We start from the raw sequence: 113405 nt of genomic DNA, 5'->3' as shown, positions 1-113405 counted from the left end.
TGTCCTATGTCGAAGCCGGGCTCGGGCCGGGTGACGATCACTATCAGGCGCGCTACCTCGTCGAGCAGCTCGGACTGACCGGCGAAGAGGATCCCGCGCATGTCTCCGGCGGCGAGGCCCGCCGCGCGGCGCTGGCGCGCGTGCTCGCGCCAAATCCCGACATCCTGCTCTTGGACGAGCCGACCAACCATCTCGATCTCACCACCATCGAGTGGCTGGAGAACGAGCTCGACGGCCGCCGCTGCGCGCTGGTGCTGATCAGCCACGACCGCCGCTTCCTCACCAACCTGTCGCGCGCCACCGCCTGGCTCGACCGCGGTCAGATCAAGCAGATCGACCGCGGCTTTGCAGCGTTCGAGGCGTGGCGTGACGAAGTCCTGGCCGAGGAAGAACGCGAGCAGCACAAGCTCGACCGCAAGATCGTCAATGAGGAGCACTGGCTGCGCTACGGCGTCTCCGGCCGGCGCAAGCGCAACGTCAAGCGGCTCGCCAACCTCCACGCGCTGCGCCAGCAGCGCCGCGACTATCGCGGCACGGCAGGCAGCGCCAATCTCGCCGCCGCAGAGGCCGACAAGTCCGGCAAGCTGGTGATCGAGGCCAAGGGCGCGTCGAAATCCTACGGTGACCGCAAGATCGTCGACAATTTCTCCATCCGCATCCAGCGCGGCGACCGCATCGGCATCGTCGGCCCCAACGGCGCCGGCAAGACCACGCTGGTCAACCTGCTCACCGGCGGCAGCGAGCCGGACAGCGGCACCGTCCGGCTCGGCGTCAATCTGGAGATGGCGACGCTCGACCAGCACCGCGAGAGCCTCGATCCGCGCACGACGCTCGCGGAGGCGCTGACCGGCGGCCGCGGCGATCACGTCATGGTGGCCGGCAAGCCGAAGCATGTCGTCGGCTACATGGAGGACTTTCTGTTCTCGCGCGAGCAGATGCGCACGCCGCTCGAAGTGCTCTCCGGCGGCGAGCGCGGCCGGCTGATGCTGGCGCGCGCTTTGGCCAAGCCGTCGAACCTCCTGGTGCTGGACGAGCCGACCAACGATCTCGACCTGGAAACGTTGGACGTGCTCGAGGACATGCTTGGTGACTACGAGGGCACGGTCATCCTGATCAGCCACGACCGCGACTTCCTCGATCGCGTCGTCACCTCGGTGATCGTGCCCGAGGGCAACGGTAAATGGCAGGAATATGCCGGCGGCTATAGCGACATGCTGGTCCAGCGCGGCGCGGACCTGAAGCGCGAGCATGCGAAAGCGGCTGAGGAGAAGAAAGAGACGAAGCCGGCCGCTAGCGCGCCGACGAGCGCGCCAAAGCGCAAGCTCTCCTTCAATGAGAAGCACGCGCTGGAAACCTTGCCGAAGACGATCGCCAAGTTGCAGGCCGAAATTGCCAAGCAGCAGGCCGTGCTCGCCGACCCCGCGCTCTACGCCAAGGACCGCAAGAAATTCGACGCGGCCTCCCTCGCCATCGCCACCGCGCAAGCCGAGCTCACCGCCGCCGAAGACCGCTGGCTGGAGCTCGAAGTGCTGCGCGAGGAGATCGAGGGCGCGTAAGGTTCATCAATGAACTCCGTCATTGCGAGCGAAGTGAAGCAATCCAGGGCTGCAGTCGGGACTCTGGATTGCTTCGTCGCTTCGCTCCTCGCAATGACGGCAACATGGAGCAAAATGACATGACCACCCCGCTCGCCGCCAAGATCGCCCGGGAGTACGGCACGCCCTGCGCCGTCATCGACATGGACAAGGTCGAGCGCAACATCGCGCGCATCCAGGCGCAATGCGCTGCCGCCGGCGTCGCCAACCGGCCGCACATCAAGACGCACAAGAGCCCGGCGCTGGCGAAGCTGCAGATCGAGGCCGGCGCGCAAGGCATCACCTGCCAGAAGATCGGCGAAGCCGAGATCATGGCGGACGCGGGCATCAGCAACATCCTGATCAGCTACAACCTGATCGGCGAGGAGAAGATGGCGCGTCTCGCCGCGCTGCAAGCCAAGGCCGACATGACCGTCGCCGCCGACAATTCGACCGTGATCGCCGGCCTGCCGCAGGCCGCGAAGCAATCCGGCCGCACGCTTTCGGTCGTCGTCGAATGCGATACGGGCCGCAAGCGCGCCGGCGTCGAGACGCCGGCCGAGGCGATCCAGCTGGCGCGCCAGATCAAGGCGAGCGAAGGCCTGCGCTTCGCCGGCTTCATGCTGTATCCGACGGAGAGCGGCTGGGACGACGCACAACGCTTCTACGATGAGGCGCTGGCCGGCGTCCGCGCCGAGGGGCTGGAGGCCAGCATCGTCTCGACCGGCGGCTCGCCGAACCTCAAGAATCTCGGCAAGCTCAAGGGCGCCACCGAGCACCGCCCCGGCACCTACATCTACAACGACCGCATGCAGGTCGCCGCCGGCGTGGCCACGTGGGACGACTGCGCGCTGCACATCTACTCCACCGTCGTCAGCCGCGCCGCGCCCGAGCGCGGCATCCTCGATGCCGGCTCAAAGACACTGACCACCGACACCGGCGGCCTTGACGGCCACGGCCTGATCCTGGAACACCCGGAAGCCAAGATCGCCCGCTTCGCCGAGGAGCACGGCTTCCTCGACCTCTCCCGCAGCAATACCCGCCCGAACGTCGGCGACGTCGTCCGCATCGTCCCCAACCACGTCTGCGTCGTCGTCAACATGATGGACGAGGTGGTGATGGTGCGCGGCGAGGAGATTTTAGGCACGCTGCCGGTCGCGGCGCGGGGGAAGCTGCGTTAAGCGATGCTCTCTCCACTCGTCATTCCGGGGCAGCCGCGCCAGCGGCTGAGCTACGATGCGCAATTGCGCATCGGAGAATCCATACGCCCGATCGTGGTTATGGATTCCGGGCTCGCCCTCCGGGCGCCCCGGAATGACGACGGTGTTTGTGGCCGCCCGCTCGGTTACTCGCTGCGACTGTTCCGCCATTCGTCCATCGAATCGTAGATGACGGCCTCGGGCCAGCGAGGATCAATCTCGCAACGCCGTGTCCACGTCAAATGGACTTGAGCCACGCGGCCTCCCTCGAGCGCAACAAGAACGTCGTCGCAGTCTTCGCGTCGGGCGACGATCCCGGCGGATCGATTGGCCAGCGCATGATTGGGACCAACTTCGCGCGCAAGTTCTTCTTCGAACGCGGCGCGGAGCTGATCGTCGGCCATCCAAGACCACGCCTCAGGAAGCTGGTCAGTCACCGCCCGCCGTTCCCCCGGCAAGCCGCTTCAGCACGCCCTTTCCCGCGGCCACGCCTGTCGCGAACGACGCCTGAAGCAGATAGCCGCCGGTCGGGGCCTCCCAATCGAGCATCTCTCCTGCGGCGAACACGCCCGGCAGACGCTTGAGCATGTAGTCGGCATCGAGCTCGTCGCGCGCGATGCCGCCAGCGCTGGAGATGGCGCGGGCGAGGCCGGCCGTGCCCGTTGCCTTGATCGGGACGGCGTTGATGAGCGCCGCGAGATGTTCGGGCGACAGCGACGACAATGCCAGCCCTTGCGTCTTTGCGACCTCCTGCAAGAGCCCGATCGCAACCGGAGAGAGTTGCAGCGCCTTGCGCAGGACGTTCGAGAACGACTGTTTTCCGCGCGGTGCCGACAACCGCCTGATCAGATCGGGCGTCTCGAGGTCAGGCCGCAACGCGACATGCAGGACCGCCTCGCCATTCAGCGCGATGGCCTCGCGCAATTCGGCCGACAGCGCATAGACCGCGCCGCCCTCGATGCCGTCCCGCGTGACGACCGCCTCACCGCGTACGCTGCGCCCGCCGAACGACAGCGCGATGCCCTTCAACGGCTGGCCCTCGAAGCGGTCGCGGAACAGGTCCGACCAGCCGACGGTGAAGCCGCAATTGGCCGGCCGCAGCGGCGCGATCGCGATTCCCTTCGCCGCGAGGATTGGCACCCAGCCGCCATCGGAGCCGAGCCGCGGCCAGCTGGCGCCGCCAAGGGCGAGCACCGTCGCATCGGCTGCAATGGCGCGCGGGCCGTTTGGCGTGTCGAAGATGAGACGTCCCTGATCGTCCCAGCCGGTCCAGCGATGGCGCAGCTCGATGCGCACGCCCTGGGCATCGAGCCGGCGCAGCCAGGCGCGGAGCAGCGGCGAGGCTTTCATCGCGACCGGAAATACGCGGCCCGAGGACCCGACGAAGGTCGGCTGGCCCAGCGCTTCGCACCAGTCGCGCAATTGTTGCGGCGAAAACGCTTGAATGGCCGGCGCAAGCCACGTCGCTGCTTCGCGATAGCGCGACAGAAATGCCGACAGCTCTTCGCTATGCGTGAGGTTGAGTCCGCCTCGCCCCGCCATCAGGAACTTGCGCGCCACCGATGGCATCGCATCGTAGACGGTGACGCTGACTCCGCCCTCAGCCAGCACCTCGGCGGCCATCAGCCCGGCCGGGCCGGCTCCGATGATAGCGATGTTTGGTCTTGTCGGGAACATCGCGCAAACGGGTTGGGTTGGACGGAGGGTCCGCAACAGAGGTCGTCATTCCGGGATGCGCCTCTTGGCGCAGGCCCGGAATCCATACTCCCGATCGTGGTTATGGATTCCGGGCTCGCGCTGACGCGCGCCCCGGAATGACAGTGAGAACTACAACTTGATCCCCAGCCGCGCGGCGGCCTGCGAGACATACTTCTGCGTCTGCTCGAACGCGCCCTGCAGCGCGCGGGCCTTCGACATGTCGCTGATTTCGGCAAAATGCGCGGCCACCGCGTCCGGCGTCCATTCTTCCGGCGGCAGATTGATGCCCTCGCTCTCCAGGATCTTGATCACCGCGAACGAGCCGGCGCCGGCGCCCATGATGGTGCGGGTCGGCGCGTCCTCGCTCAGCAGATACTCCACCGCCGGCGTGATCGATTCCGGCTTCATCAGTTGCAGCGCCTGCGGCGGCAGCAGCTCCTCGGTCATGCGGGTGGCCGCCGTCGGCGAGATGATGTTGACGCGGATGTTGGTCTTGCGGCCCTCCTCCGCCAGCACGTTCATCAGGCCGACCATCCCGGTTTTGGCCGCGCCGTAATTGGCCTGACCGAAATTGCCGAAGAGACCTGAAGAAGACGTGGTCAAGACGATGCGGCCGTAGTTGCGCTCGCGCATTCCGTTCCAGACTGCCTTGCAGCAGTAGAAGCTGCCGACGAGATGCACGTCCAGCACCTTGGCGAAATCGGCGACCTCCATCTTGCCGAACGACTTATCGCGCAGGATGCCGGCATTGGCGCACATGATGTCGACGCTGCCCCACTCCTTGGTGGCGCGCTCGACCATCGCGGTGACCTGCTCGAAATTCGAGACGTCGGCCCCGTCGGCCATCGCGGTGCCGCCGGCCTTGCGGATCTCCTCGACCACGGTCTCGGCCGCGGTCATGGAGCCACCGGTGCCGTCGCGGGCGCCGCCGAAATCATTGACCACGACCTTGGCGCCGCGGCTCGCCAGCCCCAGCGCATGCGCGCGCCCGAGACCATTGCCTGCGCCGGTGACGATGGCGACACGTCCGTCGAATCTGATTGCCATGATGTTTTACCCTGCGATTTTCAGTTCGTCATGCCCGGGCTTGACCCGGGCATCCATCCCTTCTTCGGAAGTAGATGGATCGCCGGGTCAAGCCCGGCGATGACGAGCGTTGATTAGCTGATATAAATGAGACCGATCCAGTCGGCGACAAGCGCGGGCTTGTCCTCGCCTTCGATCTCGACCGTGACGTTGGTGCGCGACTGCAATTCTTTCGGTTTGCGCAGAGTGGCTTCAGACAGCACGAAACGGCCGCGCACGCGTTTCCCGGATTTCACTGGCGAGATGAAGCGCAGCTTGTCGAAGCCGTAGTTCACGCCCATGGCCGTGCCCTCGATCGCCGGCATGACCTCGTAGGACATCACCGACAGCAGCGACATCGTCAGGAAGCCGTGTGCGATGGTGGTGCCGAACGGCGTCGCCTTCGCCGCTTCCGGATCGACATGGATGAACTGGTGATCCTCGATCACGTCGGCATAGGTATCGATGCGCTTCTGATCGAGCACGTGCCACGACGACACGCCGATCTCCTGGCCGACCATGGCCTGATAGGCTTCAAGCGAAATCGGCGGCTTCTTCCAGATATTGTTCATGCGTTTCTTACACCTCGTGCCCGGACGGTCGCGTCTTCAGCTCCGGGAAATCCTCTTCCTTGAATTCCATGCCACGCAACTGATCAGTGCGGTTGTCCTCGTGCTCTAGCCGGCGCAGCTGCACGCGGCGGATCTTTCCGGAGATCGTCTTCGGCAGCTCGCTGACCAGCTCGAGCCGGCGGATGCGCTTGAACGGCGCCAGCCGTGCCTGCAGGTGCTCAAAGATCGACAGCGCGGTCGCGCGCGAGCGCTCCGCGCCTGATGTCAGCAGCACATAGGCCTTCGGGATCGCAAGCCGGATCGGATCGGGGCTCGGCACCACCGCCGCCTCCGCGACCGCCTCATGCTCCAGCAGTACGCTCTCGAGTTCGAACGGCGAGATGCGGTAGTCGGAGGATTTGAACACGTCGTCGGAGCGGCCGACGAAGGTGAGATAACCCTCCTCGTCTCGGAACACGACGTCGCCGGTGCGATAGCGCGTGCCGTCCGCGCCCGTGAGCTTGCCGTCGTCGCCCTGATAACCTTGCATCAGGCCGGCCGGACGCTCACCCGACAGCGCCAAGGTGATCTCGCCCTCGCTCGCCAGATTGCCGTCGATGTCGGCGACCTCGACGCGATAGCCCGGCAGAGGCCGGCCCATCGAGCCGATCTTCAGCTTCTGACCCGGCGAATTGCCGCAGATCGCGGCGGTCTCGGTCTGGCCGTAGCCGTCGCGAATCGTGAGCCCCCACGCAGCGCGGACCTGGTCGATCACTTCCGGGTTGAGCGGCTCGCCGGCGCCGCAGGCTTCGCGCAAGGACACCTTGAAGTCGGCGAGATGCTCCTGGATGAACAGCCGCCACACCGTCGGCGGCGCGCACAGAGTGGTGACGCCGCAGCGTTTGATGATCGCGAGCAACCCCTTGGCATCGAAGCGCGGCTGGTTGACGACGAACACGGTGGCGCCGGCATTCCACGGCGAGAAGAAGCAGCTCCAAGCATGCTTGGCCCAGCCCGGCGAGGAGATGTTGAGATGCACGTCGCCGGGCTGCAGCCCGAGCCAGTACATTGTCGAGAGATGCCCGACCGGATAGCTGCGATGGCTGTGCCGCACCAGCTTCGGCTTGGCCGTGGTGCCGGACGTGAAATACAGCAGCATCGGATCATCAGGCTGCGTTGGACCATCCGGCGTGAACGCCTCGGCGGCGTCGGCGGCCTGCGCGAACGGCAGCCAGCCGGCCGATGTCGTCGTCCCCACGACGATCCGAACCAAATCATCCGCGCCGAGATCGGCGAACTTCGCGACCTGGTCCTGCGCGGCGACGACAGCCTTCGCGCGGCCGCGCTCCAGGCGATCGCGCAACTCATCGGTGGTCAGCAAGGTCGTCGCTGGAATCACGACGACGCCGAGCTTCATCGCCGCCAGCATCGTCTCCCATAGCGGCACGACATTGCCGAGCAGCAGCAGCAGATGATCGCCGCGCTTCAGCCCCTGCGCGCGCAGGAAGTTCGCGACCTGGTTGGAGCGGCGCGACAGCGCGGCGAAGGACAGTTTCGTCTGGCGATCCTGCGCGGCGTCGAAGATCCACAACGCGGTGCGCTCGCGGCTCTCCGGATCGGATGCGAGTTCGGCATCGAACCAGTCGAGCGCCCAGTTGAACGGGACGGGATCGGGCCAGCGAAAGCGTTTCACGGCGGCATCGTAGTCGGTGCGATGCGCCAGCAGAAACGCGCGTGCGTCCTTGAATGTCGTCATCAGGTGGTCCCGGCGAGCTTGCGGACGTGCTGAATGATGCCTGAGAAATCGACGCCGCCATGGCCGGCGGCCTCGAACGCCTTGTAGATCTCCTGCGCGTGCTGACCGAGCGGCGTCGCAGCACCGGCCGCCTTGGCCGCGTCCTGCGACAGCGTGAGATCCTTGAGCATCAGCGCGGTGGCAAAGCCCGGCTTGTAGTCGTTGTTGGCGGGCGAGGCCGGCACCGGGCCCGGCACCGGGCAATAGGACGTCAGCGACCAGCACTGCCCCGACGAGGTCGAGGCGACGTCGAACAGCGCCTGGTGTGACAGGCCGAGCTTTTCGCCCAGCGCAAACGCCTCGCCGACCGCGATCATCGAGATACCGAGGATCATGTTGTTGCAGATCTTGGCCGCCTGCCCCGCGCCGGCACCACCGCAATGGACGATCTTCTTGCCCATCTTTTCCAGGATCGGCTTGGCCGCGGCGAATGCGCCCTCCTCGCCGCCGCACATGAAGGTCAGCGTCGCGGCTTTCGCGCCGCCGGTACCGCCGGAGACCGGCGCGTCGACCGCCGCGATGCCGTGCTTGGCCGCGAGCGCATGCGCTGATCGCGCGCTCTCGACGTCGATGGTGGAGGAGTCGATAATGAGCGCGCCCTTGCTCATCGCGGGCACGACCTCGTTCCAGACGGCAAGCACATGCTTGCCGGCCGGCAACATGGTGACGACGGCGTCGGCGCCCTTCACCGCGGCGACGGCGCTATCTGCAATCGCGGCACCATCGGCCTTGGCCTGCGCGCGCGATGCTTCGACCAGGTCGAACGCCACCACCTTGTGGCCGGCCTTGACGAGGTTGGCGGCCATCGGTCCGCCCATGTTGCCGAGGCCGATGAATGCGATCGTTGCCATGGTTCGTTCTCTCCCTCGACCTGATTGTTATCTCGTTTGCGGAAATGTCAGCTCATCGGCACCGATCTCGGCGAGATACGGCGCCAGCATTTCCGGCGTCACCTGATCGACGTCGGGCGGCGACCACTTCGGACTGCGGTCTTTGTCGATGATTGCGGCCCGCACGCCCTCGCGGAAATCGTCGCTACGGAAGACTTCCAACGCCGCACGATATTCGCGCACGAGGCATTCCTGCAACGATGTCGCTCCGCGCGCCAGCCGCAGCAACTTCAGCGTCACGACCATGCCGCGCGGCGACTTCTCCTTCAGCGTCTTCAGCGTTGCGTGCGCCAGCTCGGAGCCATCGCCTTCCAGCGCCGCAAAGATATCGTGCATGCTGTCGTGGGCAAACCATGCATCGATCTTTGCCTGCTGCGCAGCAACGGGCCCGGCGGTCTCGCCGGTGGCAAAACCAGCGATCAGCCGGTCGATCTCGGCCGACAATGTCCCGGGCCTGACCTTGGTCAGGACCTCGCGCAGCGCCGGCCACTTCTCGGTTGGCACGACCGCATCCGCAAACCGGGCATGGATCGCGTCGGGCCCGTTCAACGTCTGGCCGGTCAAGCCGAAATAGGCGCCAAGCTGTCCCGGCGCGCGTGACAGCAGCCAGGTGCCGCCGACATCGGGAAAAAATCCGAGGCCGACCTCGGGCATCGCGAGCTTGGTCTTCTCGGTGACGATGCGATGGCGGCCATGCGCCGACAGGCCGACGCCGCCGCCCATCACCAGACCATCCATGTAGGCAACATAAGGCTTCGGGAACGCCGCAATGCGCGCGTTCATGATGTATTCCTGGCGCCAGAACACCTTGCCGAGATCGCCATTCACCTTCGAGCTTTCATAGAGCCCGCGAATGTCTCCGCCGGCGCACAGCCCGCGCTCGCCCGCGCCTTCGAGCAGGACAACGGCGACGGCGGAATCAGCCTCGAACTGATCGAGCGCCGCGTCGATGCCCATCGACATCTCCAGGGTCATCGCGTTGATCGCCTTGGGCCGGTTCAGCCGGATGATGCCGGCCGAGCCTTCGCGTCGGACGATCAGATCGCCTTCGATGGCGTCGCTCATCGCGCGCCCTCGATCAGCTTGCGCGACACGATCAGGCGCATGATCTCGTTGGTGCCTTCGAGGATCTGGTGCACGCGCAGATCGCGCACGATCTTCTCGATGCCGTATTCGCTGAGGTAGCCGTAGCCGCCGTGCAGCTGCAGCGCCTGGTTGGCAACCTCAAAGCCGACATCGGTGCCAAAACGCTTGGCCATCGCGCACAGCATCGTCGCATCCGCATCCTTGCGGTCGAGCGCCGCGGCGGCGCGCCACACGAAGGTGCGCGCGGCCTCCAGCTCGATCGCCATGTCGGCGATCCGGAATTGCAGCGCCTGGAATTCGTCGAGCCGCCTGCCGAAGGCCTTGCGCTCTTTGGTATAGGCCAGCGTCTTGTCGAGCGCGGACTGCGCGCCGCCGAGCGAACACGCCGCGATGTTGAGACGGCCGCCGTCGAGTCCGGCCATCGCGATCTTGAAGCCGATGCCCTCTTCGCCCAGGCGGTTGGCCACCGGCACGCGCGCGTTCTCGAAAATAACGGCGCGGGTCGGCTGCGCATTCCAGCCCATCTTGCGCTCATTGGCGCCGAACGACACGCCGGGGGTCTTGGCGTCGATCACGAGCGTCGAGATGCCGCCGGGACCGTCGGCGCCCGTGCGAACCATCGCGACGAGGATGTCCGTCGCGCCAGCGCCGGAGATGAACTGCTTCTGGCCGTTGAGCAGGTAGAAATCGCCGTCCCTTACTGCGCGCGTGCGCAGCGCGGCGGCATCGGAGCCGGCGCCGGGCTCGGTCAGGCAGTAGCTCGCGATGAGGTCCATCGGGCAGAGCTTCGGCAGATATTCCTGGCGCTGCGCTTCGGTGCCGAAGGTGTCGATCATCCACGACGCCATGTTGTGGATGGAGATGAAGGCGGACACCGTCGGGCAGCCTGTCGCCAGCGCCTCGAAGATCAGCGCGGCATCGAGACGGGACAGGCCGGAGCCGCCGACATCGTCGCGGATGTAGATGCCGCCCATGCCGAGGCTTGCGGCTTCGCGCATCACGTCGACCGGAAAACACTTCTCCTCGTCCCAGCGCAGCGCATGCGGGGCGATCTTCTCGGCCGCAAAGGCGCGCGCCATGTCGCGCACCGCAATCTGATCCTCATCGAGAGCGAACTGCATTCGTTCTCCGCGTTTCCCTGAACTTGTTTTGTAGGCCGTGCCGCTGTTTCATACGCCGTCATTGCGAGCGAAGCGAAGCAATCCAGAATCTTTCCGCGGAGGCAGTCTGGATTGCTTCGTCGCTTTGCTCCTCGCAATGACGCAAGTGGGAGCCCTGGTGGGCTCCCACTTGTCGTCACTTCATCAGCGGAATCGAGAATTCCGCGCCTTCCTTGACGCCGGACGGCCAGCGCGAGGTGACCGTCTTGGTCTTGGTGTAGAAGCGGATCGAATCCGGGCCGTGCTGGTTGAGATCGCCGAAGCCGGACTTCTTCCAGCCGCCGAAGGTGTAGTAGGCGATCGGCACCGGGATCGGCACGTTGATGCCGACCATGCCGACATTCACCTTGGCTGCGAAGTCGCGGGCCGCGTCGCCGTCACGGGTGAAGATCGCAACGCCATTGCCGTAGTCATGATCCGACGGCAGCGCCAGCGCCTCGGCGTAATCCTTGGCGCGGACGACCGACAGCACCGGACCAAAAATCTCTTCCTTGTAGATCCGCATGTCCTTGGTGACGTTGTCGAACAGACAGCCGCCCATGTAGAAGCCGTTCTCGTAGCCCTGCATCTTGAAGCCGCGGCCGTCGACGGCAAGCGTCGCGCCTTCCTTGACGCCGATATCGACGTAGTTCTTGACGCGCTCGACCGCCTCGCGGGTCACCAGCGGACCGAAATCAGCCGACGGATCGACCGAGGTGCCGATCTTCAGGCTCTCGACGCGCGGGATCAGCTTGTCCATCAGCCGGTCCGCGGTGGTCTTGCCGACGGGCACCGCGACGGAGACCGCCATGCAGCGCTCGCCGGCCGAGCCATAGCCCGCGCCGATCAGCGCGTCGACGGCCTGGTCGAGATCGGCGTCGGGCATGATGATGGCGTGGTTCTTGGCGCCGCCGAAGCATTGGCAACGCTTGCCGTGCGCGGCGGCGCGCTCATAGATGTACTGCGCGATCGGCGACGAGCCGACAAAGCCCACCGCCATGATGTCCGGATCCTCGAGGATGGCGTCGACCGCTTCCTTGTCGCCGTTGACGACGTTGAGGATGCCCGCCGGCAGGCCGGCCTCGATCATCAGCTCGGCGAGCTTCATCGGCACGCCCGGATCGCGCTCTGAGGGCTTGAGGATGAAGGCGTTGCCGCAGGCGATGGCGGGCGCGAACTTCCACATCGGAATCATCGCCGGGAAATTGAACGGCGTGATGCCGGCAACGACACCGAGAGGCTGGCGCATCGAGTAGATGTCGATGCCGGGGCCGGCACCTTCGGTGTACTCGCCCTTCATCAGATGCGGAATGCCGCAGGCGAATTCGACGACCTCGAGGCCGCGCTGGATGTCGCCCTTGGCGTCCGGAATGGTCTTGCCGTGCTCGCGCGCCAGCAGCTCGGCGAGCTGATCGTAGTCGCGCTGCGCGAGTTCCAGAAACTTCATCATCACGCGCGCGCGGCGCTGCGGGTTGGTCGCGGCCCAGGCCGGCTGCGCGGCCTTGGCGTTCTCGACGGCGGCCCGCAGCTCGGCGCGGGAGGCGAGAGCGACCTTGGCCTGCACGTCACCGGTCATCGGCTCGAAGACGTCGGCGGTCCGTCCGGACGTACCTTTGACCTCTTTGCCGCCAATGAAATGACCGATCGAACGCATGGGTATCCTCCGCAGGGGGTAAGCAGTGCCGAATTGGCCGGCATCTTGCAGTCTTTGCGGCGTTTGGGAAGGGTTTAAGCGCTGAGCCGCGCTGCGAAATTGCCGCCCCTTCGCGCTCGCGGCACGCCGTGCGTCGCGCCTCTCGTCCGAAGCTCAGCGCTTGGCGGCGGCCACCTTATTCGCCGGACGTTTTGCGGGCGCCCGCGCCGGGGTCTTCCCCGCAGGCCCGCCACCATTGGCGACCGCCAGGGCCACCTCCCGTCCTGAGCTCAAAATCTCGTCCGACAATTCCCCGCTGCCGGTAATGCGCGCCATGACGATCGTCCCCATCAGGGTCGCCAGCATGGCCGAGGCACGCTTGCGCGCAGTCTTGCGCGGCACGTCGACGATATAGTCGGCGAAGAGATCGATCAGCTCCGCCAGCTTGGCGGCAAAGGCCTTGCGGGTCTTCGCACTCTCCCGCGCGATCTCGGCCCCCAGCGCAGGGACGGCGCAACCGTGGCCGGCATCGTCGCGATGCTCCGAAGACAGATATCCGTCGACGATCGCAGCGAGCCGCTTCTGCGGCGGCATCTCATCCAGGAGCTTGCGCCAACGCTCCATGGACCGATCGATCGCATAGCCGAAGGCTTCGACGACCAGCGCCTCGCGCGATTCGAAATGCGCATAGAAGCCGCCATGGGTGAGGCCGGCCTCCTTCATGAGGTCGGCCACGCCGACCCCGTGAGCGCCCTTTTCCCGCAGCCGCACCGACGCCTTGCGCACGATTCGCGCGTGGGTTTCCGCCTTGTGTTCCGGAGAGTAGCGCATTGCCGTCCCATTGAATGTCCGAGGTCATACAATAGCAGCTCTGCGCCCTGCTCGCTGCAGCTATTTGATGAATTCGAGTTGATCTAAATCAAGACCGTGACACCATTCCCGAAAGCCGGAACTCAGCCGTGCTCACGAGGAGGAAGCGACCATGGATATGCTCAATTCCCACTGCGGCATCGAACGCGATTCTCGCGGCGTCGTGCGGCTGACGATCTGCAACGCCGGCAAGCTCAATATTCTCGGTTCTGCCGCCATCCTGGACGTTCAGAACGGCCTGCACTCGCTCGCATCAGACACCGGTATTCGCGCCGTGGTGCTTGCCGGCGAGAGCGAGCGCAGCATGATCGGCGGGGCCGATATCAAGGAAATGGCGACGCTCGACCAGGCGTCCGCGGAAGCGTTCATCTCGCGGCTTGCCGGACTGTGCGAAGCCGTGCGGAATTTTCCCGCCCCGGTGATCGCGCGGATGCCGGGCTGGTGTCTCGGCGGCGGCCTGGAAGTCGCGGCGGCCTGCGATCTCCGCATTGCAGCGCATGACGCCAAGTTCGGCATGCCCGAGGTGCGCGTCGGCATCCCCTCGGTCATTCATGCCGCGCTGTTGCCGCGGCTGATCGGCTGGGGCCGCACGCGCTGGCTCCTGATGACGGCCGAGACGATCGACGCGCCGACCGCGCTCGCCTGGGGCCTGGTCGATTCGGTGGCCACGGAAGGCGAACTCGATGCCGCGGTGGAGCGCGCCATCGATTCCCTCCTCGCCTGCGGCCCGGAAGCGCTCCGGCTGCAGAAGGCCTTGTTGCGGCAATGGGAAGATCTGCCGCTGAAGGAATCGGTCGAGGTGTCGATCGGCGCCTTCGGGCGCTCCTTCCTGACCGACGAGCCCACGCGGTTGATGCAGCATTTCATCGATCGCAAGCGGTAGAGCCGCAAGTTTCTCCAAGTTTTCGACCTCAGCTTCCCCCAGTCTCGCTCGCACCCTCACCACAAAGTGCGCGAGAACGATGGTTTGCTTTTCCTGGCCCCCATTATATGATGATCATCATCTTTATTCAGGGAGCCTTGTCATGGCCTCGTCCGATCCCGTCGTGATCCTGTCCGCCGCGCGCACGCCGCTCGGCCGTTTCATGGGCGAATTGTCGCCGCTGCGCGCGCACGAGCTCGGGGCTCACGTGATAAAATCGGCGATCGAACGCGCGGGTGTCCCCGCGGATGCGGTGGGCGAAGTGTTCATGGGCAATGTGCTGCCGGCCGGTCAGGGCCAGGCCCCGGCTCGCCAAGCCGCGCGGGGCGCTGGCCTGCCCGATGCGACCGGCGCCACCACCATCAACAAGGTCTGCGGCTCCGGAATGAAGGCGACGATGCTGGCGCACGACATCATCCGCGCCGGCTCTGCCGAGATCGTCGTCTCCGGCGGAATGGAGAGCATGAGCAATGCGCCCTATCTGCTGGCCAAGGCACGCGGCGGCTATCGCGCCGGCCACGACCGCATTCTCGATCACATGATGCTGGACGGCCTGGAAGACGCCTACGACACCGGCCGCTCGATGGGCGACTTTGGCGAGGCCACGGCGGAAGCCTATCAGTTCACCCGTGCCGACCAGGACGCCTACGCGGTGGAAACGCTGACGCGCGCCCGCAAGGCGGTCGAGAGCGGCGCGTTCGCGGCCGAAATCGCGCCGATCACGCTGACCGAGAAGTCCGGGCCACGGCTGGTCGGCAATGACGAGCATCCGCTCAAGGTCGATCCGGCGAAGATCCCGGCGCTGAAGCCTGCGTTCCGCAAGGACGGCACCATCACGCCAGCGGCGTCCTCCGCCAATGCGGACGGCGCCTCGGCCCTCGTCCTCGCCCAGCGATCGCGCGCCGAGCGTGACGGCCTGCCCGTGATCGCCGAGATCAAGGGGCACGCGACCCACAGCCAGGAGCCGCAATGGTTCACGACGGCGCCGATTCCGGCGATCCGGAAACTGCTCGACAAGGTCGGCTGGCGCGTCGAAGACGTCGATTTGTTCGAGATCAACGAGGCCTTCGCGGTGGTCGCCATGGCCGCGCAGCGCGACCTCGGCATTCCCCGTGACCGGCTGAACGTCAATGGCGGCGCCTGCGCGCTCGGCCATCCCATCGGCGCCACCGGCGCGCGGCTGATCGTGACCTTGCTGCACGCGATGCAGGCCCGCGGCCTGAAGCGCGGCGTCGCCGCGCTGTGCATCGGCGGCGGTGAGGCGACGGCGATTGCGGTCGAGCGGCCGTAATGTCCCAAAACGAGGGAACTTTGCCATTTATGTCACCCGCGCCGTCTGCCAGACTGGCGCCGTTTCCCAGCCTCACGAGACCCGCATGATCTCCAATCAGCTCGCCGCAGCCCTCGGACGGCGCAATATCCACTATGGCTGGGTGATGGTTGCCGTGACCTTCTTCACGGCGCTCGTGTCCGCCGGCACGGTGGGCGCGCCCGGCGTGTTCATCGTGCCGTTACAGCAGGAGTTCGGCTGGAGCACCGCCGAGATCTCCTCGGCGCTGTCGATCCGCTTCGTGCTGTTCGGGCTGATGGCGCCGTTCGCGGCTGCCCTTTTGAACCGCTACGGCCTGCGCAATATCACCCTGCTGGCGCAGTTGATCGTGGTGTCGGCGCTGCTCGCCTCGCTGGCGATGACTCAGGTCTGGCACCTCGTGTTGCTGTGGGGCGTGGTGATCGGCCTCGGCACCGGCATGACCGCGCTGGTGCTCGGCGCGACCATCGCCACCCGCTGGTTCGTGGCGCGGCGCGGCCTCGTCGTCGGCATCCTCACCGCCAGCGTCGCCACCGGACAGCTGGTGTTCCTGCCGCTGCTGGCGAGCCTCACCGAGCGGCTCGGCTGGCGCACGGCGCTCGCGCTGGTTTGCTGCGCCCTCGCCGTCTCGGCCACCGCCGTGCTGCTCCTGATGCGCGATCGCCCGAGCGATCTCGGACTGCGCCCGTTCGGCGATACCGGCACCGAGCCGATCGCCGCGCCCGCCCCCGTGACCACATCGATCCTCACCGCCGCGCTCGGCACCCTGCGCGACGCGGTGCGCGTGCCGGTGTTCTGGATGCTGTTCGCGACCTTCTTCATCTGCGGCGCCTCGACCAACGGGCTCGTGCAGGTGCATCTGATCCCGATGTGCCTCGACTTCGGCATCCCGCAAGTTCAGGCCGCGAGCCTGCTGGCCGCGATGGGCATGTTCGACTTCGTCGGCACGATCGTGTCGGGCTGGCTGTCGGACCGCTACGACAATCGCTGGCTGCTGTTCTGGTACTACGGCCTGCGCGGCCTCTCGCTGCTGTTTCTCCCCTTCACCGACTTCTCGTTCTATGGGCTATCGCTGTTCGCGATGTTCTACGGCCTCGACTGGATCGCCACCGTGCCGCCGACGGTGCGGCTGACGGCGCAGCGCTTCGGGCCGGAGCGCGCCAATCTGGTGTTCGGCTGGGTGTTCGCCGGCCATCAGCTCGGCGCCGGCACGGCGGCGTTCGGAGCCGGCCTGTCGCGCACCCTGCTGCAGAGCTATCTGCCGGCATTCTTCATGGCCGGCGCGCTCTGCATCATCGCCGCGCTGCTCGCGCTCGCCATCGCGCGGCAGGCGAAACCTGCCGCGGCGTGAGGCTCACGGCCGCGTCGTCATCGCCGTCGGCGGGCCCGGCGTCCGCAGCGGCTCGGCAAGGCGCGCGAACTCGCACAGCAGCGCGCGCGTCTTGCGGGGATCGATGATCTCCTCGACCCAGAACTTCTCGGCCGAGCGGAACGGCGAGCGCAGCTTGTTGAGCCGTTCCTCGATCTCCTTCAGCTTGGCCTTCGGATCGGGCGCGGCGTCGATCTCGGCGCGGTACGCCGCCTCGATGCCGCCTTCGAGCGGCAGCGAGCCCCAATAGGCCGACGGCCAGGCATAGCGGATCGAGAATCGGTCGGCCGGCTGATGCACGACGCCGGCGACACCGAACGAGTTGCGCACGATCACCGTGCACCACGGCACCGTCGACTGGTTGACTGCCGCCATCGCGCGCACGCCATGGCGAATGGTCGCCGCCTTCTCGGCATCGAGGCCGACCATGAAGCCGGGACAGTCCATCAGGTAGACGATCGGCAGGTGGAAGGTCTCGGCGAAGTCGACCCAGCGGATCACCTTCTGGCAGGCATCGGCGGTCCACGAGCCACCGAAGTGATAGGGATCGCTCGCCAGCACCATCACCGCGCGGCCTTCGAGGCGCGCGAGCCCGACGATCAGCGGACGGCCGTAGTTCTGCGCGACCTCGAAGAACGAGCCGCTGTCGACGACGGACTCGATGATCGGCCGCATCTTGTAGACGCGGCGGCGATCCCGCGGCACGGCGCTGATGAGTTGCTCATCGCTGCGCTGTGGATCGTCGGTGCAGGGCAAGGTCGGCGGCAGCTCGTAGACCGAGGACGGCAGATAGGACAGGAAGCGCCGCGCGCAGGCGAAGGCTTCCGCCTCGGTGTCGACGGCATGATCGACGCCACCGGCCTTGGTCTGGATGTCGGCGCCGCCGAGCTCCATCTTGCCGAGGTCCTGCCCGAGCCGCTTCACCACAGGTGGGCCGGCGACAAACATCGCCGACTGCCGGGTCATCACCGAATAGTGGCTCGCCGCAAGCCGCGCGGCGCCGAGGCCTGCCACCGAGCCGAGCCCCAGCCCGACCACCGGCACCAGCGACATGTTCTCTGTCGTGTAGCGGTACCAGCGATTGCCGCCGATACCGCCCGGCAGATTGGCCGCGCCCTTGGTTTCGATCGTCTTGACCGAGCCGCCGCCGCCGGAGCCTTCGATGATGCGGATGATCGGCAGACGGAAGTCGTGCGCCATCTCCTCGGCCATCAGCGGCTTGGCCGCGATCGAGGCATCGGCCGAGCCGCCGCGCACGGTGAAATCATCGCCGACCACGACGACAGTGCGGCCGTCGACACGCGCGCGGCCGAACACGCAGTTCGCGGGCGTCACATGGGTGAGCTCGCCCTGCTCGTCATATTCGCCGAGACCGGCGACGGCGCCGATCTCGTGGAAACTGCCGGGATCGACGACGCCGTCGATGCGCTCGCGAACGGTGAGACGGCCCTGGTCGTGCTGACGCTTGACCTTGTCAGGCCCGCCCATCTCCCGCGCGAAGGCTTCGCGCCGGGCCAATTCCTCGAGCTCCGGCTGCCAACTCATTCGTTCCCCCTGCCCCGGTGATGGTCTTCTTATGATTGGTCTTCGTCGTCACCTGCAGCGGCTTCCTCTCCATCCGGCTGTTGAAGACGTCGGCTTCGGCACCCTGCAGCAGGGCCGCAATGTTGCGACCGAGTTCGCGCATCGGCTGCGCCACCTCGTCGTGCAGGCGCTGCTCGTCATACATCGCCGACAGCAGCCCGATGGTGAGCACGACATTGGTCTGGTACTGCGGCGACCACACCGGCAGCGCGAGGCCGTTGATATGAGGACTCCACAGCCCGCAAGCGACGACGTAGCCATGCTCCTTGAGGAACTGCCTGTTGTGCTCCAACCGCGGCCGCAAGAGATTCGCCGCATCCGGCATCTCGCGCTCCATCTCGGCGAGCAGCGCATCGCCGACCTCCGGCTCGAGCGCGGCGACATAGGCGTGCCCGGCGGCCGTCGAGGCCATCGAGATGCGGCTGCCGGTGGTCTCGTGCAGACCGAGCGCATTCGCGGCGCGGCCGAACTCCAGATAGACCAGATGAAACTGATCGGGGATGACGAAACCAACCGTGCCCGGCAATTGCTCGGCGACGTCCTGCAGGCGCTGGCGGATCAGGTTGCGCAGCTGCAAGCCGCGGGTCATCGAGGTGCTCATCGCGACCGCGCTCGGGCCGATCCGATACTTCTGATCGCGCGGCAGATAGACCAGCTGGCCCATCCGCGTCAGCGTGTGCGTCAGCCGCGACACCGTCGACCGCGGCAGGCCGCAGCGGTTGGAAATTTCGAGATTGCCGAGCCGCGAATCGTGCCCCTCGAAACAACGAAGCACGTCGAACGCTCGCGACACCACCTGAATGACCTCGCCCTCGCCCGCGAGATCCCCGGGCAGCATGCCCACCCTGCTCAATCGCTCAGACCGTCGTCCCATGCGCGTTCCACTCAATTCCATGATGCGGAATTAAATTCCGCTTACAGAACAAGCTAGCGCAGGCGTTTTGCCCCCACAACACAAGAGCGTTTCTAAAACCGACCGTTCTTCAGCGTGTTGGCACAAGACTCGACCTGTCAGCGCAATTCGGAATGGCATGCCAGACGCCGTGCTCGGGGACGGTGTTGCAGCACCGCATGAAGCCGCGGCGGCGGGTGACAGCCATCCCGGAGAGCCGGGCGCGGCGTCGCTCCACGCCGCTCAATCCCTGGGCAACGGCAACATTTGACCAGCGCTGCCCCAACTGTGGGCTGGCCGCTCCGGCACGGCTGCGACATAACCGGCGCGCCACCCGTGTCCCCGCCGAGCTCGTCATGACCACCGAACATCCGCGGCCTGCCCGCAATCCGCAGCATTGGGCGTCCGCCGCGATGCCGCCGTTGCAGCGCTTCCTCTCGGCCTGCCATGCCGATTTCTGGCCCGATCATGACGGCGCGGTCGCGAACTACATCCCCGAGCTCGGCAAGGCCGATCCTGCGCATTTCGGCATCAGCCTCGCCACGCTCGACGGGCATGTCTACGAGGTCGGCGACAGCCGCGTGCCGTTCACGATCCAATCGATGTCGAAGCCGTTCGTGTTCGCGCTCGCGCTCGATATTCTCGGCTCCGACGAGGTGGAACGGGTCATCGGCGTCGAGCCGTCCGGCGATCCCTTCAACTCGATCCGCCTCAATGCCGAGAACCATCCCTTCAATGCGATGGTCAATGCCGGCGCGATCGCCTGCAGCGGCCTGGTGCGCAAGGCCCGGCACGCCGACGCCTTCGAGACCATCCGCGACGCGCTCGGCCGCTTCGCCGGCCGAAAGCTCGACGTCGATGACGCCGTGTTCGCCTCGGAGGCTGCGACCGGCGACCGCAACCGCGCCATCGCCTATCTCCTGCGGACATCGAACGTCATCAGCGAGCCCGTCGACGACGTGCTCGCGGTGTACTTCCGGCAATGCGCCGTGCTCGTCACCGCGCGCGACTGCGCGATCATGGCGGCGACGCTCGCCAATCGCGGCGTCAATCCGGTCACCGGCGAACAAGTCGTGACGCCCTACGCGGTGTCGCGCACGCTCTCGGTGATGACCTCCTCGGGCATGTACGACTTCGCCGGCGAATGGATCTACCGCGTCGGCATTCCCGCCAAGAGCGGCGTCGGCGGCGGCATTCTGGCGAGCCTGCCGGCGCGGCTCGGGCTCGGCAGCTACTCGCCGCGGCTCGACGGTCACGGCAACAGCGTGCGCGGCATCAAGGTGTGCGAGGCGCTGTCGGCTCATTACGGCCTGCACATGCTGAACCGTTCCGATGATGCCCGCACCACAATCATCGCCGACTACGACATCGGCGCCAATCCGTCGCGCCGCAGCCGAAGAGCCCAGGAGCGCGAGATCCTCGCGGCGCATCCTGATGCGGTGCGCGTGCTCGAACTCGTCGGCACGCTGTCGCTGTCGAATGTCGACTACGTCTCCCGCCAGCTAGCGGCGGGCGAGCGGCCGCAATTCGTGATCTTCGATCTGCACCGCGTCACCGCGATGACGCCGGCGGGCCTGCGCCTGCTTGCCGAACTGTTTCACGAGCTCGCGGATTTCCACGTCACCGTCGTGCTCTCCGGCATCCGCCGGACGTCGCCGGAGTGGCAGGAGATCAGCGCGCGCACCGGCGACATCCGCAACGTGCGCGACTTCTACCTGCTGGACACCGCGATCGAATGGGCCGAGGACCAGATCGTCTACCGCTATGGCGGCGCGATCGATTTCCTCGAGACCACCGAGCTTGCCGAGCAGCCGCTGCTCGCCGGCCTCAGCGACGAGGAACGTCACGAGCTCGCCGCGCTCGCTACGATCAGGCACTATCAGCAGAGCGAGCGCATCATCGCCGCCGGCGAGGCCGCGACCTCGCTGTTTTTCCTGCGCTCCGGCGTCGTTCACGTCACCCTGCCCGACGGCATCCGCCTGGCAACGCTCACGGCCGGGCAATGTTTTGGCGAGATGGCATTGCTCGAACCGACGCGTTCGGCGGACGTGACTGCCGACTTCTCGGCCACCGCGTTCGAGATCACGCTGGCCGATTTCGAGCGCTTCCGTGTGCGGCATCCGAAGGCCGGCGAACGCATCATGCGCAACCTCGCCCTTCTGCTCGCCGAGCGCCTGACGATCGCCAATGCGCGGCTCAATCTGCTCGCGGCGGACTGACCCTGGAAAACTGAGTCAGTCATCGAACCTTCACAGCCAAGCCGCTCGGCCGCAGCTGCGGCCCGAAAAACCGTGGCTCCGAATGGCCCGCGGCCGATGCTTCTCATCACTCGTAATTGTACGGGCTCGCCCAAACGTTACCGAGAGTCGGTCGCAGGACAACCATAAGCGAGCCCAATTCGCGCCGCATTACCCGACGATCTTCTGAACCGTCGATGAACGCCGAGTGGGGACTTTGCGGAGCAGACATCGACGTGGGGTGTTCCGAGTGAAATTCCAGCCGTCCGTCGCGTGCGTATTCGCGCAACGGAGAGTCGTGTCCAGTCCAGGGAGGAAACGGCATGAAGGAAGCCACTAAGAGGGCAACATCGGAAGCACTCGCACACATGCTGGCGGTCACATCCATGATCGTCATCGCCAGCGTCCTGTTCTACGGGCGATGAAGGGCTGTCTGGAGGTTCTGCGTCGCAGTTGCTTCATCGCCCGTAGGTGGGAATGTGGGCTCGATTGCTCACGCGAACGACCGAGTTGAGTTGCGTTTGAGTTAGTAAGCGTAGCGTAGAGTATTGCGTCAATCGCGCGGCGATCCGGGTCGGGACGAATGTGTTCAAGCGTATCGTCCCGCCTCGGCCGCCCGCGGTCGGCCTATTGTGCCGTGGCTCGGTTGCTCCTCATCATTTAGACTTTCCGAAGTGAGGCACCATCCCGCCGGCAAAGCCGACGAATCGCGCGCTGACTGCGTCCCCGATCGCGAGATCGTGGTCGCCATGGGCCATCATGCGAAAGCCCTCGCGCATATCCACCAGCACGATGTTGTACGGCACATGCGCGCGCGTCTCCGGAGTCGCGGCGCGGCAGACCAATGAGGTGGCGTAGACGGTGCCCTCACCATCAGCCGCATGGTCGGTAAGCGCCGGCGAGCCGCAGGCCGCGCAGAAGTCGCGGCGAAAATATTGCACATGGGCACAGCACGCGCAGCGCTGATAGCGAATCGCAGCCGTTCCCCTGGTCCAGTCATCGCCTTCGATCATCGCACACGCTCCCAGAACATGCTGACATGCGACGACAGCACGCCGCCGTCGCCGTGCAGCAAGGTCAGCGCGGCATTGCGCACCTGGCGGCCGCCGGCCCTTCCCGTCATCTGCAGATGCGCCTCGTTGAGATGCGCCATCGCCCCGCCGACGCCGCAATGACCATAGCTCAGCAGGCCGCCATGGGTATTGAGCGGCACGGCGCCGTCGCGACTGAAATGTCCCGCCCTGATTCGCGCCGCCGCCTCGCCGCGACCGGCGAGCCCGAGGTCCTCGAGCAGCATGCACAGCGTGATCGTGAAGCTGTCGTAGACGGCGGCGTAGTCGACATCGGCGATCTCGACACCCGCCGTTGCCTTGGCCTGCTTGATCGCGATCTCCGCCCCGAGTTCGCTCAACGCAGGCGCGGCGGTGACATGCTGATGGGTGTGCGCCTGGGCGCAACCGCGGACGCGCACAGCGGTGGTGCCGGTCGGCTCGCGGCTGACAATGACGGCGGCACCGCCGTCCGACACGGGGCAGCAGTCCAAAAGCTTCAACGGTTTCGCCACGGGCTTCGAGGCCATGACATCGGCGACCGTGATCGCCTCGTGAAATTGGGCGCCGGGATGATCGACGGCGTGCCTGCGCATCAGCACGGCGAATTCGGCAAGATCTTCCTCGGTGACACCGTACTCGTGCATGTAGCGCGAGGCGACGAGGCCGTAATAGGCGGGGATCGTCGGCCCCAGCGGCAGCTCGTAGTCGGGATGGCCGACCTGCGCCAGCGCCTGGATCGAGGCGTCGCGGCTCTGGCCCGTGAGACGGTTTTCGCCGGCGACGACGAGCATGTTTCTGACCACTCCCGCATCGACGAGGTGATGCGCGAGCATGACCATCGCAAGCCCGGTGGCGCCGCCGACCTGCACCGCGTGGGCGTAGGATGGCGTGATGCCGAAATGCTCGGCGAACACGGTGGCCAGCATGATGTGCGGCGACACGGTGGAATAGCCGCACAGGATGCCGTCGATGTCACGGCGCGTGAGCTCGGCATCGTCGAGCGCGAGCTGCGCCGCCATGCTCATCAGGTCGAGCGACGAGCGGCCGTCGTGGCGGCCGAAGGATGTGAGGCCGGTGCCGGTGATGTAGGTCATGGGGCTTCACCCTCCACAGTCATTCCGGGGCATCGCGCAGCGATCAACCCGGACTCTCGAAGTGTGGAGCGACGGTGCCAGACAATCTCGAGAGTCCGGTTTCGCGACGTCGTCGCGCCCCGGAATGACGGGGTGTGGTAAACGGCGCTCATTGTCGATCGAAGACGTAGCCGCGAGCCCCGCTGCGCTCCCCTCCCCCTTGCGGGGAGGGGTCGGGGGTGGGGGTGGCCACACGACGAATCTTCGCGGAGTACCCCCCTCCCTGCCCCTCCCCCACAAGGGGGGAGGGAATGCTGGCAGCGTGCGTCCCTGATGGCTGAATAGTTGATCATCTCAATACGGGATCGTCTCTGTACAACGTTTCAATACGACTTCGGCATGCCGAGGACCTTCTCGGCGATGAACGACAAAATCAGCTGCGGGCTGATCGGGGCGATGCGCGGGATCAGAGATTCTCGCAAATAGCGCTCGACGTGATACTCGCGCGCATAGCCGAAGCCGCCATGCGTCATCACCGCCTGCTCGCAGGCGTGAAAGCCGGCCTCGGCCGCGAGATATTTTGCGGCGTTCGCCGCCGGGCCGCAGGCCATGCCCTGGTCGTATTGCCAGCCGGCCTGCAACACCATCAGCCACGCGGCCTCCAGCTCCATCCAGTTCTTGGCCAGCGGATGCTGGATGCCTTGATTTTGACCGATCGGACGATTGAACACGTTGCGCGTCCGCGCATAGGCTGACGCACGCGACAGCGCGAGATGGCCGAGCCCGACGGCTTCCGCCGCGATCAGGATGCGCTCGGGGTTCATGCCGTGCAGGATGTAGTCGAAGCCCCGCCCCTCCTCGCCGAGGCGATCCTCGACCGGGATCTCGAAGTCCTCGAAGAACAGCTCGTTGGAGTCGACCGGCTTGCGGCCCATCTTGTCGATCTCGTGCACCTTGATGCGGCTGCGATCGAAATCCGTGTAGAACAGGCTCAACCCGTGGGTCGGCCGCTTCACCTCCTCCAGCGGCGTCGTGCGCGCCAGCAGCAAGATTTTTTCCGCGACCTGCGCGGTCGAGATCCACACCTTCTGGCCGTTGACGACGTAGCGGTCGCCCTTGCGCACCGCGCGGGTCTTGAGTTGCGTCGTATTGAGGCCGGTGTTCGGCTCCGTGACCGCGAAACACGCCTTCTCGCTGCCGTCGACGATGCCCGGCAGCATCCGCGCGCACTGCTCCTTGGTGCCGAACACGACGACCGGATTGAGCCCGAACACGTTCATGTGGATCGCCGAGGCACCGCTCATGCCGGCGCCGGACTCCGCGATCGTGCGCATCATGATCGCGGCATCGAGAATGCCGAGGCCCGAGCCGCCATACGCTTCGGGGATGCAGATGCCGAGCCAGCCGGCGTCAGCCAGCGCCTTGTGGAAGTCAGCCGGGAAGCCGCCCTCCTTGTCCTTCTTCAGCCAATAGGCATCGTCGAAGCGGGCACAGATTTTTGCCACCGCGTCGCGGATCGATTCCTGGTTGGCCGAGAGTGCGAAATCCATGCGCTCACTCCTTCGCAGGCGACGGCGTAGTCGCGCCGTCGCGGATCATCGCGGCGATCTCGTCCGACGAGAAGCCAAGCTCGCGCAGGATCTCGTGACCATGCTCGTTCGGTCGCCCCGCCAGATGCTGCGGCTCGGCCCTGGTTTCGGACCAATTTGCCGACACGCGCGTACTGCGGATGGGGCCTTCGGTGGGGTGCTCGACAACGGGAAAGAAATCGGTCGCGACGAGATGCGGATCGTGCAGCAGGCTTTCGAGATCGTGCATCGGCATGACCGGGATGTCGGCCTCGTTCAACAGCGCGGTCCATTCGGCCGTCGTGCGGGTCTGGAAGATGCGCGCCAGCTCGGCATAGACGACATCGATGTTGGCAGCGCGCCGCGCAAAGCTGTTGAAGCGGTCGTCGGCGCGCAGGTCGGTGCGGCCGGACGCCTCGAAGAACGCGTCCCACTGCTTGTCGTTGTAGACGATGACGCAGAGATGGCCGTCGGCGGTCTTGTAGGGCCGGCGGTCCTGCGACAGGTGCCGCGCATAGCCGCCCTTGTCCAGCGGCGGCTCGTAAGTCAGCCCACCCATGTGGTCGCCCATGATGAAGGCCGACATGGTCTCGAACATCGGCACGTCCAGGCGCTGGCCGCGGCCGGTACGGTCGCGATGCACCAGGCTGGCGCAGATCGCGCCGACGGCGGTCAGGCCGACGATGCGGTCGACCAGCGCATTCGGCACATAGCGCGGCGTGCCATCACCAGCGACCGCCATCAGATGCGCCAGCGCCGCCCCGCCCTGGATCAAATCGTCATAAGCGGGCTTCGCCGCATAGGGGCCATCCTGGCCGAAGCCGAACACGCCGGCATAGACCAGCCGCGGATTGAGCGCGGAGATCAATTCATAGCCGAGGTTCAGCCGGGCCATCGCCTGGGGGCGGATGTTGTAGAGCAGGACATCGGCAGTCTTGACCATGCGCAGCACGGCTTCGCGGCCGGCCGGCTTCTTCAGGTCGAGGCAGATCACGCGCTTGCTGCGGTTCGTGTTGAGGGTGACCGGTCCCATGCCCGGATGGCGCCACGGGCCGATCTTGCGGGTGACGTCGCCCTCCGGCGATTCCACCTTGATGACGTCGGCGCCATAGTCGCCGAGCGTCTGGGCGGCATACGGCCCCATCAGCACGGTGGTCATGTCGATGACCTTGATGCCCGCAAGCGGTCCCATCGCGGCGTTGGCTCCCTCGTTCGTTGTTATCGACAGAGCTAACGGCACCGGGGGTTCCGGGGCAAGCGGGCGTGCGCGTATGGGGCCATGCGTGAGACCGCGCTGTCGCAACATTCCGTCGCGCGGATCACGATCGGACGCGCCGTTGCATCGCACCAGATGTTCCACGCCAACACCAGCATTCTGCGATTCCCTTCGGCCCTACAGCTGTGTCAGCATGTCCTTCCAACATCCAAAAAACAGTCAGGGAGAACGCTGTCATGACGCTGTATCAGGGCAAATGCTTCTGCGGCACGGTCGAGCTCGAGGCCGATGGCGAGCCGGAGGCGATGGGCTATTGCCACTGCTCGTCCTGCCGGTCGTGGTCGGCGGGTCCGGTCAACGCCTTCACCTTGTGGAAGCCGACCAATGTGCGCGTCACCAAGGGCGCGGAGGCGATCGGCACCTATCACAAGACCGACATGAGCCACCGCAAATACTGCACCAAGTGCGGCGGGCACCTGATGACCGACCATCCGCCGCTCGGCATGATCGATGTCTATGCCGCGACGATTCCGGCGCTGAAGTTCACGCCCGGCGTGCACGTCAACTACGCGGAGAGCGTGCTGCCGATCAAGGACGGCCTGCCGAAGCTGAAGGACTTTCCGGCCGAGTTCGGCGGCTCCGGCGAGATGATGCCGGAGTGAGTATGATGTAGCCCCACCCGCCGTCATTCCGGGGCAAGGCCGCAGGCCTTGAACCCGGAATCTCGAGCTTGGCTTGCATCTCACCCGAACAATCTCGAGATTCCGGGTTCAATCGTCAACGCGCGAGCGCATTGACGATTGCCCCGGAATGACGAGCCCGCAGCCGGCTAGGCCTGGACCTGCACATTCTCCGCCTCGCGCTGCGGGGCCAGCTCCGGCGCTGGATCCGGCGGCCTTGTATCCAGCTCTTCGATCATGCCGCGCGCGATCTCGCGTTCGCCCATGATGACCATGTCCGCGCCGAGCGATTTCAGATGCTCGACCTCGGCGTCGGAATGCGCGCGCGCCACGATGTGCAGCGCCGGATTGGCGGCACGGGCCTGCTCGACGATCTGGCCGGCCTCGAACGCCTCGGGGATGGCGATGACGAGCGCATGCGCAGCCGCCGGATTGGTCGCGCGCAGCACGTTGCTGCGGGCGGCGTTGCCGGTGATGGTTTCGATGCCCGCGTCCTTGAGCTGCTTGAGAATGTCTTCCGATGTCTCCACGGCAAGGAAGGCATGGCCACGCTGCTGCAGCGCCTCGCCGACGAGGCGGCCGACGCGGCCATAGCCGACGACGATGGTGTGCTCCGTCAATTGCGTGAGCGGGATCTCGGCAGGCTTAGGCGCCGGCGTTGCCGCGACGTCCGCACGGCGGCGCTCCAGCCGCGGCAGCAGCCAGTCGAGGGCGGCGAACATCAGCGGATTGAGCATGATCGAGATGATCGCGCCGGCCAGGATCAGGTCGCGGCCGGCTTTCGGCAGCAGATTGGTGGCGCCGCCGATCTCGGCGAGGATGAAGGAGAACTCGCCGATCTGTGCGAGACTCGCGGAAATGGTCAGCGCGGTCGAGGCCGGATGGCGGAACGCGACCACGATCAAAAACGCCGCGATCGACTTGCCGAACAGGATGATGAACAAGGTCGCGAGCAGCGGCCAGGGTTCGCGGATGATGCTGGCGGGATCGAACAGCATGCCGGCGGAGACGAAGAACAGCACCGCGAAGGCATCGCGCAACGGCAGCGATTCCTGCGCGGCGCGCTGGCTCAGCGGCGACTCGCCGAGCATCATGCCGGCAAAGAAGGCGCCGAGCGCCAGCGACACGCCGAACAGCTTGGTCGAGCCGAAGGCGACGCCGAGCGCGATGGCGAGCACCGCGAGGCGGAACAGTTCGCGCGAGCCGGTGTGGGCGACGTAATGCAGGATCCACGGGATCAGGCGGCGGCCGACCAGCAGCATGACCGCCATGAACACGCCGATCTTGGCGAAGGTCAGCAGCAGCACGCCGGTGAGGCCCAGGCCGAAGCGGGCAGCGAGCGGATCGGCGGCGGCGACGTCGCCGCCATTGCCGGTCTGCAGGCTGGCGAAGGCCGGGATCAGCACCAGCGCCAAGACCATCGCGAGGTCCTCGACGATCAGCCAGCCGACCGCGATGCGGCCGCGCTCGCTGTCCATCAGCCGCCGCTCCTGCAGCGCGCGCAGCAGCACCACGGTGCTGGCGACGGAGAGCGCGAGGCCGAACACGATGCCGCCGCCGATCGACCAGCCCATCGCCCAGCTCAAGGCCATGCCCATCAGGGTCGCGACGGTGATCTGTACCACGGCGCCGGGCACGGCGATGGCGCGCACCGACATCAGGTCCTTCAGCGAGAAATGCAGGCCGACGCCGAACATCAAGAGAATGATGCCGAGCTCGGCAAGCTCGGTGGCCAGCGCCTGGTCGGCGACGAAGCCGGGCGTGAAGGGACCGACGGCAACGCCGGCGAGGAGATAGCCGACCAGCGGCGGGAACCGGAAGCGCTGCGCGAGAGCTCCGAAGACGAAGGCCAATCCAAGGCCGGCGACAATGGTCGCAATGAGGGGTGTGTCGTGCGGCATCTGAACTTATTGCACAGGAGGCCAAATGATGCACCGCGACCAATTGAGGCAGAGTTCCGTCACGCGCATGGGGATGATGCGCGGACGCGCGCGGAAATCGGTGGTGAAGCGCGCGATCCGTTCCGTATGATCGGCGACGAGCCATCACGGGGTGATCAGACGCAATGCCCGCCGATCTCGTCCAGACTTTTCGTGCTTTCGCTTACAACAACGCCTGGGCCAATCACCGGCTGCTGACCGCTTGCGGCCAGCTCAGCGCCGACGATTTTGCCGCCGAGCGCACCGGCTTCTTCCCGAGCCTGCAGAAGACGCTGAACCACATCTACATCATCGACCTGTTCTACATCGACGCGCTGGAAGGCGGCTGGCTCGGCCCGATGGCCTGGCAGAACCAGGTGCCTTTCCCGCGCCTGCTCGATCTCGTCAAGGCACAGAGCGCGATGGACCGCCGCCTGATCGGCTTCTGCGAGGCGCTGACGCCGGCGCGGCTCGATGATGTCGTGCGCATCAATCGCGAGACAAGGGTCCAGAACGAACGCTGCGACCGCCTGCTGCTGCATCTGTTCCAGCACGACATCCATCACCGCGGCCAGGCGCATGCGATGCTGTCGGCGACATCGGTGAAGCCGCCGCAGCTTGATGAGTTCTTCCCGGCCGATGACGCCGGCCTGCGAGCGAAGGATTTCGCTGAGCTGGGGTTCAGCGAGGAGAAGGTGTGGCGGAGCTGAGGTAAGAACGTCTTTCCTCGTCATTCCGGGGCGCGCGAAGCGCGAGCCCGGAATGACAAGAAGGAGAAATCAGCGCGAAGCGATGGCCCACACCTCGCGTGGGAGCCGGTACATCACTTGCCGGCGCAGCGGGCTGTCGGCCTCGACGCGCGGATGATCGAAGTCAGACGCTTCGTCCCTGACCATGCCGAGCTTGCGCATCACGTTCTGTGAGGCCTCGTTGGCCGGCGCGGCATAAGCGATGACTTCATCGAGGCCGAGCTTGTCGAAGCCGAAGGCCAGCGCCGCGCGCGCGGCTTCCGTCGCAATTCCCTGCCCCCAGGCCGCCCGCGAGAGTCGCGAGCCGATCTCGACCGCCGGCGTGAACGGGGCGTCGAAGAACACGCGGAACAAGCCGGTCGCGCCGAGGAAGGCGCCGCTGGCTCGTTCTTCGACCACCCAAAAGCCAAAGCCGTGCTCGGCATGGTGCTTGATCTGGAAATCGATCCACTGATCGCAGGCTTGCCGCGTCGGCAGCGCGCGCAGATACCGCATCACCGCCGGATCGGCCGACATCGCCGCGAACGGCGCGCGGTCGTCGTCACGCCATTCCCGCAGAGTGAGGCGTTCGGTTTGAATGATCATGAGCGGTCAATGGGGCGGCTGATGACTAGATTGCCCCGCCTTGGAGAGTTCGCTTGGGGCACCGTCATTGCGAGGAGCGAAGCGACGAAGCAATCCAGAGTCGCGAACGCTGCCCTGGATTGCGTCGCTTCGCTCGCAATGACGGAGGATGGAGCCGGGCCTACTTCACCGGCTCCAGGATCGACACGTAGTTCGCCACCGCGGCGCCGCCCATGTTGAAGATGCCGCCGAGCTTGGCGTTGGGAAGCTGCATGCCCTCCGGCGCGGAGCCGGTGAGCTGCATGGCGGTCATCACGTGCATGGAGACGCCGGTGGCGCCGATCGGGTGGCCCTTGGCCTTGAGGCCGCCGGAGGGATTCACCGGCAGCTTGCCGTCCTTGAGCGTCCAGCCCTCCTTGATGGCGCGGGCGCCCTGCCCACGTGGTGTCAGGCCCATCGCTTCGTACTCGATCAGCTCGGCGACGGTGAAGCAGTCATGGGTCTCGACGAAGGAGAGGTCGGACAGGGTGACGCCGGCCTTCTCCAGCGCGCGCTGCCAGGCCACCGTGCAGCCCTCGAAGGCGAGGATGTCGCGCTTGGACATCGGCAGGAAGTCCTGGGCATGCGCGGTGGCGCGCACGTTCACCGCCTTGGCGAACGACTTGGCGGTCTCGCTGTCGGTCAGCACCAGCGCGGCAGCGCCGTCGGAGACCAGCGAGCAGTCGGTGCGCTTCAGCGGGCCGGCGACATACGGGTTCTTCTCGCTCTCGGAGCGGCAGAATTCGAAGCCGAAATCCTTGCGCATCTGCGCGAACGGGTTGGCGACGCCGTTCTTGTGGTTCTTGGCCGCGATCAGCGCCAGCGCATCCGACTGGTCGCCATATTTCTGGAAATAACCCTGCGCGATCTTGCCGAACACGCCGGCGAAGCCGCCGACGGTGTCGCCATCCTCGGGCAGATAGGAGGCCTTGAGCAGGTTCTTGCCGATCTCCGGCCCCGGAGTCCGCGTCATCTGCTCGACGCCGACCACGAGGACGATCTTGGCGGCGCCCGCCGCAATGGCGCGGATGCCCTGGTGGACGGCGGCGGAGCCTGTCGCGCAGGCGTTCTCGACGCGGGTCGCCGGCTTGAAGCGCAGCGCCGGATCGGCCTGCAGCACCAGCGAGGCGGTGAAGTCCTGGGGCGAGAAGCCGGCGTTGAAATGACCGAGCACGATCTCGTCAACGTTGCCGGCGGAGATGCCGGCGTCGGCCAGCGCCTCATTGGCGACCTTGACGACGAGGCTCTCGACGGTCTCGGCGTCGAACTTTCCGAACGGCGTATGCGCCCATCCGACGATGCTGGCGGTCATGCTGTCTCTCCCGAATGTCTCCCTGCCCTCACATGGCGCTTTGCGCCATGCGAGTCCAGAGGCTGGTGGCGGTCTCAGGCCACGAACTTGCCGCCCAGCTCATCCTCGATGTGGATGCGGATGATGTCGTCGAAGGTCTTTTCCTCGGTGGTAAAGCCGAGCTCGCGGGCGCGCTTGGCCTCGAACGTCCGCGGCCAGCCGGCGACGATGCCGACGATGAAGGGGTCGGGCTCCCGCTTGATGCGGTTGGCGACGTTGTCGCCGGCGACGCGGCGGAGCGCGGCGATCTGCTCGCCGACGGTGGCCGTCAGGCCGGGCATGGTGAGGTTCCGGCGCGGGCCGATCTTGGCGGTGTCCATGGTCGCGGCGTGCAGCAGGAAGCCGACGGCCGAGCGCGGCGTGGCGTGCCAATGCTGAACGTCCTCGGACACCGGCAGCACGGCCTCCTTGCCGGCCAGCGGCTCGCGCAGGATGTTGGAGAAGAAGCCGGACGCCGCCTTGTTGGGCGCACCGGGGCGGATGCAGATGGTCGGCAGGCGGATGCCGACACCGTCGAAGAAGCCGCGGCGGCTATAGTCGGCCAGCAGCAACTCGCCGATCGCCTTCTGGGTGCCGTAGCTGAGCAGTGGCGCATTGACGAACTCGTCGCCGATCGCCGCGGGGAACGGCGCGCCGAACACTGCGATGGACGACGTGAAGACCAGGCGCGGCTTGTAGCCATCGCCGATCAGCCTGACCGCATCGAACAGCATCCGCGTGCCGTCGAGATTGATGCGATAGCCCTTGTCGAAATCGAGCTCGGCCTCGCCGGAGACGATCGCGGCGAGATGGAAGATGACGTCGGGACGCGGAGCAACCAGCTTCTCGGCAAAGCCGGGGACGGCGAAGTCGCCGGCGATGGTCTCGACCGCGATGGAGGTGTCCGGCTTCGCCGGCGCAACGATGTCCTGCAGGGTCAGGCGGGTGATGGCGGTGGCACCGAGACGGCCGTCGCGGACCAGCCGCTCCACCAGCTTGCGCCCAACCATGCCGGCGGCGCCGAGAACGAGAATATGCAAGGGGATGCTCCTTCGAATGCAGAAATAGGCGCGATCTTTCGACCGTCATTGCGAGCGAAGCGAAGCAATCCAGAGTCGCGCGTGAGACTCTGGATTGCTTCGTCGCTTCGCTCCTCGCAATGACGTGTGTTTAGGATCCGCGCAAGCGGGAAGCGACGCGTTGTTCCGGCTCGCGGTCAAACCCGCCTACTCCTTCACCGCGCCGGTCATGGCCGACACATAATGCTCGACGAAGAAGGCGTAAAGGATCACGAGGGGCAGCGAGCCGACCAGGGCGCCGGCCATCAGCGATCCCCATTTGTAGATGTCGCCGTCGACGAACTCGTTGACGATCGCGACCGGTACGGTCTTGTTCGGGGTCGATTGCAGGAAAGTCAGCGCGTAGATGAACTCGTTCCAGCATAGCGTAAACGAGAAGATGAAGGCCGAGATCAGCCCGGGCACGGCCAAGGGCACGACGATCTTGACCAGGATCTGCCAGCGGCTGGCGCCGTCGATCAGGGCGCATTCCTCGAGCTCGAAGGGGATCGTCTTGAAGTAACCCATCAGGAGCCAGGTCGAGAACGGGATCAGCAAGGTCGGATAGACCAGGATCAGGGACAACGGCGAATCGAACAGGCCGTAGGCCTGGATCACCGAGGCCAGCGGGATGAACAGGATCGACGGCGGAACAAGGTATGCAAAGAAGATCAGCACGCCGACGGTGTCCGCGCCCTTGAAGCGCAGCCGCACGATCGCATAGGCCGCGAGCACGGAGGCGAAGATCGACAGCGTGGTGGCGCCCACCGCGACATACATCGTGTTCCACAGCCAGCGCGGATACTGCGTCTCGAACAGCAGCTTCGAGATGTGCTTGAAGGTCGGATGGACCACCCAGAACGGGTTGTACTTCTCCATGTCGATCAGCTGCTCGTCGGGTTTGATCGACGTCAGGCCCATCCAGTAGAATGGGAACAACAGCACCAGCAGGATGATGCCGAGCGGAAGATACAGCGTGATCAGCCGGCGCGGCAGCGACTCCAGGTAGCTCATGCCCTCGCTGTCGTCGCCGGCGGCGAGCGCCGCGGCGGTCTTGGTGGCGTTGGATTGCGCCTTGGGCGGCAGCGTGGTGTCGGTCATTGGTCGGATCCTTGCTGCCATTTGCGCCGTTGCATGCCGAACCAGGAGATCGCGATCGCCGCCATCAGGAACGGGATCATGGCGGTGGCGATCGCCGCGCCCTCACCCAAGCGTCCCGAGATGATGCCGCGCTGGTAGCTCAACGTCGCCATCAGATGCGTGGCGTTGACGGGGCCGCCACGGGTCAGCGCCCAGATCAGCTGGAAGTCGGTGAAGGTGAACAGCACCGAGAAGGTCATGACGACTGCGATGATCGGGGTCAGCAGCGGATAGGTGATGAAGCGGAAACGCTGCCAACTGGTGGCGCCGTCGAGCGTGGCCGCCTCGTAGAGCGAGGGCGACACGGTCTGCAGGCCGGCCAGCAAGGTGATGGCGACGAACGGCACGCCGCGCCAGATGTTGGCGATGATGACGGAGGCGCGCGCCCAGGCGGTGTCGCCGAGGAAGTTGATGTTCTGGGTGATGACGCCGAGCTTGATCAGCGACCAGGAGATGATCGAGAACTGCGCGTCATAGATCCACCAGAACGCGATCGCCGACAGCACCGTCGGCACGATGAAGGGGATCAGCACGATGGCGCGGATCATCGCCTTGAACGGCATGTGCCGGTTCAGCAGCAGCGCGAGATAGAGACCGATCGCGAATTTGATGGCGCTTGCCACGATCGTGTAGAGCAGCGTGTTGAACACCGACAGCCAGAAGATCGAATCGTCCCACAGCCATTCGTAGTTCTCGATGCCGACGAACACGCCGCTGCGGCCGATCTTCTCGTCGGTGAAGCTCATCCAGACGCCGAGCCCCAGCGGATAGGCCAGGAACAGGATCAGGAACGCCGCCGCGGGCAGCATGAACCACAGCGCGATGACGTTGCGGTTGGTCTTCAACCGTGTCCAGGCTGATGGCTCGCCGATGGCGGCGCCCGAGGGCATCGAGGTCTGAATGGTACTCATCTGATCGAGCAGCTCCCTTCGCGACGAAAGATGGACAAGGCACAGCCCGCCCACCACGTTCGGGACCGATAGTTCAAGGCACCGTCATTGCGAGGAGCGAAGCGACGAAGCAATCCAGAGTCAGGCGCGCCGCCCTGGATTGCTTCGCTTCGCTCGCAATGACGGTGGGCATAGCGCGGCGCGCCTTTGCCCACCCTACGCTGTCAACCCCGCCTCAGCGGAAGATGCGCTTGGCGGAGCGCTCGGCGCTCGCCATGGCGGTCTTCACATCCTCGCGGCCGGTGCAGTAGTTCGCGAACATGTCGACCAGGACGAAGTCGGCGATCGCGGCCGCGGCCGCCTCGCCGAGCTTGCCGAGGCCGGCCGGCGTGGTCGCGGTCGCCGCGACGTCGCGATACGGCGTGTTCTTCGGATCGGCCGTCCAGATCGGATTGGCGTCGTAGCCTTTGAGGAAGTGGGACAGATAACCCTGCGCCGCCTCGATCCACGGATTGAACTGCTCCGGCTCCAGCATGAAGGCGGTGAACGCCTTGCAGGTCTGCGGGTACTTGGAGAAGTTGAACACCAGGATCGGGAAGCCGAGATGCATCTCGCGGGTCTTGCCGTCCAGGCCCGGCGGCAGATGCGCGTGGTTCATGTCCTCGGCGATCTGCGGCGCTTCCTTCTTGGCGGTGACGTAGATCGAGATGCCGTTGACGGTGGTGTAGAGCTGGCCGGCCAGGAACGCCTTGTTGTTCGACGAGTCGTTCCACGACGCGGTGCCCGGGACGAAATTGTCGTACAGGCCCTTGACGTATTCGAGCGCCTTGGCGGTCTCCGGCGAGTTGATGACGACCTTGTTGTCCTTGTCGATCAGGTTGCCGCCATGCGCCCACAGCGCCCAGTGCACCCAGCCATTGGCGTCGCCGGAGGCGTGGCCGAGCGCCATGCCGCCCGGCGTGCCGTTCTTGTTCATGGCCTTGAAGAACTCGGACATGCCGGCGAGGTCCTTCGGGAACTCCTTGAAGCCGGCCTTCTCGGCCGCCGAGACGCGGTAGTTGATCAGGCCGCCGGTGGCCGCCACGGGAATGCCGATCCACTTGCCGTCGAGCATGCCGTAGGCCTTGCCCGAGTCGGTCCAGCCGCCGCACTTCTTGCCGAGGTAGTCGGCAACGTCGGTCATGTCGACGCATTTGTTGGAGAACAGGAAGGGCAGCGTGTAGAGGCCCCAGACCATGTCGAGCCCCTGCCCGGTGTTGGCCGCGACCGAGGCCTTGGGCTGGACGTCGTCATAGGATTCGTTGGAAATGTTGATCGTGACGTTGTTGGCCTTCTGGAAGGCGTCGACGATCTTCATGAAGGCCACGTCCTCGGCCTCGACGAAGCGCTTCCAGCGCATCATGTTGACCTTGGCGCCGGGCTCCGGCTTCCAGGGCGAGGTCTGCGCCCAGGCCTTGGCATAGCCGAGCAGCTCGTCGGCCGACATCGTCGCCGCAGCGGCCATCAAGGTCGCGCCACCCTTGAGCAGAGACCGTCGATCCGTGAGGAATTTCGTCATCTGAAGTTCTCTCCCATTGAATATTGCTTGTTTTGTTTGTTGCCGATTTTTCGGTCGTTTTAGTTCCAAGTCGTCCAGCGCCGCACGGCCGGATCAAAGTCTCCGGCCGGTATCCTTGTCGAACAGATGCGCCGCCGACGCGCGCGGACGCAGATGGATCTTCTCGCCGGGATTGACCTCGTGCCGATCGCGGAACACCGCGATGATGTCCTGGGTACCGATGCGGGCGACGATCTGCGTCTCGGAGCCGGTCGGCTCGACGACGATCACCTCGGCCTCGATGCCGTCATCGGCGAGTTCGAGATGCTCCGGCCGCACGCCGTACACCACGGGGCGGCCGTCGGACGCGGCCGGCGCCGTCAGCAGCGGCAGCTTGGCGCCGTTGTCGGTCTCGACATAGACCGAGCCGTTGGACTTCAGGTGGCCGTTGAGGAAGTTCATCGCGGGCGAGCCGATGAAGCCGGCGACGAACTGGTTGTCCGGCTTGTCGTAGAGATCGAGCGGCGAGCCCATCTGCTCGACGATGCCGTCATGCATGACGACGATCTTGTCGGCCATGGTCATGGCCTCGATCTGGTCGTGGGTGACGTAGACCGTGGTGGTCTTGAGCCGCTGGTGCAGCTCCTTGATCTCGGTGCGCATCGCGACACGCAGCTTGGCGTCGAGGTTCGACAGCGGCTCGTCGAACAGGAACACCTGGGGATCGCGCACGATGGCGCGGCCCATCGCGACGCGCTGGCGCTGGCCGCCGGAGAGCTGGCGCGGGTAGCGGTCGAGCAGCGGCGTCAGCGCCAGGATCTCGGCGGCGCGCGCGACGCCCTTCTTGATGTCCTCGGGCCGCGCGCCGCGCAGCTTCAGCGAGAAGCCCATGTTGTCGGCGACGGTCATGTGCGGATAGAGCGCGTAGTTCTGGAACACCATTGCGATGTCGCGCTCTTTCGGCTGCACATTGTTGACGACGCGCTCGCCGATCGAAATGGTTCCGGAGGTGATGTTCTCGAGACCTGCGAGCATGCGCAGCAGCGTCGACTTGCCGCAGCCGGACGGACCGACCAGCACGACGAACTCGCCATCCTCGATCGGGATGGTCACGCCGTGCAGCACCTCGAATCCGCCGAAAGATTTGCGCACGTCGCGAATTTGCACCGACGACATCAACTTCCTCCTCAAAGACCGGCTGCATTGGCTGCAGACCGGCGGCATTCTCACCCATTGTGCGCGGCCGTTTGATCGGGCCGCTTGTCGTTATGTAGTCTTCTGATCGTTCAGGCGGCGCTGAAGTGGCGCCAGCTCAGCACGCATTGTCGGCAGTTTGGTTCTCTTTCGCAATGCTTCGCTTAGCAACCGCGTGATAGCGCTGTCAATATCGCTTGTGTACCAGACCGCCTATGCTATGAGCGACGGATGGGACGGAAACGTATCACGCCGGGCAAGGTGCGGCTGACCGAGGTTGCGGCCTTGGCCGGTGTCAGCCCGATCACGGTGTCACGCTTCTTCCGCAATCCCGACACGGTCTCGGCCGGCCGCCGGCTGCGCATCGAAAGCGCCGCCAAGGATCTCGGCTACGTGCCCAACCTCGCCGCGCGCGCGCTCGCATCGCAGCGCACCGAAGTGATCGGCGTGCTGATACCGTCCCTCACCAACAACGTGTTCTCCGACGTGCTGCGCGGCATCTATGATGCTTTCGAAGGCAGCCGTTACAGCATCCAACTTGCGAATACACGCTACAGCGTGCTGCAGGAGGAGCGCCTGCTGCGGCTGTTCCTGATGCAGAAGCCGGCCGGGATGATCGTCACCGGCGTCGACCAGACGGCGGAAGCGCGCGCGATCGTGCAGGCGGCGGAGTGTCCTGTCGTCCAGATCATGGAGCTCGGCGCCGAGCCGATCGACATGATGATCGGCTTTTCGCATGTCGATGCCTGTTGTGCAGCGATTTCCCATCTTCTCGCGCAGGGCTGCCGGCGGATCGGCTTCCTCGGCGCGCGCATGGACCCCAGGGTGCAGCGGCGCCTGCAGGGCTATCAGAACGCGACGAAGGCCGCCGGCCTGTTCGACCCGCGACTGATCGTCACGACGGCGGTGCCGACCTCGACGACCATGGGCGGCAACCTGTTCTCGGATCTGATGCTGAAGGCGCCGGACATCGATGCCGTGTTCTGCGCCAATGACGACCTCGCGCTCGGTGTGCTGTTCGAATGTCAGCGCCGCCACATCGCCGTGCCCGAGCAGATCGCCATCGTCGGCTTCAACGACATGGAGTTCATGGCGTCGGCGGTTCCGACGCTGACCAGCGTCCGCACCAATCGCTACGAGATGGGCCTGCGCGCGGCGACGATGATCATGGACGAGGTCGAAGGGCGCCCCGTAACGGAGCGCGTCATCGATCTCGGCTTCGAGGTGATGGAGCGGCAGAGTTCGACCCTGCAGCACGCCACCGCAAAGCAGCCGGTGCAGGCCGACCGCGCCTCAGGAACAAAATGGTAGCGCAACCAAAATTGCTGATCTAGAACCACGCTGACGACGATGACTTGAACGAAAGACGTAGGCGACATCAACACCGGCCCATCGCCATCAGGCGCCTTGTTTCGCACACGTCCTGACCAGACCGGCTCGCCACGTTTGCACTGCGGGAGGAATGAAATGACAAAATCCAACGGACATGCCGGTAACGGCGCTGACAAGAGCCGCAAGCTGCGCTCGCAGGCGTGGTTCAACGATCCGCACAATCCGGGCATGACGGCGCTGTATCTCGAGCGCTATCTCAACTACGGCCTGACCCGCGCAGAGCTGCAATCGGGCAAGCCGATCATCGGCATCGCCCAGACCGGCAACGACCTGTCGCCGTGCAACCGCCACCATCTCGAGCTTGCGCACCGCGTGCGAGAGGGCATCCGCGCTGCCGGCGGCATCGCGATGGAGTTTCCGACCCATCCGATCCAGGAAACCGGCAAGCGCCCGACCGCGGCATTGGACCGTAACCTCGCCTATCTCGGCCTGGTGGAAATCCTGTTCGGCTACCCGCTCGACGGCGTCGTGCTGACCACTGGCTGCGACAAGACCACGCCCGCCTGCCTGATGGCGGCGGCGACCGTGAACATTCCCGCGATCGTGCTGTCCGGCGGACCGATGCTCAACGGTTGGCACGAGGGCCAGCGCACCGGCTCCGGCACCGTGGTGTGGAAATCGCGCGAGCGGCTCGCCGCCGGCGAGATCGACTACGAGGAGTTCATGCAGATCGTCGCGTCGTCGGCGCCGTCGGTCGGGCATTGCAACACCATGGGGACGGCCTCGACGATGAACGCGCTGGCGGAAGCGCTCGGCATGTCCCTGCCCGGCTGCGCCGCGATCCCCGCGCCCTATCGCGAGCGCGGCCAGATCGCCTACGAGACCGGCAAGCGCATCGTCGACATGGTGTGGGAAGACCTGAAGCCGTCCGACATTCTCACTCGCAAGGCGTTCGAGAACTGCATCGTCGCCAACTCCGCGATCGGCGGCTCGACCAACGCGCCGATCCACATCAACGCGCTGGCGCGCCATGTCGGCGTCGAGCTCAATATCGATGACTGGCAGACCGTCGGCCACGACGTGCCGCTGCTGGTCAACATGCAGCCGGCCGGCTTCTATCTCGGCGAGGAATTCCACCGCGCCGGCGGCGTGCCGGCTGTCATCGGCGAGTTGATGCGCCACAAGCGCATCCACGAGGACGCCATCACCGTCAACGGCCGCAGCATGGGCGACAATTGCCGCTCGGCGCCGAAGCCGGACAATGACGTGATCTGGTCCTACGACAAGCCGCTGGTGAAGGACGCCGGCTTCCTGGTGCTGCGCGGCAATTTGTTCGATTCAGCGATCATGAAGACCAGCGTCATCTCCAAGGAATTCCGCGACCGCTATCTGAGCAATCCGAAGGACCCGAACGCCTTCGAGGGCCGAGCCATCGTCTTCGAGGGACCGGAGGACTATCACGACCGCATCGACGACGAGTCCCTCGCGATCGATGAGCACTGCGTGCTGTTCATCCGCGGTGCCGGCCCGATCGGCTATCCCGGCGGTGCCGAGGTGGTGAATATGCAGCCGCCGGCGGCGCTGATCAAACGCGGCATCCTGTCCCTGCCCTGCATCGGCGACGGCCGGCAGTCCGGCACCTCGGGCTCGCCGTCGATCCTCAACGCCTCGCCGGAGGCGGCCGCCGACGGTGGCCTTGCGATCCTGAAGACCGGCGACAAGGTCCGCATCGACCTCAACAAGGGCTCGGCCAACATCCTGATCTCCGATGAAGAGGTTGCGAAGCGCCATGCCGAGCTCAAGGCCAAGGGCGGCTTCCCGCATCCGGCCAACCAGACGCCGTGGCAGGAGCTCTATCGCAACACCGTGGGCCAGCAGGCCACCGGCGCCTGCATGGAGTTGGCCACGCGGTACCAGAACATCGCCGGCACCGTCGGCGTGGCCAGGCATAATCACTAGACACAAGGCACAAAGCCAGCCACCGTCATTGCGAGGAGCGAAGCGACAAAGCAATCCAGAGCCGCACGCGCAGCCATGGATCGCTTCGCTGCGCTCGCGATGACGACAAAGCAAACTGTACTACAGGGAGACCCCATGTCCGACCGCCTCAAGGGCAAGCGCGCCTTTGTCACCGCCGCCTCAGCCGGCATCGGCCGCGCCTGCGCCATCGCTTTCGCGCGGCAAGGCGCCACCGTGTTCGCCACCGACATCGACGACAAGGGTCTCGCGTCGCTGAAGGCCGAGGGCATCGCCGAAGTGGCCACGCTCGACGTGCGCAACACGGCGGCCGTGAACGCGATGGCCGAGCGGGTCGGCAAGGTCGAGATCCTGCTCAATGCCGCGGGCTTCGTGCACAACGGCACCATCCTCGACTGCTCGGACGACGACTTCGATTTCTCCTTCGATCTGAACGTCAAGTCGATGCACCGCACGATCCGCGCCTTCCTGCCGAAGATGCTGGCCGAGAACGGCGGCGCGATCGTCAACATCGCCTCCGCTGCCGGCGTGTTCAAGGCGGCCCCGAACCGCTACGTCTATGCCGCGACCAAGGCGGCGGTGGCGGCGCTGACGCGCTCGGTCGCCGCGGACTACGTCGCCAGGAAGATCCGCTGCAACTGCATCTGCCCGGGCACGATCGAAACACCGTCCCTGCTCGGACGCGCGGCGGCCGCGGGTCCGAACGGGCTCGAGATGTTCATCTCGCGCCAGCCGATGGGCCGGCTCGGCACGGCCGAGGAGATCGCGCATCTCGCGGTGTATCTCGCCAGCGACGAGAGCGCGTTCACCACGGGCGTCGCGCATACGATCGACGGCGGCTGGACGTTGTGACACTTACCTCTCCCCGCTTGCGGGGAGAGGTCGGATCGCATCGCAAGATGCGATCCGGGTGAGGGGGTACAGGTCTAACAACGCGCACCACCCGTGCGTCTGCCCCTCACCCCAGCCCTCTCCCCGTGAAGAACGGGGAGAGGGAGCGCACCGCTCGCACGGAAACAGCCGGGCCAAATCGGGGAAACACCATGAACCACATCGACCTCGCCAATCGCTGCGCCGTCGTGACCGGCGGTGCGCAAGGTTTCGGGCGCGCCATCGCCGAGCGGTTCAAGGCGTCGGGAGCCAAGGTTGCGATCTGGGATCACGACATTGCGCTCGCCGAGAAGACCGCCAAGGAGATCGGGCCGGAGGTGCTGGCGCTGCAGGTCGATGTCACCGACACCATCGCCGTCGAGGGCGCGCGCGACACGACGCTGGCGGCGTTCGGCACCATCGACATCCTGGTCAACAATGCCGGCATCGCCGGCATCAACAAGACGGTGTGGGAGACCGACCTCGAGGAATGGCGCAAGGTGCTGCGCATCAATCTCGACGGTCCCTTCATCTGCGCCAAGGCGATCGTGCCGGTCATGCTGAAGCAGGGCTATGGTCGCATCGTCAACATCGCCTCGATCGCCGGCAAGGAAGGCAATCCGAACGCGGCGCACTACTCCGCCTCGAAGGCGGGCCTGATCGCGCTGACCAAGTCGCTCGGCAAGGAGCTGGCGCAGCACAACATCACGGTGAACGCGGTGACGCCGGCGGCGGCCAAGACCGCGATCTTCGACCAGATGACCGAAGCCCACATCAATTTCATGCTGTCGAAGATCCCGAAAGGCCGCTTCGTGCGGGTGGAGGAGCTCGCCGCGCTGGTGTCGTGGCTGGCTTCGGAAGAGTGCTCGTTCTCGACCGGCGCCGTCTTCGACATCTCCGGCGGCCGCGCGACTTATTAGTTGCGTTTTCGTAGGGTAGGCAAAGCAGCCGTCCGAAGGACGGCAGCGTGCCCACCATCGGCTGGCGCCCGTGAGGATGGTGGGCACGGCGCGCGAAAGTCTCGCAAACAACAGGCATCCTGCCCCGCGCCTTTGCCCACCGTACAGATCTCATAAGGAGCCGCGCATGACGATCCACCACGGCGGATGCCTCTGCGGCGCGGTGCGTTTCCAATGCGCGGGCGAGCCGATCAACGTGCGCATCTGTCATTGCCGCAACTGCCAGCGTGCGACCGGCGCGCCGTTCTTCGCCCGCGCGCTGTTTGCGCATGAGGCGCTGACGATCAGCGGCGACACCGCGCGCTACCCCTCCTCCGATGCGCTTGACCGGATGTTCTGCCCGCGTTGCGGCGTCCGGCTGTTCTCCTGGCGCAACACCCGCCCGGTGGTCGGCGTCGCCCTGGCCTGCTTCGACGACCCCAACATTTTCGCGCCAACCGAGCACATCTGGGTTTCGAAGAAACTCGGTTGGATCAAGCTTAACGACGGCCTGCCGCAATTTCCGGAAAATCCCGCGTAGCATCGCGGAACCAGCGTGCCTATGTAAGGGCTCAACGCTTCCGGAACCCGAATCCTTGAACATCTCGCTCTACGGCATCTCCGTCTGGATCCTGCCGATCGTCATCGCCATCACCTTCCACGAGGCCGCGCATGCCTTCGCGGCCTTGCGCTTCGGCGATGACACCGCGCTGAAGCTCGGCCGCGTCAGCTTCAATCCGATCCGGCACATCGATCCGTTCGGCACCATCCTGCTGCCGGGCATGCTGCTGCTGTCGGGATCGCCGTTCCTGTTCGGCTATGCCAAGCCGGTCCCGGTCGATTTTCGCAACCTCAAGCCGCTGCGAGCGGGCATGGTGATGGTCGCGCTGGCGGGGCCGGCCACCAACATCGCCCTCGCCTTGGCGGCCGCACTGGCCTTCCACCTGATGCCGTTCGTCCCTCCTGGCAGTGGACAGTGGGTTGCCCACAATCTGTACAATGCCTTTTCGTTCAACATCCTGCTCGCCGTCTTCAACATGCTCCCGATACCGCCGCTCGACGGCGGCCGGGTCGCGGTCGGCCTGCTGCCGTCGGCGCTGGCGCGGCCGTTTGCCCGGCTCGAGCCCTATGGCATGCTGATCCTGATCGGATTCCTGATCCTGCTGCCGCTGGCGGGTTCCCAGTTCGGTCTCAATCTTAATTTTGTGTCAGGGCTGCTCAGCGCCACGACCGATTCTCTGAAGCAGCTGCTTCTGTTATTGACGGGTAATGCCTAAATTCACCCGCTGGGGATGGTAAACACGAGCTCCGAGGGCACTCTTGGTCAAAGCCGCTGACATGATGATCGCACGCCGCGCCGATACGCGCGCCCGTGCCGATTTCGCGACCTGGAAGATGATCGCCAAGCTGAACGGCGCCTCCGGCCTGCCCCCGGCGGCTCAGGAGTTCCTGGCGAGCTACAAGACCCGCCTCAACGAGATGTCCGAGAGTGAGGCGACCGAGGCCACCATCCGCGAGATGTACAAGGCCTATTACGCCGAGATGGGCGGCGGCGGCGCTCCACCGGAGGTCAAGCCGGTCAAGGCCGAACCTGTCACCGACAACGTCACGGCCTTCCGCAAGCTGCCGCCGAAGCCGAAGGCGGCACAGACCAGCGGCCAGGCCGCCCAGCGCAAGATGCCCGCGGCGCTGATCTTCGTCGCGCTGTGCGTGGTCTATGTCGGAATCAGGCTGTACTGGCCTTAGGCGCTTCGCATCCGCTCATTTGGGCGGATTGAACTTGACCGGCAGCGTGAACGCAAACTCGTCGTCGGTCAGTCCTGCCGGCGGTCGCGGCACCGGATCGGAGCGGCGCACCATGGCGATGGCGGCTTGGTCGAACTCGGCATCGCCGGACGATTCCTTCACATCGACCGAGATCACGCGGCCGAGCCGGTTGAGCATGATCGCCAGCTTGACCTGGGCAGCCACCTTTCTGCCCTGCGGATATTTCTTGTGCAGCTCGAAATAGGCGCTGATCTTGCGGCCCCAATTGGCGGTGAGCTTTTCCTGATCCTTGCCGATGCCGACGTTCGGCGCCTTGGTCTTCTCGGCCTCGGGCGCCTTCTCGTCGAGCGCCTTGCGGGCGCTGTCTTCCGAGGCTTCCTGCGCCTCCGACGCATTGGTCTGGACGGTCGCGACCTTCTGCTCCTCGGTCGGCTTCTTCACGTCCGAGGTCGTGACCTCGCGATCCGCCTCCTCCGTCGTGGTCGGCACGTCCTTCGGCAGGTCAGTCTGCTCGACCTCCGCCTTCTGCTCCTGCATCTGCGGCGCTGCGGCCTGGGCGACGGAATCCTGCCCGACCGGCACCTCGTCATTGTCGACCTTCGGCGAGGCCATATCGATGTCGATGACCTCGGCGCCGGCGGCGCCGAGACCGCCCAGCTCCTCGTCGTCCTTGAAGCTGGTTAGCGCCAGCGCCGCGCCGCCGACATGCAGCACGACCGCCGCCACCGTGGCGAGCAGCCACAGACGGTTCGAGCTGGCATATCCGGTGTCGAGATCGCTCATGCTGGCTCGCGCCTCAGGGCTGGGCGGGTTGCGGCGCGGCCGGCTGACCGGCGGCAGCGGCAGGCGGCGCTTCGAGCGCCACCAGCTTGATCTTGGTGTAGCCGCCGGCGCGCAGCAGCTCCAGCACGCCCATCAGTTCGCCGTACGGCACCAGCTTGTCGGCGCGCAGGAAGATGGCGCGGTCCTTTGGCACGTCAGGCATCGCATCGAGCTCGCGGATGAGATCGACGCGCTTGACCAGGTTCTCCCCGATCGCGAGCGCGAGGTCCGGCTTGATCGAGACGTAGGTCGGCTTGTCCGGCTTCTTCTGCGGCATGGCGCTCGACGACGGCAGGTCGATCGGCAGATCGACCGTCGACAGCGGCGCGGCCACCATGAAGATGATCAGAAGCACCAGGATGACGTCTATGAACGGCGTCACGTTGATGTCGTGGGTCTCATCGAAATCGTCGTCGAGATCGCCTTCGGACAGCGAGACGGCCATCGCCCGTTACTCCGCCGCGCGTGCGTGGACGCTGACATGGCTGCGATCGAGATCGCGCGACAGCAGCCGCCCGGTGGCGCCCGACGCGCGGTTGACGAGCTCCAGATAGCCCTTCGTGACGCGCGAGAAATGATTGTAGATGATGACGGCGGGGATGGCAGCGGCGAGGCCGATCGCGGTCGCCAGCAGCGCCTCGGCGATGCCCGGCGCGACCACCGCCAGATTGGTGGTCTGCGACTTCGAGATGCCGATGAAGCTGTTCATGATGCCCCAGACGGTGCCGAACAGTCCGACGAAGGGCGAGATGGCGCCGACGGTGGCGAGCAGGCCCATGCCGGTCCGCACCCGCCGCGCCTCGGCGCGTACGATCTCGCTGAAGCTCGAGGCCGCCCGCTCCTTGATGCCCTCGTCGCTGGCGAGCCCGGCCGATAGCCGGGCTTCAGCAATCGCTGCCTGCAGCAGCACGGACCCGACATTCTTGCCCTTCCCCAGCGCGAGCTGCGCCTCGGCCAGCGACTTGGCCGCGGTGAGCTTGCGCAGCGCCCCGGACAGGCCGCGGCGCAGAACCGAGAATTCGATGCTCTTGGCGATCAGGATCGTCCAGCTTGCAACCGACGCGAGCGCCAGCGCAATCATCACAGCTTTGACGACGATGTCCGCCTTGAGGAACATGCCGAGCGGCGACAGCTCGTCCAGGCCGGTGGCAACCGCCTTTCCGCCCTTCGCGCCGGCTTCCGCACTCGGCGCGGCAGCGGAGGCGCCAGTCACGGCACCAGTGGCGTCAGCTTTGGCCGGGGGCTGAACGGACACGTCGGTCGAGACGGCCGGCGCCGGATTGGCCGGCTGTTGCTGCGCATGTGCAGGACAGCCTGCAGCCACCGACAGACATGACAGGACGATTGCACACCTAACAAGGAACGATGTCATCATATCTCGGCCCACTAAACCTCGGCCCATTGCCGGATCAGATTGTGATAGATGCCGGTCAGCTTGACCGCATCGGGATCGTCCCTCCCGAGGCGTTCCGTCAAACTCTGAATCGCAGTGTCCAGATCGAAGATCATGCTCCGGACATGAGCATCCCGTATCATGCTCTGCATCCAGAAAAAAGAGGCGACCCGGGCGCCCCGCGTGACCGGCGTGACCATGTGAAGGCTGGAGGACGGGTACAGCACCGCGTGCCCCGCTGGCAACTTGACTTCGTGCGAGCCATAGGTGTCCTCGATCACAAGCTCGCCACCGTCATAGGTCTCGGGCTCGGCCAGGAACAAGGTCATCGACAGGTCGGTGCGGATGCGCAGGCCTGTCAGCGGATCACCGCGCACGGCATTGTCGACATGGATGCCGAAATGGTCGCCGCGCGAGGCGGTGTAGCGGTTGAACAGCGGCGGAAAGATCTGCAGCGGGATCGCCGCCGAGAGGAAGCGCGGATTCTTGGTCAGCGCGGTGATGATGCGCTGGCCCAGCACCCGGGCCGCCTCGCCGCCCGGCGGCAGTTGCTCGTTGCGCTTGACCATGGCCGACTGCGCCCCGGCCGTCGAGCGGCCGTCCTCCCACTCCGCCGCATCCATGATGCGGCGGAAGTCGGCGACCTCGTCTTTCGACAGAACGTCCGGGATGCAGATCAGCATGATCAGAACTTCGCAGTGGTGACGATATAGAAGGCGCGGCCCGGTGCGACGGAGACGAACGGCACCGCGCTCCGATACAGCGTGTCGTAGTAGAGCTTGTTGGTCAGGTTCTGGGCGTACAGCTTCATCGTCCAGTTCTTGTCGATCTTCTTCTCGACGAACGCATCGAAGCGCCAGTACGCCGGCAGCTCGTTGCCGGTGTTGGCCGCGAAGGTGCCGCCATAGACCTTGGAGCGGTAGACCGCCTGCCCGCCGATCTCCCAGCCATTGTCGAACTTGTACTTTGACAGCATGCTGAAGGACTGGTGGGCGATGTTGGCGAGCTGAAGCCCGACGTTCGAGGTGATGCCGCTCTGGGTGACCTTGGACTGCATCAGCACCAGGCCGCCGAAGATGCTCCAGCGATCCGTCAGCTTGCCTTCCGCCTCGATGTCGATGCCCTGGATGCGGTAGGCCGCGCCCGAGGTGAGCACGTTGTTGACCGTCTCGCGGGCGTTGTCCTTGGTGGTCTGGAACAGCGCAGCCGAGACCAGCAGGTGGCGATCGACGAGCTCCCATTTGGTGCCGAGCTCGGCGGCCTTGTTGCGCTCCGGCCCGAGCAGCACCGCGGTGTTGGCGGGCACGCCGCCGTAATCTGTGCCGGTGGCGTCGAGCTCGGAGCCGAACGGATTGGCCGAGGTCGCATAGGCCGCATAGATGCTGCCGATCGGCATCGGCTTGTAGACCAGGCCGACATTGTAGTTGACGAGGTCGGCGTTCATCTTGAGGTATTTCGGCGAGTTGGTCGACGAGCTCATGTTGTAGCCGTCGTAACGTACGCCGCCGTTCAGGATGATGATGTCCCGCCAGTTGGCGGTGTCCATCACATAGGCGCTGTTGGTGTTGACGCCGTAGCGCGTCGGATTCCCCGTCAGCGACGGCAGCGTCGTGTACTGCCTGTAGGTGTACTGCGGCGAATAGAGATTGACGCCGGTCTGCGCGCTGGTGCTCGTCGAGCCGGCGCCGAACAGCTCCGCCGCCAGGCCGGTGTAACGGTCGATCGAGATGTTCTCGTTCGAAAACTCCGTGCCGACCACCGCGGTGTGCTTCACGCCCCAGGTATCGAGCTTGAAGGTGGCGTCGTTCTGGTTGGCCCAGACGTCGACGGTCTGGTAGCGGCTCTGCGTGCTGGCTGTGGTGGTCCAGAGCAGCGGGTTCGCGTTGGTCGTGATCGGGTTCTGCGGCAGCGTACCGATGTAGTTCAGCTCGGAATGCTCGCCACGGAACTTGCTGGTCAGCGTGATCGCCTCGTTGACCTTGTACTCGGCCGTCGCCGTGCCGAAATCCTGCCGCGCCGCCTGGAAGTCGCGGTTGAGGAAGCCGTACCAGGTCTCGCGCGGAATGCCCGCCGAGGTCACCGGCACGTTGCCCTGCTTGTAGTAGGGCACGCCGAAATCCGGATAGCCGGAGAGATCGGTGTGGACATAGTTGGTGGTGATCTTGAGATCCTCTATCGGCGTCCACTTGGTCGACAGGAACGCGCCCCAGCGGTCGTCGGTGACGAAGTTGCGCCCGGCGACGTTGGAGTCCTGGAACACGCCGCCGGTGCGCACCGCGAACGTCGGCGAGATCACCTGGTTGACGTCGAGCGTCACCCGCTTCTGCTGGTCGGTGCCGAACTCGGTGTCCATCCGCTTGAAGTTGGTGTCGCCGGCCTGCTTGGTGACGATGTTGATGGCGCCGCCGGCGGTGCCGCGGCCCGCATAGGACGAGGCCGGGCCGCGCAGGATCTCGATCTGCTCGGTGAAGAAATTCTCGCGGATCGAGACCGCGGGATCGCGGATGCCGTCGATGAAGACGTCATTGCGGGCATCGAAGCCGCGGATGAAGAAGCGGTCGCCGAACGCGTTGCCGCCCTCGCCCGAGCCCAGAGTGACGCCGGCCGTGGAGCGGCCGATCTCCTTGAGCGCGGTGACGTGCTTGTCCTGGAGCACCTCCTTGCTCATCACCGTGATCGTCTTCGGCGTGTTGAGCAGCGGCTCGGGAAACTTGCCCGACGCCTGGACGCGGTTGACCTTGTAGGGCTCGGCGGCGTCCGCATAAGGGTTCGCATCGGGAGCCGCCAGCCCGCCGGCGTTCGGGAAGGCCACCGCGCCCTGCTGGGCACCCTGCGTCCGGGCCGCGCGGCGCAGGGCATTGCGCGCGCGGACCTGCTCGGAGGTCGGCTTGGACGCGGTCGGCTTGGCGCGCGCGATCGGCGCATCGACGTTGACCGGCGGCAAATCAGAGGCCGGCTGCGCCTCGGCCGACGACATCGTTGCCACGGCCATCAGGCCGGCGACGGCCGAAACCTTGGTGACGAGAGGCCCCTCTCCTCGTCCGTCAAAAAACTTCATCGCTGCGCCTGCCCGCAGCGAACGCGGTGCTCTCACCTGTCCCATTTGAATTTCACGCGCCCCAGATTTTTCATTGCACATCGCCTCCGCGGATCATTCGCAGTGCGACGATGTGTCGTTGGTATCGGGCGTGTTTCAGGGGGTCAATTTGAGGAGCCCTAATTTGGCCTTGAATAGTTCCAGATCAAAACAATTCTAAAAAGGATCAACTAACAAGCTCGGAACTTGAAATCGTTCTAAACAGCGCGATTTGACTCGCGCTGTTGTCGAATCGCACCGCGCCTCAATTCGGCGCATCGGCGGGCTGATCGCTGCTCGGCGGCTTCATCAGCGAGAACAGCTCGTCGACGGTCTGCACCGCGACCGCCCGCACGCGATCGGAATTGTCGAGCCCGGCAATCCGCACGCCGTTGACGACGGCCCTGATCTCATCGCGGAAGTCCGTCAGGAAGCGCAGCGGGTCGCGCTGCTCATTGGCCACGCGCGCGATCAGGCCGGTAACCAGGATCTGGCACGCGAGCATCTTTCCGTTCAACTCTTCCATCATCAGCTCCACATCGTTGTCGTCGTGTCTCGACGGCGCCGCATCGCGCGTCGCATGGACGACGACGCCGCTCCGTGAGGTTTGATCCTGCCGGACGCCGCGCGCGACGATGCCGCCGCCGGGCTCGCCCGCTTCTAATCAGCTCCCATCGGGCGCGACAAGACGGCGACATTAGGTCGGATCGGGGCCTTTCGCGCGAGCACAGCCGGGAGCCGCCGCGGACCCTGGCACGTCACGCGCACGCCGCCCGCGTTGCGCGACGGCGTCACCGGCGCAAGGCCGTCGGGACAGACAGCTCGCAACTTTCCGAAAATTTTCGCACCCAAGGTGTCGAGTTGAAAACACTCAACTCAAGATCGGAGAGCGGCGTCCGCCGTGGGTCGCGGCCCTATTTGGCCGGCTCGCCCGCCTTGGTCTCGGACAAGGCCTTGATGCACTCCTTCAGCACGCGTAGCGTCTCGAGGCTGGCGGTCACGGCCGCGTCGGAGATGTCGTGCAGCACGTCGCCGTCGATCGCACTGCGCAACCCGTCGAGATCATCGACGAGCTTGCGACCGGCCTGAGTCAGATGCAGGCGATTCGCCCGGCGATCCCTGGGGTCATGGCGGCGCTCGAGCAGTCCCTGCTCGACCAGCCTGTCCAGCAGGCGCACAAGCGAAATCGGCTGCAGTTCCAGCACATCTGCGAGATCGACCTGTGACATCCCCTCCTGCGCGCGAAGTCGAAACAGCACCACCCATTGCGCGCGCGTCGTGCCGCACTGCTTGGCACGATGATCAATATAGTTGCGGAGAATGCGCGAGCTTTCGACAAGCTGCGTGACCAGCTGACGTCTGTCGTCCAGCGACATGACCGTGACCTCCCATGAAGTCGTCGTGCGCACGGCAAAGCTTGCGAATTGTTTAGGTTCGATGAAGCCGTCGTGTGTTTACACATTAAGTGCGTGCATACTATATCTGGCCCGCTGGGAATGCCTTTAAAGACCGGTTATCCTGTCCGTCTCAGCATGTGGGCCAGCATGAAGACATCACGAACCATCACTTGGATCTTGCTGGTCGCGGCTCTCGGCGGCGCCGGCTATTACGGCTGGCAGCGTTATCAGGATGCTGATGCCGCGAAGAAGACCGCTGCGCAGAAATCGGCCCGCCCGCCCGCTGTTCGGGTCTCGGCCGTGTCGGTTGAGAAAGCGGATTTCCCGGTGTTTCTGACCGGTCTCGGCACGGTTCAAGGCTTCAATACCGTCCAGGTCCGCACCCGCGTCGACGGCCAGATCGACAAGATCGCGTTCACCGAAGGCCAGCTCGTGAAGGAAGGCGATCTCCTGGTGGAGATCGATCCGCGGCCGTTCCAGGCCGCGCTCGACCAGGCCAAGGCCAAGCGGGCGCAGGACGAGGCCAATCTCAACAATGCCAATCTCGATCTGCAGCGCACCACCAAGCTCGGCGACTTTGCGACGCGGCAGCAGCAGGACACCCAGCGCTCCACCGTCGCGCAACTGACCGCACAGATCGCCGCCGACGACGCCGCGATCGCCAACGCGCAGACCCAGCTCAGCTACACCCAGGTCAAGGCGCCGATCTCCGGGGTCGCCGGACTGCGTCAGGTCGACGTCGGCAACATCGTCAACGCCTCGAGCCAGACCGGCATCGTCTCGATCGCGCAGATCGAGCCGATCGCGGTGATCTTCACCGCGCCGGAGGAGCAGCTGCCCTACATCAACGAGGCGCAGAAGACGGCCGCGCTGAAGGTGATCGCGTTCACGACCGACGGCAAGAAGCAGCTCGCCGAGGGCAAGCTGACGGTGGTGAACAACCAGGTCGACACGACGAGCGGAACAATCCGGCTGAAGGCGGTGTTCGACAACAAGGAGCACGCGCTGTGGCCGGGACAGTCCGTCTCGACACGACTCCTCGTCCGGACCCTGAAGGACGCCACGGTGGTTCCCGACGATGCCGTCCAGCACTCCACCAGCGGGCTCTATGCGTACACGGTGAGCCCCGACAACAAGGCCGAGCTGCGCAAGGTGAAGGTCGGTGCCTCGATTGATGGCCGCACGGTCATCGAGGAAGGTCTGACCCCCGGGCAGCAGGTGATCACGGGCGGTCAGTTCAAGGTACAGCCAGGCTCGGTCGTGACCACCGCGGTGGCAAGCTCGGAGCCGGCGCCAGCGAAGGTCCGGCAGGAATGAACGGCGGCGGCATCTCGGCACCCTTCATCAAATACCCCATCGGCACCTCGCTGCTGATGGCGGGCATCCTCTTCATCGGTCTGGTGGCGTATCCGCTGCTGCCGGTGGCGCCGCTGCCGCAGGTCGACTTCCCGACCATCCAGGTCACGGCCAACCTGCCCGGCGGCAGTCCCGAGACGATGGCGACCTCGGTCGCCCAGCCGCTGGAGCGGCAATTCGCCCAGATCCCCGGCATCGCCCAGATGACCTCGACCAGCTACCTGGGCACCGCGGCGATCACCATCCAGTTCGATCTCAACCGCAACATCGACGGCGCCGCCAACGACGTCCAGGGCGCGATCAACGCCGCCTCCGGCCAATTGCCGAAGAACCTGCCGTCGCCGCCGACCTACCGCAAGGTCAACCCGGCGGATTCCCCGATCCTGCTGCTGTCGGCCACCTCCGAGACCTTGCCGCTGACCACCGTCAGCGACGCCGTTGACGCCGGCCTCGCCCAGCAGATCAGCCAGATCTCCGGCGTGGCCCAGGTCATCATCGGCGGCCAGCAGAAGCCCTCCATCCGCATCCAGATCGATCCGGCCAAGCTCGTCGCCAAGGGCCTGTCGATGGAGGACGTGCGCAGCCAGATCGCCATCACCACCGTCGACGCCCCCAAGGGCAACATCGACGGCGAGCGCCGCGCCTACACCATCTACGCCAACGACCAGCTGACCGATTCCAAGGACTGGAACGACGTCATCATCGCCTACCGCAATGGCGGCCCGCTGCGGATCCGCGACATCGGGCGGGCGGTGTCGGCGGCCGAGGACGCCAAGCAGGCGGCCTGGGCCAATGGCCAGCGCGGCGTGTTCCTGGTGATCTTCAAGCAGCCGGGCGCCAACGTCATCGAGACCGTCGACCGCATCAAGGGGCTGTTGCCGCGGCTCGTCGCGGCGATCCCGCCGGCGATCAAGATCGACGTCATTTCCGACCGCACCACCACCATCCGCGCCGCCGTCGAGGACGTCCAGTTCACGCTCATCCTCACGATCTTCCTGGTCGTGATGGTGATCTTCATCTTCCTGCGCAGCTTCTGGGCCACGGTCATTCCGACCATCACGGTGCCGCTGGCGCTGCTGGGCGCCTGCGCCATGATGTGGGGCGTCGGCTACACGCTCGATAACCTGTCGCTGATGGCGCTGACCATCGCCGTCGGTTTCGTGGTCGACGACGCCATCGTCATGCTCGAGAACATCTCGCGCTATGTCGAGGAAGGCGAGACGCCGATGGCCGCCGCCTACAAGGGCGCCAAGGAGATCGGCTTCACCATCGTCTCGATCTCGATCTCGCTGGTCGCGGTGCTGATCCCGCTCTTGCTCATGGGCGGCATCATCGGCCGGCTGTTCCGCGAATTCGCGGTCGTGCTGGCGATGACCATCTTCGTCTCGATGTTCGTGTCGCTGACCTTGACGCCGATGATGGCGTCGCGCTTCCTGCGCAACGAGCACGCCGCCCAACACGGCAAGTTCTACCAGTGGAGCGAGGCCGCCTTCGACGCGATGCTGCGCGCCTATGAGAAGGGCCTCGACCTTGCCCTGCGCTGGCGCTTCGCCACCCTGATGGTGTTCTTCGCCACGCTCGGCCTGTCGGTCTACCTGTTCATCCTGATCCCCAAGGGCTTCTTTCCGCAGCAGGACGTCGGCCTGATCACGGCGACCTCGGAAGCCTCGCAGGACATCTCGTTCAAGGCGATGCAGTCGCGCCAGGAAGCGCTGGCCAAGATCGTGCTCGCCGATCACGACGTCGCCAGCGTCGCGATGAACATCGGCGGCTCCGGCCGCGCCGGCAACAACGGCAACATGTTCATCACCCTGAAGCCGCGCGAGGAGCGCGACGCGACCGCGCAGCAGATCATCGCCCGCCTCCGGCCGCAGCTCGAGAAGGTCGAGGGCGCCCGGCTCTACATGCAGGCGGCGCAGGACATCCGGCTCGGCGGCCGGCCCTCGCGCACCCAGTTCGAGTTCACCTTGCAGGACCCGAATCTCGCGGAGCTCAACGAATGGGCGCCGAAGATCCTGGAGAAGATGCGCTCGCTGCCCGAGCTGCGCGACGTCGCCACCGACCAGCAGGCCGACGGCACCACGGTGCAGCTCACGATCAACCGCGACACCGCCTCGCGCTACGGCATCTCGCCGCAACTGATCGACGACACGCTGTACGACGCCTTCGGCCAGCGCCAGGTCGCCCAGTACTTCACCCAGCTCAACTCCTACCGCGTCATCCTGGAGATCCTGCCCGAGCTGCAGGGCAATCTCGATACGCTGAACAAGCTCTACGTGAAGTCGCCGACCACCGGCGACCAGGTGCCGCTGTCGACCTTCGCCAACTGGACCACCGCGCCGGTCAAGCCGCTGTCGATCAGTCACCAGGGCCAGTTCCCGTCGATCACGATCAGCTTCAACCTCGCCCAGGGCACGGCCCTCGGCCAGGCCACCGACGCGGTCCAGCGCGCGATGGTCGAGATGGGCGCGCCGGCGACGTTGAATTCGAGCTTCCAGGGCACCGCGCAGGCGTTCCAACAGTCGCTGTCGACCGTGCCGCTCCTGATCCTCGCCGCGCTGGTCGTGGTCTATCTGATCCTCGGCATTCTCTACGAGAGCTACATCCATCCGATCACGATTCTCTCAACCCTGCCTTCGGCCGGCGTCGGCGCGCTCGCGATCCTGATGGCGTTCGGCTACGATTTCAGCCTCATCGCCCTCATCGGCGTGATCCTGCTGATCGGCATCGTGAAGAAGAACGGCATCATGATGGTCGACTTCGCCATTGCCGCCGAGCGCGACCAGCATCTGCCGCCGGAGCAGTCGATCCGCCAGGCCGCCCTGCTCCGTTTCCGCCCGATCATGATGACGACGATGGCGGCGCTGCTCGGCGGCGTGCCCTTGATGCTCGGCAACGGCACCGGCTCGGAAATCCGCCAGCCGCTCGGCTATTCCATGGTCGGCGGCCTGATCGTCAGCCAGATGCTGACCCTGTTCACCACGCCCGTGATCTATCTCTACCTCGACAAGGTCAACAACGCCTTCGCGCGCTGGGGCCGCACCCACATCGACCACGAGACCGAGACGGCGGCGGCGGGCCCGGTGAAGGAAGCGGCGGAGTAATCGAGGACACCGTCACCGGTATGTTCCACAGCAAACATTAAGTGCCGCGCAGATCTCCCCCCAACTCAGCGGACGTAAGCCTAACTCAACCCCGCAATACCCAGACACTTATACTAAAGTAGAAGGGTGACTGGCTAGAAGCCGACCGCCCTTCTACTGACTCGCCTTCAGGTTGAAGACTCAGTTGAACTGTGATACCGACTTCCCGCTTTTTGATTGGTCTGCGCGGTCCACCGATTCCTCAGTGAGTTCAAGCCGATCCTCCGCAATCACAACTACGGAATTTGTCCTCTCTGCAGCACGCCTGGCGGTTTCTAAAACGAGATCGAGTTCGTCCTTCCGAATAGAAACCTTAGCCATTTTTCGTCCCTCCCGATAGCGATCGAATCTAGTTCGATTTTTTGATTACACCAGTTAAAGTCGAGTTCCGATGCCCGCAAAGATACAGTCAAAGAAAAAAGACTTTCCGGAGCTTGTGTTCGGCATCGTAGGACCAATGGGAGTCGATATCCAGGCAATTTGCGACAGCCTCGCGGTGGCCCTGCACGCTGTGGAGTATACTTCCACTGTAATCCACATCACCAAGGAGATGTTGCGGAAGGACCGATACAAGCTGCAAAAGTATCCCGTAGATGTTCCGACAACGGCGGATTTCTACTCGGACGTGAATTTTAAGATCGGTTACGCGAATGCCCTATGCAAGGAATTTGATGACCCTGCAACAATGGCTCGTATTGCACTTCGCGCGATCGGCGACACCCGGGAGACCATAACGGGTTCACGCAGCAAAGTAATTCCCAGCAAACCGATCGCGTATATCATTCGTCAACTTAAGCGTCCGGATGAAGTAGTCCTGCTACGAAAAGTGTACGGACGACAGTTCATCCTGATTTCAGCCTATGGGCCCGCAGAACAGAGGCAGCAGCTCTTAGAGGAACGGCTGCGGCACACCTTAGTGCCAGGCAGCCCCCATCATGAAATTGTCTGCAAAGCGGCCGAACTTATCGACAAAGATGCACGGGAAGATGGGGAAGATTTGGGCCAACACGTCAGAGAAACATTTCATCATGCGGATGTCTTCATCGACGGGCTAGTACGAAGCGAAATGGATCTCAAGCTGAGCAGATTTGTCCAAGCGTTACTTGGTAAAACTGACATCGCGCCATCGAAGGCAGAGTACGGAATGTACGCGGCAAAATCGGCTTCACTTCGCTCTTCAGACTTGTCGCGACAAGTCGGAGCTGCTGTATTTTCCGACGATGGCGAAATGATTACTCAAGGCTGCAATGAGGTTCCAAAAGCATTCGGCGGCACATATTGGGACACTGAATCACCAGACTTTCGAGATGTCAAATTACGCCGCGATCCAAACGAAACGATCAAAAAGGAGTTGCTTCGAGAGTTGTTTGACCGACTGGATCGCGCTGGACTTCTCTCGGACAAGGCCAAGAAGGTCGGCAGCCCCGGCCAAATGGTAGAAAAATTCACCCGAAAAAAACGAAAGAATCGCGACGAGGATGACGGGATATTAGCCGGCTGTGCTGTGCTTGATCTCACAGAGTTCGGACGCGTAGTTCATGCCGAGATGTGCGCAATCTGCGATGCTGCGAGGCTAGGACGGAGCGTAAGGAATTGCACGCTATTCGTCACGACGTTTCCATGCCATAATTGCACGAAACACATCCTCGCGTCGGGGATTCGTAGAGTTATCTATATCGAGCCATATCCGAAGAGCCGTGCTCAAGAACTACATAGCAATGAAATTAGTATCGAGCAGGATGCGCGGGGCAAGGTTTCGTTCCTTCCTTTCTTGGGCATCTCGCCATTTCGTTATCGGGACATTTTTCAAAAGGGCCGCCGAAAAGACGAGCACGGCAATGCTCTTGACTACGTCGAAGGCTATCCATTTCCAATGATAGAAGGGGTCTCGACGGCCTATATTGAAAACGAAGCACTCGAATGGGTTAAACTAGTGGTCGACATTGAGCCAGCATCACTTGAAAAGTCCGAGAAATTGATAGAAGCATCAGCTTCAACTTCTGCAAACGACGACGCCCGATAGTCGCAGACCAGAGCCAACGGGTCCTATGGAAGGCTCGTCTGCTCCACGAAGCTGAGCTGCTCGGCGGCGTGCCCTTGATGCTCGGCAACGGCACCGGCTCGGAAATCCGCCAGCCGCTCGGCTATTCCATGGTCGGCGGCCTGATCGTCAGCCAGATGCTGACCCTGTTCACGACGCCGGTGATCTATCTCTACCTCGACAAGGTCAACAACGCCTTCGCGCGCTGGGGCCGCACCCACATCGACCACGAGAACGAGACGGCGGCGGCGGGCCCGGTCAAGGAAGCGGCGGAGTAATCCGCCGCTCTCGGCCACGCCCGCCCGGGCGGGGCGGTGGCGCGACGGCATTCTCCGCGTCTGACCTGACAGCACGCAGCCGCCCAAGTCCCAGCAGATCTGCGATCAGCAACAGTCAAACCGGCCGATCATGATCGGCCGACGAGATCCGCTCCGCGGCTGCTCGCGATGTCCACGTCAATCAGGGCTGAAGGTCGGCTTTGGCTGGGGAACCTGGATTCGAACCAAGACAAACAGAGTCAGAGTCTGTTGTGCTACCGTTACACCATTCCCCAACGGAATGCAGAGCAGTTTCAAGGCATTGCCGAACCGTCTGGCACCGTCTGGCGAAGCGCCGCGCAAATCGCGGCGGCGACGACGCGTCCTTCTACCCGCATGTCTCAGGCTTTGGCAAGCCGCTGGATGACGGATTTCCAACATGGTTTGACGGCGTGGCCGGTCCGCCCCGAGCTGCGATGGCCGGTCGCCTTCCCTGGCACCTGATGCGTCGGCAGCGCGTCGCCTCAGCCGAGGCCCTCCAGCGCTTCATCAAGCTTCGCAACACCCGACATCCGGAAACATATCGGCTGCGCCGCCGCCCCACTCTTCCTGTTTTTGAGAGCGGTTGCGGGCGGCTCACGAACCTCGTTTGGCGCCGGCGTCATGCGAGGAGTACCATGCCTGTTCTGCGTCGCTGGAAGCTGGCCGTGCCCTGTGTGCTCGGTCTCGGTGCCGTCCTGCTGATCCGCTGGACGCTGACAGTTCAGCCGGCCCACCCCACCTGCACCCCCGGATCCATCGCGGCCTTGATGACATCCTGCGCGACGCCGCCCAGCAGCTCTTCCCCCGACGCGGTCATGGTCTTCCCGAAAGCCCGCCCCGCCGCGCCCCTTGCCGCCGCAGCCTCCGTTGCCTCGTCGGCTGCGGAGTGACCTCGGCGCGCCGCGCGCTCGAGGTGCGCCAGATCACGGAAGTTAACCCGGCATTCACCACGATCGCTCCGCGGCGGGAACGATGCAATTTGCATCAACTTGTCCGAGTGAGGGAGACGGGACATGACCAGGCTGCAGGATCTCGAAGACCAGATTGAGCGAGCCGAACGGCTCGAGCGGAGCATCACGGACGCGCTGACGATCGAGCGGCTGCGACACTTCGCGGCCGAATGCCGGCGCGAAGCCGCGCGGCTGTCGCAGCAGCGGCGCGCAGCCTGAGCGCGGCCGCAGCAGACGTCAGGGGCACGTCGTGACCATGTTGGTGCAGAGTTGCCGCGTCCAGCCGATGCCATTCTTGATCCGGACCTTGGCGAAGTCTCCGGCGCATCCCAGCAGGTCGACCGTCTGGTCGCCGCTCGCATGCGGCTCCAGCTTGGCGCTGGTCGCGACAGGCTCGCGATAGATAACCGCTCCGTTCTGCAGACCGGAGACGCCGAGCACGCTTCGATGCACGAAGCCTCGCCCCTGGAACATCACCTTCTCCGTGCCCTGGTCGACATCGATCAGGGTGGCCCGGTCGATCTCGAACCAGTCACTCTGCTGGGCGGCGAGATGCACGACGATCCAGCCGTCGCTGGTCGGGTTCTTCAACGACGCAACGACGGCGCCGCCGGGCGACGCGCGGACATTGGCACCGTTGGGATCGCGATCGGTCACGTCGACCTCGATATTGCAGGCCTGCCGCCCGCCCGATTGGGCCTGCGCCGCACCGGGCAGCGCGAGCATCATCAGCAGCAGACCGAGCACCAGCTTCATACGACACCCCATTCCGACATTCGTCCGAATTGGTCGAGAAACCGGCCGCAACGTTCAACCGCCGTCCGCTTCGATCCCGCCGATCGGCCCCGCCCGTCGCGTGCCGACGGTGCCGACGGCGATCATCGGCGGCGGTATTCGTCGTGAGCCTGCCGCTCACGCGGTCGCTTCGGCATCGCCACTGATCGGAGCGCCGACCATGGCCGCGAAGAAATTGCCCGCGCGCTGCGGCATCGGGTCGAAGACGAGCTCCTCCGGATTGCGCGTCAGGCGAACGAAACTGGAGCCCGCGGCCTGCTCGACGAACGTATCGAGATGGGTGAAGCCCATCGTCTGCAAGTCCAGCACCGCGTCGCGTCCCGCCGCCAGCGCATCACGAAAGCCGACAGCCGTGCCCTTGGCGGCCATGTAGTCGCTCAGGCGACGGAACAGCTTGGGGAGGATCGGCGCGTCATCCATGATCACCGACAGGCGGGTGGCGTCGACGCCTGAAGTGGTCCGGTCCTCCGGCCAGAGTCCGAGACCGTCGGCGCGCGCCTGTTGCGTGACGGCGGTGAGTTCGTTGCGCAGATCCGGAAACAGGCCTTCGTAATAGGTCGGATAAGCGAGCCCTTCCCGCAAGGCCAGATGATTGTAGCTGTCGCGCAACTGGGCGACGTCCAGGCGGACGTCGGAGCCGTCCTCACCCTCCAGCTCATCGGCGAAGACGAAGGCGATGGGGCGGCCGTATTTGTCCTTGGCCCGGCTCAGGATCGATCCGCGCGTCGTGCCATCCGAGGCCGCCACGATGGTCGAGCCCGTTGCATCCCATTGCACGCCGGTTACGCCGACGAAGTCCAGCAACCGGTCGCGCGCGGCTCTCGCCCAACGGATCGGCTGATGGCGGCCAGCATAATGCGTCTCCAGCGCATCGATCGCTTCGAGCCGCAATTGCGCGAACGGCCGCTGGGGCTGATTGTCCGGTCCGCCGGGCAGGCCGTTCATCACATCGGGCTGGTCTGGGAAAAACCTGATCGAGTCGCCGTCCGGCGACAGGCCGACCACACGAAAGCTGCCTTTGATCAGCTTGAACGGCATGCTGCTTCTCCCCACAACACGTCCCGGACGTCATCCGCCATCCTAGACCAAAGCGGGCATCGATCAAATGATCAACTTCAACGGGCGCGCGACCCAGCCACACGGCATCTGCCCGTCGGGGTGGATTGTCGCAGCCAAAACACCTGCCTTTGCAGCAAAGGCCCTTGTGTCGTCGGGCAAATCACCTCCATCCTCTCGCCCGTCCCGTGCTCGTCATGAAGGGGCGCTTCGCGATCGTCACGAACGTGGAGTGCGGGATGCGATGGCCCGTCGGCGTTGCAGCGCGCATTTCGCGTGCGGACGGACGATGTCGATGGGACGGTGAAGTCGTGTGGTCCTGACCTCCCGACGCTGAGGTCAAGTCGGCGGACGATGACGCTGACGACGGGGGCAAGAACGCCGGTCCCCGGGGAGATCACGTATAAGCCGTAAGCCCATTGCGCAGGGAAGGCCGGCGTGTCGCGGCCAATCCTGTGGTGACTGCCGCCTGCTTTTCTTTCTGCAGGCGGGCCATGGGTGCGGCCTGCACCCGGCCTTCCCTGTGCCCTCTCTGGTTTCGGGGGCCTTCAACTGGCAAAGCTCGGGCAGATGCTGCCGCGAGAACGATGAGACTTGTCATGCGTGACCGCCCCTCCTCCCGCCTCCTCATCGTCGATCCGGACGATCGGCTCCTGCTGTTCAAGTTCGTGCATCTGGCGGGCGCGCTGAAAGGGCAGCAGTTCTGGGCGACGCCGGGCGGCGGGGTCGATCCCGGCGAGAGCTACGCGGCCGCCGCCTGCCGCGAAATGTTCGAGGAGACCGGCATCCGCATCGGCGATCCCGGCCCCGAGATCGCGCAGCGTTCGGTGACCTTCACCCTGGTCGACGGCGAGGAGGTCAGCTCGGACGAGCGCTACTTCCTCGTCAGGGTCGCGCACCCGGATCTGAGTTCGGTGAACTGGACCGAGCTGGAGCGCGCCGCCATCGCCGCGCAGCATTGGTGGCGGCGGGCCGAACTCGCGGCCACGGGGGAGACGGTCTACCCCGAGGACATCGTGGAGATGCTGGCCCGTGCGGGCGTGTGGTGAGGCGCTGCGCGGCTTACAGCCGTCCGCCCGCCAGCGCCGCGGCGCGGGGACGGCCGACATCCTCGAGCACGTCAGGCATCGGCGAGACCGGAAACACCGCGTTGATCTGGCCGGTGCCCGACGACGGGAAGAACGGCGTGACCACCTCGACGCCGCGGTCGTAATGATTCCAGCCGAGGGCGCCGAGCAGCATTGCGGTGTCGTGCATGAAGCCCTCTCCATGGCCCTTGCTGGCGTATTCCGGCAGCATGTCGCAGAAATCCGGCCACTCGCCCTGCTCCCACATCTGGATCACCTCGTGGTCGAGACGCTCCAGGAACGGGCTGAACATCTTGTCGCGATACTCGTCCGCGGTGCCGTTCTGCGCGAAACGGTGGCTGAGCGAGCCCGAGGCGAAGAACGCGACCGTGCCGTCGTAATGCTCCTCGACCGCGCGGCGGAACGCCCAGCCGAGCCTGGCGCTGTCGGCGAGATAATGCGAGGTGCACAGCGCCGACACCGACACGACCTTGAAGTGGCGATCAGCGTTCATGTAGCGCATCGGAACGAGCGTGCCGTATTCCAGGGCCAGCGAAGTCGCATCATGCGCCATGGTCGCGACGCCATGCGCGTTAGCGCCCTTGGCCAGGATGTGGCCAAGCTCCGGATTGCCGTCGTACTCGTAGGTCATGTTGGCGATGAAGTGCGGCAGCTCGTTCGAGGTGTAGAGCCCCTGGAAATGCGGCGCGCAGTTGATGTGGTAGCCGGCATTGACCAGCCAATGGGTGTCGAACACCACGATGGTGTCGACGCCGGCCTCGCGGCAGCGCCGCCCGATCTCGAGATGTCCGTCGATCGCCGACTGGCGCTTGCCCTTGGCCGGGCCATCCAGCTCGCTGAGATACATCGACGGCACATGCGTGATCTTGGCCGCCAGTGCGAGCTTGCCCATTGCTTCGTCTCCCATCCCATGCTTGTCCGGCCCGTACCGCCGGCCGCTTGCTTGCGATGCAGATTAGCCCCGCGGCCGCTCGAAAAAAAGGGCCGCGGATGCGGCCCTTCAGCGGGAATCGAATTCATCCGCCGTCCCATGGCCGGGAACGGCTGTTCGCGGTCAGGCCGCCTTGATGTCGATGGTCTTGGCCGCCTTCTGCGCCTCCGGCTTCTTCGGCAGGGTCACCTTGAGCACACCCTGCTTGAACACCGCCTCGATCTTGTCGGTGTCGACGCCGTCGGGGATCTGGAACGAGCGCTCGAAGGCGCCGAAGCTGCGCTCGCGGACATAATAGTCCTTCTTCTTCTCTTCCTTGTCCTCCTGCTTCTCGCCCTTGATCGACAGCACGCCGCCCGCGACCTTCACCTCGACGTTCTTCTCGTCGAGCCCCGGCAGTTCCGCCGAGACCTCGTAGGCATTGTCGTGCTCGGCGACATCGACCGCCGGCGCGACCGCGAAGGACCTCGTGCGCGCCAGGCCCGGCAGTTGATCGAACAGCGACGGCGTGCGCCAAAGTCCGCCGTGGAAGTCCTCGAACACGCGATCGATCTCGCGCCTGAGATTGTCGAACGGCCGCCATCCTTGCAACGACGGCGCGTTCGCAGTCTCGGTGTTCACAGGCAGCTTGGTGGGTTCAGCCATGATGTCATCCTCCTGCTTCACGCGAGGATCGGCTCTTCAGCGGCACATGCGCGACCGGCACGCTCGATGAGACCGGCAGGCATCCGCTCCCTCGCGCTCGACGGGAAGACCATACCGGGCTCGCCCGTGTTCCCTCTTGATCGCGATCAAATTCGCTTGCCGGAGGCGGCGTCACGCCGCGCCATGCTGACGCGCCTGCAAGCACGAACGGGCATGCGGCCGACCATCGATCCTGGCGCCGCCGCCGAACTAACATGGCTTATGCCGAGCCGTGGACATGGTGAACCGAGAGTTAATTCCACCGGCTCGCGCAACGCTTGAGGACAGGATGCAGAAACCTTTGTGCCACAAGGCGTTATGCCAGGTTTGGGAACCGGTGTCAGAGCGCTCGGCCACGCGCCTCGCCGCCACGAAAAAGCACCGGCCCGATCACAAGTGTGGCCCGCTTAACAAATTCTCCAGTCACTGCGGAGAAGGTGTCGGCTCAAACAATTTCACCACAGGTTTCATGACCGTGACATCCTTTGGACGTGTGATCTCGGTGCGCGGCTCCCAGGCTCGCGTCGGCATTCTGTCGACGCAGCAGATGACCGTCTCCGATATCCGCGCCACTGTCGGCCGCTTCATCAGCATCCGCTGCCCCAACGCCACGATCATTGCCATCATCACCGAGGTCACCAGCGAAGACCTCTCGCAGGTCAACGAGTACGTCGCCACGGCCTCGGTCGACCTGCTCGGCGAGATCCTTGGGCCCGCCGACAAGCCGAAGTTCCAGCGCGGCGTCACCCACTATCCGACCATCGGCGATGCCGTCGACATGATCACGAGCCAGGAGCTGCGCACGATCTATACGCCGACGGCCGGCGACCACATCGACATCGGCGCCCTGCAGCAGGACCCGTCCGTGCGCGCCTGCGTCAATGTCGAGGAAATGCTGTCGAAGCACTTCGCAGTGCTCGGTTCGACCGGCGTCGGTAAGTCGACCGGCGTGTCGCTGCTGCTCAACGAGATCCTCAAAGCCCGCCCGAACCTGCGCATCTTCCTGCTCGACGTCCACAACGAATATGGCCGCTGCTTCGGCGAGCGCGCGCTGGTGCTCAACCCGCGCAATCTGAAGCTGCCGTTCTGGCTGTTCAATTTCGAGGAGATCGTCGACGTCCTGTTCGGCGGCCGCCCCGGCGTGCCGGAGGAGCTCGACATTCTCGCCGAGGTGATCCCGCTGGCGAAGGGCATCTACACCCAGTACCAGAACACGGACCGCATCGGCCTCAAGCGCATCGATCCGAAGACGATCGGCTACACCGTCGATACGCCGGTGCCGTATCGCCTCGTCGACCTGATCAATCTGATCGACGAGCGCATGGGCAAGCTCGAGAACCGTTCCTCGCGCATCATCTATCACAAGCTGATCTCGCGCATCGAGACCGTGCGCAACGATCCGCGCTACGCCTTCATGTTCGACAATGCCAATGTCGGCGGCGACACCATGGCCGAGGTCATCAGCCACCTGTTCCGCCTGCCAGCCAACGGCCGGCCGATGACGGTGATGCAGCTCGCCGGCTTTCCGGCCGAGGTGGTCGATTCCGTCGTCTCGGTGGTCTGCCGCATGGCGTTCGACTTCGGCCTGTGGAGCGACGGCGTCTCGCCGCTGCTGTTCGTCTGCGAGGAGGCGCACCGCTACGCCTCGGCCGACCGCTCGATCGGCTTCGGGCCGACCCGCAAGGCGATCTCGCGCATCGCCAAGGAAGGCCGCAAATATGGTGTCTATCTCGGCCTGATCACGCAGCGTCCCGCCGAGCTCGACGCCACCATCATCTCCCAGTGCAACACGCTGTTCACGATGCGTCTCGCCAACGAGCGCGACCAGTCGCTGCTGCGCTCGGCGGTGTCGGACGCCGCCGCCAACCTGCTGTCCTTCGTTCCCTCGCTCGGCACCCGCGAGGTGTTGGCCTTCGGCGAAGGCGTCGCGCTGCCGACCCGGCTGCGCTTCAAGGAGGTGCCGCCGCATCAGATGCCGCGCAGCGAGGCGACCATCGCGACCGTGCGTTCGGTCAACGCCGGCCACGACATGCATTTCGTCAGCGCGGTGCTGGAGCGCTGGCGCGGCGCGACCTCGAGCCGCGACGCGTCGAATGGCGACGGCGGCATCAGCGCGAGCAGCGATCGCGGCAGCCTGCCGAACTCGCTGGATGCCCCGATGCTGCAGCCCTCGATGGGCCTCGATCCCGACCGCTTCTCGCTGTTGAAGAAGCCGCTGCGCTGAGGAACCGGTAATCCAATCTGGCGCGGGTTCCAGTCGGCGCCCGCGAAACAAAAGGAAGATCAAGCCGCCTGTTTCCCGGCCAAATAGATTGCAACCTATCAATTTTATTCCTATCTAAATTGCATGTTACCTCCCCAGAGTACCATCCAGTCGGAAATCGGCCTCCTCATCGCCCGCGTCGCGCGGTTGTGGCGGCGCGAGGCCGACCAGGCCCTGGCCAACCACGGCCTGTCCCAAGCCACCGCGCACCCGCTGCGGGCGTTGGCGCGACACGGCACAGGCGAGACCGGCGGCATCCGCCAGGGAGCGCTGGCCGAGGAGGTCGGCATCGAGGGCCCGTCGCTGGTCCGGCTGATCGACCTGCTGCAAACCGAAAAGCTGGTCGAGCGCCGGGAAGACCCCACCGACCGCCGCGCCAAGACGCTGCATCTGACCGCCAAGGGCGCGGCCAAGGCCACGGAGATCGAGGCGGTCCTGGGACGGGTGCGGAGCGTTCTGCTCGTGGACATCGCGCCCGAGGACCTCGCAGTCACCTACGACGTTTTGCATCGCATCGAGCAGCGCATGACGCGCCTCACCGACGCCGTCCCCTCCAGGCCTGGCCCCTGATGCGAACCATGCCCACCTTCCCCCTCCGCGGCGCCGACCTGGCCTTCTCGGTGAAGACGTTCGCCGCCGCCGTGCTGGCGCTGCTGATCGCGCTGTGGATCGACCTGCCGCGGCCCTATTGGGCGATGGCCACCGTCTACATCACCTCGCAGCCGCTCGCCGGCGCCACCGCCTCCAAGGCTCTCTACCGGGTGCTGGGGACGCTCGCGGGCGCGGCAGCGGCCGTTGCGATCGTGCCGAGCTTCGTCAACTCGCCCGAACTGCTCAGTCTCGTCATCGCGCTGTGGACCGGCGCCTGCCTCTACGTCTCGCTGCTCGACCGCACCCCGCGCGGCTACCTGTTCATGCTGGCTGGCTACACGCTGGCCTTGATCGGCTTTCCGGCGGTGACAGATCCCGGCAGCATCTTCGATGTCGCGGTCTCGCGCGCCCAGGAGATCACGCTCGGCATCATCTGCGCGACACTGGTCTCCACCATCGTGCTTCCGCGCAGCGTCGCGCCTGTGGTGGCCGCCAAGGTCGAGCGCTGGCTCAGCGATGCGCGCGGCCTCAGCCGTGACGTCCTGCTCGGTGGCGGCGGCAGCGACGCCGATCGTGCCCATCGCCTGCGGCTCGCCGCCGAAGCGCTGGAGATCGATGCGCTCGCCACCCACCTCGCCTTCGACCGGCAGGCCGACCATCATGCGGTCGAAGGGCTCCGCGCCTTGCGGCTGCACATGCAGTTGCTGCTGCCGCTGCTCGGCTCGATCCACGACCGCCTTGCGGCGCTCGACGGCCATGTCGGAGGAGAGCTCCGCGCTCTCCTGCGACACCTCGCCGACTGGGTGATCGCGGCAGACGACCGCGAACCGGCCGACTGCCTGCGCACCGACATCGACGCGCTTCGCCCATCGCTGCAAGGCAACTCCTCATGGCACCAGATCATGACCGCGAGCCTGCTGATCCGGCTGCGCGAGCTCGTCGATATCGCCGAGGATTGCCGGGCGCTGAATGCGGCCATTGCGGCCGGCACTGACACGTCCAGGGTGCCGCTCGCCTTCCGTACCGAGCAGGGCATCGCGCCGGCGCGGCATCGCGATCCTGCGCTGGCGCTATGGTCGGCGGCCGGCGTCGTGATCGCGATTCTGGTCTGCTGCGCGTTCTGGATCGCGACCGGCTGGGCCGATGGGGCCTCGGCGCCCATGATGGCGGCGGTCGCCTGCTCCTTCTTCGCCACGCAGGACGATCCCGCGCCGAGCATCGTCCGCTTCGCGGCCTGGTCGCTGGTCGCGATCGCCGTCGACGCGGTCTATCTCTTCGCGATCATTCCGGCGATCTCCGACGTCGAGCTGCTGATTGCCGCGCTGGCGCCGGCTTTCCTGCTGTTCGGGGTTCTGATCGCACGTCCCCAGACCACGCCGATCGGCATGGCGCTGGGCGCCAACGGCGCGACCTTGCTGGCGCTGCAATCGACCTACAGCGCCGATTTCCAGAGCTACACCAATTCGTCGATCGCCTTCATGGTCGGGATGGTCGCGGCCGTCGTGCTGACGCGGCTGGTTCGCTCGGTGCGCGCCGAATGGATTGCGCAGCGACTGCTGCGCACGAGCTGGGACACGCTCGCTTTGACCGCCGAGCGGCGCGGCCACCACGATCGCGGCGCCTTCGTCGGCCTCATGCTCGACCGCCTGGGACTGCTCGCGCAACGTTTTGCTGCGATTCCGGAGGACGACCGCCGCGAGCTCGACAATCTGAGCCAGCTCCGGGTCGGCCTCAACATCATCGATCTCCGCCGCGCACGCCATGGACTGACTGAGACTGCGCTCGGCGCCATCGACACGATGCTCGACCGTCTCGCCGCCGCGTGCCGCGGCCGGGGCATCGGAACCGGCGCGATGCCTGCCCATCTCTTGTCCGCGATCGACGTGGCCTTGCTGAAGACGCTGGACGAGCCGGCGGCGGCAGCGAAGGAAGATGCGCTGATCGGGCTGGTCGGCATCCGCACTGGCCTTTTTCCAGACGCGCCAGCCTATCGTGCCGACAGTGCCGCTCAACGGAGCCTCGTCGCATGAAGCACGACATCGACATCGCCGGCGTGCTGGTGCCCTCGCTGCTGCTCTGGCTGATCATCGCCTATGGCTGCATCGCCGTGCTGCGCGTCCTGCTGCGCCGGCTCGGCGTCTACCGCCTGGTCTGGCACCCCGCGCTGTTCGACTTCGCGCTGCACGTCTGCGCGCTCGGCGGCATCGTCTATCTCGCTTCGGAGGTCCTGTCGTGAAAGGCATCTTTCCTCTGCTTGGCCGCGTCGCGGTGACAGTCGCCGCCGTCGCCGCGGCGATCCTGGTCGGCACTTATCTGTGGGGCTACTACATGAAGGCGCCGTGGACGCGCGACGGCCGCGTGCGCGCCGACATCGTCCAGATCGCGCCTGACGTCTCCGGCTTCGTCACCGAGGTGCTGGTGCGCGACAATCAGCCGGTGCATCAGGGGGACGTGATCTTCCGCATCGATCGCGCCCGCTTCAAGCTCGCGCTGCAGCAGGCCGACGCGGTCGTGGCCGGCCGGCTCGCGACGCTCAACCAGGCGAATGCCGACCTCGACCGCTACCGTTCGCTGACAACCGAGGCCGTGTCACAGCAGAAGCAGGAGCAGGTGCTCGCCACCCAGCAGCAGGCGCAGGCGTCCTATGACCAGGCTCTGGCCGACCAGGCCGTTGCCAAGCTCAATCTGGAGCGCAGCGAGGTGCATGCGCCGGTCAGCGGCGTCATCACCAACATGGACCTGCGGCCCGGAACCTATGTCGGCGCCGGGAAAGGCGTGATGGCGCTGGTCGACAGCGACACGCTGCATGTCGAGGGCTATTTCGAGGAGACCAAGCTGCCGCGCATCCGTGTCGGCGCACCCGTCCGCATCCGCCTGATGGGCGCCGGCGAGGTGCTGACCGGCAAGGTCGAGAGCATCGCCGCGGGCATCGAGGACCGCGACCGCGCCGAGGGCGCGAGCCGGCTCGCCAACGTCAATCCGACCTTCAACTGGGTGCGACTGGCGCAGCGCATCCCCGTGCGCATCGCGCTCGACGACATTTCGCGGCGGAGCGAGCTGGTCGCCGGACGCTCCGCCACCGTGGAGGTCTTGAACTGAGCCTGAGCCGTTGCGCCCCCTCCGCGATCGACTAAGGTTCGCACCCCAACGCCACGCCGGACCCATCGCCCATGACCCAGCCCGCCATCAGCCGCTTCCCCGTCCCCGCGATCGACGCGCTGCCGGAGGACATCCGCACCCGCCTGTTAGGGGTGCAGGAGAAGAGCGGCTTCGTGCCCAACGTGTTCCTCACCCTGGCGCACCGGCCCGACGAGTTCCGCGCCTTCTTCGCCTATCACGACGCGCTCATGGACAAGGACGGCGGCCTGACCAAGGCCGAGCGCGAGATGATCGTGGTGGCGACGTCGAGCGCCAACCAGTGCCAGTATTGCGTGATCGCGCACGGCGCGATCCTGCGCATCCGCGCCAAGAATCCCCTGATCGCCGACCAGATCGCAATCAACTACCGCAAGGCCGACATCACGCCACGCCAGCGCGCGATGCTCGATTTCGCGATGAAGGTCGCGCTTCAGGCGCAGACCGTCGGCGACGCCGACTTCAAGGCGCTATCCGAGCACGGCTTCAGCGACGACGACATCTGGGACATCGCTGCGATCGCGGCCTTCTTCGCGCTGTCGAACCGGCTGGCCAACGTCACGGGCATGCGCCCCAATGACGAGTTCTACCTGATGGGGAGGCTGCCGAAGGCGAAGTGATCGATCAGTCGTCCGCGGCCGGGCCGCACCAGCCCGGCAGGTAGACCGCGTCATGGCTCTTGGCGAACGCCAGCGCGTGCTCCATGGCCGCCTCGAAGCGCTCCTCGACGGTCTTGCGCTTGACCTTGCGGCGCAGGAAGTCCGCCCACAGGAACTCGCTGAACGGCGTGGTGTCCTTGGCAAAGCCGCCGGCGCGGCGCAACTCGCCGGCGAGGCTGCGGTACGGATCGTCCTTCAGGTCCGCCACGCTCTTCGGCAAGTCCTTGAATGGCCGCCGCTCGCCCTTGGCGTCATAGGGATAGACCCAGCGCTTGTTGTCCATCACGTTCCAGAAGCCGTCGGGATCGACCATCGAGAGGTCGCCGATCACGGTGACGAGCACGTCCTTGACGCCCTCGTCGTGCAGCGCGCGGGTCAGATGATGATGGTCGACGACGTAGTGCCGCCTGTCCGGCCCGAGCACGACCGGGATCATGTGCTTGCCGAGCAGCTCGGCCCTCTTCTTGGCCTTGTGCGCGCGCCAGCGCTCCCGCTTCTCCATCACCTCGCGCATGCCGACCGTCATCTGCGTCGGCCGCAGCGACAGGATCGGAATGGGATGCAGCAGCGGCTCTCTCATATTCGCCATGCGTCAGCTCCGGTGAACGACCGGCAATATGCCACGTCCGCCCGGGCCTTGCAGCGCCTCCTGCGAAGCAATCCCGACCGGTTCCAGGGATCGCATCTACAGAGTGAGAGGCTTTGCTGATGCAGCTCAATCGTGGCAAAGTTTCTTTGTGAGAGGTTGTGCCCGCGTGCTAAGAAACAGCATCGGAGTCGAGGCATGAAGTCCCAGCGCCCCATTGCAGCGGAGGAAGAGCATCGCGTGGTGCCGTTCCGGCCCCGCAATGGCCCGACGCGCCGCGTCGCCGAGGGCGGCAGTCCGCCCGTGAATCCCCCCGTGCCGCTGCGGCGGCCCGAACCGGCTGCCCTCGACCTGTCCCGCTACGAGCGGCCCCGCGAGGAGCCGGACGATTTCCGCCATCGCATCCTGGCCAATATCGCCGCCATCGCCTTCACCATCGCGCTGACCGCGATCGGAATCTGGCTGGCGATGAGCATTGCCGATCTGCGCAAGACCCAGGACTGCCTGCTCACCGGACGGCGCGACTGCGCCCGGATCATCACCGAGACCTACACGCCCTGACGGGCGCCTCCGACCTCCCGACAGGGCATCACAATCCCGCCACAACCCGCGCGCCCGGCTCCATTGAACTCACCGCGGCGCTCCGATATACGGGCACACGACTCCTGGGCGACGGGGGTAAAAGGGCTCGCATCAGACGCCCCGGGGCGCGGTGTCCCCTCGTTGCCCTTCTCCGGATTAGCTCCAAAATATCAAAGGCTTAGTGATGTCCTCAACATTCGATCAGGTCGCCACGATCATCGCTGAAACCTGCGACATCCCGCGCGACACGATCACGCCGGATAGCCACGCCATCGACGATCTGGGCATCGACAGCCTCGATTTCCTCGACATCGCCTTCGCGATCGACAAGGCCTTCGGCATCAAGCTGCCGCTCGAGAAGTGGACGCAGGAAGTCAACGACGGCAAGGCCAGCACCGAGCAGTATTTCGTGCTCAAGAACCTGTGCGCCCGCATCGACGAGCTGGTCGCCGCCAAGGGCGCCTGAGCGCCCGCCATGCAGATCGAATACTTCCTGCTGATCGACCGCATTCTCGACCTCAGACTGGACGAGAAGACCATCACCGTCGAAGCCAAGGTTCCCACCGAGAGCACGATCTTCGAAGGGCACTTCCCGGGCTATCCGATCATGCCCGGCGTTCTGCTGATCGAGTCGATGGCGCAGACCTCCGGCTGGCTGTTGCTCGCGCTGATGAAGTTCGAGCGGATGCCGTTCCTTGCCGCGGTGAAGGAAGCCAAGATGCGCGGCTTCGTCCAGCCGGGCGAGGTGCTGACGGTCGAGGCCAACGTGCTGCATGAGGGCTCCGGCTACGCCATCACCGAGGCGCGCGTGAAGGTCGGCGGCAAGCTGCGCTCGAACGCGACGATCACGTTCAGCCACGTCCCCTTCCCCAATCCGGAGCTGCGCGGACACATGGACGCCGTCGCCGAGCGCGTCGGTTTTCCGCAACAGATCCTGCAGCGATGAGTGAGACGCCTTCCGTGACATCAGCCCCCGTCGAAGTCTGGATCACCGGCATCGGCCTTGCGACCTCGCTCGGCGAGGGCCTCGATGCGAACTGGGAGGCTCTCAACGCCGGCCAGATCAATGTCGATGAGAAGGGCTTCGCGCCCTACATCGTGCATCCCTGGGCGAAAGTGAATCTCGAGGCGCAGATTCCCAAGAAGGAACAGCGCCAGATGGAGGCGTGGCAGCGTATTGGCACCTACGCCGCCGGGCTCGCGCTGGATTCGGCTGGCCTCAAGGGCAACAAGGACATCCTGTCCCGGATGGACATGATCGTCGCCGCCGGCGGCGGCGAGCGCGACATCTCGGTCGACACCGCAATTCTCAACGCCGAGGCGGAAGGCAACTGCACGCCGGGCTTCCTCAACGACCGGCTGATGAGCGATCTGCGCCCGACGCTGTTCCTGGCGCAGCTCTCCAACCTGCTCGCCGGCAATATCGCGATCTCGCACGGCGTCTGCGGGACGTCGCGCACCTTCATGGGCGAGGAAGTCGCTGGTGTCGACGCGTTCAAGATCGCGCTGGCCCGCATCGCGGGCGGCCAGAGCGACATCGCGCTGGTTGGCGGCTCGCATAATGGCGAGCGCAAGGACCTGCTCGTGCTCTACGAGTTTGGCGACTACAATCTCAAGAACGAGTTCAAGCCGGTGTGGGCGCGCCAGGAGCATCCGGGTTTCGCGCTCGGCTCAGCCGGCGCCTTCCTGGTGCTCGAGTCCAAGCCGCATGCCGAAGCCCGTGGCGCCAAGCCGCTGGCGCGGCTGAGCAAGGTCGTCGCCGACCGCGCCCGCCGCAAGGAAGCTGGCGCCGTGACCGGCACGCTCGACCGTCTCTGGTCGGCGCTCGACGTGCACGACGCGCCCGGCGCGATCATCACCGGCGCCACCGGCGCCGAGCCCGTGACGTCTGAGGAGCGTGCGTTCCTCGATCATCACAAGGCCTTCGCCGTGCGATCGAGCGGCACCCGCTTCGGCCATACGATGGAGGCGCATTTCGCGCTCGATCTGGCGCTCGCCGCTTTGTCGATCTCGCGCGGCGCGCTGTTCGCGCCCGGCGACACGTCCGGCGTCGAGAGCGAGATGAAGGAGGCTCCGACCCAGATCGTGGTGGTCGGCGCCGGCCATTACCGCGGCGAAGGCATGGCCTTGGTCGAAGCTGTCAAGTGAACGCGGCGCGCGGCTGACGACGCGACGGGGGACATCATGAGTGTACGCGACAAGTTTGGACGCCCCGTCGTGGTCGTGACGGGCATGGGCATCGTCACCTCGCTGGGTGCGGGCAAGTCCGACAATTGGACCAAGCTGGTGGCCGGCGAGTCCGGCATCCGCACCATCACCCGCTTTCCCATCGACGGGCTGAAGACGACGATGGCCGGCACGGTCGACTTCGTGCCGGTGGCGCCGTTCACCTCGACCGGCCTGTCCGAGCGGCTCGGCCACATGGCCGTCGAGGAAGCGATCGCGCAGGCCGGCATCGGCTCGAAGGGCGACTTCCCGGGCCCGCTGTTTCTCGCCGTCGCGCCGGTCGAAATCGAGTGGCCTCAGCGCCTCGAGCTCGCGCATGAGGTCGGCGGCACGCAGTTCACCTATGACGACCTCCTGAAGGTCTGCGGCGGCGGCAAGTTCGTCAACTATCACCACCGCTTCCTGTTCGGCTCGGTGGCGGATTCGCTGTCGGACACGTTCGGCACCAAGGGCTCGCCGATCTCGCTGTCGACCGCCTGCGCCTCCGGCGCCACCGCGATCCAGCTCGGCGTCGAGGCCATCCGCCGCGGCGAGACCGACGTGGCGCTGTGCGCGGCCACCGAAGGCTCGGTCAATCCGGAAGGCCTGGTGCGCTTCTCGCTGCTGTCGGCGCTGTCGACCCAGAACGATCCGCCGCAGGCGGCGTCGAAGCCGTTCTCCAAGAACCGCGACGGCTTCGTCATGGCCGAAGGCGCCGGCGCGCTGGTGCTGGAGAGCTATGACGCGGCCGTGGCGCGCGGCGCCAAGATCCTCGGCGTCGTCGCCGGCTGTGGCGAGCTGACCGACTCGTTCCACCGCACCCGCTCCTCGCCGGACGGCAAGCCGATCATCGGCTGCATCCGCAAGGCGCTGGCCGATGCCGGCATGGCCCCGGAGCAGATCGACCACATCAACGCCCACGGCACCGCGACGCCCGAGAACGACAAGATGGAATATGTCGGCGTGTCCGCAGTGTTCGGCGAGCACACCGCCAAGCTTCCGGTGTCGTCCAACAAGTCGATGGTGGGTCACACCATCTCGGCCGCCGGCGCGGTCGAGGCGATCATCTCGCTGCTCACGCTCGAGCATCAGCTGATCCCGCCGACCATCAACTACGACATTCCGGATCCCGCGATCCTGTTCGACGTCGTCGGCAACAAGGCCCGCGAGGCGCGCGTCACCGCCGTGATGTCGAACTCGTTCGGCTTCGGCGGCCAGAACGCCTCGCTGATTTTGACCCGCGAACCGGCCTGATCCGCCTGTCGCATCGATGAGTCTCATTCCCCTCCGGACCAAGCTCGTCATCCGCCAGAAGGTGAAGTCGCTCGGGTCCTCGGCCGTCGGCGCGCTGACGGTCGGCATGCTCAAGACCACGCGCTATTTCGATCCGCAGAAGACGGCCGACCGCTTCGCGCGCATCGCGCAGTGGATCGGCCCGAAGCTTCGCGAGCAGCGCATCGGCCGCGACAATCTCACCAAGGCCTTCCCCGAGAAATCGCCCGAGGAGATCGAGCGAATTCTCGCTGGCGTCTGGGACAATCTCGGCCGCGTCGGCGCCGAGTTCGCGCATCTCGACAAGATCTGGGACTACGACGAGGAGCATCCCGAGCGCAGCCGCATCGAGCTCACGCCGCGCACCCACGAGCTGTTTCATCAGCTCCGCCTCGACGGCAAGCCGGCGCTGATCTTTGCGAGCCACCTCGCCAATTGGGAAATGCCGGCGCTCGCCGCCGTCGCCCACAAGCTCGACACCGCGATCCTCTACCGCCGCCCGAACATCGCCGCCGCCGATCGCATCATTCAGGAAATGCGCCAGGTGAAGATGGGCACGCTGATCCCCGCCGGCCGCGACGCGCCGCTGCGGCTGGGCCAGGCGCTGAAGAACGGGCAGCACGTCGCGATGCTGGTCGATCAGTACCTGACCGGCGGCGTCGAGGTGACGTTCTTCGGCCGCAAGACCCGCGCCAACCCGATGCTGGCCCGCCTGTTGCGCCAGGTCGAATGTCCCGTGCATGGCGTGCGCATCATCCGCCTGCCCGGCAATCGCTTTCAAGCCGAGCTGTCGGAGGAAGTGAAGCCGGTGCGCGATGCGAATGGGCAGATCGACATTCAGGGCATGACACAGGCCGTGACCAACGTCGTCGAGAGCTGGGTGCGCGAATATCCGGAGCAATGGCTCTGGCTGCACCGCCGCTGGCGGTAGGCCCTCCTCGCAGTGGAATTCCACCGCAAGGAAGAAGATCGGTAGCACGATCTTCCGTCAACAAGCCATCTGAAGAAAACTCTTACCTCATGAAGCGACGCTCGCTACCTTGGCGCCGTATCCGACACGCTGTTCGGAATCTCCAGGGAGGATAAGCGCTGATGTTTTCGCACATCATGATCGGCACCAACGACCTCGACAAGGCCAAGGCCTTCTACGACAAGCTGCTGGGGACGCTCGGCGTCCGCCCCGCAAAGGTCGACGGCCACCGGATTTTCTACATCACCCCGACCGGCGTCTTCTCGGTCTCCAAGCCGATCAATGGTCAGCCGGCGACGCCGGCCAACGGCGGCACCATCGGCTATGCCTGCAGTTCGTCCGAGCAAGTCGATGCCTGGCACGCAGCGGGCCTGGAAGCCGGCGGCACCACCTGCGAGGATCCGCCCGGGGTCCGTCAAGGATCGACTGGCAAGCTGTATCTCGCTTACTTGCGCGATCTCGACGGCAACAAGCTGTGTGCGATGCACCGGCTGGCGTAATCTCGCCGGCGTCATTGCGAGGAGCAACGCGACGAAGCAATCCAGAGTCGGGGTCTCCGCCCTGGATTGCTTCGCTTCGCTCGCAATGACGATAGTGACGACTACCGTCCCGTCTTCACCTTGGTCCAGAGCCGATTGATGATCCGCTGCGTGGCCGGCTCGCGGGCAGTGATGACGAACAGCTTCTTCAAGGTCGCCTCGTCCGGATAGATGTTCTTGTCGCCGAGGATCTTCGGGTCGATCAGCTTCTGGCTGGCCAGATTGCCGTTGGCGTAGGACAGGAAATCCGAGTTCTTGGCGGCGACCTCCGGCCGGTAGAGATAGTTGATCAGCGCATAGGCTTCGGGCACGTGCTGGGCGTCGGCGGGGATCGCAAAATTGTCGAAGAACATCTGCGCGCCCTCTCTCGGGATCGCGTAGCCGATCTCGATGCCGTTCTTCGCTTCCTCGGCGCGGCTCCTGGCCTGCATGATGTCGCCGGACCAGCCGACGACCAGGCAGATCTCGCCGGTGGCGAGCGCGCTTAAGTATTCCGACGAATGAAACTTCCGCACGGAGGACGCGACCTTGCCGACCACCTCGGCCGCCTTTTCCAGATCCGCCTGCTTGGTCGAGTTCGGGTCGAAACCGAGGTAGTTCAGGGCCGCCGGAAAGATGTCGTCGGCAGAGTCCAGCATGTGGACGCCGCAATCCTTGAACTTGGCGAGGTTCTCCGGCTTGAACACCATGTCCCAGCTGTCGATCCGCGCGCCAGGTCCTAGGATCTTCTCGATCGTCTTGACGTTGTAGCCGATGCCGGTCGTGCCCCACATGTAGTTGGCGGCGAACTGGTTGCCGGGATCGTAGACGGCCAGACGCTCGGTGACGACCGGCCAGGCATTGGCGAGGTTCGGCAGCTTCGACTTGTCGAGCGGCTGGAAGATCTTGGCCTTGATCTGGCGCTGCAGGAAATACGCGGTGGGAACGACCACGTCGTAGCCGGACTTGCCGGCGAGCAGCCGCGTCTCCAGGGTCTCGTTGGCATCGAACGTGTCGTAGACGACCTTGATCCCGGTCTCTTTGGTGAAGGCGTCGAGGACCCCCGGCGCCATGTAGTTCGACCAGTTGTAGAAGTTGACGACGCGCTCTTCGGCGCGGCTGGCCACAACCGAAAACGTCAGCGCGGCCAGAGCCAACACGATACGAATGCGGCCGCGCGTCATGAAGCTTGTCTCCTAGCGGCGGTGAATGGCGTCGGACAGGCGCTCCAGCGCCGTGTCGAGCGTGGCATCCTTCTTGGCGAAGCAGAACCGGACGACGGAGGTTACCGCATCTTTCTCGTAGAACGCCGACACAGGAATCGCCGCCACCTTGTAGTCGTGAACGATACGCCGGCAGAATTGCTCGTCGGTTTCGTTGAGGCCGAGCGGCGACAGGTCGACCGTGAGGAAGTACGTGCCTTGCGCCTTCAGCACGGGAAAGCCGAGGCTCTCGAGCCCGGCCGTGAGCCGGTCGCGGCTGCGCGACAGCTCGGCGCGCATGTTGACGAAATAGTCGTCTGACTTGCCGAGTCCATAGGCCACCGCGACCTGGAGATTCGGCGCGGTCGTGAAGGTCAGGAACTGATGCACCTTGGCGGCGACGCGCAGCAGCTGCGGCGCGGCGCAGACGAAGCCGATCTTCCACCCCGTGAGCGAGAAGATCTTGCCTGCCGAGCCGACCTTGATGGTGCGGTCGCGCATGCCGGGGATGGTGATCAGCGGGATGTGCTCGCGGCCGTCGAAGACCACGTGCTCCCAGACCTCGTCGCAGATCGCGACCGCGTCGAACTCCTGGCAGAAGCGCGCCAGCAGCTCGAGATCCTCGCGCGGATAGACCACCGCCGCCGGGTTGAGCGGGTTGTTGAACAGCACTGCCTTGGTCTTCGGCGAGAATGCGGAGCGCAGCATCTCCTCCGACAGCCGCCAATGCGGCGGCTCCAGCCGCAGCAGCTTCGGGATGCCGCCGGCCTGGCGGATGATCGGCAGATAGGAGTCGTACACCGGCTGGAAGCAGATGACTTCATCACCCGGCTCCACCACCGACAGGATCGCCGAGGTCAGCGCCTCGGTCCCGCCCGAGGTGACCATGACCTCGCTCATCGGGTCGAGATCGAGCTTGTGCCAGTGCTTGTAGTGCGCGGCGATGGCCTGGCGCAGCTCCGGCAGGCCCATCATCGACGGGTACTGGTTGTAGCCGTTCAGGACGGCGTCCGCGGCGGCGCGGCGGATGTCCTCCGGGCCCGGATCGTCGGGAAAGCCCTGCCCCAGATTGATGGCGTCGTTGTCGCGCGCGAGCTGCGACATCTGCTCGAAAATGGTGACCGGCAGGTCGGCGAAGACCTTGTTCTGCGAGACCATGATCGCGCGTCAGCCGCCGGTCTTGCTTGGCAGACCGGCCGCCTTCCAGCCCAGCATCCCGCCCTGAAGGTGCTTGTCATAGGGCAGCCCGGCCGCCTGCGCGGCGAGCGAGGCTGTCACCGAGCGCTTGCCCGAGCGGCAGGCGAACACGACGTCCTTGCCTTGGGGGTCCGGGATGAGCTTCGGGTCGAAGGCCGACAGGGGAACGACGACACCGTCGGGATAGGCTTCCGCAGCAACTTCGTTCGGCTCGCGCACGTCGACCAGAAGAATTCGCCCTTCGGCGATCCCCTTGGCCACGTCCTGCGGGGTCAAATCGTGCACAACAGCCACGCCCATCCTCCAAGCCTTCGAGGGAGCCGCACACGGCTCCGAACAGGCGCCAAACTCACCCCAGACGCCGCGAAAATCAAGCGGTTCGGCAGCCGTCCCGCGCACGCGCCAGCCGCCGAGCCGGGAGCGATCCGGTCAGATCGTGACCTGTCAGATCGTGACCTGGGTGCCGACCTCGACCACGCGCCCGCTCGGGATCTGGAAATAGTCCGTCGCGTCGTTGGCGGAACGGCTCATCGAGATGAACAGGTGATCCTGCCAGCGCGGCATGCCGGAATGCGCCGCCGGCTTCAGCGCGCGGCGCGACAGGAAGAACGAGGTCGACATGATGTCGAACTGCCAGCCGAGCTTGCGCGCGATCGCCAGCGCCCGCGGCACGTTCGGCGACTCCATGAAGCCGAAGCGCAGGGTCACCTTGGAGAAGGTCGGGCTGATCTGCTCCAGGCGGACCCGCTCCGAGGGATCGATGCGCGGCGTCGGCGCGGTCTCGATCGTCAGGATCACGTTTTTCTCGTGCAGCACCTTGTAGTGCTTCAGGCTGTGCATCAGCGCGGTCGGCGCGCTCAGCGGATCGGAGGTCAGGAACACGGCAGTACCGGGCACGCGCTGCGGCGGGCGCTTCTCGAGCATTGCGACCAGGTCGGCGAGCGGGAATTCCAGCTTGCGCGACTTGTCGAACAGCAGCCGGCTGCCGCGACGCCACGTGTACATCAAGGTCATCACGAAACCGCCGAGCGCCAGCGGCACCCAGCCGCCTTCGAACACCTTCAAAAGGTTCGCCGACAGGAACGTCAGGTCCAGGAACAGGAATGGCGCGATCAGCGCGGCCGCCGCGAATGGCGACCATTTCCAGACCTTCCAGATCACGACGAAGCCCATCATCGCCGTCACCACCATGGTGCCGGTGACTGAGATACCGTAGGCGGAGGCCAGCGCGCTCGACGATTTGAACAGCAGCACCAGTAGCACCACCGACAGCAGCAGCAGCTTGTTGATGCGGGGAATATAGATCTGGCCGGAATGCGCCTCCGAGGTGTGGCGGATCTCGAAGCGCGGCAGCAGGCCGAGCTGGATCGCCTGCCGGGTCAGCGAATAGGCCCCGGTGATGACGGCCTGGCTGGCGATGACGGTCGCCACCGTCGCGAGCGCCACCATCGGGATCAGGGCCCAGTCCGGGAACATCAGGAAGAACGGATTCTCGATCGCCTTGGAATCGGCGATCACCAGCGCGCCCTGCCCCAGATAGTTCAGCGCCAGCGACGGCAGCACGACAAACAGCCAGGCCGTCTGGATCGGCCGCTTGCCGAAATGGCCGAGGTCGGCATAGAGCGCCTCGGCGCCGGTGACAGCCAGGAAGACTGCGCCGAGCGTGATGAAGCCGATGACGCCGTGATGCAGCATGAAGGTCACGGCGTTGAGCGGGTTGATCGCCCAGAGCACTTCGGGATGGCGCATGATCGGCGGCAAGGCGGCGATGCCGATGATCAGGAACCAGGCCAGCATGATGGGGCCGAAGAACGCCGCCACCTTGGCGGTGCCGCGCACCTGGACGGCGAACAGCGCGACCAGGATGACGATGGTCAGCGGCACGACGTAAGGATCGAACGCCGCGGTGACGAGCTTGATGCCTTCGATGGCCGACAGGACGGACAGCGCCGGCGTGATGACGGCGTCGCCATAGAACAATGCGCCGCTGATGATGCCGAGCAGCACGATGACACTGGCGCCGCGCGCGACGCCGCGCTGGGCCAACGCCATCAGCGCCAGCGTACCGCCCTCGCCATTGTTGTCCGCCCGCAACAGAATGACCACGTATTTGAGCGTCACCACCACCACGAGCGCCCACAGGATCAGCGAGATCACGCCCATGACGGCGTGCGGCGCTGGATCGCCGCTGCTGCTGGCTGCCGCAACGGCCTCACGGAGCGCGTAGAGCGGGCTGGTTCCAATATCGCCATAGACGACGCCGATGCTGCCAAGCGTGAGTGCGCTGAAGCTGGCGGTCGAATGGGTCTCGCCATGACCGTTGGTCGCCGGCGTTTCCGCGGGCGTAGCTGCGGCTTCAACTGTCATGGGTAGCCCCCTTGAGGACTTGTTAATGCTTCACTGCACAACTGGCAGAGCGCGCGGCTTATAGCGACAAGCTTTGACAGCGGACCGGACGAGATTGCGGACCAGCCATGCAATCCAGCATACATCGTCCAAAGTCCATGCGCCAACCGCTCAGATCGTTACCTGAGTACCAACTTCCACGACCCGTCCCGTCGGAATCTGGAAGTAGTCCGTGGCATCGTTGGCGGAGCGGCTCAATCCGATGAACAGGTGATCCTGCCATGCCGGCATGCCGGATTGCGATGACGGCTTCAGCGAACGGCGCGAGACGAAGAACGACGTCGACATGATGTCGAACTGCCAGCCGAGCTTGCGCGCCACCGCGAGCGCGCGCGGCACGTTCGGCGACTCCATGAAGCCGAAGCGCAGCCGCACCTTGGAGAACTTCTCGCTGATCTTCTCCATGCGCACCCGCTCCGACACGTCGACTCGCGGCGTCTGGGCGGTCTCGATGGTCAGGATCACGTTGTGCTCATGCAGCACCTTGTTGTGCTTGAGGTTGTGCAGCAAGGCGGTCGGCACGGAGGTCGGGTCGCTGGTGAGGAACACCGCCGTGCCCTTGACGATGTGCGGCGGCCGCTTCTCCAGGCTCGCAACGAGGTCGTCGAGCGGGACCTCGATCTTGCGGGTCTTCTGGATCAGGATCGCCGAGCCGCGCCGCCAGGTCCAGATCGTCACCGCCATCACAACTCCGAACAGCAACGGCACCCAGGCGCCTTCAAAGAGCTTGAGCAGGTTCGCGGCGAAGAAGCTGGTGTCGACCACGACGAAGGGGACGATGATCGCGGCCGCAACAGCGGCGCGCAGGTTCCACAGCTTCCAGATCACGACGAAGCCCATGATGCCGTCGGCCACCATGGTGGTGGAGACCGCGATGCCATAGGCGGAGGCGAGATTGCTGGACGTCCTGAACAGCAGCACCAGCAACATCACGCCGATCAGCAGCAGCCGGTTGACGCGCGGCAGATAGATCTGCCCGGCGTGGCTCTCGGAGGTGTAGCGCACTTCGAAGCGGGGCAGCAGGCCGAGCTGGACCGCCTGGCTCACCAGCGAATAGGCGCCAGTGATGACGGCCTGGCTCGCGATGACCGTCGCGGCGGTGGCGAGCACCACCAGCGGCAGCAGCAGTATCTCGGGCACCATGCGATAGAAGGAGTTCTCGATCGCGCTGGGATCCGACAGCACCAGCGCGCCCTGCCCGAAATAATTGATCAGCAGGGCCGGCAAGACGAAGAACAACCAGGCCGACTGGATCGGCTTGCGGCCGAAATGACCGAGATCGGCATACAGCGCCTCGCCACCGGTGACGGCGAGAAAGACCGCCCCCAGCGTGACCAGGCCGACGGTGCCATGCGAAAGCAGGAACTGCACCGCGTAGTAGGGATTGATCGCGGCTAGCACGGACGGGTCATCGCTGATGTGGACGAGACCCATCACCGCAAGGCACGTGAACCACGTGACCATGACGGGACCGAAGGCGGAGGCCACCCGCGCCGTCCCCTTGCTCTGCACCGCGAACAGCACGACCAGGATCATGACGGTGAGCGGCACGACATAGTGCTCGAGCGCCGGCGCCGCGAGCTTGAGGCCTTCCACCGCTGACAGCACCGAGATCGCGGGCGTGATCATCGAATCGCCGATGAACATCGAGGCGCCCACGACGCCGAGCGACAGCAGGAACAGGCTGCGCCTGCCAAGCGCGCGCTGGCCGAGCGCCATCAGCGACAGCGTTCCGCCCTCGCCATTGTTGTCTGCCCGCAACAGCAGCAGCACATATTTCGCGGTCACCACGATGAAGAGTGACCAGAGGATCAGGGAGAGCACGCCGAGCACGATCATGCGCGACACCGGCTGCCCGTGAGCAGCGCCATGTGCCGCCTCGCGGAACGCGTAGAGCGGCGAGGTGCCGATGTCACCGAAGACGACGCCGATGCTGCCCAGCGTCAGCCCCCAGAACCCCGACGTGCTCGCGGTTTCCTGTCCTTCGGTCGGTGTCGTGGTGGCCGTCATGTCGCTTGGAACGCATCTTTCCCGTTTGGCCCGGCGCGTGTGGACGCAGACCGACCGCAGGTCAAGTCTCTACCGTAGCAGACCTTCGTTCCAGGGCCGCACGCGAAGCGACCGCTACACAGATGTCTTTTGACGCAGCGCGGCCTGTTGACCGGCAGGACAAGGTTGCCGGAGCCAATGTCGGGTCCGCTGGCGGCGAATCAAGGGCGCGCCGGCCGGCTGTCTGTCACAGCTGCCCGGCCGGGCGCGGTGCGGCTACGGCTTGAGGTCCGGCGGCAATGGCGGGTCTTCCCGCATCAAGGTGATCGTGACCCGACGATTGGCGGCCAGCGAGGGGTCGTCAGGGAACAGCGGCTGGGTGTCCGACTTGCCGGACACCGCATAGATGTGGCTCGGCGGCAGCCCTTCCCGCTCCAGGATCTGGCGGACGGCATTGGCACGATCGGCCGACAGGTCGAAGCCGCCGTAATCGCTGCGGGACGGGACGAAGCCGGCAGCAGTATGTCCGGTAATCTGCACACGCAGCGGCGTTGCCTTGAGCGGCGCCGCCAGCTTCTCGATCAGGCGCCGGGTGCGATCATACGGCACCTTGGAGCCGTCGGCGAACATCGAGCGGCCATCCTGGTCGACGATCTCGAGGTTCAGACCCTGCTTGGTCTCCTCGAACATGATGTGCTTGGAGATTTCGGTCATCTCCGGCATGTCCTGCAGCGCCTGGCGCAGCGAGGCGGAGGCCAGCGCGAACTGCCGGTCGGTCTTGAGCCTGGCGCCGTTGGTATGCTGGCGCTCCTCCTGCTCGGGGCTCGGATCGCGCGCGGTTTCTTCCGGCGAGATATGGGCGGCGTTCTTCAGCTTCGGGCGCGTCGGCAAGCCGTCGGATTCAACGATGCCCGAGTAGCGCGACTCGGTCTGCATGCCGAAGGCGTCGCGCATCGAACCGGCGACGACTTTCAGCTTGTTGTTGTCCATGGTCGAGAACGCGACCAGCATGACGAAGAAGGCGAGCAGCAGCCCCATCAGGTCGGCGAAGGTCACGAACCAGCCGTGACCGCCACCATGCGCATCGCCTCGTTTCTTCTTGGCCATCGTTCACCCCGCCCCGGAACGCCCCCTGCCCGCCGATCAGGCCGGCACGGGCTCGCCTTCGGCATGGCGATGCTTCTCCGGCAGATAGGCCAGCAGCATTTCGCGCACGAGCGCCGGGCTCTTGGAGTCGCGGATCATCAGGATGCCGTCGATGATCAGCGTGCGGTTGGTCTCTTCGTCGAGCAGCTTGCCGTGCAGCTTGTCGGCGATCGGCAGACAGATCAGGTTGGCGACCAGCGCGCCGTACAGCGTCGCGAGCAGCGCGGTCGCCATGAACGGGCCGAGCTTCGAGGGGTCGGTCATGTTGGCGAACATCTGCACCATGCCGATGAGCGTGCCGATCATGCCGAAGGCCGGGGCGCAGTCGCCGACGGCGCGATAGATCTTGCTGCCCTCGTCGAGATGCATCAGGAAATTGTCGCGGTCACGCTCGAGATTGTCGCGGATAAATTCGAGGTCGTAGCCGTCGGCCACGTAGCGGATGCCTTTGGCGAGGAATGGCTCGTCGGTCTCGACCTTTTCCAGGCCGACCGGGCCCTGCTTGCGGGCGATCTCGGCGATGCGGGCGAGCTCGTCGACGAGCTCGCGGGCCGACAGCCGGCTCATCGTGAACACGAACTTCATGCCGAGCGGGACGCCATGGGCGATCGCACCGAGCGGAAAGCGGATCATGGTGGCGGCGGTGGAGCCGCCGAAGATGATGATCGCAGCGTGATCGCTGACGAACATGCCGAAATCGCCGCCCAGCAGCATCATCACGGCGATGACGATCACGCCGACCACGAGCCCTGCGCCCGTCATGATATCCATGAGCTTACTCCACCCGCATACGCGAACAACCGGCCATCCTGGACGGGCGCGCGGCCCTGCCCCACGCGCAATTTAGATTAGATGCGCGCCATTAAGGACGGGTTACCGAATTTGGTAGGCATAATGAGAGGTAAACAGACGAAGAGAAGCGATGCGCATCTCTACGCGCGCTGCACTCAGGCCGCGGCCGCGCCCGACTTGAGCAGATTCGCCTCGGCGAACAGGACCGCCTGTTCGAACGATTTCTCCATCTTATGCACCATCTCCAGCATCTGCGCCGGCTCCATCGTCGCCGAGCCCGCTTCGAGCTCGCGCGACAGCCGCGACAGCGCCGAGAAGCCGAACGTCGCCGACGAACTCTTGATGGAATGCGCCTCGCGCCTGAGCTCCTGGCGATCCTCGAACTTGGAGGCCAGCTTGCCGAACTTGCTGGAGGTGTCATCCAGGAAGGTCCTGAGCACTTCGAGCGCGTCTTCCTCGCCGAGCTCGGAGATCAGGATCTGGTAGACGGATTCATCGAATTGCACCAGGTCGGTCATGCGACAAGCCTTTCCTTGTTCGTGGCAGCGGCCGCGCGGAGCAGAGCGGCGTTCAGTCGATCCCGCGTGACCGGCTTGGTCACGAAGTCGTTCATGCCGGCATCGGTGCAAGCCAGGTGATCCTGGCTGGTGGCGTTGGCCGTCAGAGCGATGATGTAGATGTCCTGGGCGGGCGGCGGCAGCGAGCGGATCATCCGCGTCGCGGTGAGGCCGTCCATCTCCGGCATCATCATGTCCATCAGGATGAGATCGTAGGTCTGCTTCTGCACCGCCGCGATGGCCTGGGTGCCGTTCTCGACGATGTCGTAGGCGTGGCCGAGCTTGTCCAGCAGCTTCTTGATCACGAACTGATTGGTCAGATTGTCCTCGGCCACGAGGACCTTCAGCGGCTCGGCGCCGGCCGGCCGCTCCTCGGAGATAGGCGCCGCGCTAGCCGGCGCGATCGTCGCCTCGGGAGCGCTCACATGCTCGACATCGGGGTGCGGCTGCGGCTGCACCTCGATGGAGAAGGTGAAGGTACTGCCCTCGCCCACCTTGCTCTGCACCTTGATGTCGCCGCCCATGCAGGTGACCAGGCGCTTGCAGATCGCGAGCCCAAGGCCCGTGCCGCCGAACCGGCGCGAGATGGAATTGTCGACCTGCGAGAACTGCTTGAACAGGCGGCCGACGGCCTCCGCAGGGATGCCGACGCCGGTATCCGCCACCGAAAACACCAACGTGAGATTTTGGCCGGTCAGGCCCTCGGCCCGCACGTCGACATGCACGCTGCCGGCCTCGGTGAATTTGAGCGCATTGCCGACGAGGTTGAACAGCACCTGGCGCAGTCGCGCGGGATCGCCGACCACATAGTTCGGCACGTCGGGCGCGATCGAGGTGGTGAGCTGCAGGCCCTTCTCCTTGGCCCGCGACACCAGCAGTTCGGCGGTGGCGGTCACCGAACGATGCAGATCGAATTCGATGTGCTCGATCTCCAGGCGATCGGCATCGAGCTTGGAGAAATCGAGGACGTCATTGAGGAGTTGCAGCAGATAGTCCGCCGATTCACGCAATGTCATGGCGATCTTGCGCTGCTCCGGCGCCAGATCGGCAGACAGCAGCAGATCGGCCAGGCCGATGACGCCGTTCATCGGCGTGCGAATTTCGTGGCTCATCATCGCCAGAAATTCCGACCGCGCCCGCGTGCCCGCCTCGGCCGCGTCGCGCGAGGCGGCAAGGCCTGCCTGATAGCGCGCGATGAGGATCGTGACGATCCCGATGATCACCGTCAACAGCGCCCCGACCAGGAAATCACGATCGCGATCGCGCTTGAACGCGGCGAAGACCTCCTCGGTGGCCTGACCGACGACGACGACCAGCGGGTGACCCTTCACCCGCTGAAACGAATAGATCCTGGCGATGCCGTCGACCTGGCTGCGCGCCGTGTAGGAGCCGCTGCTCTTGTTTTGAATGGCCGACATGATCGGGCTGCCTGCAAGAGAGGTGCCTACGCCGCTGGAGGCGGCCGAGGCCCGCGCGCGGATGATGCCATCCAGACCCGCAAGCGTCACATTGCCCTGCTTGCCGAGATCGACGGAATTGTAGAAGCTCGAGAGATAGGCGGGATCGAGCGATACGACGACGACGCCTCCAAACGAGTTGTCCGGCATGATGATCCGGCGCGTCAGCTGGATCGACCATTTATTCGAGACGCGTCCGAAGATCGGCTTGCTGATGAACAGGACGTCGTCCTTGCCGTCAGCATGGACGCGGAAGTGTTCGCGGTCATGCAGGTCGAGACCGCGCATCTTCGGATCGATGTTGCTGGACAGCATGATGCCGTCCTTGCCGATCACGACCACCTGGAACGAGAAGTCGGACAGGAACTGACTGTGCTTCGCCCACAGCGACATGTCGAAATTCTGCGGGTCCTTGGCGTAGGTATCCCGCACATAGAGCAGCGTTTGATCCGCGGCGCGGATCGAGCGGATGATCTGCTCCTCGAACGCGCGCGCGAGATTGGCGCCGTTCTTCAAGGCCGACTGCTCGGTGCGTGAATACTCTTCGGAAACCGTGTAGAAGATGCCGGCCCAGACCACCGCGATCGCCGACAGGCCGATGACGGCGCTGCCGAAATGTCCAACCAGCCGCACGATCCTGTCGACGGTCTGGTCGAGCCACTCGAACAACGGCATCGATTTGGAGATCAGCCTGCGCATGTCTTTCGCCCTCGAGCGACATGCCTATCCGTCCAGGCTCGCCATCAGGTAAAGCTTGATGGATAAAATCTTCTGAACGCGCCGTCATCGCTTAACTCTCGGCCCTTCCGGCCCGTTTGCAGGTAATAGGCGACCACGATCGATCAATACCTCGATGGGCAAGGCTCGCCCCCCGTAGTCATCCGGACAAGCTCGGATACGATCCTGCGGCCGAAGGCGGCGATCGTTCGTGATGATCGAAGCCCGCACCGAGTCCACGCGAACCAGCGATCCGCCGACCGTCCGGCAAGCCCGGTCTTATTTCAGCTTGATCTTGGGGATGGTCGATTGGCTCAGGCGTTCCATCGACGGCAGGCGATAGACCTCCAGGACGGTGTCCTGATCCCGCTGATAGAGCAGTAGCATCTTGTCATCCGCAACCTGCTCGACAGCATCCAGGCGACCGACGCCGTCCAGCAGCTTGCGGTAGTTGGCCCCGCTGATGTCGCTGACGGCCACCGAGACGGCATCCTTCTCGGTCAGCCGTCCATCGCCATTGGTATCCTTCTCGACGACGGTGTAGACCATCCCGACCGCTTCGCGCTGGTCTGCGCCGAGCCGTAGCTTGTTGAGCATCAGCTGGGTAGAAACGATCAGTTGGGCCCCGGTGTCGAACAGCCATCGCGGCTGGTTGATCGCCGGATCCAGGAACAGATAGTTCACGACGTTCCTGTCGCTTGTCTTGTCGTAATAGGAGGCCGCGCCATAGGTCTGGCTCCGGTACAGCGGAATGCGGACATAGCGCGTGCCGTCGACGACGATCGCGCGGCCCAGGAGGAGATCCTCGGAGATCCGGTCCTGGCCACTGACATTCACGACATTGGTGACGCGGCGCTCGCGCGTCTCGTCCTTGAAGATCCGCAGCGCCGCATAGGCGCCGACCGCGATGAGCAAAATGGCGGCCACAGCGATTGCCAGCGCATTGAAGCGCCAGACATACCTGAAGAACACCCGGCCGCCCCGGCCCGCGATCCGTTCCATCGCCCATCACCTCGAAGACCAGCCCTCACGCCCGCGCGTGAGGGCTCATGTTTGCGCCGCGCGCCTCAATGAATCTCTGCCGAGCGCTTGAGCGCGGCCTTGAGCTTCTCCAGCGAGAAATCGGCAGACCGCGCGATCTCCAGGATCGGCGTCTCGCGCCGGGCACACAGTTCGGCCGCCTCTGGCAGGCTGGCGGCGATGTCGTGGGGGATCACGATCGCGCCGTGGCGGTCGGAGTGGATCAGGTCATCCGAACGCACCGTCATGCCGGCGACACGGACCTCGCCGCCAAAGCTCTCGGCATGCACCCAGGCATGCGACGGGCCGATCGAGCCGGCCAGCGCCTGGAAACCCGGTGCCCATTGCGGGATGTCGCGGATCGAGCCGTCGGTGATCACGCCGAGGCAGCCGAGCGCCTTGTGCACGTTGCTCTGCACCTCGCCCCAAAAGGCGCCATAGCCGATGTCGGGGCCGTCGATGTCCTGGATCACCACGATACGCGGACCGTGCCCCGTGCCGACATATTCGTAATAGTCGGTGCGCCGCCGTGCCTGCTCTTCGGCCGGCAGGCCGGACTTGACCACGGAGCGGATCGTCGCGGTCCGCGCATAGCCGACCATCGGCGGCAGATCGGGAAACGGACAGACCAGCGGCTTGATGGTGTAGCCGATCAGGCGGCGATCAGGCGCCACGATCTCCATGGCGTTGCAGATGGTCGGCGTGTCATAGCGCGCGAGCGCCTCGAGAACGGATGGAGCGACCGGCGCGGCAGAATTGGTCAAGGCGTTGTCTCCGGATGTGAGGGACGGATCTCACGTCCGTCCTTGCACCCGGTATAACTGACGCGCCCCGAGCCGGCAAAGCGCGGGGCCATGTGCTGAGGTCAATGCAGCCGCTCAGGCGGATGCTGCTCCTGCTCGGCAGAAGGCGGCGGCGCAAAGGCGGGGCTCGACGTAGCAGCGGCCTGAGGCGCCGCCGAGGCGCCAAGCGCCGCGGCATGCCGCGCGGCCTGCTGGCGATACAGCCGCCAGCCGAACGGCAGGCTCAGGATGTAGAGGATCGAGCCCGCCGACAGGATGTGCCAGGGATAGACCACCAGCAGCGCCACGAAGAACACCACCGAGGCGAACACCGGCAGCACCAGCTCGGGCGAGACGCGCATCCGCGTGGTCTTGCCGGAGAACACCGGCAGCCGTGACACCATCAGGAAGGCGATCAGCAGCGTGTAGAAGGCCGTCACCAGGGCGGGCGGCTTGGGCAGATCGAGGAAGGCGAGATAGACCGGCAGCAGCACCGTGATGGCGCCGAGCGGCGCCGGCACGCCGGTGAAGAAGTTCGCGGCGAAGGGCGGCTTGTTGGGATCGTCGATGCTCGCATTGAAACGCGCCAGCCGCAGGCCGCCGCTGATGGCGTACATCATGGCCGCGATCCAGCCGCCGTCGCGCAGCTCGTGCAACTGCCAGAAATACAGGATCAGGCCCGGCGCGACGCCGAAATTGACGAAATCGGCGAGGCTGTCGAGCTCCGCGCCGAACTTCGACTGCCCCTTGATCATGCGGGCGATGCGGCCGTCGATGCCGTCGAGGAAGGCGGCAAACACGATCGCACCGACCGCGAGCTCCATCCGGCCCTCGGTCGACAGCCGGATCGCGGTCAGGCCGGCACAGATCGCCAGCAGCGTGATCATGTTCGGGACCAGCAACCGCACCGGGATCGGCCGGAAACGCCGGCGGCGCAGTTCGGGAGAGTTCGGATCGAAGCTCATGATCACACCAGGGATGGTTTTGCCGGAACCTTGTGCCTGAACTTGGCTCAAGGCCTCCTTAATGGGTCGTCATCGGGCGAGGACGGTTCACTGGCTTCGGAACGTCAGGCCGGGCACCGGAACGTCGAAATCGGCCAGAATGGTTTCACCGGCGATGGCCGTCTGTCCTTCCGAGACCAGAACCTCGGTGCCATCGGGGAAATAGACGTCGAGCCGCGACCCGAAGCGGATCAGCCCGAAGCGCTCGCCTGCGCCGATCGTCTGCCCTTCCCGTACGAACGACACGATCCGGCGCGCCACGAGGCCGGCGATCTGGACCACGCCGATCCGGCCATGCGTCGTCGAGATCGCGAGCGAGTTGCGCTCATTGTCCTCGCTCGCCTTGTCGAGCTCGGCATTGATGAAGGCCCCCGGGCGATAGGCAATCTTCTCGATCCGACCGGCCACCGGAGCCCGGTTCACATGGACGTTGAACACGCTCATGAAGATCGAGACCCGCAGCAGCGGGCGATCGCCGAGGCCGAGCTCCGCCGGCGGCAGCGCGCGGGTGATCATCGAGATCTTCCCATCGGCCGGCGCCACCACCAGCCCTTCCCGCTGCGGCGTCACGCGGATGGGGTCGCGGAAGAACAGCGCGCACCAGACGGTGAGCAGCGTGCCGATCCAGCCGAGCGGGGTGAAGATCCAGAACAGGATCAGGCTGACGAGGGCAAATCCGCCGATGAAGGGGTAACCTTCGGGGTGGATCGGCGGGATCTGGGCACGGATGGAATTGCTGATCGACATGGCCTGCTTCGTTGAGATGGTGTCCCTCTGACCTCAGAGCGGACCGCCGCCTTGACTAGGTCGCCGGACGGCGAAGGTCAAAATGAATCCTTAACGAGTCCTTGCGTTCGGATCACGGCAACCGCCGAGAATTCACTCGGCCGCACTGGCAACGGACCCGGGCAGTTCGGGTCCGCTCTTGTCGGGCTCGCCCCGCGCCGGCGGATTGCGGTTGGGCGCGGCGGCGTCGTCGCCGATCTTGGCCAGCTTCTCGCGCGCCTCCTCGGCCTCGCGCTGCCGGTTCCACATGCTGGCATACAGCCCGCCTCTGGCCAACAGCTCGCCGTGGGTGCCGCGCTCGGCGATCCGGCCGCGGTCGAGCACGATGATCTCATCGGCCGCGACGATGGTCGAGAGCCGGTGCGCGATGACGAGGGAGGTGCGGTTACGCGACACCCGGTCGAGCGCGTCCTGGATTTCCTGCTCGGTATGGCTATCGAGCGCGGAGGTTGCCTCATCGAGCACCAGGATCGGCGGCCCCTTGAGGATGGTGCGGGCGATGGCGACGCGCTGCTTCTCGCCGCCGGACAGCTTGAGACCGCGCTCGCCGACCTGGGTCTCGTAGCCCTTCGGCGCCATCTTGATCAGCCCGTCGATCTGGGCGAGGCGCGCCGCTTCCTCGACGGCGGCATCGTCCGCGTCCCAGCGCCCATAGCGGATGTTGTAGCGGATGGTGTCGTTGAACAGCACGGTATCCTGCGGGACCATGCCGATCTGCGCGCGCAGCGAGACCTGGCTGACCGCGCGGATGTCCTGCCCGTCGATCAGGATGCGGCCGCCGGAGACGTCGTAAAGCCGGAACAGCAGCCGGGAAATCGTCGACTTGCCGGCCCCGGAAGGGCCGACGATGGCGACCGTCTTGCCGGCCGGCACCTCGAAGCTCAGCCCCTGCAGGATCGGCCGGTCCGACTCATAGGCGAAACGGACGTCCTCGAAGCGCACCGCACCCGAGCTCACGACCAGCGGCCTGGCGCCCGGCGCGTCCTTCACCTCGGCATCCCGGGTGAGCACGCCGAACATCTTCTCGATGTCGATGATCGCCTGCTTGATCTCGCGATACACCATGCCCATGAAATTCAAGGGCTGGTAGAGCTGGATCATCATGCTGTTGATCATGACGAAGTCGCCGACCGTGTTGCGGCCTTCGCGGACGCCATGGGCGCACATCAGCATGGCGACCGTCAGCCCGATCGTGAAGATCACCGCCTGCCCGGCATTGAGCACCGCGAGCGAGGTATAGGTCTTCACGCTGGCACGCTCGTAACGCTCCATCGAGCGGTCGTAGCGATCGGCCTCGCGCGCCTCGGCGCCGAAATATTTCACGGTCTCATAGTTGAGCAGCGAGTCGATCGCCTTGGTATTGGCCTCGGTATCGGAATCGTTCATCCGCCGACGGATCTCGATCCGCCACTCGGTCGCGATATAGGTGTAGTACAGATAGGCCGCGACCATCGTCAGCGTGACCAGCACGTAGCGCCAGTCGAACTGCCACAGCAGCACGGCCGTCAGCAGCGACACCTCGACGATGGTCGGGATCAGCTGCAGGATCACCATGCGGACGATGGTCTCGATCGCGTTCCGCCCCCGTTCGAGCACCCGGGTCAGCCCGCCGGTCTTGCGCTCCAGGTGGAAGCGCAGCGACAATTCGTGCATGTGCACGAAGGTGATGGTCGCGAGCTTCCGCACCGCATGCATGGCGACACGGGCGAAGATGCCGTCGCGCCATTGCGTCAGCACTGCCATCAGCACGCGCATGCCGCCATAGCTCGCGGTCATCACGATCGGCGAGGCCACCAGCCAGAACGCCCAATTGTCGGGTTGGACCGGGGCGGTGTTGGCGCCGGTCAGCGCGTCGGTGGCCCATTTGAAGGTGAAGGGCAGCACCAGGGTCGCGACCTTGGCGGCGAGCAGCAGCACCACCGACCACAGCACGCGCATCTTCAGATCGGCGCGATCACTCGGCCAGATGAAGGGCCACAGGTGCCGCAGCGTGCCGGCCAACGTTCCCTGCTCCAGGGAGGCGGGAGACTCGGCGGCGCCGTGATGAGGAGACGAATCGGGAGGCATCAAGCGATCTGGAACAGCGGCGGTGTTGGCCTGTTATGAGGCGGGGCAGCCCGCTCCATATAGAGTGTTCGACCGCCAGATGCACCCGTGAGTCGACGGAATCCGTTGCGGCGGCGCAGTAATTGCATAACTTGATTCAGATCGGTTGGATTGCCCGTAAATCCCCGCGAACCGCCCGGTCCGCCCTCGTCTTGACGCCTTTCAGCTGCAGTGTCACATCCATCACATGACTGAAATCCGCACCGTCTGTGTCTATTGCGGCTCCGGCCCGGGCACCAATCCCAGCTTCATCGAATCGGCGAAAACCCTCGGCAAGGCGCTCGCCGAGAACGGCGTCAGGCTCGTCTATGGCGGCGGCTCCATCGGCATGATGGGCGCAGTCGCCAAGGCCGTGCTCGACCATGGCGGCGACGTCACGGGCATCATTCCGGACTTCCTGGTGAAGAAGGAGGTCATGATGCCGCTCAAGGACCTCATCGTCACGCCCGACATGCATGAGCGCAAGCGGCTGATGTTCGAGCACTCCGACGCGTTCGTCGCCCTGCCCGGCGGTATCGGCACGCTCGAGGAACTGGTCGAGCAGCTCACCTGGAAGCAGCTCGGGCGCCACGCCAAGCCGGTGCTGATGGCCAATATCGACGGCTTCTGGGAGCCGCTGTTTTCGTTGCTCGCCCACATGCGCGAGACCGAGTTCATCCGGCCGGGCTTCCAGATCGAACTGCTCAAGGCCGACCGCGCCGAGGACATCCTGCCGCGCCTGCGCGAGGCGGCCGCCCGCGTCGCCAAGGAAGAGACCGAGATGGTACCGGAGATCGCCAAGCGGCTCTGACTCCTACTCGCTCGGAAATGTGACGGCCTCGATCCGGTTGCCATCGGGATCGAGCACGAAGGCGGCATAGTAGCGCACGCGATCATGCGGCCGCAGCCCCGGCGCGCCATCGGAGATACCGCCTGCATCAACGGCTGCCGCGTGGAACGCATCGACCTCTGCGGTGGTCTTGGCGCGGAAGCAGAGATGCGAGCCGGTATCGGCGGGCACCCGTGCCATGTTGCTACGCAGATTGATCCAGAGCTCCGGATAGGTTTTGCCGAAGCCGATGTTGCTGGGCCGCTCGACCAGCCGGATCATGCCGAGCGGCGCCAGCGCGAGCTCGTAGAAGCGCGCGCTGCGGGCGAGGTCGCTGACGCCGACGGAGACGTGGTCGATCATGCGTTGGCTCCCCGCTCTCTCCATTCGTCATTGCGAGGAGCGAAGCGACGAAGCAATCCAGGGTCGCGCATGCCGCCCTGGATTGCTTCGCTTCGCTCGCAATAACGATGCATCACCTCATCCCGCCGCGCCTGACTTCACCAGCTTGTAGAACACCGAATCCATCAGCGCCTGGAACGAGGCGTCGATGATGTTGGGCGACACGCCGACCGTGGTCCAGCGCTCGCCGGTCTCGTCCTCGCTCTCGATCAGCACGCGCGTCACCGCCTCGGTGCCGCCATTGAGGATGCGGACGCGGTAGTCGATCAGCTTCAATCCGTCGATGAAGCCCTGGTACTTGCCGAGATCCTTGCGCAAGGCGACGTCGAGCGCGTTCACCGGACCGTTGCCTTCGGCGGCCGAGATCAGCCGCTCGCCGGCGACGTCGACCTTGACCACGGCGAGCGCCACCGTGACGCGCTCGCCGAGCGCGTTATAGCGCTGCTCGACATTGACGTCGAACTGCTCGACCCGGAAATACTCCGGCACCGAGCCCAGGGTGCGCCGCGCCAGCAACTCGAACGAGGCGTTGGCGGACTCATAGGCATAGCCCATGGCCTCGCGCTCCTTCAGCTCTTCGACGAGCCGCGTCAGCTTCGGATCAGTCTTGTTGAAGGGAATGCCGCCGCGCTCGAGCGCCGCGATCACGTTGGAGCGGCCGGCCTGGTCAGACACCAGCACCTTGCGATGATTGCCAACGCTCTCGGGAAGCACATGCTCGTAGGTGTGCGGGTCCTTGAGCACGGCAGAGGCATGGATGCCGGTCTTGGTGACGAAGGCGCTCTCGCCGACGTAAGGCGCGTGGCGGTTCGGCGCGCGGTTCAGCATGTCATCGAGCGTACGCGACACCTTCATCAGCCCGCCGAGCTGCTGGTCGGAGACGCCGATCTCGAAGCGATCGGAAAACTCGGTCTTCAGCTTCAACGTCGGGATCAGCGAGCACAGATTGGCATTGCCGCAGCGCTCGCCGAGGCCGTTCAAAGTGCCCTGGATCTGGCGAACGCCGGCCCGCACCGCCGCGAGCGAGTTCGCCACCGCCTGCTCGGTGTCGTTATGGGCGTGAATGCCGAGGTGATCGCCGGGCACGTGTTTGATCACCTCGCCGACGATCGCCTCGATCTCGTGCGGCATCGTGCCGCCATTGGTGTCGCACAGCACAACCCAGCGCGCGCCGGCCTCATAGGCGGCACGCGCGCAAGCCAGCGCGAACTCGGCGTTCTCCTTGTAGCCGTCGAAGAAGTGCTCGCAGTCGAGCATCACCTCGCGCCCCGCGGCCTTGGCCGCCGTGACGCTGTCGCGGATCGAGGCGAGGTTCTCCTCGTTGGTGGTCTCCAGCGCCACGCGGACCTGATAGGCCGAGGATTTCGCGACGAAGCAGATCGCATCCGCCTTGGCATCGAGCAGCGCGGCCACACCCGGATCATTCGAGACCGAGCGCCCCGCGCGCCGGGTCATGCCGAAGGCGGTGAAGCGGGCGTGGCCCAGCTTCGGCCGCGCGGCGAAGAATTCCGTGTCGAGCGGATTGGCGCCGGGATAGCCGCCTTCGACATAGTCGATGCCGATATCGTCGAGCAGGCGCGCGATGACCTGCTTGTCGGCGAGCGTGAAGTCGACGCCATTGGTCTGCGCGCCATCGCGCAAGGTGGTGTCGAACAGATAGAGACGCTCTCTGCTCATGCCTGCGCCCCTGCCCCGAGCGTCTTCTTCATCGTCGTGTTGGCGAGCCACTCGCCGTTGATCGAGACGCTGTTGCGCTGCTGCGCGACGTAGCCGCGCTTGCGAAAGAAATCGACCGCGGTGTCGCTGGCATCGACCGAGAGGCCTGTCGTGCCGCGCGCCCCCGCCAGCTTCTCCAGCGCGTCGCACAGCATGGCGCCGACGCCCTGCCCGACCGCGCTCGGATGCACGTAGAGCATGTCGATATGGTCATTGCCCTTGAGCGCAGCGAAGCCGACCGGCGAGCCCTGCAAGGTCGCGATCAACGTCAGCTCCGACGCCAGCTTACTGCCGAAGCTCGCCTCGTTCTCGGCGGCGGCGGCCCAGGCCTCCTGCTGCTCCTCACTGTAATCGTCCGAGGTCAGCTCCTGGATGCTGGCGACGAAGATCGCGGCGAGCAGCGGCGTGTCGGTGGGGAGAAACGGCCGCAGCGCGGCCTTCGGAATTGCCTGTCCCATGTCCGTCACCACATGCCGTAGAGCTTCGTGACCAGCGCCACCGCGCCGGCGATCAGCACCAGTTTCAACCCGATGTAGTACAGCCAGTGCCTGGGAAATGGCGTGTCGGGCCTCGTCATCGCGCAATCTCCCAGGTCGTCACCGGCTTGCCGTCGGCGCCCTTGCCGTCCTTGAGCACCACGCCCATCGCGGCGAGTTCGTCGCGGATGCGGTCGGACTCCTTGAAGTCCTTGCGCCCACGCGCCGCAGCACGCTCGGCGATCAGCCCTTCAACTTTGGCGGCATCGACGCCCTTGGCCTGCTGCTTGCGCGCTTCCCATTGCGCCGATGTCTCGGACAGGAAGCCGGCATAACGCAGCGAGCCGGCGAACGCCGCGCGCTCGGCGTCGCCTCCGGCCACCGCCCGCGCGCGCAACGCATGCAGCTCGGCGATCATCAGCGGCGTGTTGAGATCGTCGAGCAGCGCGGCGACCACCGCGGGGTCCGGCTGCTCGCCCGGTGCGTCAGCCGCGACGCGGTACCAGTCGTCGAGCGTCTTGGCGCTCTCCTCGAGGTTCTTGAGCGTCCAGTCGGCCGGCGAGCGGTAGTGCATCTTGAGCATGTTGAGGCGCAGCACCTCGCCGGGCCAATCCGCGAGCAGGTCACGGATGGTCACGAAGTTGCCGAGACTCTTCGACATCTTGGCGCCCTCGACCTGCACGAACTCATTGTGCAGCCAGTAGTTCGCCATGACAGACGTGCCGTGGGCGCAGCGCGACTGCGCTATCTCGTTCTCATGATGCGGGAAGATCAGGTCGAGCCCGCCGCCATGGATGTCGAAGACCTCGCCGAGATAGGCCGCACTCATCGCCGAGCACTCGATGTGCCATCCGGGGCGGCCGCGGCCCCATGGGCTATCCCAGCCCGGCTCGTCGGCCGAGGACTGCTTCCACAACACGAAGTCGGCCGGGTTCTTCTTGTGCGCATCGACCGCGACACGCGCGCCGGCGAGCTGCTCGTCGAGCTTGCGGCCCGACAGCGCACCGTAATCCGGCATCGACGACGTGTCGAACAGCACCTCGCCGCCGGCCTCATAGGCGTGGCCGCGCGCGATCAGTTGCCGGATCAGCGTCACCATATCGGCCTTGCCGTCGGGGCGCGGCAGCACGAACTCGGTCGCCCGCGGCTCGAAGGTCGGCGGCAGGCTGCCGAGCGCAGCCGCGTCGCTGTGGAACTGGTTCGCGGTCACCTCGGTGACCTTGCGGATCGCCTCGTTCAGCGGGAGCCCGGGAAAATCGCGCGCGGCGCGCGCATTGATCTTGTCATCGACGTCCGTGATGTTGCGGACGTAGGTGACGTGATCCTTGCCGTAGATGTGCCGCAGCAGCCGGAACAGCACGTCGAAGACGATGACCGGGCGCGCATTGCCGATATGGGCAAAGTCATAGACCGTCGGTCCGCAGACATACATGCGGACATTGTCGGGATCGAGCGGCACGAAGGGGCGCTTCTCCCGCGACGCGGTGTCGTACAAACGCAATTCCATGGTCCGTCCCCGAATGCCCTTGCTCGCGTCCCGCCAAGGCGAGACGTCACGGATGCCCCCTACGCCAGCCGACGGTCCGCAGGCGGACCAGCCACGGCAAATTCACGCCTCCGACCTGCCGGCCGGGCGTCCTGATCATCTCTGTTGAGAAAAGACGGCCTCAGCCAGCGAATCGCTAGCGAATAATCTCGCGGCAAATGCAGCAGATGGCGAGGAAACCGTTCATGGGTTTCACCATGATGCAGCAGGATGTTGCCGTCAAGAGCCGCAAAACGGCCGCTTTCGCCGCCCAAATCCACGCGCCCTGCCTCATGGTTAATCATTGTTAACCTTTTTGGCCTAACCATGGGTTGTCTCCTCCATCGACCGGTGCACCATGCGATTCTCTTCGGCGCTGCTCGCCTGCTCTGTCCTCCTTGCCGTCGCGAGCACCGCTCGCGCGGAGAGCCGCATCTTCATCATCGCCAACGAGTCCGACGGCTATGGCGTCGACCAGTGCCTGGCCAAGGGCGACCGATGCGGCGCCTCGGCGGCGCGCTCCTACTGCCAATCACGCGATTTTGCGCAGGCCTCCTCCTACCGTCGTGTCGACCCCGAGGAAATCACCGGATCGGTGCCGAAAGCGGCTGGAAATTGCGCCCGCGGCGCCTGCAGCGACTATGTCGCGATCACCTGCCAGCGCTGAGGCCCGCGGGAACAGCCGCTTCCGCCTTCCGCCCGCCCCGGAATCGACGTGACGCTGCCCGACAAAGCGGCTATGGGAAGCCCGCCGCTGCCGCGATTTTTCCGAATTCTGTGCTAGCTCCGCGGCAGCACCCATGGACCGGAATACCGCATCTTGATCGCATCCCTGTCTCCGCGCCTGCTGGCCTTCACTGCGCTGCTCGGACTGTCCCTGACCGGCTCGCACGCCCTGGCGCAATCCAGTTCCGATTCCTATGCGCAGATGCCGCCCGGACCGCCTGGTGCACAGGCCGGCGTGAACCCGATCTGCCCCCGCCTCGAGGCGCAGCTCGCCTCGATCGAGCGCGGCGGCGGTGGCGGCGATCCCGGACGCGAGGACCAGATCCGGCGTTATCAGGACGCGGCCGCCAAGCAGCAGGCCGAACTCGATCGCGTCAGCACGCAGGCCAAGCGGATGGGCTGCGACAGCCCCGGCTTCTTCTCGATCTTCAACGGCCGCGCGGCAGAGTGCCAGCCGGTCAACAACCAGCTGCAGCAGATGCGCGCCAATCTCGACCAGATCACCGGCAGCCTGGAGCGGCTGCGCGGCGGCGGTTTCGGCGGTGAGCGCGACAACCAGCGCCGCTCGGTGCTGGCCGCGCTCGGCCAGAACAATTGCGGCCCGCAGTATCAGCAATATGCGAATCGCGGCGGCGGCGGAGGTGGCGGCGGCAACTTCCTGACCAATCTGTTCGGCGGCGGCGGCGAGACCAACCCGGCCGCCTCGCTGCCGCCCCCCAGCGCCGATCTCGCCGCGCCGCAGGGCACCTACCGGACCGTCTGCGTGCGCACCTGCGACGGCGCCTATTTCCCGATCTCGTTCGCCACCGTTCCCGGCCGCTTCGCCGATGACGAGCGCGCCTGCAAGGCGCAATGCCCCGCCGCCGAGGCGACCTTGTTCACCTATCGCAATCCCGGCGAGGACATGAACCAGGCGGTCTCGGTCAATGGCCAGTCGTACACCGCCCTGCCGAACGCGTTCAAATATCGCACCGAGTTCAACCCGACCTGCTCCTGCAAGGCGCCGGGTCAGACCTGGGCCGACGCACTGAAGTCGATCGACGAGCGAGCCTCGGCGGCCGAACAGGGCGACATCATCGTCACCGAGGAGAGCGCCAAGCGGATGCAGCAGCGCCAGAGCGGCAAGCCGCCGGCCACCGCTGCCAAGAAGGGCGCCGCTCCTGCCGAGACCGCGCCGCAGACCACGACCGCCGACACCACGACCGGCGCGGGCGGCGACAAGCAGATCCGCACGGTCGGACCGACCTTCATCCCGGCGCGTTGAGCAGTCTCGCCGGGTCATCTGCATCATCCTTCCATCCCGGCGCGGGCGATGAGATCGGGCGAGATCACCTCGCCTGATCGCCCTAGCGCATCCGCGGGTGTCCAGCGATTTCGCAGCGCGGCCAGACGAACCATCTGCGCCGGGGTGATGCCGCCGAGCGCAGCGACGATGCCGCCTCGGCCGGCGATCTCGCCGCTGGCATCAACGGCAAGCGCGCCCGCATAATTCGCCAGCGCCGTCAGCAACGTGCTGCGAACCCGCGCCAGCAGATCACGATGGGCGTCGTCCGGCAGCGGGCCGGGCAGGATCTTTTCGACACCTTCGATGGCCGCCGCAATCGGCACGATCTCGGCGGGGACGCCGAGCCGTGCCGCGGATGCCATCGCCTCGTCCGGCAGCCGCGAGTCCGGCCCGGACAGCAGCACGGCGCGAACCTTGTCGGCGCCGAGGGCATCGACAGCCAGGCCCAGTGACAGCGCGGGCTCTATGCCTGCCGCCAGGCCGAATACCGCTCCGTTCAAGCCTGCCTTGCCGACGCGGTCGCGCAGGCGGAGCATGTGAGCGGCGTAGTCCGCCTCGTCGCCCTCGGTCGGCTCGGCGACCGGCCCGCTGCACTGCCAGCCGTCATCTCCCCTGTGCCATGTCAGCGTGGTCACATCCTCGACGAAGCCCGGCAACTGCGCCGCGATCGAGAGATCGGCGTTGAGCGCAAAGGATGCGCCGTCGAACACCTCGCCGTCGTGACCGCCGGTCTGATTGAGCCAGAGCAGCGGCAGGTCGCTTTCGGTGACGCGCGCTACGGCCGCCGACAGCCGCCGGTCACCTTCGCCGCGGATGTAGCGCGCGGCGGCCGCGACCACGATCAGCTCAGCGCCGGTCTCCGCCAGCGTCTCGACGACGTTCTCGTCTGCAGGCTGCTCGGGCCAGATGTCCTCGCCGATCGCAACGCCGATGCGCATGCCGCGCACGCTGACCGGGCCGGCCGCGGGGCCGCGCGTGAACAGGCGCTGCTGATCACCCGGCAGGTTGGTCTTGAAGCGCGTCGCGGCGATGCGCCCGCCGTCGAGCAGTGCGACGGCGTTGGAGAGCTTGCCGTTCTCGTCCCACGGCGTGCCGATCAGCACCGCCGGCCCGCCATCGGCGGTCTCGCGCGCCAGCGTCTCGATCGCGGCGCGGCTGTCGGCCCGCACACTCGGCATCGCGTCTCGTGTGAGACCACCCGCAATGAACAGCTCAGGCAGCACCACGAGATCGGCGCCATCCGCCGCCGCCCTCGCTCGCGCCTCCCGGGCCTTCGCGACGTTACCCGCGATGTCCCCCACCGTGGGATTGAGCTGGGCCAGCGTGATCCGGAAGATATCAGCGGCCATCGCTCACCCCGTTCACAACCATCCGAGCCGCTCGGCGATCGCGAACAGCCAGAAGCTGCCGGACATCAGCAGCGCGACGCCGACCGCGGCCGAGCCGAGATCCTTGACCTGGCCGATCTTCGGATCGTGGTCGGTGGTGAGGCGGTCGGCGAGCTTCTCGATCGCGGTGTTCAAGAGCTCGACCACGAGCACCAGCAGCACGGCGCAGACCAGTTCGACGCTGCGCATCGGCGTCGCGCCGATCACATAGGCGAGCGGCAGTGACAGGATCAGCGCGATCACCTCCTCGCGCACCGCCTGCTCGGAGCGGAGCGCGAAGGCGAGGCCATTGCGCGAGTTGAGCGTCGCGCGCCAGAAGCGCAGCATCAGAAGCCCGCGACCGCCGGCATCGGGGTGGATTTGCCGCCGCGCTGCTGCTTCAGCAGCTCGGCGATCAGGAACGCCATGTCGATCGACTGCTCGGCGTTCAGCCGGGGATCGCACACCGTGTGATAGCGGTCGTTGAGATCCTCGTCCGAAATCGCGCGCGCGCCGCCGATGCATTCGGTGACGTCCTTGCCGGTCATCTCCAGGTGGATGCCGCCGGCATGGGTGCCCTCGGCGGCATGCACGGCGAAGAACGCCCGCACCTCGGAGATGATGCGGTCGAACGGCCGGGTCTTGTAGCCCGAATTCGAGGTGATGGTGTTGCCGTGCATCGGATCGCACGACCACACCACCTTGCGCCCTTCCCGCTGCACCGCGCGGATCAGCCCCGGCAGGTGATCGCCGACCTTGTCGGCGCCGAAGCGGTTGATCAGGGTCAGCCGTCCCGGCTCATTGTCGGGGTTGAGAATGTCGATCAGCTTGATCAGCTCGTCCGGCTTCAGCGACGGGCCGCATTTCAGGCCGATCGGGTTCTTGATGCCGCGGAAATATTCGACATGGCCATGATCGAGCTGGCGGGTGCGGTCGCCGATCCAGATGAAATGGCCTGACGTGGCGTACCAGTCGCCCGTCGTCGAATCGACGCGGGTGAAGGCCTGCTCGTAGCCGAGCAGCAGCGCCTCGTGGCTGGTGTAGAAGTCGGTGGCGCGCAGCTCGGGATGGCTCTCGAGATCGAGGCCGCAGGCGCGCATGAAGTTGAGCGCCTCCGAGATGCGGTCGGCCAGCTCCTTGTAGCGCCGCGACTGCGGTGAGTCCTTGACGAAGCCGAGCATCCACTGGTGCACGCTGCCGAGATTGGCGAAGCCGCCGGTGGCAAACGCGCGCAGCAGGTTCAACGTCGCCGCCGACTGCCGGTAGGCGTCGAGCTGGCGCTGCGGGTTGGGGATGCGCGCCTCGGGCGTGAAGGCGGTGTCGTTGACGATGTCGCCGCGATAGCTCGGCAGCTCGACGCCGTTGACCTTCTCGGTCGGCGACGAGCGCGGCTTGGCGAACTGGCCGGCGATGCGGCCGACCTTCACCACCGGCACCGCGCCGGCATAGGTCATGACCACGGCCATCTGCAGCAGCACGCGGAAGAAGTCGCGGATATTGTTGGCGCCGTGCTCGGCGAAGCTCTCGGCGCAGTCGCCGCCCTGCAGCAGGAACGCCTCGCCGGCCGCGACCCGCGCCAGCGATTTCTTCAGGTTGCGCGCCTCGCCGGCGAACACCAGCGGCGGGAAGGTCGACAGCTGCGCCTCGACCTCGGCCAGCGCCTTCTGGTCGGGATAATCAGGCACCTGCTGCACCGGCTTGGACCGCCAGCTCTCCGGGCTCCAGCGCTCCGTCATGGCTCTCTACTCCCTCTCGGCAACCGCACGCCTGTTCCCCCGCCGCGGCGCGCGCCTTATACACAGCCTGCCCGGCAACTGCCATCCGGAATTTAGGTTGTCCGGCCAAGCCGTTGCGGCTGCGAGGGATTTCAGGCCTGGCTTGAAACTCCAGATCGAGCTCCCTGCTCTCCCTTCGGTTGCTGCGCTCGGCGCCTCCACACCCACCGCCGTCATCCCGGCGAACGCCGGGATCCATAGCCACCGTCCCATGTCGTGACACGAGGATGGACTTGCGCCAACCAGCGGCTGGTCTGGGACGACAGCGGAGTGGGACGCAAAAGACGGGATCGGCCGACGCGCGTTCTCGATCCCGCGACACGAATGCCCGAGGTCTCATGGAGCGGCTCACCCTCCAACATCGGAGGGCGCAGGGAATGCCGGACGATGGCCTCGCCCATGGCCCGCCTGCGGAAAAAAATGCAGGCGGCAGGTACCACAGGTTCAGCCGATCATTCCGGCATTCCCTGCGCGACGGTCTTAACGCTTATACGCAGTCTGCCTGGTGCGCCGGGCTTGTTGGCCACCATTGCCCGCGCGGCGCACAAGCGCCATCACGAACGTAGCACCAGCATCGGGGTGCCAGCACGCTGCGACTTCACGTCCGCGTCGAGCCGTTCGTCCGCGCACCCTCTCGGACACGCTGCGGCTCAAACGCGGCCATCGCTCCCCGCCTCGCGTGTCGTGACGATCGCGCGCAACGCCCCTTCCGAGTGAGGCAGGATACGGAGAGTAGATCACAGATTCTGGTATTCGTAAAGAAGAATTTTTGAATATCCGAACATCACGACTGCGACTGGGCGACGCCGCCGGGACCGCTCGGCGAACTCCGGGTCAGACCACCAGCAGCAATCCCGAGATCAAGAGAATCCCCAAAATGATCTTCCTGAACAGCGCATCGTTGACCTTGCGGAAGGCGAACACGCCGAGCGCCGTCCCCGCGAGCAGCGCCGGGATGCTCAGGGCGAGATCGATGACCACCTTGGACGACAGGTCCTGACGCGCCAGCATCATCGTGAGCGAGGCGATCTGCATGACGGCGATGAAAGGCTGCACGAGGCCGCGCTGCTCGGTCTTCGGCAGGCCGTGCATCTCGCACCAGATCGTCGGCAGCGCGCCGGGCATCGCGGTGAGGCCGCCGATCAGGCCGCCACCGAAGCCGATGATGGCGGTGCGGCTTCGGCTCATCGGTTGAAGACTGCCCAGCGCCGGCTTGCACAGCATGGTGCCGGCGTAGATCGCGATGGTGAGGCCGAAGATCTGCTGGAACACACGCGTCTCTGCATTGTGCAGCAGCCACAGCGCCAGGGGCACGCCGAGCAGCCCGCCGATGATCAGGACGACGCTCTCCTTCCAGCGGATGCTGGCGCGCAGCGCCCAGAGGTTCGTTGCCTGCACGCCGACGCTGCACGCCATCATCAGCGGCACGGCTTCCAGGGGCTGCAGCATGTGCAGGAGGATGGCGCCGGCGACCGCTGAAAATGCGAACCCGGCAAGACCGGACACGAAGGCGCCGAAGAAAACGGCGGCGCTGAGCAGCAAGAATGATCCGAGCCCGGGCATGAAATTCTCCGGCTGAAGAAAATGGAAATGAGTGATCGTCAATCAGTGGTCTGGAACGTCGTAACCGGACTTGCCTCCACGCGGTCGGGCGTGTCCGCCTTTCGCAGAATCGCGATCGCGACGATGTGCAGGATCAGGAAGAATGCGAGAACGACGGCGCCGAGGCATTCCTTCGAAACAAATGGCTTCGAAGTGAATGGCTTCGACGTGACTGGCTGCGATGTGATGGGCGCGAGCCGCGGCGGAACCTGATGGGCATGCATGTCCGGTGTCTCCAGCAAGGTATCGGATTGCTAGCAGCCCAGCGTCCCCTCAGCGTCCCCCGATAGGAGTATGGCGAGGCATTCAATAGGAGCGCAGCCCGACGCCTCGGCCAGCCTCCGCTGCCTCGTTCCGTGTACGACGCAAGTGCGGGTCACGCCCGTGATCGCGCTCACGCGGACGAATGGCCGCCGCCGCACGCTGCGTGACGTCGATCTTCGATGCGGGGCCGTGACAACCTGGGCTGGCACGCGTCCGCACGACACGTGCCACGCAGAACATCCATCGATCCGTCATCACGGCGACACGCGGCAGATGCTATCGCGCCGCCGCTTTCGGACACGATCGAGGGGATCGACAATGAGACTTCACCACATCGCCGGCGCGATCGCAGCCGGCTGCGCCGCTCTGCTGGCCGGCCCGCTGCATGCGGACAGCGGCACCTTCAACACGCTGACCTATAACGTCGCGGAAACGCCGACCGCCTATAACGGCGGCAGCGACGCGCATTCGCGCGTGATCAGCTGCTATCTGCGCCAGTTCGGCATCGTCAACGTGCAGGAGGACTTTCTCTGGCACGCCGCGCTCTACGACACCTGCGACAACCATCCCTATCGCACGCCGACCTCGGGCACGGCCGGAATCGGCGACGGCCTCAACACGCTCAGCACCTATTCGTTCGATGATCTCGACCGTGTGACCTGGACCAAGCGCGCGAATTCCGACGCGCTGACGCCGAAAGGCTTCTCGCTGGTCCGCACGCGGCTGGCCGAGGGCGTCTATCTCGACTTCTACAACCTGCACGCCCAGTCCGGCACGTCCTCCACCGATCTCGCCGATAGCGAGTCCGACGTGGCGCAGATCCTGAGCTACATCGAGGCGAATTCCGCCGGCAACGCCGTCATGGTGATGGGCGACACCAACACGCGCTACACGCGGGCCGGCCAGAACATGTGGGAGTTCCTGCATCACGGCTTCAACGACGCCTGGGTCGAGACGGTGCGCGGCGGCAGCGTGCCGCCGATCGGCGCTCCCCTGGTCTGCGGCGATACCCAGACGGCCCGGCCGGACTGCGAGATCGTCGACAAGGTGCTGTGGCGCAACAACGGCTTTTTGACCCTGCAGGCGTCTGGCTATGTCGACCGCCAGGATGCGCTGGACTCGAACGGCGCGCAGCTCTCCGATCACCACCCCGTCGAGGTCGACTGGAGCTGGGCCACGGCATCGAACCGCAAGCTCAGCGACCAGTTCGGCGGCCCGCACGGCACGAGCTACAACGACGTCTCCGCGCTGCCCGCCAATCCCGTGGTCAGCAAGCTGACCATCCGCACCGGCAACCGAGTCGACGCCGTCGAGCTGACGCTCTCGAACGGCTTTGTCTACAGCCATGGCGGCAGCGGCGGCACGGCTCAGAGCCTGACGCTCGGCGGCGGCGAATATCTCACCTCGGTCAATCTGTGCAGCGACCAGTATCAGGGGCACACGCGCATCTTCCGGATCGCGTTCGGCACCAGCGCGGGCCGTACCCTGTCGGGCGGCACGTCGACGTCGAGCTGCACCAGCTACACCGCCCCGAGCGGCTGGCAGATCACCGGCTTCCACGGCCGCTCCGGCGACGGCATCGACAAGCTCGGCGTCGTCTACGCGCCGGTCTCCACGAGCGCGGCACCATCGCGCCAGCCGGTCCGCATCGTCAACCGCACGTCGGCGCTGTGCATGGATGTCAGCGGCGGCACCATGGCCGACGGCACGGCCGTGATCCAGTGGAACTGCACCGGCACCGCCAACCAGACCTGGAGCTACGACGAGACGACCGGCATGATCCGCAGCATGCAGGACCCGCACTACTGCCTGGACAACAACGGCACGTATGGCGACGGCGCGCAGCTGATCATCTGGACCTGCACCGGCAACAACAACCAGCGCTTCCGCTATGACGCTGCGGCCGGCACGATCGCGCTGCGCAGCTATCCGGTCGAAGTGATGAGCCAGAACGGCACCTCCCTCGGCAATCAGCTGCTGACCGCGACCGCCTCGGCCGCCCGCTCGCAGCAATGGACGTTGACGCCCTGATCCGCGGTCCACGACAGGTGATCCGGACGGCGCCGCCGTCCGGATCACGCACAGCGCCGAGGGGCTGATCATCGCGCTGGCGCCGGATCGGCAGCGCTGCCCTTGCCAATTCATAACCATGAGGTTATGGATATACCCATAACCATCGAGTTATGGATTGAATGCCCCGCTCTCCCGACCTGCTGTTCCGCACGCTTGCCGATCCGACCCGGCGCGCGATCTTCGAGGGGCTGTGCCGCCACGGCGAGCAGACCGTCGGCGCGCTGACCGCCAAGGCCGGCGTGTCGCAGCCGGCGGTGTCGAAGCATCTCGGCCTGCTCAAGCAGGCAGGCCTGGTACGCGAGCGTCACGAAGGCCGCCTGACGCATTATCGCGCCCAGCCGAAGGCGCTCGCACCCTTGCTCGACTGGACCAGCCGCATGGCCGCATTCTGGGAGAGCCGCTTCGACGACCTCGACAATCTGCTCAACAGGATGGACCAATGACAGACATTGCGCCGGAGACCCGCACCGTCGTCGTCGAACGCGAGTTCGCGCATCCGCCGGAAAAACTCTGGCGCGCGCTGACGCAGCCGCATCTGATCGCGGAGTGGCTGATGGCCAACGACTTCCTGCCGTCGCTCGACCATCGCTTCAAGCTGAAGGCGGACTGGGGCGTCGTCGACTGCCAGGTGCTGACGATCGAGCCGCACAGGACGCTGTCCTACAGCTGGGCCGCGCTCGGTCTCGACAGCGTCGTGACCTGGACGCTGACGCCGACCGCGACAGGAACCCATCTGCGCATGGAGCAGACCGGCTTCGCCGCCGACCAGACCCGCGCCTATCAGGGCGCACGCTACGGCTGGCCGAAATTCTTTGACGGGTTGGAGCAGACCTTGGCGCGGCTCGACTGAGCTGGGCCTCTGCTGCGCTCGGTTGTCATTCCGGGGCGGCGCGCAAAGCGCGGCGAGCCCGGAATCCATCCGGCCGCGAGAACTGCCGCGCAATGGATTCCGGGCTCGTGCTTCGCACGCCCCGGAATGACGGCGGAGAGATTTCCGCACTTTCATCGGCATTGTCACATGGGGAGGAGCCAATGAACTGGTCCAATACGATCCGACAAGTCCACCGATGGGTCTCGATCGCCTTCACGGTCGGTGTCATCATCAACATCGCGGCGATGACGCAGACGCAGCAGCCCGCCGCCTGGGTCGGTCTGCTGGCGCTGCTCCCGCTGATCGTGCTGCTCGCCACGGGGCTTTACATGTTCGCGTTGCCGTACCTCGCAAGACGGCGCAGCGCACAGCATGTGAGTTGAGGTGACGCTCGAGCTCCAGACTTCTTCGTCATTGCGAGCGCAGCGAAGCAATCCGGGGCCAAGCCAAGGACTCTGGATTGCTTCGCTGCGCTCGCAATGACGGCGGGTTGGTGGACGGTCCCTACCTGCATTCTACACTCTGAGCGCGCGAGGCCGCCTACTCCAGCCCGTTCGACGACACCCAGCCGACGACGCCGTTCCACACTGCGCGGCATGACGTGAACCGGCTGACACCGTCGCCGGGCATCACGCAGCCGCCGACCATCGCGGTCTCGCCGGCGGGGATGCGGGTGAGGATCTCCGACTTCTGCCCGGGCTCGCGGCGCAGATTGAGATAGCCCTGCGAGACGTTGCGCTTGACCGTGCGCGGCACGAGATGCGGGTTGGGAAGGATCGCCTGCGCACGCTCGATCGGCGTTTCAGCCGGACGCGCCGCGGTCTGACTTGTCTTCAGCTCCTCGATCCGCGCCCTCGCCATCGAGCCATAGGGCGTGCCGCCGAACTGTCGCACGAAATCCTCGAGCACCGCGATGCTGGTGGTGTTCTGCGTCACCGCCCAGGCGCGCTCGGCGGGATCGGGTGATGCCGCGGAGGCCAGCGGCGACGTTGAGGCCGGCGCGACCGGCTGGCCGGCGAAGAAGAAGTCGCCGTCGACCGGCGAGCTCGACACCCAGGGCTGCTGGGTGCCGCCGGTGGCGCGCTTCACCTCCAGGCCGACCTGGTTGAAGGTCTTGAAGATGTCGAGGCCAGGCCGCTTGATCGTGTCGGCGAGCGCCTTCGTGAACGGGCTGTTGCCGTCGCGGCCGTCGAGCGCGACGTTGCCGGGCTGGGTCGCGAACGAGATCAGCGTGCCCTCCGGCGCGCGCATCTGCGCCAGGCCGCTGCCGCCGTCGCGCAAGCCGCGGCCGCCGAACGGATTGTTGCGGCAGGCGTCGAGGATCACGAGGTTCAGCTTGGTGCCGGCGCTCTCCATCTGGCGCAACACGACGTTGACGTCGAGCATCTGGAAATCGACATCGGCCTCGCGCGCCGGGTTGGCGTCGACCGGCACCAGATAGTTGGCGCCGCGCACCTGCACGCCGTGGCCGGCATAATAGACCAGCGCGACGTCGGCGCCGCGCGCCTTGGCGCCGAACTCCTGTACCGCGCGGCGCATCGTGGCCTCGTCGAGATCGAGCCGCGCACTGCCGCCGACCAACGTGAAACCAAGGCCCTGAAGAGTCTCGGCCATCAGCGCCGCATCATGCTTGGGATTCTCGAGGCGGCTGACGCTGCGATAGGCCGAGTTGCCGATGACGAGCGCGATGCGGGTATCGGCGAGCGCCGGGCTGAAAAAGCCGAGCAGGCTCCATCCGGCCAGCGCCAGCATCATCCATCGCCGCATCGACTCTCCCCGTCCTTGCTTGACGGCGGAAGTCTATACGCGGCCGGACGAAGCGGAAAGGCGCAGCGCTCTACTCCGCGGCCTGCCGGACGTGGCGCTCGGTCACCGTGCGCATCGTCACCAGCTCTTCCGCCGCAGACGGATGCAGCGCGACGGTGGCGTCGAAATCGGCCTTGGTGGCCTTCATCTTGATGGCAATGGCGACGGCCTGGGTGATCTCGGCGGCCATGTCGCCGACGATATGGCAGCCGAGCACGCGGTCGCTGGTGCCGTCGACCACGAGCTTCATCAGCACGCGGGTGTCGCGGCCGGACATAGTCGCCTTGATCGGGCGGAACGTGGTCTTGTAGATGTCGACGCGGTCATACATCTCGCGCGCCTGGGTCTCGGTGAGACCCACCGTGCCGACCTCGGGCTGGCAGAACACGGCGGTCGGAATGTCGGCGTGATCGACGCGCACGCTCTTGCCGCCGAACACGTTGTCGGCAAAGGCATGACCCTCGCGGATCGCGACCGGCGTCAGGTTGAAGCGATGGGTGACGTCGCCGACGGCGTAGATGCTCGGCACCGAGCTCTGCGAGAACGCGTCGACCGCGATGCCGCCATTGCGCGGATTGATGGCGACGCCGGCCTTCTCCAGGCCGAGATTGGCGACCGCCGGATGACGGCCGATCGCGAACATCACCTTGTCGGAGGCGATGCTGGAGCCGTTCGACAGATGGGTCGTGTAGTCTTTGCCGTGCTTGTCGACACTCTTGATCGTGCAGCCGGTCAGGATGGTGATGCCTTCCTTCTCCATCTCCGAGCGGACGTGCTTGCGCACGTCCTCGTCGAAGCCGCGCAGGATGTTGTCGCCGCGATAGACGACGGTGACGTCGGAGCCGAAATTGGCGAAGATGCAGGCAAATTCCAGCGCGATATAGCCGCCGCCCTGGATCACGATGCGGCGCGGCAGCTCCTCCAGGTGAAACGCCTCGTTGGAGGAGATGACGTGCTCGATGCCGGGAATCGGGGTGCCGTGATTGGGCGCGCCGCCGGTCGCGATCAGGATGTATTTGGCGGTGACCTTCTCGCCTGTGCCGAGGCGCACGGTATGGGCGTCCTCCAGCACGGCGCGGGTTTTGACGATCCTGGCGCCGGACTTCTCGACGTTGGTGGCGTAGGCCGCCTCCAGACGCGCGATCTCCTTGTCCTTGTTGGCGATCAGCGTCTTCCAGTCGAACGTCGCGGTCGGGATCGTCCAGCCGAAGCCTTCGGCATCAGCGATCTCCTGGCGGACATGCGAGCCGATGACGAACAACTTCTTGGGCACGCAGCCGCGGATCACGCAGGTGCCGCCCATGCGGTATTCCTCGGCGACCATCACGCGGGCGCCATAGCCCGCCGCGATGCGGGCGGCGCGCACGCCCCCCGAGCCGCCACCGATCACGAACAGGTCGACGTCGAATTCAGCCATCTCTCCCCCGACCTGTCCTTGCAACCCGCCTCAGATCGGCTTGTTGCGCTTGCGCATCTCGGCGCGGAACTGCGCGGTGACCGTGTCGGAGAACTCCGCCGCCCACCCGTTCATCGCCTGCATGCTCATCTGGATCGCCTTCGGCTCGGCCGCAAGCAGCTTCTGGCCGATGGCAGACTTGTAGAAAGTGACGAGGTTGGCGATCTCCTGGTCGGAGAACTCGTTGCAGTAGATCTGCGCCATCTTCTCGCCGATCTCCTTCTCCTTGCCGGCATAGGTCTGCGCGACGGAGACGGCGACCTCGTCGAGGTCCTTCTGGTAGTTGAGGTTGGACTGCAGCAGCGCCTGCTTGGTCTGCTGCACGATGCCCGGGACGGCATTGGCGTACATCGCAGCCGCGTTCTTCATCGACAGAATCTCGCGCGCACCGGCCATGCAGGCGGGCGAGGCCGGCTTCAGCGCCGGCGCCTGGCCCTGCGCGGCAGCGGGGCTCGCCGAAGCCAGGGCCAGCACGATTCCGGCGGCCGGCAAGATTCTGAACACGCTCTTCATTCCAAGTCTCCTGTGAGATTGCGGCCCAAAGCGCAGATCGTGCTGCGCTCAAGGCCGCTGGATAACGCGAATACCCTGTGCGCCTGCCAGGATCGCCGTGCTGCCGAGGCCAATGAACAGCCCGTGCTCGACCACTCCCGGAATTGCGCTCAAAAGACCCGCCAGGCGCGGGGGATCCTCGATCTCCCCAAGGCGGACATCGACAATCCAGTGGCCGCCATCGGTGACGAAAACGTGGCCATCTGCGGACTTACGCAAGCCCATCGCTCCGGAGACGCCGGCCTTGGCGAACGCCTTGCCGATCTCGCGCTGCGTCGCGGCGAGCCCGAACGGGATCACCTCGATCGGCAGCGGAAAGCGGCCGAGCTTTCCGACCCATTTGCTCTCGTCGGCGATCACGATCATGCGATCCGAGGCGCTGGCGACGATCTTCTCGCGCAGCAGCGCGCCGCCGCCGCCCTTGATCAGGTCGAGCGCCGGGTTGATCTCGTCGGCGCCGTCGATGGTGAGGTCGAGATGGTCGATCTCGTCGAGCGTGGTCAGCGGCACACCGCAGGCCTGCGCCTGCGCCCGTGTCGCCTCCGAGGTCGGCACGCCCACGACCTTGAGGCCGGCGCGGACCTTCTCCCCGAGCAGGTCGACGAAATGCTTGGCCGTCGAACCGGTGCCGAGGCCGAGCTTCATCCCGCTCTCGACCTCTTCGAGCGCCCGCGCCGCCGCCTGCTGCTTCAATGCTTCCATGTCGACCAAGGAACCGTCCTCATCCCCAGGCCCCTGGGGGCCGAAAACCGGCGCATATCTAGCGGTGTTTTGACGCGGGGCCTAGCTCTGACCGGTCACGAAATCGGACAAAAAGCCGTGGCGAGCCCCTTGCGGGGGCGCGGGCCTGCCGGTAGCCAATACCGATGCCCATCTCCAGCACCATCGTCTTCGATCTCGACGGCACCCTGGTCGACACGGCGCCGGATCTCATCAACGCGCTCAACCACATCCTCAAGCGCGAGGGGCTGCGGCCGCTGCCGCTGGCCTCGGCGCGCAAGATGATCGGGCACGGCGCGCGC

At 65.4% G+C, this 113405-nt stretch carries 104 protein-coding genes, 1 tRNA gene and 2 pseudogenes (2 of these 107 running past the window's edge); 42 read left to right on the top strand and 65 right to left on the bottom strand.

Annotation, left to right across the window (positions count from 1 at the left end):
* Positions 1-1556 carry the 3' portion of an ABC-F family ATP-binding cassette domain-containing protein gene (locus ACQR1Y_RS13905; RefSeq protein ID WP_434876835.1) on the top strand. It extends 256 nt beyond the left edge of the window, so only the last 1556 of its 1812 coding nucleotides appear in the window; its start codon lies beyond the left edge, outside the window; the stop codon is at positions 1554-1556.
* A gap of 119 nt (positions 1557-1675) precedes the next feature.
* Positions 1676-2755, top strand: coding sequence for a D-TA family PLP-dependent enzyme (locus ACQR1Y_RS13900; RefSeq protein ID WP_434876834.1), 1080 nt, complete (start codon positions 1676-1678; stop codon positions 2753-2755).
* Between the two features lie 164 nt (positions 2756-2919).
* Here the strand turns inward: ACQR1Y_RS13900 and ACQR1Y_RS13895 are convergent, their stop codons facing one another.
* The 10 genes and pseudogenes from ACQR1Y_RS13895 to ACQR1Y_RS13850 form a co-directional block, all read right to left on the bottom strand.
* Positions 2920-3177 (bottom strand): hypothetical protein, encoded by a 258-nt coding sequence (locus ACQR1Y_RS13895; RefSeq protein ID WP_434876833.1) that lies wholly within the window; start codon positions 3175-3177, stop codon positions 2920-2922.
* 25 nt (positions 3178-3202) lie between these two features.
* Positions 3203-4450, bottom strand: coding sequence for an NAD(P)/FAD-dependent oxidoreductase (locus ACQR1Y_RS13890; RefSeq protein WP_434876832.1), 1248 nt, complete (start codon positions 4448-4450; stop codon positions 3203-3205).
* Positions 4451-4600: 150 nt separating this feature from the next.
* A complete protein-coding gene (locus ACQR1Y_RS13885) occupies positions 4601-5518 on the bottom strand; it encodes an SDR family NAD(P)-dependent oxidoreductase (protein WP_434857505.1) in 918 nt (305 codons plus the stop codon).
* Positions 5519-5631: 113 nt separating this feature from the next.
* Positions 5632-6108, bottom strand: coding sequence for a MaoC family dehydratase (locus tag ACQR1Y_RS13880; protein WP_434876831.1), 477 nt, complete (start codon positions 6106-6108; stop codon positions 5632-5634).
* A 7-nt stretch (positions 6109-6115) separates the two neighbouring features.
* Positions 6116-7843, bottom strand: coding sequence for an AMP-binding protein (locus tag ACQR1Y_RS13875; RefSeq protein ID WP_434876830.1), 1728 nt, complete (start codon positions 7841-7843; stop codon positions 6116-6118).
* Positions 7843-8739: pseudogene (gene mmsB / locus ACQR1Y_RS13870) on the bottom strand (3-hydroxyisobutyrate dehydrogenase); the annotation flags it as partial. The pseudogene mmsB and the gene ACQR1Y_RS13875, both read right to left, overlap by 1 nt.
* A gap of 21 nt (positions 8740-8760) precedes the next feature.
* Positions 8761-9837 (bottom strand): enoyl-CoA hydratase/isomerase family protein, encoded by a 1077-nt coding sequence (locus ACQR1Y_RS13865; RefSeq protein ID WP_434876829.1) that lies wholly within the window; start codon positions 9835-9837, stop codon positions 8761-8763.
* Positions 9834-10979, bottom strand: a complete 1146-nt coding sequence (locus ACQR1Y_RS13860; RefSeq protein ID WP_434876828.1) for an isobutyryl-CoA dehydrogenase — start codon at positions 10977-10979, stop codon at positions 9834-9836. Before ACQR1Y_RS13860 ends, ACQR1Y_RS13865 begins: the two co-directional genes overlap by 4 nt.
* 175 nt (positions 10980-11154) lie before the next feature.
* Positions 11155-12651: a CoA-acylating methylmalonate-semialdehyde dehydrogenase gene (locus tag ACQR1Y_RS13855; RefSeq protein ID WP_434857510.1), complete on the bottom strand. Its 1497-nt coding sequence runs from the start codon at positions 12649-12651 to the stop codon at positions 11155-11157.
* A gap of 153 nt (positions 12652-12804) precedes the next feature.
* Positions 12805-13461 carry a TetR/AcrR family transcriptional regulator gene (locus ACQR1Y_RS13850; protein ID WP_434857511.1) on the bottom strand — a complete coding sequence of 219 codons (657 nt, stop codon included), beginning with the start codon at positions 13459-13461 and terminating at the stop codon, positions 12805-12807.
* Positions 13462-13612: 151 nt separating this feature from the next.
* Between ACQR1Y_RS13850 and ACQR1Y_RS13845 the strand changes: the two genes are divergently transcribed.
* From ACQR1Y_RS13845 to ACQR1Y_RS13835, 3 genes are all read left to right on the top strand, one after another.
* Positions 13613-14383 (top strand): enoyl-CoA hydratase, encoded by a 771-nt coding sequence (locus ACQR1Y_RS13845; RefSeq protein ID WP_434876827.1) that lies wholly within the window; start codon positions 13613-13615, stop codon positions 14381-14383.
* Between the two features lie 142 nt (positions 14384-14525).
* Positions 14526-15713, top strand: a complete 1188-nt coding sequence (locus ACQR1Y_RS13840; protein ID WP_434876826.1) for a thiolase family protein — start codon at positions 14526-14528, stop codon at positions 15711-15713.
* A gap of 85 nt (positions 15714-15798) precedes the next feature.
* On the top strand, positions 15799-17082 hold the full coding sequence (locus tag ACQR1Y_RS13835; RefSeq protein ID WP_434876825.1) for an MFS transporter: 1284 nt from the start codon (positions 15799-15801) through the stop codon (positions 17080-17082).
* 3 nt (positions 17083-17085) lie between these two features.
* Here ACQR1Y_RS13835 and ACQR1Y_RS13830 read toward each other — a convergent pair whose 3' ends face one another.
* Both ACQR1Y_RS13830 and ACQR1Y_RS13825 read right to left on the bottom strand, forming a co-directional pair.
* The gene (locus ACQR1Y_RS13830; protein WP_434857515.1) at positions 17086-18645 is read right to left on the bottom strand and encodes an acyl-CoA carboxylase subunit beta; all 1560 of its coding nucleotides are present in this window, start codon (positions 18643-18645) and stop codon (positions 17086-17088) included.
* Positions 18575-19558, bottom strand: coding sequence for an IclR family transcriptional regulator (locus ACQR1Y_RS13825; RefSeq protein WP_006610855.1), 984 nt, complete (start codon positions 19556-19558; stop codon positions 18575-18577). The genes ACQR1Y_RS13830 and ACQR1Y_RS13825 overlap by 71 nt, the downstream gene beginning before the upstream one ends.
* Before the next feature lie 374 nt (positions 19559-19932).
* Here ACQR1Y_RS13825 and glsA point away from each other — a divergent pair, with 374 nt between their 5' ends.
* Positions 19933-21795 carry a glutaminase A gene (gene glsA, locus ACQR1Y_RS13820; RefSeq protein ID WP_434876824.1) on the top strand — a complete coding sequence of 621 codons (1863 nt, stop codon included), beginning with the start codon at positions 19933-19935 and terminating at the stop codon, positions 21793-21795.
* A gap of 674 nt (positions 21796-22469) precedes the next feature.
* Here the strand turns inward: glsA and ACQR1Y_RS13815 are convergent.
* From ACQR1Y_RS13815 to ACQR1Y_RS13800, 4 genes are all read right to left on the bottom strand, one after another.
* Positions 22470-22826: a Zn-ribbon domain-containing OB-fold protein gene (locus tag ACQR1Y_RS13815; protein ID WP_434876823.1), complete on the bottom strand. Its 357-nt coding sequence runs from the start codon at positions 22824-22826 to the stop codon at positions 22470-22472.
* The gene (locus ACQR1Y_RS13810) at positions 22823-23959 is read right to left on the bottom strand and encodes a thiolase family protein (protein WP_434876822.1); all 1137 of its coding nucleotides are present in this window, start codon (positions 23957-23959) and stop codon (positions 22823-22825) included. The genes ACQR1Y_RS13815 and ACQR1Y_RS13810 overlap by 4 nt, the downstream gene beginning before the upstream one ends.
* Before the next feature lie 362 nt (positions 23960-24321).
* Positions 24322-25488 (bottom strand): acyl-CoA dehydrogenase family protein, encoded by a 1167-nt coding sequence (locus tag ACQR1Y_RS13805; protein WP_434876821.1) that lies wholly within the window; start codon positions 25486-25488, stop codon positions 24322-24324.
* A gap of 4 nt (positions 25489-25492) precedes the next feature.
* Positions 25493-26698 carry a CaiB/BaiF CoA transferase family protein gene (locus ACQR1Y_RS13800; protein WP_434876820.1) on the bottom strand — a complete coding sequence of 402 codons (1206 nt, stop codon included), beginning with the start codon at positions 26696-26698 and terminating at the stop codon, positions 25493-25495.
* A gap of 260 nt (positions 26699-26958) precedes the next feature.
* Here ACQR1Y_RS13800 and ACQR1Y_RS13795 point away from each other — a divergent pair, with 260 nt between their 5' ends.
* A complete protein-coding gene (locus ACQR1Y_RS13795; RefSeq protein ID WP_434876819.1) occupies positions 26959-27384 on the top strand; it encodes a GFA family protein in 426 nt (141 codons plus the stop codon).
* A gap of 167 nt (positions 27385-27551) precedes the next feature.
* Here ACQR1Y_RS13795 and ybaL read toward each other — a convergent pair whose 3' ends face one another.
* On the bottom strand, positions 27552-29303 hold the full coding sequence (ybaL, locus tag ACQR1Y_RS13790; RefSeq protein ID WP_434876818.1) for a YbaL family putative K(+) efflux transporter: 1752 nt from the start codon (positions 29301-29303) through the stop codon (positions 27552-27554).
* Between the two features lie 164 nt (positions 29304-29467).
* Between ybaL and ACQR1Y_RS13785 the strand changes: the two genes are divergently transcribed.
* Complete coding sequence (locus ACQR1Y_RS13785; protein ID WP_434876817.1) at positions 29468-30031, top strand: DinB family protein; 564 nt, start codon at positions 29468-29470, stop codon at positions 30029-30031.
* A gap of 69 nt (positions 30032-30100) precedes the next feature.
* Here ACQR1Y_RS13785 and ACQR1Y_RS13780 read toward each other — a convergent pair whose 3' ends face one another.
* The 7 genes from ACQR1Y_RS13780 to ACQR1Y_RS13750 form a co-directional block, all read right to left on the bottom strand.
* Positions 30101-30655, bottom strand: coding sequence for a GNAT family N-acetyltransferase (locus ACQR1Y_RS13780; RefSeq protein WP_434876816.1), 555 nt, complete (start codon positions 30653-30655; stop codon positions 30101-30103).
* Between the two features lie 160 nt (positions 30656-30815).
* Positions 30816-31985 (bottom strand): acetyl-CoA acetyltransferase, encoded by a 1170-nt coding sequence (locus tag ACQR1Y_RS13775; protein WP_434876815.1) that lies wholly within the window; start codon positions 31983-31985, stop codon positions 30816-30818.
* A 74-nt stretch (positions 31986-32059) separates the two neighbouring features.
* Entirely contained in the window at positions 32060-33043 is a 984-nt protein-coding gene (gene denD / locus ACQR1Y_RS13770; protein WP_434857526.1) for a D-erythronate dehydrogenase, read from the bottom strand.
* 186 nt (positions 33044-33229) lie between these two features.
* The gene (locus ACQR1Y_RS13765; protein ID WP_434857527.1) at positions 33230-34162 is read right to left on the bottom strand and encodes a carbohydrate ABC transporter permease; all 933 of its coding nucleotides are present in this window, start codon (positions 34160-34162) and stop codon (positions 33230-33232) included.
* Complete coding sequence (locus tag ACQR1Y_RS13760; RefSeq protein ID WP_434857528.1) at positions 34159-35112, bottom strand: carbohydrate ABC transporter permease; 954 nt, start codon at positions 35110-35112, stop codon at positions 34159-34161. The genes ACQR1Y_RS13765 and ACQR1Y_RS13760 overlap by 4 nt, the downstream gene beginning before the upstream one ends.
* Before the next feature lie 214 nt (positions 35113-35326).
* Positions 35327-36649 carry an ABC transporter substrate-binding protein gene (locus ACQR1Y_RS13755; RefSeq protein ID WP_434857529.1) on the bottom strand — a complete coding sequence of 441 codons (1323 nt, stop codon included), beginning with the start codon at positions 36647-36649 and terminating at the stop codon, positions 35327-35329.
* A 93-nt stretch (positions 36650-36742) separates the two neighbouring features.
* The gene (locus tag ACQR1Y_RS13750; RefSeq protein WP_035645530.1) at positions 36743-37804 is read right to left on the bottom strand and encodes an ABC transporter ATP-binding protein; all 1062 of its coding nucleotides are present in this window, start codon (positions 37802-37804) and stop codon (positions 36743-36745) included.
* A 249-nt stretch (positions 37805-38053) separates the two neighbouring features.
* On the opposite strand from ACQR1Y_RS13750, the gene ACQR1Y_RS13745 reads away from it, so the two are divergent.
* The 7 genes from ACQR1Y_RS13745 (at position 38054) to ACQR1Y_RS13715 (ending at position 44685) form a co-directional block, all read left to right on the top strand.
* On the top strand, positions 38054-39133 hold the full coding sequence (locus ACQR1Y_RS13745) for a LacI family DNA-binding transcriptional regulator (RefSeq protein ID WP_434876814.1): 1080 nt from the start codon (positions 38054-38056) through the stop codon (positions 39131-39133).
* Positions 39134-39289: 156 nt separating this feature from the next.
* On the top strand, positions 39290-41113 hold the full coding sequence (locus tag ACQR1Y_RS13740) for an IlvD/Edd family dehydratase (protein WP_434876813.1): 1824 nt from the start codon (positions 39290-39292) through the stop codon (positions 41111-41113).
* A gap of 135 nt (positions 41114-41248) precedes the next feature.
* Positions 41249-41983, top strand: a complete 735-nt coding sequence (locus ACQR1Y_RS13735) for an SDR family oxidoreductase (protein ID WP_434876812.1) — start codon at positions 41249-41251, stop codon at positions 41981-41983.
* 191 nt (positions 41984-42174) lie between these two features.
* Positions 42175-42921 carry an SDR family NAD(P)-dependent oxidoreductase gene (locus ACQR1Y_RS13730; RefSeq protein WP_434876811.1) on the top strand — a complete coding sequence of 249 codons (747 nt, stop codon included), beginning with the start codon at positions 42175-42177 and terminating at the stop codon, positions 42919-42921.
* Positions 42922-43087: 166 nt separating this feature from the next.
* The gene (locus ACQR1Y_RS13725) at positions 43088-43480 is read left to right on the top strand and encodes a GFA family protein (protein ID WP_434876810.1); all 393 of its coding nucleotides are present in this window, start codon (positions 43088-43090) and stop codon (positions 43478-43480) included.
* Positions 43481-43535: 55 nt separating this feature from the next.
* Entirely contained in the window at positions 43536-44216 is a 681-nt protein-coding gene (locus ACQR1Y_RS13720; protein ID WP_434876809.1) for a site-2 protease family protein, read from the top strand.
* Positions 44217-44277: 61 nt separating this feature from the next.
* Positions 44278-44685 (top strand): hypothetical protein, encoded by a 408-nt coding sequence (locus ACQR1Y_RS13715; RefSeq protein ID WP_434876909.1) that lies wholly within the window; start codon positions 44278-44280, stop codon positions 44683-44685.
* Positions 44686-44700: 15 nt separating this feature from the next.
* Here ACQR1Y_RS13715 and ACQR1Y_RS13710 read toward each other — a convergent pair whose 3' ends face one another.
* From ACQR1Y_RS13710 to ACQR1Y_RS13680, 7 genes are all read right to left on the bottom strand, one after another.
* The gene (locus ACQR1Y_RS13710) at positions 44701-45489 is read right to left on the bottom strand and encodes a TonB family protein (protein ID WP_434857536.1); all 789 of its coding nucleotides are present in this window, start codon (positions 45487-45489) and stop codon (positions 44701-44703) included.
* A gap of 13 nt (positions 45490-45502) precedes the next feature.
* Complete coding sequence (exbD, locus tag ACQR1Y_RS13705; RefSeq protein ID WP_434857537.1) at positions 45503-45973, bottom strand: TonB system transport protein ExbD; 471 nt, start codon at positions 45971-45973, stop codon at positions 45503-45505.
* 6 nt (positions 45974-45979) lie between these two features.
* Positions 45980-46903: a tonB-system energizer ExbB gene (gene exbB / locus ACQR1Y_RS13700; RefSeq protein ID WP_434857538.1), complete on the bottom strand. Its 924-nt coding sequence runs from the start codon at positions 46901-46903 to the stop codon at positions 45980-45982.
* 11 nt (positions 46904-46914) lie between these two features.
* Positions 46915-47604: a Fe2+-dependent dioxygenase gene (locus tag ACQR1Y_RS13695; protein WP_434876808.1), complete on the bottom strand. Its 690-nt coding sequence runs from the start codon at positions 47602-47604 to the stop codon at positions 46915-46917.
* A gap of 2 nt (positions 47605-47606) precedes the next feature.
* Positions 47607-50024 (bottom strand): TonB-dependent receptor, encoded by a 2418-nt coding sequence (locus tag ACQR1Y_RS13690; RefSeq protein ID WP_434876807.1) that lies wholly within the window; start codon positions 50022-50024, stop codon positions 47607-47609.
* Between the two features lie 238 nt (positions 50025-50262).
* Positions 50263-50523 (bottom strand): hypothetical protein, encoded by a 261-nt coding sequence (locus tag ACQR1Y_RS13685; RefSeq protein WP_434857541.1) that lies wholly within the window; start codon positions 50521-50523, stop codon positions 50263-50265.
* A 388-nt stretch (positions 50524-50911) separates the two neighbouring features.
* A complete protein-coding gene (locus ACQR1Y_RS13680; protein ID WP_434876806.1) occupies positions 50912-51373 on the bottom strand; it encodes a MarR family winged helix-turn-helix transcriptional regulator in 462 nt (153 codons plus the stop codon).
* A gap of 168 nt (positions 51374-51541) precedes the next feature.
* Between ACQR1Y_RS13680 and ACQR1Y_RS13675 the strand changes: the two genes are divergently transcribed.
* From ACQR1Y_RS13675 to ACQR1Y_RS13660, 4 genes and pseudogenes are all read left to right on the top strand, one after another.
* Complete coding sequence (locus tag ACQR1Y_RS13675) at positions 51542-52711, top strand: efflux RND transporter periplasmic adaptor subunit (RefSeq protein WP_434857543.1); 1170 nt, start codon at positions 51542-51544, stop codon at positions 52709-52711.
* On the top strand, positions 52708-55854 hold the full coding sequence (locus ACQR1Y_RS13670; protein WP_434857544.1) for an efflux RND transporter permease subunit: 3147 nt from the start codon (positions 52708-52710) through the stop codon (positions 55852-55854). The genes ACQR1Y_RS13675 and ACQR1Y_RS13670 overlap by 4 nt, the downstream gene beginning before the upstream one ends.
* 430 nt (positions 55855-56284) lie before the next feature.
* Positions 56285-57916, top strand: coding sequence for an anti-phage dCTP deaminase (locus ACQR1Y_RS13665; RefSeq protein ID WP_434876805.1), 1632 nt, complete (start codon positions 56285-56287; stop codon positions 57914-57916).
* A 50-nt stretch (positions 57917-57966) separates the two neighbouring features.
* Positions 57967-58212, top strand: a pseudogene (locus tag ACQR1Y_RS13660) (efflux RND transporter permease subunit); the annotation flags it as partial.
* A 201-nt stretch (positions 58213-58413) separates the two neighbouring features.
* Here the strand turns inward: ACQR1Y_RS13660 and ACQR1Y_RS13655 are convergent.
* Both ACQR1Y_RS13655 and ACQR1Y_RS13650 read right to left on the bottom strand, forming a co-directional pair.
* Positions 58414-58487: transfer RNA gene (locus tag ACQR1Y_RS13655), tRNA-Gln, on the bottom strand.
* Positions 58488-58954: 467 nt separating this feature from the next.
* Positions 58955-59218 carry a hypothetical protein gene (locus tag ACQR1Y_RS13650; RefSeq protein WP_434876804.1) on the bottom strand — a complete coding sequence of 88 codons (264 nt, stop codon included), beginning with the start codon at positions 59216-59218 and terminating at the stop codon, positions 58955-58957.
* Positions 59219-59246: 28 nt separating this feature from the next.
* Between ACQR1Y_RS13650 and ACQR1Y_RS13645 the strand changes: the two genes are divergently transcribed.
* Entirely contained in the window at positions 59247-59402 is a 156-nt protein-coding gene (locus ACQR1Y_RS13645) for a hypothetical protein (RefSeq protein ID WP_434857546.1), read from the top strand.
* 18 nt (positions 59403-59420) lie between these two features.
* On the opposite strand, the gene ACQR1Y_RS13640 is transcribed toward ACQR1Y_RS13645, so the two are convergent.
* Both ACQR1Y_RS13640 and ACQR1Y_RS13635 read right to left on the bottom strand, forming a co-directional pair.
* Entirely contained in the window at positions 59421-59939 is a 519-nt protein-coding gene (locus ACQR1Y_RS13640) for a hypothetical protein (protein ID WP_434876803.1), read from the bottom strand.
* 156 nt (positions 59940-60095) lie between these two features.
* Positions 60096-61016 (bottom strand): thermonuclease family protein, encoded by a 921-nt coding sequence (locus tag ACQR1Y_RS13635; RefSeq protein WP_434857548.1) that lies wholly within the window; start codon positions 61014-61016, stop codon positions 60096-60098.
* A gap of 617 nt (positions 61017-61633) precedes the next feature.
* Here ACQR1Y_RS13635 and ACQR1Y_RS13630 point away from each other — a divergent pair.
* Positions 61634-62083 carry an NUDIX hydrolase gene (locus ACQR1Y_RS13630; protein ID WP_434876802.1) on the top strand — a complete coding sequence of 150 codons (450 nt, stop codon included), beginning with the start codon at positions 61634-61636 and terminating at the stop codon, positions 62081-62083.
* Between the two features lie 13 nt (positions 62084-62096).
* Here the strand turns inward: ACQR1Y_RS13630 and hpaD are convergent, their stop codons facing one another.
* Both hpaD and ACQR1Y_RS13620 read right to left on the bottom strand, forming a co-directional pair.
* Positions 62097-63014, bottom strand: a complete 918-nt coding sequence (hpaD, locus tag ACQR1Y_RS13625) for a 3,4-dihydroxyphenylacetate 2,3-dioxygenase (RefSeq protein WP_434857608.1) — start codon at positions 63012-63014, stop codon at positions 62097-62099.
* Between the two features lie 162 nt (positions 63015-63176).
* Entirely contained in the window at positions 63177-63698 is a 522-nt protein-coding gene (locus ACQR1Y_RS13620) for an Hsp20/alpha crystallin family protein (RefSeq protein WP_434857609.1), read from the bottom strand.
* Positions 63699-64206: 508 nt separating this feature from the next.
* Here ACQR1Y_RS13620 and ACQR1Y_RS13615 point away from each other — a divergent pair.
* The 6 genes from ACQR1Y_RS13615 to ACQR1Y_RS13590 all read left to right on the top strand — a co-directional run bounded on the left by ACQR1Y_RS13615 (position 64207) and on the right by ACQR1Y_RS13590 (position 70346).
* Positions 64207-65961, top strand: coding sequence for an ATP-binding protein (locus ACQR1Y_RS13615; RefSeq protein ID WP_434876801.1), 1755 nt, complete (start codon positions 64207-64209; stop codon positions 65959-65961).
* A gap of 123 nt (positions 65962-66084) precedes the next feature.
* Positions 66085-66570, top strand: a complete 486-nt coding sequence (locus ACQR1Y_RS13610) for a MarR family winged helix-turn-helix transcriptional regulator (RefSeq protein WP_434876800.1) — start codon at positions 66085-66087, stop codon at positions 66568-66570.
* Positions 66570-68621 carry an FUSC family protein gene (locus ACQR1Y_RS13605; RefSeq protein WP_434876799.1) on the top strand — a complete coding sequence of 684 codons (2052 nt, stop codon included), beginning with the start codon at positions 66570-66572 and terminating at the stop codon, positions 68619-68621. The genes ACQR1Y_RS13610 and ACQR1Y_RS13605 overlap by 1 nt, the downstream gene beginning before the upstream one ends.
* Complete coding sequence (locus tag ACQR1Y_RS13600; protein WP_434876798.1) at positions 68618-68827, top strand: DUF1656 domain-containing protein; 210 nt, start codon at positions 68618-68620, stop codon at positions 68825-68827. Before ACQR1Y_RS13605 ends, ACQR1Y_RS13600 begins: the two co-directional genes overlap by 4 nt.
* A complete protein-coding gene (locus ACQR1Y_RS13595; RefSeq protein ID WP_434876797.1) occupies positions 68824-69690 on the top strand; it encodes an efflux RND transporter periplasmic adaptor subunit in 867 nt (288 codons plus the stop codon). The genes ACQR1Y_RS13600 and ACQR1Y_RS13595 overlap by 4 nt, the downstream gene beginning before the upstream one ends.
* Positions 69691-69761: 71 nt before the next feature.
* Entirely contained in the window at positions 69762-70346 is a 585-nt protein-coding gene (locus tag ACQR1Y_RS13590) for a peroxidase-related enzyme (protein WP_434876796.1), read from the top strand.
* A gap of 4 nt (positions 70347-70350) precedes the next feature.
* Here the strand turns inward: ACQR1Y_RS13590 and ACQR1Y_RS13585 are convergent, their stop codons facing one another.
* Positions 70351-70974, bottom strand: coding sequence for a ParB-like protein (locus ACQR1Y_RS13585; protein ID WP_434857616.1), 624 nt, complete (start codon positions 70972-70974; stop codon positions 70351-70353).
* 195 nt (positions 70975-71169) lie between these two features.
* On the opposite strand from ACQR1Y_RS13585, the gene ACQR1Y_RS13580 reads away from it, so the two are divergent.
* The 7 genes from ACQR1Y_RS13580 (at position 71170) to ACQR1Y_RS13550 (ending at position 76500) form a co-directional block, all read left to right on the top strand.
* Entirely contained in the window at positions 71170-71532 is a 363-nt protein-coding gene (locus ACQR1Y_RS13580) for a hypothetical protein (RefSeq protein ID WP_434876795.1), read from the top strand.
* A 205-nt stretch (positions 71533-71737) separates the two neighbouring features.
* Complete coding sequence (locus tag ACQR1Y_RS13575) at positions 71738-72019, top strand: acyl carrier protein (RefSeq protein ID WP_006609130.1); 282 nt, start codon at positions 71738-71740, stop codon at positions 72017-72019.
* Positions 72020-72028: 9 nt separating this feature from the next.
* Positions 72029-72499 (top strand): 3-hydroxyacyl-ACP dehydratase FabZ family protein, encoded by a 471-nt coding sequence (locus ACQR1Y_RS13570; protein ID WP_257165422.1) that lies wholly within the window; start codon positions 72029-72031, stop codon positions 72497-72499.
* Complete coding sequence (locus tag ACQR1Y_RS13565) at positions 72496-73701, top strand: beta-ketoacyl-ACP synthase (RefSeq protein ID WP_434857618.1); 1206 nt, start codon at positions 72496-72498, stop codon at positions 73699-73701. The genes ACQR1Y_RS13570 and ACQR1Y_RS13565 overlap by 4 nt, the downstream gene beginning before the upstream one ends.
* 36 nt (positions 73702-73737) lie before the next feature.
* Positions 73738-75012, top strand: coding sequence for a beta-ketoacyl-ACP synthase (locus ACQR1Y_RS13560; protein ID WP_434876794.1), 1275 nt, complete (start codon positions 73738-73740; stop codon positions 75010-75012).
* Positions 75013-75028: 16 nt separating this feature from the next.
* Complete coding sequence (locus ACQR1Y_RS13555; RefSeq protein ID WP_434876793.1) at positions 75029-75961, top strand: lipid A biosynthesis lauroyl acyltransferase; 933 nt, start codon at positions 75029-75031, stop codon at positions 75959-75961.
* A gap of 161 nt (positions 75962-76122) precedes the next feature.
* Positions 76123-76500 (top strand): VOC family protein, encoded by a 378-nt coding sequence (locus ACQR1Y_RS13550; RefSeq protein WP_434857621.1) that lies wholly within the window; start codon positions 76123-76125, stop codon positions 76498-76500.
* 101 nt (positions 76501-76601) lie between these two features.
* Here the strand turns inward: ACQR1Y_RS13550 and ACQR1Y_RS13545 are convergent, their stop codons facing one another.
* The 14 genes from ACQR1Y_RS13545 to ACQR1Y_RS13480 all read right to left on the bottom strand — a co-directional run bounded on the left by ACQR1Y_RS13545 (position 76602) and on the right by ACQR1Y_RS13480 (position 93640).
* Positions 76602-77702, bottom strand: coding sequence for a polyamine ABC transporter substrate-binding protein (locus tag ACQR1Y_RS13545; RefSeq protein ID WP_434876792.1), 1101 nt, complete (start codon positions 77700-77702; stop codon positions 76602-76604).
* A 12-nt stretch (positions 77703-77714) separates the two neighbouring features.
* Entirely contained in the window at positions 77715-78878 is a 1164-nt protein-coding gene (locus ACQR1Y_RS13540; protein WP_434876791.1) for an aminotransferase, read from the bottom strand.
* A 9-nt stretch (positions 78879-78887) separates the two neighbouring features.
* Positions 78888-79217: a rhodanese-like domain-containing protein gene (locus ACQR1Y_RS13535; protein WP_315720728.1), complete on the bottom strand. Its 330-nt coding sequence runs from the start codon at positions 79215-79217 to the stop codon at positions 78888-78890.
* Positions 79218-79361: 144 nt separating this feature from the next.
* On the bottom strand, positions 79362-81284 hold the full coding sequence (locus ACQR1Y_RS13530; RefSeq protein WP_434876790.1) for a potassium transporter Kup: 1923 nt from the start codon (positions 81282-81284) through the stop codon (positions 79362-79364).
* A 150-nt stretch (positions 81285-81434) separates the two neighbouring features.
* Positions 81435-83333 (bottom strand): potassium transporter Kup, encoded by a 1899-nt coding sequence (locus tag ACQR1Y_RS13525; protein WP_434857625.1) that lies wholly within the window; start codon positions 83331-83333, stop codon positions 81435-81437.
* 255 nt (positions 83334-83588) lie between these two features.
* Entirely contained in the window at positions 83589-84419 is an 831-nt protein-coding gene (locus tag ACQR1Y_RS13520) for a flagellar motor protein MotB (protein ID WP_434857626.1), read from the bottom strand.
* Positions 84420-84455: 36 nt separating this feature from the next.
* Entirely contained in the window at positions 84456-85229 is a 774-nt protein-coding gene (locus ACQR1Y_RS13515) for a motility protein A (protein ID WP_009028798.1), read from the bottom strand.
* 176 nt (positions 85230-85405) lie between these two features.
* Complete coding sequence (locus ACQR1Y_RS13510; RefSeq protein WP_434876789.1) at positions 85406-85768, bottom strand: Hpt domain-containing protein; 363 nt, start codon at positions 85766-85768, stop codon at positions 85406-85408.
* Entirely contained in the window at positions 85765-87963 is a 2199-nt protein-coding gene (locus ACQR1Y_RS13505) for an ATP-binding protein (protein ID WP_434876788.1), read from the bottom strand. Before ACQR1Y_RS13505 ends, ACQR1Y_RS13510 begins: the two co-directional genes overlap by 4 nt.
* A gap of 297 nt (positions 87964-88260) precedes the next feature.
* A complete protein-coding gene (locus tag ACQR1Y_RS13500) occupies positions 88261-88983 on the bottom strand; it encodes a hypothetical protein (protein ID WP_434857629.1) in 723 nt (240 codons plus the stop codon).
* A gap of 65 nt (positions 88984-89048) precedes the next feature.
* A complete protein-coding gene (locus tag ACQR1Y_RS13495) occupies positions 89049-89684 on the bottom strand; it encodes an RraA family protein (protein ID WP_434876908.1) in 636 nt (211 codons plus the stop codon).
* 182 nt (positions 89685-89866) lie between these two features.
* Complete coding sequence (locus ACQR1Y_RS13490) at positions 89867-90748, bottom strand: CDP-alcohol phosphatidyltransferase family protein (protein ID WP_434876787.1); 882 nt, start codon at positions 90746-90748, stop codon at positions 89867-89869.
* Positions 90749-90835: 87 nt separating this feature from the next.
* Positions 90836-91552 carry a phosphatidylserine decarboxylase gene (locus ACQR1Y_RS13485; RefSeq protein WP_434876907.1) on the bottom strand — a complete coding sequence of 239 codons (717 nt, stop codon included), beginning with the start codon at positions 91550-91552 and terminating at the stop codon, positions 90836-90838.
* Between the two features lie 114 nt (positions 91553-91666).
* Positions 91667-93640, bottom strand: coding sequence for an ABCB family ABC transporter ATP-binding protein/permease (locus ACQR1Y_RS13480; RefSeq protein ID WP_434876786.1), 1974 nt, complete (start codon positions 93638-93640; stop codon positions 91667-91669).
* A gap of 226 nt (positions 93641-93866) precedes the next feature.
* On the opposite strand from ACQR1Y_RS13480, the gene ACQR1Y_RS13475 reads away from it, so the two are divergent.
* A complete protein-coding gene (locus ACQR1Y_RS13475) occupies positions 93867-94469 on the top strand; it encodes a TIGR00730 family Rossman fold protein (RefSeq protein ID WP_434857633.1) in 603 nt (200 codons plus the stop codon).
* A 3-nt stretch (positions 94470-94472) separates the two neighbouring features.
* On the opposite strand, the gene ACQR1Y_RS13470 is transcribed toward ACQR1Y_RS13475, so the two are convergent.
* From ACQR1Y_RS13470 to cysS, 4 genes are all read right to left on the bottom strand, one after another.
* Complete coding sequence (locus tag ACQR1Y_RS13470; protein ID WP_434876785.1) at positions 94473-94850, bottom strand: VOC family protein; 378 nt, start codon at positions 94848-94850, stop codon at positions 94473-94475.
* A gap of 117 nt (positions 94851-94967) precedes the next feature.
* A complete protein-coding gene (cimA, locus tag ACQR1Y_RS13465; protein ID WP_434876784.1) occupies positions 94968-96566 on the bottom strand; it encodes a citramalate synthase in 1599 nt (532 codons plus the stop codon).
* Positions 96563-97063, bottom strand: a complete 501-nt coding sequence (locus ACQR1Y_RS13460; protein WP_434876783.1) for a GNAT family N-acetyltransferase — start codon at positions 97061-97063, stop codon at positions 96563-96565. Before ACQR1Y_RS13460 ends, cimA begins: the two co-directional genes overlap by 4 nt.
* Before the next feature lie 115 nt (positions 97064-97178).
* The gene (cysS, locus tag ACQR1Y_RS13455; protein ID WP_434876782.1) at positions 97179-98588 is read right to left on the bottom strand and encodes a cysteine--tRNA ligase; all 1410 of its coding nucleotides are present in this window, start codon (positions 98586-98588) and stop codon (positions 97179-97181) included.
* A 376-nt stretch (positions 98589-98964) separates the two neighbouring features.
* Between cysS and ACQR1Y_RS13450 the strand changes: the two genes are divergently transcribed.
* Together ACQR1Y_RS13450 and ACQR1Y_RS13445 are read left to right on the top strand one after the other, a co-directional pair.
* Entirely contained in the window at positions 98965-99273 is a 309-nt protein-coding gene (locus ACQR1Y_RS13450) for a hypothetical protein (RefSeq protein WP_434857638.1), read from the top strand.
* A gap of 153 nt (positions 99274-99426) precedes the next feature.
* A complete protein-coding gene (locus tag ACQR1Y_RS13445; protein WP_434876781.1) occupies positions 99427-100596 on the top strand; it encodes a DUF2865 domain-containing protein in 1170 nt (389 codons plus the stop codon).
* 23 nt (positions 100597-100619) lie between these two features.
* On the opposite strand, the gene ACQR1Y_RS13440 is transcribed toward ACQR1Y_RS13445, so the two are convergent.
* From ACQR1Y_RS13440 to ACQR1Y_RS13420, 5 genes are all read right to left on the bottom strand, one after another.
* Entirely contained in the window at positions 100620-101966 is a 1347-nt protein-coding gene (locus tag ACQR1Y_RS13440) for a nitrilase-related carbon-nitrogen hydrolase (RefSeq protein WP_434876780.1), read from the bottom strand.
* Positions 101967-101978: 12 nt separating this feature from the next.
* The gene (locus ACQR1Y_RS13435) at positions 101979-102332 is read right to left on the bottom strand and encodes a diacylglycerol kinase (protein WP_434876779.1); all 354 of its coding nucleotides are present in this window, start codon (positions 102330-102332) and stop codon (positions 101979-101981) included.
* Complete coding sequence (locus ACQR1Y_RS13430; RefSeq protein ID WP_434876778.1) at positions 102332-103720, bottom strand: class II 3-deoxy-7-phosphoheptulonate synthase; 1389 nt, start codon at positions 103718-103720, stop codon at positions 102332-102334. The genes ACQR1Y_RS13435 and ACQR1Y_RS13430 overlap by 1 nt, the downstream gene beginning before the upstream one ends.
* A gap of 873 nt (positions 103721-104593) precedes the next feature.
* Positions 104594-105322, bottom strand: coding sequence for a sulfite exporter TauE/SafE family protein (locus ACQR1Y_RS13425; RefSeq protein ID WP_434876777.1), 729 nt, complete (start codon positions 105320-105322; stop codon positions 104594-104596).
* A 38-nt stretch (positions 105323-105360) separates the two neighbouring features.
* On the bottom strand, positions 105361-105603 hold the full coding sequence (locus ACQR1Y_RS13420) for a hypothetical protein (protein WP_434894309.1): 243 nt from the start codon (positions 105601-105603) through the stop codon (positions 105361-105363).
* 340 nt (positions 105604-105943) lie between these two features.
* Between ACQR1Y_RS13420 and ACQR1Y_RS13415 the strand changes: the two genes are divergently transcribed.
* From ACQR1Y_RS13415 to ACQR1Y_RS13400, 4 genes are all read left to right on the top strand, one after another.
* Positions 105944-107656 carry a jacalin-like lectin gene (locus ACQR1Y_RS13415; RefSeq protein WP_434876775.1) on the top strand — a complete coding sequence of 571 codons (1713 nt, stop codon included), beginning with the start codon at positions 105944-105946 and terminating at the stop codon, positions 107654-107656.
* A gap of 161 nt (positions 107657-107817) precedes the next feature.
* Positions 107818-108141 carry an ArsR/SmtB family transcription factor gene (locus ACQR1Y_RS13410; RefSeq protein ID WP_434857646.1) on the top strand — a complete coding sequence of 108 codons (324 nt, stop codon included), beginning with the start codon at positions 107818-107820 and terminating at the stop codon, positions 108139-108141.
* Positions 108138-108548 carry an SRPBCC family protein gene (locus ACQR1Y_RS13405; protein ID WP_434876774.1) on the top strand — a complete coding sequence of 137 codons (411 nt, stop codon included), beginning with the start codon at positions 108138-108140 and terminating at the stop codon, positions 108546-108548. The genes ACQR1Y_RS13410 and ACQR1Y_RS13405 overlap by 4 nt, the downstream gene beginning before the upstream one ends.
* 182 nt (positions 108549-108730) lie before the next feature.
* Positions 108731-108952, top strand: a complete 222-nt coding sequence (locus ACQR1Y_RS13400) for a hypothetical protein (RefSeq protein ID WP_434857648.1) — start codon at positions 108731-108733, stop codon at positions 108950-108952.
* A 157-nt stretch (positions 108953-109109) separates the two neighbouring features.
* Here the strand turns inward: ACQR1Y_RS13400 and ACQR1Y_RS13395 are convergent, their stop codons facing one another.
* From ACQR1Y_RS13395 to rpiA, 4 genes are all read right to left on the bottom strand, one after another.
* Positions 109110-110336, bottom strand: a complete 1227-nt coding sequence (locus ACQR1Y_RS13395) for a caspase family protein (protein ID WP_434876773.1) — start codon at positions 110334-110336, stop codon at positions 109110-109112.
* A 70-nt stretch (positions 110337-110406) separates the two neighbouring features.
* A complete protein-coding gene (gene gor, locus ACQR1Y_RS13390) occupies positions 110407-111792 on the bottom strand; it encodes a glutathione-disulfide reductase (RefSeq protein ID WP_434857650.1) in 1386 nt (461 codons plus the stop codon).
* A 30-nt stretch (positions 111793-111822) separates the two neighbouring features.
* Entirely contained in the window at positions 111823-112344 is a 522-nt protein-coding gene (locus ACQR1Y_RS13385; RefSeq protein WP_434857651.1) for a DUF2059 domain-containing protein, read from the bottom strand.
* Positions 112345-112392: 48 nt separating this feature from the next.
* Positions 112393-113085 (bottom strand): ribose-5-phosphate isomerase RpiA, encoded by a 693-nt coding sequence (gene rpiA / locus ACQR1Y_RS13380; protein WP_434876906.1) that lies wholly within the window; start codon positions 113083-113085, stop codon positions 112393-112395.
* A 164-nt stretch (positions 113086-113249) separates the two neighbouring features.
* Between rpiA and ACQR1Y_RS13375 the strand changes: the two genes are divergently transcribed.
* On the top strand, positions 113250-113405 hold the start of the coding sequence (locus ACQR1Y_RS13375; protein WP_434876772.1) for an HAD-IA family hydrolase. It continues 531 nt past the right edge of the window; the window shows 156 of its 687 coding nt (coding positions 1-156); the start codon lies at positions 113250-113252; its stop codon lies beyond the right edge, outside the window.

The organism is Bradyrhizobium sp. HKCCYLRH3099 (assembly GCF_051167855.1).
In the GTDB taxonomy this organism is placed as follows: Bacteria; Pseudomonadota; Alphaproteobacteria; order Rhizobiales; family Xanthobacteraceae; genus Bradyrhizobium.
This window is presented reverse-complemented; position numbering and strand designations above follow the sequence as displayed.

Coding starts and splice junctions, on each gene's coding strand:
- ACQR1Y_RS13845 (WP_434876827.1), top strand. CDS start 13,613: ATGGATATGCTCAATTCCCACTGCGGCATCGAACGCGATTCTCGCGGC.
- gor (WP_434857650.1), bottom strand. CDS start 111,792: ATGGCTGAATTCGACGTCGACCTGTTCGTGATCGGTGGCGGCTCGGGG.
- ACQR1Y_RS13735 (WP_434876812.1), top strand. CDS start 41,249: ATGTCCGACCGCCTCAAGGGCAAGCGCGCCTTTGTCACCGCCGCCTCA.
- ACQR1Y_RS13780 (WP_434876816.1), bottom strand. CDS start 30,655: ATGATCATTCAAACCGAACGCCTCACTCTGCGGGAATGGCGTGACGAC.
- ACQR1Y_RS13495 (WP_434876908.1), bottom strand. CDS start 89,684: ATGGAGATCGTGGCGCCTGATCGCCGCCTGATCGGCTACACCATCAAG.
- ACQR1Y_RS13400 (WP_434857648.1), top strand. CDS start 108,731: ATGAACTGGTCCAATACGATCCGACAAGTCCACCGATGGGTCTCGATC.
- exbD (WP_434857537.1), bottom strand. CDS start 45,973: ATGGCCGTCTCGCTGTCCGAAGGCGATCTCGACGACGATTTCGATGAG.
- ACQR1Y_RS13525 (WP_434857625.1), bottom strand. CDS start 83,333: ATGACGGCCACCACGACACCGACCGAAGGACAGGAAACCGCGAGCACG.
- ACQR1Y_RS13635 (WP_434857548.1), bottom strand. CDS start 61,016: ATGCCGTTCAAGCTGATCAAAGGCAGCTTTCGTGTGGTCGGCCTGTCG.
- ACQR1Y_RS13880 (WP_434876831.1), bottom strand. CDS start 6,108: ATGAACAATATCTGGAAGAAGCCGCCGATTTCGCTTGAAGCCTATCAG.
- ACQR1Y_RS13555 (WP_434876793.1), top strand. CDS start 75,029: ATGAGTCTCATTCCCCTCCGGACCAAGCTCGTCATCCGCCAGAAGGTG.
- ACQR1Y_RS13755 (WP_434857529.1), bottom strand. CDS start 36,649: ATGACGAAATTCCTCACGGATCGACGGTCTCTGCTCAAGGGTGGCGCG.
- ACQR1Y_RS13740 (WP_434876813.1), top strand. CDS start 39,290: ATGACAAAATCCAACGGACATGCCGGTAACGGCGCTGACAAGAGCCGC.
- ACQR1Y_RS13875 (WP_434876830.1), bottom strand. CDS start 7,843: ATGACGACATTCAAGGACGCACGCGCGTTTCTGCTGGCGCATCGCACC.
- ACQR1Y_RS13745 (WP_434876814.1), top strand. CDS start 38,054: ATGGGACGGAAACGTATCACGCCGGGCAAGGTGCGGCTGACCGAGGTT.
- ACQR1Y_RS13405 (WP_434876774.1), top strand. CDS start 108,138: ATGACAGACATTGCGCCGGAGACCCGCACCGTCGTCGTCGAACGCGAG.
- ACQR1Y_RS13610 (WP_434876800.1), top strand. CDS start 66,085: ATGTTACCTCCCCAGAGTACCATCCAGTCGGAAATCGGCCTCCTCATC.
- ACQR1Y_RS13630 (WP_434876802.1), top strand. CDS start 61,634: ATGCGTGACCGCCCCTCCTCCCGCCTCCTCATCGTCGATCCGGACGAT.
- ACQR1Y_RS13710 (WP_434857536.1), bottom strand. CDS start 45,489: ATGAGCGATCTCGACACCGGATATGCCAGCTCGAACCGTCTGTGGCTG.
- ACQR1Y_RS13550 (WP_434857621.1), top strand. CDS start 76,123: ATGTTTTCGCACATCATGATCGGCACCAACGACCTCGACAAGGCCAAG.
- ACQR1Y_RS13650 (WP_434876804.1), bottom strand. CDS start 59,218: ATGCAAATTGCATCGTTCCCGCCGCGGAGCGATCGTGGTGAATGCCGG.
- ACQR1Y_RS13795 (WP_434876819.1), top strand. CDS start 26,959: ATGACGCTGTATCAGGGCAAATGCTTCTGCGGCACGGTCGAGCTCGAG.
- ACQR1Y_RS13520 (WP_434857626.1), bottom strand. CDS start 84,419: ATGGCCAAGAAGAAACGAGGCGATGCGCATGGTGGCGGTCACGGCTGG.
- ACQR1Y_RS13620 (WP_434857609.1), bottom strand. CDS start 63,698: ATGGCTGAACCCACCAAGCTGCCTGTGAACACCGAGACTGCGAACGCG.
- ACQR1Y_RS13605 (WP_434876799.1), top strand. CDS start 66,570: ATGCGAACCATGCCCACCTTCCCCCTCCGCGGCGCCGACCTGGCCTTC.
- ACQR1Y_RS13560 (WP_434876794.1), top strand. CDS start 73,738: ATGAGTGTACGCGACAAGTTTGGACGCCCCGTCGTGGTCGTGACGGGC.
- ACQR1Y_RS13545 (WP_434876792.1), bottom strand. CDS start 77,702: ATGACGCGCGGCCGCATTCGTATCGTGTTGGCTCTGGCCGCGCTGACG.
- ACQR1Y_RS13885 (WP_434857505.1), bottom strand. CDS start 5,518: ATGGCAATCAGATTCGACGGACGTGTCGCCATCGTCACCGGCGCAGGC.
- ACQR1Y_RS13515 (WP_009028798.1), bottom strand. CDS start 85,229: ATGGATATCATGACGGGCGCAGGGCTCGTGGTCGGCGTGATCGTCATC.
- ACQR1Y_RS13435 (WP_434876779.1), bottom strand. CDS start 102,332: ATGCTGCGCTTCTGGCGCGCGACGCTCAACTCGCGCAATGGCCTCGCC.
- ACQR1Y_RS13895 (WP_434876833.1), bottom strand. CDS start 3,177: ATGGCCGACGATCAGCTCCGCGCCGCGTTCGAAGAAGAACTTGCGCGC.
- ACQR1Y_RS13715 (WP_434876909.1), top strand. CDS start 44,278: ATGATGATCGCACGCCGCGCCGATACGCGCGCCCGTGCCGATTTCGCG.
- ACQR1Y_RS13425 (WP_434876777.1), bottom strand. CDS start 105,322: ATGCCCGGGCTCGGATCATTCTTGCTGCTCAGCGCCGCCGTTTTCTTC.
- cimA (WP_434876784.1), bottom strand. CDS start 96,566: ATGAGCAGAGAGCGTCTCTATCTGTTCGACACCACCTTGCGCGATGGC.
- ACQR1Y_RS13830 (WP_434857515.1), bottom strand. CDS start 18,645: ATGAGTTGGCAGCCGGAGCTCGAGGAATTGGCCCGGCGCGAAGCCTTC.
- ACQR1Y_RS13585 (WP_434857616.1), bottom strand. CDS start 70,974: ATGGCGAATATGAGAGAGCCGCTGCTGCATCCCATTCCGATCCTGTCG.
- ACQR1Y_RS13395 (WP_434876773.1), bottom strand. CDS start 110,336: ATGCGGCGATGGATGATGCTGGCGCTGGCCGGATGGAGCCTGCTCGGC.
- ACQR1Y_RS13760 (WP_434857528.1), bottom strand. CDS start 35,112: ATGAGTACCATTCAGACCTCGATGCCCTCGGGCGCCGCCATCGGCGAG.
- ACQR1Y_RS13600 (WP_434876798.1), top strand. CDS start 68,618: ATGAAGCACGACATCGACATCGCCGGCGTGCTGGTGCCCTCGCTGCTG.
- ACQR1Y_RS13640 (WP_434876803.1), bottom strand. CDS start 59,939: ATGAAGCTGGTGCTCGGTCTGCTGCTGATGATGCTCGCGCTGCCCGGT.
- ACQR1Y_RS13725 (WP_434876810.1), top strand. CDS start 43,088: ATGACGATCCACCACGGCGGATGCCTCTGCGGCGCGGTGCGTTTCCAA.
- ACQR1Y_RS13685 (WP_434857541.1), bottom strand. CDS start 50,523: ATGGAAGAGTTGAACGGAAAGATGCTCGCGTGCCAGATCCTGGTTACC.
- ACQR1Y_RS13590 (WP_434876796.1), top strand. CDS start 69,762: ATGACCCAGCCCGCCATCAGCCGCTTCCCCGTCCCCGCGATCGACGCG.
- ACQR1Y_RS13765 (WP_434857527.1), bottom strand. CDS start 34,162: ATGACCGACACCACGCTGCCGCCCAAGGCGCAATCCAACGCCACCAAG.
- ACQR1Y_RS13615 (WP_434876801.1), top strand. CDS start 64,207: ATGACCGTGACATCCTTTGGACGTGTGATCTCGGTGCGCGGCTCCCAG.
- ACQR1Y_RS13750 (WP_035645530.1), bottom strand. CDS start 37,804: ATGTCGTCGGTGCAAATTCGCGACGTGCGCAAATCTTTCGGCGGATTC.
- glsA (WP_434876824.1), top strand. CDS start 19,933: ATGACCACCGAACATCCGCGGCCTGCCCGCAATCCGCAGCATTGGGCG.
- ACQR1Y_RS13580 (WP_434876795.1), top strand. CDS start 71,170: ATGAAGTCCCAGCGCCCCATTGCAGCGGAGGAAGAGCATCGCGTGGTG.
- ACQR1Y_RS13410 (WP_434857646.1), top strand. CDS start 107,818: ATGCCCCGCTCTCCCGACCTGCTGTTCCGCACGCTTGCCGATCCGACC.
- ACQR1Y_RS13510 (WP_434876789.1), bottom strand. CDS start 85,768: ATGACCGACCTGGTGCAATTCGATGAATCCGTCTACCAGATCCTGATC.
- ACQR1Y_RS13535 (WP_315720728.1), bottom strand. CDS start 79,217: ATGGGCGTGGCTGTTGTGCACGATTTGACCCCGCAGGACGTGGCCAAG.
- ACQR1Y_RS13475 (WP_434857633.1), top strand. CDS start 93,867: ATGACTGAAATCCGCACCGTCTGTGTCTATTGCGGCTCCGGCCCGGGC.
- ACQR1Y_RS13450 (WP_434857638.1), top strand. CDS start 98,965: ATGCGATTCTCTTCGGCGCTGCTCGCCTGCTCTGTCCTCCTTGCCGTC.
- ACQR1Y_RS13665 (WP_434876805.1), top strand. CDS start 56,285: ATGCCCGCAAAGATACAGTCAAAGAAAAAAGACTTTCCGGAGCTTGTG.
- ACQR1Y_RS13690 (WP_434876807.1), bottom strand. CDS start 50,024: ATGGGACAGGTGAGAGCACCGCGTTCGCTGCGGGCAGGCGCAGCGATG.
- hpaD (WP_434857608.1), bottom strand. CDS start 63,014: ATGGGCAAGCTCGCACTGGCGGCCAAGATCACGCATGTGCCGTCGATG.
- ACQR1Y_RS13530 (WP_434876790.1), bottom strand. CDS start 81,284: ATGACAGTTGAAGCCGCAGCTACGCCCGCGGAAACGCCGGCGACCAAC.
- ACQR1Y_RS13785 (WP_434876817.1), top strand. CDS start 29,468: ATGCCCGCCGATCTCGTCCAGACTTTTCGTGCTTTCGCTTACAACAAC.
- rpiA (WP_434876906.1), bottom strand. CDS start 113,085: ATGGAAGCATTGAAGCAGCAGGCGGCGGCGCGGGCGCTCGAAGAGGTC.
- ACQR1Y_RS13865 (WP_434876829.1), bottom strand. CDS start 9,837: ATGAGCGACGCCATCGAAGGCGATCTGATCGTCCGACGCGAAGGCTCG.
- ACQR1Y_RS13385 (WP_434857651.1), bottom strand. CDS start 112,344: ATGAAGAGCGTGTTCAGAATCTTGCCGGCCGCCGGAATCGTGCTGGCC.
- ACQR1Y_RS13460 (WP_434876783.1), bottom strand. CDS start 97,063: ATGGGACAGGCAATTCCGAAGGCCGCGCTGCGGCCGTTTCTCCCCACC.
- ACQR1Y_RS13575 (WP_006609130.1), top strand. CDS start 71,738: ATGTCCTCAACATTCGATCAGGTCGCCACGATCATCGCTGAAACCTGC.
- ACQR1Y_RS13900 (WP_434876834.1), top strand. CDS start 1,676: ATGACCACCCCGCTCGCCGCCAAGATCGCCCGGGAGTACGGCACGCCC.
- ACQR1Y_RS13470 (WP_434876785.1), bottom strand. CDS start 94,850: ATGATCGACCACGTCTCCGTCGGCGTCAGCGACCTCGCCCGCAGCGCG.
- ACQR1Y_RS13675 (WP_434857543.1), top strand. CDS start 51,542: ATGAAGACATCACGAACCATCACTTGGATCTTGCTGGTCGCGGCTCTC.
- ACQR1Y_RS13505 (WP_434876788.1), bottom strand. CDS start 87,963: ATGCGCAGGCTGATCTCCAAATCGATGCCGTTGTTCGAGTGGCTCGAC.
- ACQR1Y_RS13730 (WP_434876811.1), top strand. CDS start 42,175: ATGAACCACATCGACCTCGCCAATCGCTGCGCCGTCGTGACCGGCGGT.
- exbB (WP_434857538.1), bottom strand. CDS start 46,903: ATGATGACATCGTTCCTTGTTAGGTGTGCAATCGTCCTGTCATGTCTG.
- ACQR1Y_RS13645 (WP_434857546.1), top strand. CDS start 59,247: ATGACCAGGCTGCAGGATCTCGAAGACCAGATTGAGCGAGCCGAACGG.
- ACQR1Y_RS13670 (WP_434857544.1), top strand. CDS start 52,708: ATGAACGGCGGCGGCATCTCGGCACCCTTCATCAAATACCCCATCGGC.
- ACQR1Y_RS13500 (WP_434857629.1), bottom strand. CDS start 88,983: ATGGAACGGATCGCGGGCCGGGGCGGCCGGGTGTTCTTCAGGTATGTC.
- ACQR1Y_RS13570 (WP_257165422.1), top strand. CDS start 72,029: ATGCAGATCGAATACTTCCTGCTGATCGACCGCATTCTCGACCTCAGA.
- ACQR1Y_RS13810 (WP_434876822.1), bottom strand. CDS start 23,959: ATGACCTACATCACCGGCACCGGCCTCACATCCTTCGGCCGCCACGAC.
- ACQR1Y_RS13800 (WP_434876820.1), bottom strand. CDS start 26,698: ATGGGACCGCTTGCGGGCATCAAGGTCATCGACATGACCACCGTGCTG.
- ACQR1Y_RS13815 (WP_434876823.1), bottom strand. CDS start 22,826: ATGATCGAAGGCGATGACTGGACCAGGGGAACGGCTGCGATTCGCTAT.
- ACQR1Y_RS13860 (WP_434876828.1), bottom strand. CDS start 10,979: ATGCAGTTCGCTCTCGATGAGGATCAGATTGCGGTGCGCGACATGGCG.
- ACQR1Y_RS13490 (WP_434876787.1), bottom strand. CDS start 90,748: ATGAGCTTCGATCCGAACTCTCCCGAACTGCGCCGCCGGCGTTTCCGG.
- ACQR1Y_RS13540 (WP_434876791.1), bottom strand. CDS start 78,878: ATGGTCTCGCAGAACAAGGTCTTCGCCGACCTGCCGGTCACCATTTTC.
- ACQR1Y_RS13480 (WP_434876786.1), bottom strand. CDS start 93,640: ATGCCTCCCGATTCGTCTCCTCATCACGGCGCCGCCGAGTCTCCCGCC.
- ACQR1Y_RS13850 (WP_434857511.1), bottom strand. CDS start 13,461: ATGCGCTACTCTCCGGAACACAAGGCGGAAACCCACGCGCGAATCGTG.
- ACQR1Y_RS13680 (WP_434876806.1), bottom strand. CDS start 51,373: ATGTCGCTGGACGACAGACGTCAGCTGGTCACGCAGCTTGTCGAAAGC.
- ACQR1Y_RS13775 (WP_434876815.1), bottom strand. CDS start 31,985: ATGACCGCCAGCATCGTCGGATGGGCGCATACGCCGTTCGGAAAGTTC.
- ACQR1Y_RS13805 (WP_434876821.1), bottom strand. CDS start 25,488: ATGGATTTCGCACTCTCGGCCAACCAGGAATCGATCCGCGACGCGGTG.
- ACQR1Y_RS13890 (WP_434876832.1), bottom strand. CDS start 4,450: ATGTTCCCGACAAGACCAAACATCGCTATCATCGGAGCCGGCCCGGCC.
- ACQR1Y_RS13415 (WP_434876775.1), top strand. CDS start 105,944: ATGAGACTTCACCACATCGCCGGCGCGATCGCAGCCGGCTGCGCCGCT.
- ACQR1Y_RS13825 (WP_006610855.1), bottom strand. CDS start 19,558: ATGGGACGACGGTCTGAGCGATTGAGCAGGGTGGGCATGCTGCCCGGG.
- ACQR1Y_RS13835 (WP_434876825.1), top strand. CDS start 15,799: ATGATCTCCAATCAGCTCGCCGCAGCCCTCGGACGGCGCAATATCCAC.
- cysS (WP_434876782.1), bottom strand. CDS start 98,588: ATGGAATTGCGTTTGTACGACACCGCGTCGCGGGAGAAGCGCCCCTTC.
- ACQR1Y_RS13440 (WP_434876780.1), bottom strand. CDS start 101,966: ATGGCCGCTGATATCTTCCGGATCACGCTGGCCCAGCTCAATCCCACG.
- ACQR1Y_RS13430 (WP_434876778.1), bottom strand. CDS start 103,720: ATGACGGAGCGCTGGAGCCCGGAGAGCTGGCGGTCCAAGCCGGTGCAG.
- ACQR1Y_RS13565 (WP_434857618.1), top strand. CDS start 72,496: ATGAGTGAGACGCCTTCCGTGACATCAGCCCCCGTCGAAGTCTGGATC.
- ACQR1Y_RS13840 (WP_434876826.1), top strand. CDS start 14,526: ATGGCCTCGTCCGATCCCGTCGTGATCCTGTCCGCCGCGCGCACGCCG.
- ybaL (WP_434876818.1), bottom strand. CDS start 29,303: ATGCCGCACGACACACCCCTCATTGCGACCATTGTCGCCGGCCTTGGA.
- ACQR1Y_RS13855 (WP_434857510.1), bottom strand. CDS start 12,651: ATGCGTTCGATCGGTCATTTCATTGGCGGCAAAGAGGTCAAAGGTACG.
- ACQR1Y_RS13695 (WP_434876808.1), bottom strand. CDS start 47,604: ATGCTGATCTGCATCCCGGACGTTCTGTCGAAAGACGAGGTCGCCGAC.